The 90523-nt window shown below is 51.6% G+C and carries 86 protein-coding genes, 8 pseudogenes, 1 riboswitch and 1 other annotated feature (1 of these 96 only partly in view); of the genes and pseudogenes, 69 read left to right on the plus strand and 25 right to left on the minus strand.

The genetic code is table 11. The features are described 5' to 3' along the window. Both IEW70_RS09875 and IEW70_RS09880 read left to right on the plus strand, forming a co-directional pair. Positions 1–1713, plus strand: the 3' portion of a protein-coding gene (locus tag IEW70_RS09875; RefSeq protein ID WP_188647757.1) for a GAF domain-containing sensor histidine kinase. Its footprint begins 129 nt before the window's first position; the window shows 1713 of its 1842 coding nt (coding positions 130–1842); its start codon lies off the left edge, out of view; it ends in the stop codon at positions 1711–1713. After that, entirely contained in the window at positions 1703–2353 is a 651-nt protein-coding gene (locus tag IEW70_RS09880; protein ID WP_188647758.1) for a response regulator, read from the plus strand. The genes IEW70_RS09875 and IEW70_RS09880 overlap by 11 nt, the downstream gene beginning before the upstream one ends. Positions 2354–2401: 48 nt before the next feature. Here the strand turns inward: IEW70_RS09880 and IEW70_RS09885 are convergent, their stop codons facing one another. From IEW70_RS09885 to IEW70_RS09895, 3 genes are read right to left on the minus strand one after another with little or no spacing between them, the layout of a single operon-like run. After that, positions 2402–3226: an ABC transporter permease gene (locus tag IEW70_RS09885; protein WP_188647759.1), complete on the minus strand. Its 825-nt coding sequence runs from the start codon at positions 3224–3226 to the stop codon at positions 2402–2404. Further along, a complete protein-coding gene (locus IEW70_RS09890; protein ID WP_188647760.1) occupies positions 3223–3990 on the minus strand; it encodes an ABC transporter ATP-binding protein in 768 nt (255 codons plus the stop codon). Before IEW70_RS09890 ends, IEW70_RS09885 begins: the two co-directional genes overlap by 4 nt. A gap of 25 nt (positions 3991–4015) precedes the next feature. Continuing rightward, the gene (locus IEW70_RS09895; RefSeq protein ID WP_188647761.1) at positions 4016–5026 is read right to left on the minus strand and encodes an ABC transporter substrate-binding protein; all 1011 of its coding nucleotides are present in this window, start codon (positions 5024–5026) and stop codon (positions 4016–4018) included. A gap of 206 nt (positions 5027–5232) precedes the next feature. Between IEW70_RS09895 and hemA the strand changes: the two genes are divergently transcribed. The 6 genes from hemA (at position 5233) to IEW70_RS18510 (ending at position 10595) form a co-directional block, all read left to right on the plus strand. After that, positions 5233–6603 (plus strand): glutamyl-tRNA reductase, encoded by a 1371-nt coding sequence (gene hemA / locus IEW70_RS09900; protein ID WP_188647762.1) that lies wholly within the window; start codon positions 5233–5235, stop codon positions 6601–6603. Positions 6604–6622: 19 nt separating this feature from the next. Then, positions 6623–7438: a cytochrome C assembly family protein gene (locus tag IEW70_RS09905; RefSeq protein ID WP_188647763.1), complete on the plus strand. Its 816-nt coding sequence runs from the start codon at positions 6623–6625 to the stop codon at positions 7436–7438. 145 nt (positions 7439–7583) lie between these two features. After that, complete coding sequence (gene hemC, locus IEW70_RS09910; RefSeq protein WP_188647764.1) at positions 7584–8513, plus strand: hydroxymethylbilane synthase; 930 nt, start codon at positions 7584–7586, stop codon at positions 8511–8513. Then, positions 8510–9310 (plus strand): uroporphyrinogen-III synthase, encoded by an 801-nt coding sequence (locus IEW70_RS09915; RefSeq protein WP_188647765.1) that lies wholly within the window; start codon positions 8510–8512, stop codon positions 9308–9310. The genes hemC and IEW70_RS09915 overlap by 4 nt, the downstream gene beginning before the upstream one ends. A 15-nt stretch (positions 9311–9325) precedes the next feature. Further along, on the plus strand, positions 9326–10300 hold the full coding sequence (gene hemB / locus IEW70_RS09920) for a porphobilinogen synthase (protein WP_188647766.1): 975 nt from the start codon (positions 9326–9328) through the stop codon (positions 10298–10300). A gap of 181 nt (positions 10301–10481) precedes the next feature. Continuing rightward, entirely contained in the window at positions 10482–10595 is a 114-nt protein-coding gene (locus tag IEW70_RS18510; RefSeq protein WP_188647767.1) for a DUF4260 family protein, read from the plus strand. Positions 10596–10638: 43 nt separating this feature from the next. Here IEW70_RS18510 and IEW70_RS09930 read toward each other — a convergent pair whose 3' ends face one another. After that, positions 10639–10956 carry a hypothetical protein gene (locus IEW70_RS09930; protein WP_188647768.1) on the minus strand — a complete coding sequence of 106 codons (318 nt, stop codon included), beginning with the start codon at positions 10954–10956 and terminating at the stop codon, positions 10639–10641. A 359-nt stretch (positions 10957–11315) separates the two neighbouring features. Here IEW70_RS09930 and IEW70_RS09935 point away from each other — a divergent pair, with 359 nt between their 5' ends. The 20 genes from IEW70_RS09935 (at position 11316) to IEW70_RS10030 (ending at position 35741) form a co-directional block, all read left to right on the plus strand. After that, positions 11316–11651, plus strand: coding sequence for a hypothetical protein (locus tag IEW70_RS09935; protein WP_188647769.1), 336 nt, complete (start codon positions 11316–11318; stop codon positions 11649–11651). A gap of 23 nt (positions 11652–11674) precedes the next feature. Continuing rightward, positions 11675–12958: a glutamate-1-semialdehyde 2,1-aminomutase gene (hemL, locus tag IEW70_RS09940; protein ID WP_188647770.1), complete on the plus strand. Its 1284-nt coding sequence runs from the start codon at positions 11675–11677 to the stop codon at positions 12956–12958. Positions 12959–13589: 631 nt separating this feature from the next. Further along, positions 13590–15029: a LysM peptidoglycan-binding domain-containing protein gene (locus IEW70_RS09945; protein ID WP_188647771.1), complete on the plus strand. Its 1440-nt coding sequence runs from the start codon at positions 13590–13592 to the stop codon at positions 15027–15029. 76 nt (positions 15030–15105) lie between these two features. Then, positions 15106–16179 carry a YutH/CotS family kinase-like spore coat protein gene (locus IEW70_RS09950; RefSeq protein WP_188647772.1) on the plus strand — a complete coding sequence of 358 codons (1074 nt, stop codon included), beginning with the start codon at positions 15106–15108 and terminating at the stop codon, positions 16177–16179. 462 nt (positions 16180–16641) lie between these two features. Beyond that, the gene (locus IEW70_RS09955) at positions 16642–16803 is read left to right on the plus strand and encodes a hypothetical protein (protein ID WP_188647773.1); all 162 of its coding nucleotides are present in this window, start codon (positions 16642–16644) and stop codon (positions 16801–16803) included. Positions 16804–16932: 129 nt separating this feature from the next. Continuing rightward, positions 16933–17160 (plus strand) — a binding site (T-box leader). Positions 17161–17206: 46 nt separating this feature from the next. Further along, the gene (locus tag IEW70_RS09960) at positions 17207–19861 is read left to right on the plus strand and encodes a valine--tRNA ligase (RefSeq protein WP_188647774.1); all 2655 of its coding nucleotides are present in this window, start codon (positions 17207–17209) and stop codon (positions 19859–19861) included. 209 nt (positions 19862–20070) lie between these two features. Continuing rightward, positions 20071–21411: a bifunctional folylpolyglutamate synthase/dihydrofolate synthase gene (locus IEW70_RS09965; RefSeq protein ID WP_188647775.1), complete on the plus strand. Its 1341-nt coding sequence runs from the start codon at positions 20071–20073 to the stop codon at positions 21409–21411. Between the two features lie 5 nt (positions 21412–21416). Continuing rightward, on the plus strand, positions 21417–22817 hold the full coding sequence (gene murC / locus IEW70_RS09970) for a UDP-N-acetylmuramate--L-alanine ligase (RefSeq protein ID WP_373285952.1): 1401 nt from the start codon (positions 21417–21419) through the stop codon (positions 22815–22817). A 133-nt stretch (positions 22818–22950) separates the two neighbouring features. Continuing rightward, positions 22951–23790 (plus strand): GNAT family N-acetyltransferase, encoded by an 840-nt coding sequence (locus IEW70_RS09975; RefSeq protein WP_188647777.1) that lies wholly within the window; start codon positions 22951–22953, stop codon positions 23788–23790. Between the two features lie 241 nt (positions 23791–24031). Continuing rightward, positions 24032–24412, plus strand: a complete 381-nt coding sequence (locus IEW70_RS09980; protein WP_188647778.1) for an ArsR/SmtB family transcription factor — start codon at positions 24032–24034, stop codon at positions 24410–24412. Positions 24413–24593: 181 nt separating this feature from the next. Beyond that, a complete protein-coding gene (locus IEW70_RS09985) occupies positions 24594–25892 on the plus strand; it encodes a helix-turn-helix domain-containing protein (RefSeq protein ID WP_188647779.1) in 1299 nt (432 codons plus the stop codon). 126 nt (positions 25893–26018) lie between these two features. Beyond that, positions 26019–27206, plus strand: coding sequence for a M20 family metallopeptidase (locus IEW70_RS09990; RefSeq protein ID WP_188647780.1), 1188 nt, complete (start codon positions 26019–26021; stop codon positions 27204–27206). Between the two features lie 16 nt (positions 27207–27222). Continuing rightward, a complete protein-coding gene (locus IEW70_RS09995) occupies positions 27223–27423 on the plus strand; it encodes a DUF3311 domain-containing protein (protein WP_188647781.1) in 201 nt (66 codons plus the stop codon). After that, positions 27420–28892 (plus strand): sodium:solute symporter family protein, encoded by a 1473-nt coding sequence (locus IEW70_RS10000; protein WP_188647782.1) that lies wholly within the window; start codon positions 27420–27422, stop codon positions 28890–28892. The genes IEW70_RS09995 and IEW70_RS10000 overlap by 4 nt, the downstream gene beginning before the upstream one ends. Positions 28893–29240: 348 nt before the next feature. Further along, a complete protein-coding gene (locus tag IEW70_RS10005; protein ID WP_188647783.1) occupies positions 29241–30473 on the plus strand; it encodes a Zn-dependent hydrolase in 1233 nt (410 codons plus the stop codon). Between the two features lie 522 nt (positions 30474–30995). After that, positions 30996–31186: riboswitch (cobalamin riboswitch) on the plus strand. A 344-nt stretch (positions 31187–31530) separates the two neighbouring features. Next, positions 31531–31803: a hypothetical protein gene (locus IEW70_RS10010; protein ID WP_188647784.1), complete on the plus strand. Its 273-nt coding sequence runs from the start codon at positions 31531–31533 to the stop codon at positions 31801–31803. Continuing rightward, entirely contained in the window at positions 31800–32387 is a 588-nt protein-coding gene (locus tag IEW70_RS10015) for a hypothetical protein (RefSeq protein WP_188647785.1), read from the plus strand. The genes IEW70_RS10010 and IEW70_RS10015 overlap by 4 nt, the downstream gene beginning before the upstream one ends. Before the next feature lie 37 nt (positions 32388–32424). Then, positions 32425–32631 (plus strand): CbtB domain-containing protein, encoded by a 207-nt coding sequence (locus IEW70_RS10020; protein WP_188647786.1) that lies wholly within the window; start codon positions 32425–32427, stop codon positions 32629–32631. 92 nt (positions 32632–32723) lie between these two features. Beyond that, the gene (locus IEW70_RS10025; protein WP_188647787.1) at positions 32724–34388 is read left to right on the plus strand and encodes a sigma 54-interacting transcriptional regulator; all 1665 of its coding nucleotides are present in this window, start codon (positions 32724–32726) and stop codon (positions 34386–34388) included. 717 nt (positions 34389–35105) lie between these two features. Further along, on the plus strand, positions 35106–35741 hold the full coding sequence (locus IEW70_RS10030) for an SCO family protein (RefSeq protein WP_188647788.1): 636 nt from the start codon (positions 35106–35108) through the stop codon (positions 35739–35741). 26 nt (positions 35742–35767) lie between these two features. On the opposite strand, the gene IEW70_RS10035 is transcribed toward IEW70_RS10030, so the two are convergent. Continuing rightward, positions 35768–36979 carry an ABC transporter permease gene (locus tag IEW70_RS10035; RefSeq protein ID WP_188647789.1) on the minus strand — a complete coding sequence of 404 codons (1212 nt, stop codon included), beginning with the start codon at positions 36977–36979 and terminating at the stop codon, positions 35768–35770. Continuing rightward, positions 36976–37710 carry an ABC transporter ATP-binding protein gene (locus IEW70_RS10040; protein ID WP_308423150.1) on the minus strand — a complete coding sequence of 245 codons (735 nt, stop codon included), beginning with the start codon at positions 37708–37710 and terminating at the stop codon, positions 36976–36978. Before IEW70_RS10040 ends, IEW70_RS10035 begins: the two co-directional genes overlap by 4 nt. A gap of 137 nt (positions 37711–37847) precedes the next feature. Here IEW70_RS10040 and shc point away from each other — a divergent pair, with 137 nt between their 5' ends. From shc to IEW70_RS10120, 17 genes and pseudogenes are all read left to right on the plus strand, one after another. Then, positions 37848–39743, plus strand: a complete 1896-nt coding sequence (gene shc, locus IEW70_RS10045) for a squalene--hopene cyclase (RefSeq protein WP_188647790.1) — start codon at positions 37848–37850, stop codon at positions 39741–39743. A 260-nt stretch (positions 39744–40003) separates the two neighbouring features. Continuing rightward, positions 40004–40492 (plus strand): prepilin peptidase, encoded by a 489-nt coding sequence (locus tag IEW70_RS10050; RefSeq protein WP_188647791.1) that lies wholly within the window; start codon positions 40004–40006, stop codon positions 40490–40492. 618 nt (positions 40493–41110) lie between these two features. Beyond that, positions 41111–41524: pseudogene (hsdR, locus tag IEW70_RS18700) on the plus strand (type I restriction-modification system endonuclease); the annotation flags it as partial. 103 nt (positions 41525–41627) lie between these two features. Beyond that, a pseudogene (locus IEW70_RS18705) lies at positions 41628–41744 on the plus strand (hypothetical protein); the annotation flags it as partial. A gap of 57 nt (positions 41745–41801) precedes the next feature. Next, the gene (locus IEW70_RS10060; protein ID WP_188647793.1) at positions 41802–42404 is read left to right on the plus strand and encodes a DEAD/DEAH box helicase family protein; all 603 of its coding nucleotides are present in this window, start codon (positions 41802–41804) and stop codon (positions 42402–42404) included. A gap of 454 nt (positions 42405–42858) precedes the next feature. Then, positions 42859–43099 (plus strand): annotated as a pseudogene (locus IEW70_RS10065) (transposase). Beyond that, entirely contained in the window at positions 43096–44274 is a 1179-nt protein-coding gene (locus tag IEW70_RS10070) for an RNA-guided endonuclease InsQ/TnpB family protein (RefSeq protein ID WP_188647794.1), read from the plus strand. Before IEW70_RS10065 ends, IEW70_RS10070 begins: the two are co-directional and overlap by 4 nt. 276 nt (positions 44275–44550) lie before the next feature. Further along, positions 44551–45666, plus strand: a complete 1116-nt coding sequence (locus tag IEW70_RS10075; protein WP_188647795.1) for an SPOR domain-containing protein — start codon at positions 44551–44553, stop codon at positions 45664–45666. A 277-nt stretch (positions 45667–45943) separates the two neighbouring features. Continuing rightward, positions 45944–46561 carry a Maf family protein gene (locus tag IEW70_RS10080; protein ID WP_188647796.1) on the plus strand — a complete coding sequence of 206 codons (618 nt, stop codon included), beginning with the start codon at positions 45944–45946 and terminating at the stop codon, positions 46559–46561. Between the two features lie 59 nt (positions 46562–46620). Further along, complete coding sequence (radC, locus tag IEW70_RS10085) at positions 46621–47301, plus strand: RadC family protein (protein ID WP_188647797.1); 681 nt, start codon at positions 46621–46623, stop codon at positions 47299–47301. Between the two features lie 84 nt (positions 47302–47385). After that, positions 47386–48474, plus strand: coding sequence for a rod shape-determining protein (locus IEW70_RS10090; protein WP_308423151.1), 1089 nt, complete (start codon positions 47386–47388; stop codon positions 48472–48474). 14 nt (positions 48475–48488) lie between these two features. Then, positions 48489–49358, plus strand: a complete 870-nt coding sequence (gene mreC, locus IEW70_RS10095; RefSeq protein ID WP_188647798.1) for a rod shape-determining protein MreC — start codon at positions 48489–48491, stop codon at positions 49356–49358. Between the two features lies 1 nt (position 49359). Continuing rightward, complete coding sequence (gene mreD / locus IEW70_RS10100; protein ID WP_188647799.1) at positions 49360–49884, plus strand: rod shape-determining protein MreD; 525 nt, start codon at positions 49360–49362, stop codon at positions 49882–49884. Positions 49885–49987: 103 nt separating this feature from the next. Then, positions 49988–50665 carry a septum site-determining protein MinC gene (gene minC, locus IEW70_RS10105; RefSeq protein ID WP_188647800.1) on the plus strand — a complete coding sequence of 226 codons (678 nt, stop codon included), beginning with the start codon at positions 49988–49990 and terminating at the stop codon, positions 50663–50665. A gap of 32 nt (positions 50666–50697) precedes the next feature. Continuing rightward, positions 50698–51492 (plus strand): septum site-determining protein MinD, encoded by a 795-nt coding sequence (minD, locus tag IEW70_RS10110; protein WP_188647854.1) that lies wholly within the window; start codon positions 50698–50700, stop codon positions 51490–51492. Positions 51493–51760: 268 nt separating this feature from the next. Further along, positions 51761–52540: a M23 family metallopeptidase gene (locus IEW70_RS10115; RefSeq protein WP_188647801.1), complete on the plus strand. Its 780-nt coding sequence runs from the start codon at positions 51761–51763 to the stop codon at positions 52538–52540. Continuing rightward, positions 52533–53402: a M50 family metallopeptidase gene (locus tag IEW70_RS10120; RefSeq protein ID WP_188647802.1), complete on the plus strand. Its 870-nt coding sequence runs from the start codon at positions 52533–52535 to the stop codon at positions 53400–53402. Before IEW70_RS10115 ends, IEW70_RS10120 begins: the two co-directional genes overlap by 8 nt. 102 nt (positions 53403–53504) lie before the next feature. Here IEW70_RS10120 and IEW70_RS18710 read toward each other — a convergent pair. From IEW70_RS18710 to IEW70_RS18520, 6 genes and pseudogenes are all read right to left on the minus strand, one after another. Next, positions 53505–53986, minus strand: a pseudogene (locus tag IEW70_RS18710) (hypothetical protein). A 35-nt stretch (positions 53987–54021) separates the two neighbouring features. Further along, on the minus strand, positions 54022–54771 hold the full coding sequence (locus IEW70_RS10130; protein WP_188647804.1) for a YheC/YheD family protein: 750 nt from the start codon (positions 54769–54771) through the stop codon (positions 54022–54024). A gap of 20 nt (positions 54772–54791) precedes the next feature. Next, complete coding sequence (locus tag IEW70_RS10135) at positions 54792–55985, minus strand: ATP-grasp domain-containing protein (protein ID WP_188647805.1); 1194 nt, start codon at positions 55983–55985, stop codon at positions 54792–54794. Positions 55986–56020: 35 nt separating this feature from the next. Next, positions 56021–56770 carry a YheC/YheD family protein gene (locus IEW70_RS10140; protein ID WP_188647806.1) on the minus strand — a complete coding sequence of 250 codons (750 nt, stop codon included), beginning with the start codon at positions 56768–56770 and terminating at the stop codon, positions 56021–56023. 133 nt (positions 56771–56903) lie between these two features. Then, positions 56904–57131: pseudogene (locus tag IEW70_RS18515) on the minus strand (IS5/IS1182 family transposase); the annotation flags it as partial. 98 nt (positions 57132–57229) lie between these two features. Beyond that, positions 57230–57337 (minus strand): annotated as a pseudogene (locus IEW70_RS18520) (transposase); the annotation flags it as partial. 421 nt (positions 57338–57758) lie between these two features. Here IEW70_RS18520 and IEW70_RS10150 point away from each other — a divergent pair. From IEW70_RS10150 to IEW70_RS10185, 8 genes are all read left to right on the plus strand, one after another. Continuing rightward, entirely contained in the window at positions 57759–59141 is a 1383-nt protein-coding gene (locus tag IEW70_RS10150; protein ID WP_188647855.1) for an amino acid permease, read from the plus strand. 56 nt (positions 59142–59197) lie between these two features. Continuing rightward, positions 59198–59497, plus strand: a complete 300-nt coding sequence (locus IEW70_RS10155; RefSeq protein ID WP_188647808.1) for a hypothetical protein — start codon at positions 59198–59200, stop codon at positions 59495–59497. A gap of 127 nt (positions 59498–59624) precedes the next feature. Further along, on the plus strand, positions 59625–59936 hold the full coding sequence (rplU, locus tag IEW70_RS10160; RefSeq protein ID WP_188647809.1) for a 50S ribosomal protein L21: 312 nt from the start codon (positions 59625–59627) through the stop codon (positions 59934–59936). A 12-nt stretch (positions 59937–59948) separates the two neighbouring features. Then, positions 59949–60278 (plus strand): ribosomal-processing cysteine protease Prp, encoded by a 330-nt coding sequence (locus IEW70_RS10165; protein WP_188647810.1) that lies wholly within the window; start codon positions 59949–59951, stop codon positions 60276–60278. 25 nt (positions 60279–60303) lie between these two features. Continuing rightward, positions 60304–60600: a 50S ribosomal protein L27 gene (gene rpmA, locus IEW70_RS10170; RefSeq protein ID WP_188647811.1), complete on the plus strand. Its 297-nt coding sequence runs from the start codon at positions 60304–60306 to the stop codon at positions 60598–60600. A 113-nt stretch (positions 60601–60713) separates the two neighbouring features. Further along, entirely contained in the window at positions 60714–61451 is a 738-nt protein-coding gene (locus IEW70_RS10175) for a Spo0B domain-containing protein (RefSeq protein WP_188647812.1), read from the plus strand. Positions 61452–61475: 24 nt separating this feature from the next. Then, the gene (gene obgE / locus IEW70_RS10180) at positions 61476–62753 is read left to right on the plus strand and encodes a GTPase ObgE (RefSeq protein WP_188647813.1); all 1278 of its coding nucleotides are present in this window, start codon (positions 61476–61478) and stop codon (positions 62751–62753) included. A gap of 23 nt (positions 62754–62776) precedes the next feature. Beyond that, positions 62777–63988 (plus strand): NupC/NupG family nucleoside CNT transporter, encoded by a 1212-nt coding sequence (locus IEW70_RS10185; protein WP_188647814.1) that lies wholly within the window; start codon positions 62777–62779, stop codon positions 63986–63988. A 94-nt stretch (positions 63989–64082) separates the two neighbouring features. Here IEW70_RS10185 and IEW70_RS10190 read toward each other — a convergent pair whose 3' ends face one another. Together IEW70_RS10190 and IEW70_RS10195 are read right to left on the minus strand one after the other, a co-directional pair. Beyond that, positions 64083–64985, minus strand: coding sequence for a fructosamine kinase family protein (locus IEW70_RS10190; protein ID WP_188647815.1), 903 nt, complete (start codon positions 64983–64985; stop codon positions 64083–64085). Beyond that, positions 64985–65452: a low molecular weight protein-tyrosine-phosphatase gene (locus IEW70_RS10195; protein ID WP_188647816.1), complete on the minus strand. Its 468-nt coding sequence runs from the start codon at positions 65450–65452 to the stop codon at positions 64985–64987. The genes IEW70_RS10190 and IEW70_RS10195 overlap by 1 nt, the downstream gene beginning before the upstream one ends. Positions 65453–65571: 119 nt before the next feature. On the opposite strand from IEW70_RS10195, the gene IEW70_RS10200 reads away from it, so the two are divergent. From IEW70_RS10200 to ilvE, 6 genes are all read left to right on the plus strand, one after another. Next, entirely contained in the window at positions 65572–66048 is a 477-nt protein-coding gene (locus tag IEW70_RS10200; protein WP_229751931.1) for an ACT domain-containing protein, read from the plus strand. Positions 66049–66070: 22 nt separating this feature from the next. After that, positions 66071–67366, plus strand: coding sequence for a homoserine dehydrogenase (locus tag IEW70_RS10205; RefSeq protein ID WP_188647818.1), 1296 nt, complete (start codon positions 66071–66073; stop codon positions 67364–67366). 2 nt (positions 67367–67368) lie between these two features. Next, the gene (gene thrC, locus IEW70_RS10210; RefSeq protein WP_188647819.1) at positions 67369–68442 is read left to right on the plus strand and encodes a threonine synthase; all 1074 of its coding nucleotides are present in this window, start codon (positions 67369–67371) and stop codon (positions 68440–68442) included. Beyond that, positions 68435–69391: a homoserine kinase gene (gene thrB / locus IEW70_RS10215; RefSeq protein WP_188647820.1), complete on the plus strand. Its 957-nt coding sequence runs from the start codon at positions 68435–68437 to the stop codon at positions 69389–69391. The genes thrC and thrB overlap by 8 nt, the downstream gene beginning before the upstream one ends. Then, positions 69391–70266: a prephenate dehydratase gene (gene pheA, locus IEW70_RS10220; RefSeq protein ID WP_229751919.1), complete on the plus strand. Its 876-nt coding sequence runs from the start codon at positions 69391–69393 to the stop codon at positions 70264–70266. The genes thrB and pheA overlap by 1 nt, the downstream gene beginning before the upstream one ends. Before the next feature lie 228 nt (positions 70267–70494). After that, positions 70495–71418, plus strand: a complete 924-nt coding sequence (gene ilvE / locus IEW70_RS10225) for a branched-chain-amino-acid transaminase (protein WP_188647821.1) — start codon at positions 70495–70497, stop codon at positions 71416–71418. Positions 71419–71867: 449 nt separating this feature from the next. On the opposite strand, the gene IEW70_RS10230 is transcribed toward ilvE, so the two are convergent. After that, complete coding sequence (locus tag IEW70_RS10230) at positions 71868–72365, minus strand: Crp/Fnr family transcriptional regulator (protein ID WP_188647822.1); 498 nt, start codon at positions 72363–72365, stop codon at positions 71868–71870. 111 nt (positions 72366–72476) lie between these two features. Here IEW70_RS10230 and hmpA point away from each other — a divergent pair, with 111 nt between their 5' ends. Continuing rightward, positions 72477–73748 carry an NO-inducible flavohemoprotein gene (gene hmpA / locus IEW70_RS10235; protein WP_188647823.1) on the plus strand — a complete coding sequence of 424 codons (1272 nt, stop codon included), beginning with the start codon at positions 72477–72479 and terminating at the stop codon, positions 73746–73748. A 38-nt stretch (positions 73749–73786) separates the two neighbouring features. Here hmpA and IEW70_RS10240 read toward each other — a convergent pair whose 3' ends face one another. From IEW70_RS10240 to IEW70_RS10260, 6 genes are all read right to left on the minus strand, one after another. Continuing rightward, positions 73787–74605, minus strand: a complete 819-nt coding sequence (locus IEW70_RS10240; RefSeq protein ID WP_188647824.1) for an SPL family radical SAM protein — start codon at positions 74603–74605, stop codon at positions 73787–73789. 128 nt (positions 74606–74733) lie between these two features. Continuing rightward, a complete protein-coding gene (locus tag IEW70_RS18155) occupies positions 74734–74856 on the minus strand; it encodes a hypothetical protein (RefSeq protein ID WP_268234858.1) in 123 nt (40 codons plus the stop codon). A gap of 196 nt (positions 74857–75052) precedes the next feature. Beyond that, positions 75053–75625 carry a histidine phosphatase family protein gene (locus IEW70_RS10245; protein ID WP_188647825.1) on the minus strand — a complete coding sequence of 191 codons (573 nt, stop codon included), beginning with the start codon at positions 75623–75625 and terminating at the stop codon, positions 75053–75055. Between the two features lie 167 nt (positions 75626–75792). Further along, positions 75793–76785: an ABC transporter permease gene (locus IEW70_RS10250; RefSeq protein ID WP_188647826.1), complete on the minus strand. Its 993-nt coding sequence runs from the start codon at positions 76783–76785 to the stop codon at positions 75793–75795. Then, entirely contained in the window at positions 76778–77719 is a 942-nt protein-coding gene (locus tag IEW70_RS10255; RefSeq protein WP_188647827.1) for an ABC transporter ATP-binding protein, read from the minus strand. The genes IEW70_RS10250 and IEW70_RS10255 overlap by 8 nt, the downstream gene beginning before the upstream one ends. Next, positions 77716–78519, minus strand: coding sequence for a GDSL-type esterase/lipase family protein (locus tag IEW70_RS10260; RefSeq protein WP_188647828.1), 804 nt, complete (start codon positions 78517–78519; stop codon positions 77716–77718). The genes IEW70_RS10255 and IEW70_RS10260 overlap by 4 nt, the downstream gene beginning before the upstream one ends. Positions 78520–78699: 180 nt before the next feature. Between IEW70_RS10260 and IEW70_RS10265 the strand changes: the two genes are divergently transcribed. From IEW70_RS10265 to IEW70_RS10285, 5 genes are all read left to right on the plus strand, one after another. Further along, positions 78700–79419 (plus strand): LysM peptidoglycan-binding domain-containing protein, encoded by a 720-nt coding sequence (locus IEW70_RS10265; RefSeq protein ID WP_188647829.1) that lies wholly within the window; start codon positions 78700–78702, stop codon positions 79417–79419. Between the two features lie 26 nt (positions 79420–79445). Then, positions 79446–80396, plus strand: coding sequence for a phosphotransferase (locus IEW70_RS10270; protein ID WP_188647830.1), 951 nt, complete (start codon positions 79446–79448; stop codon positions 80394–80396). Between the two features lie 73 nt (positions 80397–80469). Beyond that, on the plus strand, positions 80470–81324 hold the full coding sequence (locus IEW70_RS10275; protein WP_188647831.1) for a nitrilase-related carbon-nitrogen hydrolase: 855 nt from the start codon (positions 80470–80472) through the stop codon (positions 81322–81324). After that, positions 81321–82172, plus strand: a complete 852-nt coding sequence (locus IEW70_RS10280) for an NAD+ synthase (RefSeq protein WP_229751920.1) — start codon at positions 81321–81323, stop codon at positions 82170–82172. Before IEW70_RS10275 ends, IEW70_RS10280 begins: the two co-directional genes overlap by 4 nt. A gap of 28 nt (positions 82173–82200) precedes the next feature. Then, positions 82201–82947 carry a YebC/PmpR family DNA-binding transcriptional regulator gene (locus IEW70_RS10285; protein WP_188647832.1) on the plus strand — a complete coding sequence of 249 codons (747 nt, stop codon included), beginning with the start codon at positions 82201–82203 and terminating at the stop codon, positions 82945–82947. A 699-nt stretch (positions 82948–83646) separates the two neighbouring features. Here IEW70_RS10285 and IEW70_RS10290 read toward each other — a convergent pair. From IEW70_RS10290 to IEW70_RS10305, 4 genes and pseudogenes are all read right to left on the minus strand, one after another. Continuing rightward, positions 83647–85034, minus strand: a pseudogene (locus IEW70_RS10290) (nucleoside recognition domain-containing protein). Next, positions 85018–85728, minus strand: a complete 711-nt coding sequence (locus tag IEW70_RS10295; protein WP_188647834.1) for a FeoB small GTPase domain-containing protein — start codon at positions 85726–85728, stop codon at positions 85018–85020. Before IEW70_RS10295 ends, IEW70_RS10290 begins: the two are co-directional and overlap by 17 nt. Continuing rightward, positions 85721–85987 carry a FeoA family protein gene (locus IEW70_RS10300; RefSeq protein WP_188647835.1) on the minus strand — a complete coding sequence of 89 codons (267 nt, stop codon included), beginning with the start codon at positions 85985–85987 and terminating at the stop codon, positions 85721–85723. The genes IEW70_RS10295 and IEW70_RS10300 overlap by 8 nt, the downstream gene beginning before the upstream one ends. Positions 85988–86869: 882 nt before the next feature. After that, the gene (locus IEW70_RS10305) at positions 86870–87349 is read right to left on the minus strand and encodes a hypothetical protein (protein ID WP_188647836.1); all 480 of its coding nucleotides are present in this window, start codon (positions 87347–87349) and stop codon (positions 86870–86872) included. Positions 87350–87601: 252 nt separating this feature from the next. On the opposite strand from IEW70_RS10305, the gene IEW70_RS10310 reads away from it, so the two are divergent. The 4 genes and pseudogenes from IEW70_RS10310 to IEW70_RS18525 all read left to right on the plus strand — a co-directional run. Continuing rightward, positions 87602–88171: a type IV secretory system conjugative DNA transfer family protein gene (locus IEW70_RS10310; RefSeq protein ID WP_188647837.1), complete on the plus strand. Its 570-nt coding sequence runs from the start codon at positions 87602–87604 to the stop codon at positions 88169–88171. Positions 88172–88237: 66 nt separating this feature from the next. Further along, the gene (locus IEW70_RS10315; protein ID WP_188647838.1) at positions 88238–88555 is read left to right on the plus strand and encodes a hypothetical protein; all 318 of its coding nucleotides are present in this window, start codon (positions 88238–88240) and stop codon (positions 88553–88555) included. A 1245-nt stretch (positions 88556–89800) separates the two neighbouring features. Next, positions 89801–90001 (plus strand): YmaF family protein, encoded by a 201-nt coding sequence (locus IEW70_RS10320; protein WP_229751921.1) that lies wholly within the window; start codon positions 89801–89803, stop codon positions 89999–90001. A gap of 374 nt (positions 90002–90375) precedes the next feature. After that, positions 90376–90523, plus strand: a pseudogene (locus IEW70_RS18525) (ISNCY-like element ISAcar1 family transposase); the annotation flags it as partial.

Below are 90523 nucleotides of genomic sequence, written 5' to 3' on the forward strand. Positions count from 1 at the left end.
GCTGCACTCCTCTTTTTTACGGAATTTTTCCCGTTTCCCGATTATGGCGGTAGAGTGACGGCTCATTTTCCGCTCTTATTTGCCATCAGCTTTTTGTTTTCTCCGGGAATGGCGGGTCTGATATTTATCGATATAGTGTTGGCGGTTACCTGGTTGAAAAAGCATTCTTTTTCCAGCGGGGCTTTTCGGACAGGATATACCCTGCTTGGCTTGTTTGCCGCCCATAAGATCGTGTATACATTTGGCGAGTCTCTGTTAAAGAGTGAAGGGTTTTGGGGTCCTTTTTTGGGTATCACCCTCTACGTCTTGATCTATGAAATCGTCAGCAAGACTCTTCGGGATGTCATCGACGGTCTTCGTCCGATGACACGTCGTTCCAAGCACTGGTTTCAAAACTGGCCGGTGGAATCCGGCTTATTGCTGTTGTCTCTGCTCTATTGCGGAGCGATGTTGGGCATGTTGCAACAGAAATATGAAACCGACCCCCTCGCATTTGCGTTTTTCTTTACACCTTTGGTCGCATTTGCGATTCTTTCCAATGTGATCGCCCGTCTCATCCGAAAAAAGCGGAAATTGGAATTGCTGTTTTTGCTATCTACCGGGATCAACAAAAATCTTGACTTGCGCAAAGTGATGGAACAAACCCTTGTCCCTCTGGCTAAGGTGGTGGACTATACATATGGTGTTGTCTATCTGTTGCGAAATGGCCGGCTCTATCCATCCGTCACGGCAGGGGTTTACAATGAAAGGCTGCGAAAGGAGTCTCTCCCGTTAAACCGCGGGTTGAGCGGCTGGGTGGCTTCCCACGGCCGAACCGCGATGGTTCCCAATGTACGGTTGGATCCGCGGTGCCATCATGATGCAGAGTTAATGGAAGATGTGCGTTCGATGCTGTCGGTGCCCTTGGAAATGGACGGGGAAGTTCTCGGGGTGATCACATTGGCAAAGGCGGAACGCTACGGATATGAAGATGTGGATCTTTCCTTTTTGCAGGTGTTGGCCAGTCAGACGGTGATCGCCTTGCACAACGCCCGGTTGATGCAGGAGCGGGAACGGCGGGTGGTGGCAGAAGAGCGAAACCGGATGGCGAGGGAAATCCATGACGGTATCGCCCAGTCTTTTGCCGGTGTTTTGATGAAGGTGGAGTCTTCCCTCCGGGTATTTGATAAGCACCCGGAAAAAGTAAAGGAGTGGCTGGAAGAGAGTCTCATTAAGCTTCGAGACGGCTTAAAAGAAGTGCGTCATTCCATCACCGCTCTGCGTCCGTCACCGGCGGCCAAAATTGGGCTCATCCCGGCGTTGGGCCGGAGAGTGGAGGCCTTTCAAAACGAGACGGGTGTGGATGCCATTTTTGAGACAGAAGGAGAATCCTATCCCCTAAAGCCCGATGTAGATGAAACGATCTACATGGTCTGTCATGAGGCGCTCAACAATGCCGCCAAACACGCACAAGCCGATGAAGTGCGGGTGACGCTCGCTTATGAACCGGAGGAAGTAAGGCTGGTAGTACAAGATGATGGAGTCGGCTTTTCTTTGGGCAAAGCCGTATGGAAAGCCGAGGCCCAGAAGCGTTACGGGATTGTCGGAATGAATGAGCGTGCGCAGCAATTGGGTGCCGCCCTCCAATTTGACAGCCGGGAAGGAGAGGGGACCAAAGTTATACTGACGATACCCATTGAAGAAGAGGAGGAGGCAGCTGTTCATGCCCATTAATGTACTGTTGGTGGATGATCATGCCGTATTGCGGGATGGATTATCCAATATCATCAGCCTGGAAGAGGACATGGAAGTGGTGGGGCAAGCGAACAGCGGTGCCGAAGCGCTGCAGATGATTGAAGAGTTGGAACCCCACGTGGTATTGATGGATATCAACATGCCTGGAATGAGCGGAGTGGAAGCAATCCGTCGCATTCGGGCCAAAAATACACAGATTGCCGTATTGGTCCTGACCATGTACGATCGGGATGAATACTTATATGAGTCGATTCGGGCTGGTGCTACCGGCTATCTGTTAAAAGATGCGCCCTCCTCCGACGTGATTGAAGCGATCCGCTCCGCTTCCCGGGGTGAATCCACCTTGCATCCCGTGATGGCACGGAAGCTGTTGGACAATTTGAGCGGAGAGAAGAAGACCGACCGTCGGGGCAATGACGATTCTCTCACTCCGCGGGAGCTGGATGTGCTCCAGTTGATGGTGAAAGGCCTGTCCAACAAAGAAATCGCGGAACAGCTGTTTATCAGCGACAAAACCGTGAAGATTCATGTAAGCAACATTTTGAAGAAGCTGGGGGTCAAAAGTCGATCCCAAGCGATCATTTATGCGATTCAGCATGAACTGGTGATGTTGGAATAGCAAAAAGGAGCAGCGGAAGAAGCTGCTCCTTTTTGCGTGATCTTTATTCTACTCCGCCATACGGTACTTCAACAGGCGCTTCTCCAGCCAATAGACGATTTTGTACATCACAGTGGCGCAGACGGCCACGATCAACAGGCTCATCAATACCAGGTTGAGGTTAAATACCTGGAAACCGTAGATGATCAGGTGACCCAAACCGTCTTTGGATACCAGGAACTCACCGACGATTACCCCGACCCAGGAAAGCCCCACGTTCACTTTCAGGGCGGCGATCATGTCAGGAATGGAAGCGGGAAAAATGATTTTGCGAAAAAGTTGTCCGCGGCTGGCGCCGAAGGAGCGGGCCAAGCGAAGATAGTTCCGGTCGACGCTTTGAAAACTGGTGTGGATCACCAGAGTGGTAATGATGATGGTGATGGCCACTCCCATAGCTAAAACCGATCCGTACCCGGCGCCTATGGCTACGATAAACAACGGACCCAGGGCTACTTTGGGCATACTGTTTAAAACGACCAGATAAGGGTCCAGTACGCGTGACAAAAAAGGAGAGGCCCAAATCAGCGTGGCCAGGGAGATGCCCCCGAGCGTACCCAGGGCAAATCCGAGAATGGTTTCCACAGTAGTGACAAGTATGTCATGGAACAGGTTCCCGGACCCCGCCATCTGGATAAAGAGCTCCGTGATCCGGCTAGGGCTGCTGAACAGAAAAGGATCGATCCAACCTGCATCGGCACTGTATTCCCATCCGGCGATGAAAAGCACCAATAATGCAATCCGGGTGAATACAACCCAGAACTCTTGTATACGGATACGCCGAACATAGTTCGCGTGAAGCTGGGACCGGTGCGGTTTGTGATGTTTTTTCTTCATTGGTCGATCTCCCCCCATAACTCCTGGAACAGCGGGCGGAACAGGGGATGGGCCCGGGCATCCAAAGGGTTGGCCTTCCGCAGATCGTTAGGGATCTCCATGGTGCGCCGGATTGTGCCGGGCTGTCCCCCCATGACGAGGATGCGGTCGGAGACGGCCAAAGCTTCCTCCAGATCATGAGTGACTAACAATGCGGGCATCCCTTGCTGTTTCAGGACTCGGGTCACTAACATTTCCAAGTGAAGCTTGTTTTGATAATCCAAAGCGGAGAACGGTTCATCCAACAACAAAACATCCGGTTGCACAGCCAAAGTGCGCACCAGGGCCACTCGTTGCCGCATGCCGCCTGAGAGCTGGGAAGGGTACTGGTATAACGTGTGACCCAAGCCCAATTCATTTAGAAGATAACGGGCGTGTTTCATCATTTCGTCGCTTTTCTGGCCTTGGATTTCCAATCCCAAGGCGATGTTTTGTTCCACGGTGCGCCAGTCAAGGAGGCAATCCTGCTGCAACATATACCCGATCCGCCGGGAGGGTCCACGGACAGGTTCATGAAAGAGCCGCACTTCCCCCTCGGTAGGAAAAATCAAGCCAGCGATCATAGAGAGAACCGTACTTTTTCCGCAACCACTGGTACCTACCAATGTGACGAATTCCCTGGGCATGACTCGGAAGGAGACAGCCGTCAGGGCATCCACCTGATCCTGCTTGCTCAGATATGTTTTACTCGCCTGTCGGACTTCGATGGCGGCGTGACCGGACATGTTCCGTCCCCTCCTTTCGTATGCCTCAGGGTTTCTTAATTGCTTTTTTCGCCAGTTCCATATGAATCACTTCGTTATAAGAAACATCGCCGGGCAGCTCCCCCGCCTGATCCATCACTTCCAGCAGATGATCATATTCCTGCCGGTCGATGATCGGGTTATTTGCCCAGGAATCCTGGGATTTGTACCGGTCCAATACGTTGACGATAATCTCTTTGTCCGTGTCTTGAAAATACGGGGCGACAGCTTCGGCGATTTCTTCGGGGGAATGGGTATCCACCCATTGTTGTGCCTTGTATATCGCACGGATGTAACGGGTTAAGAGTTCGGGATTTTCCTGAATGGTGGAGGCTTTGGTCAGGTAAACGGTGTACGGAAGTTTGCCACTGTCTTTGCCAAAAGAGGCGACTACATATCCCTTTCCTTGCTGCTCGATCTTGGAGGCGAGGGGCTCAAATAGCTGGGCATAATCTCCGGTACCCGACAAATAGGCCGACCCCAGGTTTTTGAAGTCTACATTTTGAATGATGGTGACATCTTGGTGTGGCGAAAGTCCGTGTTTGCGCTGCACGTATTCACTAACCATTTCGGGCATGCCGCCTTTTCGTTGCCCTAACAGGGTCTTCCCTTTCAGGTCTTTCCACTCAAAATCATCGTCCGGCTTCCTGGATACCAAAAAAGAGCCGTCGGTCTGGGTGAGCTGAGCAATGCCGACAACCGGGTTTTGGGCTCCCCGGGCGGTGACGTAGACTGCTGTTTCTGCTCCGACCAACGCGATGTCCGCATCACCCGAGAGCAGGGTCGTCATCGTTTTGTCTCCGCCAAAACCCTCGATCAATTGGACATCGATGCCTTCTTCCTTGAAAAATCCTTTGTTGATGGCGACATATTGCGGTGCGTAAAACAAAGAGTGGGTTACCTCCACGACAGTCAACGTCTCCAATCCGTCCTTCTTGCCGGAGTCGGGAGAACCGCAGGCCGCGACGGCGAGGCATGCGATAATAACCAAGAGAAAGCTGATGCGGTATCGAATCATGAGGGTTCACCTCTTTCACAAAAATGGGCTGATGCTATCGTATGCCGGGGCGTCAAATTCTGTTCACACCTCCCTTTTGGGCAACGGAATACCTTGTGATATAATGGGACATGAATAGCTTTGACTGAAGTGGAAAGATCGGGCGGCTCTGCAACTGTTCTCCGGGAAGATAAAGAGGATCCCGGGTTGGATTGAGGGTGGATATCATGCACATCATCGTTGTGGGATTCAACCATAAGACAGCTCCGGTGGAACTGCGGGAACGGATGAGCTTTTCACCCGACGGTCTGAAAACAGCGCTTCGTCGGTTGCAACATATGAAAAGCATCCTGGAAGGCGTGATTGTCAGCACGTGCAACCGATTGGAGTTGTATGTGGTTTGTGATCAGCTTCACACAGGGAAATATTACGCGAAAGCGTTTTTGGAAGCGGAATTCGGGATGGCGAAGGAAGAGTTTGAAAACAGCCTGTATGTGAAGGAAGAAGAAGAAGCCGTTACCCACCTGTTCCAAGTGATTAGCGGTTTGGATTCCATGGTGTTGGGGGAAACCCAGATCCTGGGCCAAGTAAAACACGCCTTTTTCACCGCACAGGATGAAGGAGCCACCGGAACGATGTTTAACCGTTTGTTCCAACAGGCAGTCGCTCTGGGCAAACGGATTCATTCCGAGACGGAAATCGGCGAGAATGCCGTTTCCGTCAGTTATGCCGCCGTTGAGTTGGGGAAAAAGATGTTTAGCTCCTTTACCGGGAAAACGGTGTTGCTCTTGGGCGCCGGCGAAACGGGGGAGTTGACCGCTAAGCACATTCATGAGGCTGGAGCGGATCGGGTATTGGTATTGAACCGGACGACGGAAAAAGCGATGGAGGTGGCCCGCAAGTTCAACGGCGAGGCCCGGCCCCTGTCCCGTTTGGTGGAATCCCTGCGGGAAGCGGACATCGTCGTTAGCTCCACCGGCGCGCCTGCTACAGTGATCGGGCGGGATGAAGTAAAGAAGGCCGTGCACAAACGGACATATCCGCTGTTTTTGATCGATATTGCCGTACCGCGGGATATCGACCCGTCGGTTCATGAGCTGGACAATGTATTTCTGTTTGATATCGACGATCTGCAAGACATCGTCGCCGCCAATATTCAACTGCGGAAACAGGAAGCCGAAAAAGCACAGGCGATGATCACTGCAGAAGTGAAACAGTTCCAGGAGTGGGTGCAGACCTTGGGCGTGGTTCCGTTGATCACCGCCCTGCGGGAAAAAGCGTTGGCGATTCAGCAAGAGACGATAAAAAGCATCGAGCGGAAGCTTCCGGAATTGACCGAACGGGAAAAGCGCGTGTTGCGGAAACACACCAAAAGCATTGTAAATCAGCTTTTGAAAGATCCTGTGGTACGGATCAAGGAGCTGGCGGCCACTTCGGAACGGGAGCAAGCGTTGGATATGTTTGTGACGCTGTTTGCCTTGGAAGAGGAGCTCCGCAAAAAGGAAGCCGCCGAAGGTCGGGAGAGCGAAGCCGGAGCAACAAACGCGGACTTCCAGCGTCCGGCCTTTGCCGCAGGCGGGGTTTCCATCCGTTCGTGAACAGAAGGAGGAGGCCCAGTTGTTCGCCGAGCACTGGTTTTACGACTTTATCATCTATATTTATGCACTGAGCCTGTTGTTTGCTTTTTCTGATTTGCTGCATCCCAATAAAAACGCCCGTCGGTTGGCTCTCTGGTTATTAGTGGTGGTTTGGATTTCCCAAACCGTCTTTTTTGCCGTCCGGCTGGGGGAAATCTTTCCGGCGCTGACCGGCTTTGATTCCCTCATATTTTATTCCTGGGCTTTGGTCACCTTTACATTGATCATTAACCGGTTTTACCGGATGGATTTGTTCGTGTTCGCTGCCAATGTGGTCGGTTTTGCCGTTTCCGCCGTCAATTTGTTTATCCGGCCGGAAACGGCTTCTGCCTTGACAGGGCCTTTGTTGTCCGAGTTGGTATTCATCCATGTGACCCTCGCTTTTTTGGCTTATGCGCTCTTTTCATTGTCCACGGTGTTTGCGGTGCTGTATTTGGTGGGCAGCTACTTGCTGAAACAAAAGCGGTGGAACCAGACACTTCGCCGCTTGCCCAGCTTGGGCCGTCTGCAGGAATTGGCCTACTGGATGAATGTCGGCGGTGTACCGCTCCTGCTGCTCGCCTTGGTTCTGGGGATGATCTGGGCGTATCAAAAGGTGGGCGGGGGATTCTGGTACGATCCCAAAATCTTTGGCTCCCTGTTGGTGCTGGCGGCATACTCCACCTTTTTGTACCAACGGGTGGTCAAAGGATGGAACGGACAGCGGCTGGCCTGGTGGAGTGTTTTGTCCTTTTGCACCATCTTGATCAACTACATCATTTCCAGTGCAGGTTTATCCTTTCACCAATGGTTGTAAATCTGTGAACTGGAAGCGGCCGGCCGTTTTTTCATCGAGCTCTTTGACGGTACGTACGGTAAGAGAGCGAGAGGGAAGAACGACGTCGCAACATACCGTCCGCTTTGGGGGCGGCTTTTTCTTACATAGAAGAGGAGGGCGAAAGATGCGAAGGGTTGTCGTAGGAACCCGGCGAAGCGAGCTTGCTGTCACCCAAACACAATGGGTGATGGACCGTTTGGCCGATCACCTTCCCGCAGGGTGGGACATGCGGCAAGAGAAGATTGTGACCAAAGGGGATCAGATTCTGCACGTCACCCTGTCCAAAGTGGGCGGGAAAGGCTTGTTTGTCAAGGAGATCGAACAGGCCCTGCTGGACGGACGGATCGATCTGGCGGTACACAGCATGAAGGATATGCCCGGTGACATGCCGGATGGATTGTGCTTCGGTGCCGTCACTTCCAGGGAAGATCCGCGGGACTGTCTGCTTTCCCGGAACGGAGAAACATTGGATGAGCTGCCGGAAAATGCGCTGGTGGGAACAAGCAGCTTGCGCCGGCAGGCGCAGCTCTTGGCGTATCGGCCGGACTTAAGAGTGGAGCCGGTTCGCGGCAACCTCAATACCCGCTATCGGAAACTGATGGAAGGTCAATTTGATGCCATCGTGTTGGCAGCGGCGGGGATCTCCCGGATGGGCTGGGAGGAAAAAGTAACCCAGTACTTGCCGGAAGAGGTTATGCTTCCGGCTGTCGGCCAAGGAGCGCTGGCGGTTCAGTGCCGGGAAGAAGATGAAGAGATGCGGGAAGTGCTCCAAAAGGCGCACGACCCGGCCACTGACCGTACCGTGCGGGCGGAACGCACCTTTTTGCACGCATTTGAAGGGGGCTGTCACCTGCCCATCGCCGGGTATGCTGTGCAGAAGGGCGAAGAGGTTCTGCTGCGCGGTTTGGTTGCCCACCCTTCCGGAAGCCGTGTGCTGAAGGGCGAGCAACGCCACAAGGATCCGGAAGAAGCGGGCCGGCTGCTGGCTGCAGAACTGCTGGACAAAGGGGCGCGGGAGCTTTTGGCTGAGGTGAAAGAAGGGTTGGATGGATGACAAGATCGGAGGAGTTGCCTCTGCAAGGAAAGCGCATCCTGATCACCCGGGCTGAAAAGCAGAGCAAAGCCTTTGCCCGCCGCTTGCGGGAGCTGGGGGGAGAGCCGGTTCATTTTCCGGTGATCCAGATCACCCGTCCGGCGGATGAGGATCCCCTGGATGCGGCACTGGATCGGTTGGAGACCTTTGACTGGCTGGTATTTACCAGCGCCAACGGAGTGCGCCATTTTTTCCGCCGTATGGATGAGCGCCTGCAGGATACACGGGTACTGCAAACGATCCGCACCGCTGCTGTGGGGCCCAAAACGGCGGAAGCACTCAAGGAGCGAAAACTGCACGTGCTGATCACACCGGAACAGAATCACGCCGAGGCATTGGCTGCAGCGCTGGCTCCCGCTGTGCAGCCGGGAGAGGAGATTTTGTTCCCCAGGGGGAATCTTGCCCGCCGTGCCTGGTTGGAAGAGCTGGAGCTGTTGGGTTGCCGGGTGACCGATGTCGTCGCATATGAAACCCGCCCGCGGACCAAAGGGGCGGACCGGATGGTAGAGCAGCTTCGTGCCGGAGAGGTGGATATCGTGACATTTACCAGTTCCTCCACCGTACACAACTTTATCCAGGCTATTCAACGGGTGGAGCCGGACTGGCACATGTTGCTGGACGGCGTGAAGACGGCATGCATCGGCCCCAGCACGGCGGCTGCGCTCCGGGAAAAAGGAGTGGAGCCGGATGCTGTGGCCGAACCCCATTCCCTGGACGGGTTGATTCAGGCTGTGACAGAGATAGCGGGAAACGAATAAGAGGAGGAATACAAGGTGAAACCATTTGCGCGTCATCGCCGTTTGCGAAGCAGTGAAAATATCCGCCGCATGATCCGTGAACATCACGTCGCAGCGGAGGACTTCATCTCACCGGTGTTTGTGGTGGAAGGCGAAGGGATCAAAGAGGAAGTCCCCTCGATGCCCGGAGTGTTTCACTACTCGCTGGATCGGCTCGATGAAGAGTTGTCCGAAGTCGTAGAGCTGGGCATTCCGTCGGTGATTGTCTTCGGTGTGCCCTCAGAAAAGGACGCCTGCGGCAGCCAAGCCTATGCTGAAAACGGGATCGTGCAGCAGGCGATTCGTTCCATCAAGGAACGCTATCCTTCCTTGTATGTCATCGCCGATACCTGTCTGTGTCAATATACGGATCACGGACATTGCGGTACGGTGGAAGAGGGAGAGATCCTGAACGACGAATCGTTGAGACTCCTGACCCAAACCGCCGTCTCCCAAGCAGAAGCCGGAGCGGATATGATCGCTCCTTCCAACATGATGGACGGTTTTGTGGCAGCCATCCGGGAGGGACTGGATGAAGCCGGCTTCGAGCGGATCCCCATTCTCTCCTATGCGGTGAAATATGCTTCCGCTTTCTACGGACCCTTCCGGGATGCCGCCCATTCTTCACCCCAGTTCGGCGATCGGCGGACGTATCAGATGGATCCGGCCAACGCCCGGGAAGCGTTGCGGGAAGCTGCATCCGATGTGGCGGAAGGAGCCGACATGCTGATGGTGAAGCCGGGCATGGCGTATATGGATATCATCCACCGGCTGAAGGAACGGTTCGACCTGCCCGTCGCCACCTACAACGTCAGCGGCGAATACTCCATGATCAAGGCAGCAGCCCAAAAGGGCTGGATCGACGAAAAGGCCGTCGTCTTGGAGATGCTGACCGGTTTCAAACGCGCTGGTGCGGAGCTGATCCTCACCTACCACGCCAAGGAGGCTGCCCGCTGGTTGCGGGAAGGTTGAGAGGAACCTGTTGACCCGATTGGGTCAGCAGGTTTTATTGTTCCAAAAACTCTTGGGTAAACAAGGGAAGCCGCTTTAAAAGAAAGATTCTATGCGGCGAGAAGCAAATGATGAGCTATAGAAGGTTTTTTGTAACTGCCGTGCTGTAGCCTATGGCGAGCCATAAAACAAAAAATGAACCATGTCTGTTGTTGCAGATTCGTTGATTTGGATCGCGCACATTGCTTTTGACTGGACCCTTGGATTCGGGCTTAAATATGACCAATTCAAACATACTCACATACAAAGATTATAAGTGTATGCAACCTATTCACACATAGACCGGTCTGTCCGCTCATTCACAATTTTTCCGTTGCTTGTGCGACGTCGATAACTTTCCGGGTGCAGCCGTCGACCTCGTGGCGTAAAATCACGCGAAAATTAACTCCTTGATCGCGGATGGCATCCCGAACAAAAGGACCCTTCGTAAAGGCATGGCGCCCCCCGTTTTCCCATTTCAAAGCAATGGCTTCCGCCCATCTTTTGTTGACGGGAAGCTCATGATCATCCAGGTTGATTTTGTAGTAGCCGTTGTAGAATGTCATCCCCGCAAAACACAAAAACCAGGCCATCAGAGGAAACACCGGCTGTTTCAGCGGCTTCCCCAGCTTTCTCAAAAAATATATTCCTCCAAGTCCTGTCAAAAGCAAAATACTGAAAATACCCATTGGATTATGGAGTTGCTGGACATACAATATTCCCCCTTTCTAAACTATTGGAGAGAAGCCGAGTGAATCCTTTTTAAAGGTCACTCGGCTCTTATTGATATCCCGATGATGCGGGTTATGCCAAATCGCCGATTTTCCTTGGGCCTTGGTACCCGCCTTGTGATATTCTAAAATAGAAAGAGCAGTTTCCTTTGATCGGGAGATTGTGAGGTCAGCACTTCTTTACGTGTTGGAAGTGCTTTTTTGTATGACCCGTCAGCAGAGGAAACAAAGCTACATAGACGCCGTTGCAAGGAGGCAAGCTGAAGGTGGAAGAATCCTTTCCGTTGGGGCGGATTGAGGTGGAAACGGACGGGAAACGGTTCCCGATCCGTTTTTGGAAGGCGGAGGTAACAGTGAATGCACCGGGACCCGGCAATTTGAAAAACTGGTATGTATATATTCAAGGGATGAACGCAGAGAGTGCCGATGTGTTGGACGACTGTTTCTACTATGACCGGCGGCAGGTGACACTCCATATGGAGACTGCCGGCGGCAAGCCGTTGGAAGGGGAAGCGGAAGTGGAACAGGTCGCAGTCGGGCCCCATTCCCATGTAAAATTGTTGGGCAGAGGGGTTCTCTACGGGTTTGAATTGTTGATGTAGATCTGGATAAGGAGGAATAGCCCTTGCGTAACTATGAAAAATCGGCGGCATCCTTTGCTGAAGCGAAACAAGTGATTCCCGGCGGAGTGAACAGTCCAGTCCGTGCCTTTAAATCGGTGGATATGGAACCGGTGTTCATCGAACGGGGAAAAGGGTCCCGGGTGTATGATGTGGATGGCAACGAATACATCGACTATGTCGGTTCCTGGGGTCCGCTCATTTTGGGGCATGCCCACCCGGCTGTGGTGGAAGCGGTACAGGAAATGGCTGCGAAAGGCACCAGCTTTGGAGCGCCGACGGAGATCGAGACGAAGCTGGCCAAGCTGGTAACGGAACGGATTCCGTCCATTGAAGTGGTACGGATGGTGAACTCTGGCACCGAGGCGACCATGAGCGCCTTGCGTCTGGCTCGCGCTTATACAAAACGGAACAAAATCCTCAAGTTTGAAGGCTGTTACCACGGTCACTCGGACAGCCTTCTGATCAAAGCGGGATCCGGTGTGGCTACCTTGGGTCTGCCGGACAGCCCTGGCGTGCCGGAAAATACGGGGCAAAATACCTTGACCGTGCCGTACAATGATTTGGACAGCCTGCGGATTGCCTTCCAAAAGTTCGGCCACGACATCGCCGCCGTCATCATCGAGCCGGTGGCGGGCAACATGGGAGTCGTCCCGCCGGAGCCGGGTTTCCTGGAAGGTGTGCGCAAGATTACCTCCCACTATGGAGCCCTCCTCATCTTTGACGAAGTGATGACCGGTTTCCGGGTGGATTACCATTCGGCTCAAGGTTTATATGGCATCACACCGGACCTGACCACCCTTGGTAAAGTGATCGGCGGGGGATTGCCGGTTGGTGCCTACGGCGGACGCCGGGAGATCATGGAGTGGGTGGCTCCGGCGGGGCCTGTGTACCAGGCCGGCACCTTGTCCGGCAACCCGCTGGCGATGGCGGCGGGTTACACAACCTTGACTCATATGACACCCGAGGCCTACGATGCCCTGAACCGACAAGCGGCACGCTTGGAAGAGGGCTTGCGACAAAACTTTGAGGAAGCGGGAATTCCCTACCATATCAATCGTGTAGGCTCCATGGTCTGCGCCTTCTTTACTGGGGAAAAGGTAGTCAACTATGAGACGGCCTGCAAGTCCGACCTGAAAAAGTTTGCCCGCTACTTCAAATTGATGATGGATCAAGGGATCTCCATCGCACCGTCTCAGTTTGAAGGCATGTTCGTCTCCACAGCCCATTCCGATGAAGATATCGACCGGACACTGGAGGCGAATCGGGAAGCGTTGAAACAGCTGTAAACAGAAGAGAAGGCAGGCTCCCATCATCGGAGCTTCGGGGCTGTTGACAAATCCATTTTCGGGAAGAAGAGAGCACATCTCACAAGGAAAGACCTTTGAACGGCGCACCTAGTGACGGAGCATAGAACGAGGCACGACCTGGAAATAGCACAATGGTGTGACGGGGGCTGCGGGTACTTGTGCCTGTGAGTGCACACAAGCTTTTCTTCGGCTCGCGCCTTGGTCATCGCACTCAAGGAGGTCGCTCGTTCCAAAGTTACGCTGTGTTTCGAAACGGACAGATTCACATCTGTGACGTCCGGAGAGAGTGCGACGGGTAGCCGATTTTTGCCGTAACTTAAGGGGCTGTTGTCATCCATCTAAGAGGCTTCATCCATGGAGTCTCTTTTTTTGCTCTTATACCGTTGTCCTCTGCAAGCTCCGCCGGACGGGTATATCCTCCCTTTGCCCGCATATAGTTACAGTAAGTCGAAAACCTATGACGGTTCCGCTTGGTAATGCCCTTGGATTTCCCATCTCCTCCCGGTGTGTGATGGGGCTGCTGCGTTTACCGGCAGCAAGGCACAGGGAGACGATGTACGCGGAGTCATTGGTTTTTTCGGTAAACAATGCTTCTGAGGGGGGAAGTTCATTGACGGGCAGCAATTATAACCAGCTGCGGTTTGACATACTGGAGAAGGTCCGCCTCCAACCCCAGCAACCGGGGATTCAAACCCTCCTGGAACTGGACCTTTATCCAGATGTCGAAGTGGAGGATCAAGGTACCCATTTGAAAATCCAAGGTTTTCTCCGGCTAAATGGAAAGTACGCAGGAGAAGGAAGTACAGAAAAAGGTGCTGACTATGTTTCGGAAACCAAATCAGAGGGTGCTTTTACTCACTCGGAGCCGATCGCCTACGTAATCCCTGTAGAGATTACCCTTCCGGCCAACCGGGTGGATATGGATCATATCACTTCGGAAATTCAATCCTTCGATTACAAAGTGTTGTCTCCTTTTGAACTGCAGATCGATGCCGTGTTGGTAATCGATGGATTACTGGAAGAACCGCAAAAGGAACCCAAAAACGAGGCGGATTATGAAGTGGTGGATCGGTATCAGTTTCCGACCTTCACCGTCCCCAAACAGGGGGAAGAGGAAGATTCCCAACCATCCAACCATTACGATGATCCGGAAAATTACGAGTTTGTCCATGTGGCGCGTGTGGATGATTCTTCGCCGGAAACAGAGCCTTCGTCGTTGGATGACGGGGAAGAGGCAAGCCCGTCTTTTTCGGCTGAGGATGCATTATCGTTATCGGATGATCAAGCTGTAACCGCACAACTGTCTAATGAGGCGGAAGAGCCGGAAGGACCGCAAGAGCTCCATGAATCCCAAGAGCTCCATGAATCCCAAGAGCTCCATGAATCCCAAGAGCTCCAAGAATTCCAAGAACTGCAGGACCCGCAAGATCCGCAAGAATCCCACGAAATACAAGAGGATTCCGCGGAGGAATCAACCGAAATCATATCGGAATCGGCGGATGAACATGGAACAAATGAAGACGGGGAGGATTCCACGGCCGAACCGACGGACCCTCCGGAAGAAAAATCTTCTAAAAAAGATACCATCGTTGCATTTAAGAAAAAGGGAGAGAGCTTCAAGGAAGATTGGAAATTCGCCGATCGCTTCCTTCGTCAACCGAATCAAAACGATTTTGTTTTTCGGGAAGGTGCCCCGAACGAGGAAGCGTCCGATCTTTTACAAGATCAAATCTGGACGGCTCCTGTTCCGGATGAGGATGACGAGCAGATGCAATCCGGCCCCGAACTTCTTGAAACGGAAACGGAGGAAACGGAATCGGATGATGCTGCGGAGGAAAACAAAGGGAGCCGGTTGGAATGGGCCCGTTGGATACTTGGCGAAGAAGAAGAGAGATTTGTCAAGATGCGGATGGTGATCGTACAGAAAGAGGATTCCATCGATGGGATCGCCGAGCGGTATAAAGTGTCGGCCAGCAAGATCCTTCATCTGAACAAAATGGAATCGGATGTGCTCGAAGAAGGCCAAATTGTCTATATACCTGGACAGTGAAGCTTTCGCCAAGGCCGCTGCCTGCATGATTCATGCGGCGGTGGCTGATTTTTTGGATGGAAAGTGAGGGATTGCGGTGAAGGTGGATCCGGTTCGTGACAGAAATGTATTGCCGGAGGTGTTTTCCCGGTATGGCTGGTCGCCCCGGCGAGTGGGAATGTCTCACGGGTTGATCAAGGTGGATACGGGCAACGGAGTTTACGCTCTGAAAAAAACGGAAGCATCCCCGGAAAAATGTAAATTTTTGTACCGCATTTTGGAGGACGTCAAGCGGGCAGGTTTTGAGCACATCGTCTCATGGGAGCTCACCCGCTCGGGGGAGCCCTATGTATCGACTTCAGAGGGCACTTGGTATGCGGCACCCTGGTATGGGGAACGGGTGAAGAAAGGGACCGACTTGCCGATAGAGGAGTTATTGGGACAATTGGCCCGGATTCATCGTTTGTCCCAGCCGGCGGTGGAAGGGATCGAAGACTTCCGTGTTCAGGCAGATGAGGTGCTGATCAATGAGTGGAAAAAGAAGAAAGAACAGCTGAACGAATTCAGGAACACAGCGGAAGAACGGGAGTTTCCGTCTCCACTGGACAAAGTATTCAAAGAGCAGGCGGCGCTGCTGGACAAAGCTTTCGGATTTGCGATCCAAGGCATGGAGCGCTTTGTGGAAACGGACAAAGGTCGTCCTCCCCGTTATACATTGGTGCACTCGCGGGTGCACCCGCAAAATTTGCGGACGGGTGAGCACGGGTGGAAATGGTTCGATTTTGATCACGCCCAGCTGGACAGTCCGGTTCGGGATATCGCTTCCTTCTTCAGGCGTCTGTTGCCCCCGGGCGAAGGACAGGAAGAAGACTTGGCCTCCTTGCTTTCTATCTATGAGGATGAGATGAAATTGACGGGGAAAGAGAAAAAATTATTGGCTTTATACCTGGCTTATCCGGAGCGTCCGTACCGTCTGTTAAAGAAGTACTATGAGGAGCCGAAGGTCTTGGCTGAATCAGCGGCTGTGCACCGGCTGGAAGAGGAAACGGATCGGCTGCAGCTTTTCCAATCCTGGGTGCGACAGCTGTGGAAGCGGAATCCGGGAAAAGGCACAGGTTCTCGCGAATCCATCACCGTAAGTGAGAAGAAAGCCCCCGCCAAGAAACGGTAAAAGGTACTCGAAGCACCGGTACGCCGGTGCTGTTTTTTTATTTTAAAAGAAATCACTTTCTGCCTCGTTGGATCAACCAGGTTTCCAAAGCTTTTACTGAAGCTCCCAGCGCAATCGTCCAAGCAATCACACGCAAGAATTCCATTAGCCACACCTTCTCTATGGGCATTTGCTATATTTTTCTTCAGGAAAGAGAGTTGCCTTTATACAAATCATATGCAGAAAGGCAACAACGGTGAAGGGCGGATGCGGACATCCCCTATTGTAATCACCCAACCATGATGGTTTAAGAAAAAGGATTTAGTACGGGCTGTCACTGATCTTTTGCGGGTATTTTTGTCGAAAAAGGGAACTTATTCGCTGATATCGCCGTTAAAAAGGGTGGACAAGCGATCAGGAAAGGCGCAAAATAGTAACGTACTGCAGAATGTAGACCGACAATCGAGACGAGGGGGGATATTCATGAACGCGGTGAAATCGACGGTACGCAGCATGTATCGCGGGTTCATGATCCTTTTCATCCTGAGCTTCATGCTGTTGAGCACGGTCTTGTTGCTGGCTTTTCTGGCTGACCCGCAGTTGATGTGGGAAAGTGTGCAGCAAGCTTTCGGCATGGTCCGTTAAGGAATCATACTTTTATTTGTAAACGGATAGTATCTCCAAGGAGTTCACCGTGGGCGAACTCCTTTTTTGTGGAGACATTTGACTTGACGTCGGTGGGAGGGTTAGAATAGGATAGCGAAAACATCATCAAAAACGGCATGGATGGGGAATAGTAGGCGGTGTACCCTTTTCAGAGAGGAGGCCCTTGGCTGCGAGGTCTCCAAGGCGAACCCGTCGAAGGTCACCCCGGAGCTGTCCGCCTGAACCGGTCAGTAGGGCGGAACGTACCCAGGCGTTAACGGGCAGAGCGTACGGCACCGGTTTATCCGATTGTCGTAAATAAAGGTGGTACCGCGGAACACTCCTTCCGTCCTTTGGACAGAGGAGTTTTTTTATTTGGAAGAAAAAACGAAGGAGGTCCAACATGGCTGAGCAACAGAAGCCCAGTATGCCGTCTGCTTACGATCCGAAACAGGCGGAAGCGAAATGGTATGACTACTGGCTGAAAGGCGGTTATTTCGAAGCCGGGAAAGATCCCGAGAAGAAACCTTATACCATCGTGATTCCTCCGCCGAACGTGACGGGTAATCTGCATATCGGTCACGCGCTCAATAACACCTTGCAGGATATCCTGATCCGTTTCAAGCGGATGGAAGGGTATGACGCCCTTTGGCTGCCGGGGATGGACCACGCCAGTATCGCGACGGAAGCCCGGGTGACGGCCAAGCTGAAAGAACAAGGCATCCACCGGCACGATTTGAGCCGGGAGGAGTTTCTGAAGAAAGCTTGGGAGTGGAAAGAGCACTACGCCCAAGTCATCCGCAACCAGTGGAGTAAGATGGGGCTGTCTCTCGACTATTCCCGGGAACGGTTTACCATGGACGAAGGGTTGTCCCGTGCGGTGCGGGAAGTGTTTGTCCGCTTATATGAAAAAGGCTTGATCTACCGGGGCAAATACATTATCAACTGGGATCCCCAAACCCGGACAGCGCTCTCCGATATCGAAGTGATCTACAAGGAAGTGCAGGGGAAACTGTACCACATGCGCTATCCTCTGAAGGACGGCAGCGGATACATCCAGATTGCCACCACCCGTCCGGAAACGATGCTCGGGGATACCGGTGTGGCTGTGCACCCGAAGGATGAGCGGTATAAAGACCTGGTGGGCAAAACGGTGATCCTACCGATCGTCAACCGGGAGATTCCGATTGTAGCCGATGAATACGTAGATCCGGAGTTCGGGAGCGGTGCGGTAAAAATCACACCGGCTCACGATCCCAACGACTTTGAACTGGGCCGCCGCCATGACTTGCCCCAGGTTCTCATCATGGACGAAAGCGGCACCATGAATGAGCATGCGGGACCGTACCAAGGGATGGACCGGTTTGAATGCCGGAAGCGGATTGTGAAGGACATGGAAGACGCCGGCGTGCTGGTAAAGGTGGAGGAGCATACCCATTCCGTGGGCCACAGCGAACGCTCCGGCGCCGTCGTGGAGCCGTATCTCTCCACCCAGTGGTTCGTAAAGATGAAGCCGCTGGCGGAGAAGGCCATTGAAAATACCCGGTCCGGCAAAGGTGTGCGGTTTGTCCCGGAACGTTTCGAGAAAATTTATCTCCACTGGATCGAGAACATCCGGGATTGGTGCATTTCCCGGCAACTGTGGTGGGGACATCGGATTCCGGCCTGGTACTGTCAAGAGTGCGGAGAGACGATCGTGGATCGGCACGATCCGGATACCTGCCCCCATTGCGGAAGCAACGATCTGAAGCAGGAAGAAGACGTGCTGGACACTTGGTTCAGCTCGGCATTGTGGCCGTTCTCCACATTGGGATGGCCGGAAAACACCGAAGATCTGAAGCGATACTATCCCACCGATGTGCTGGTGACAGGGTATGACATCATCTACTTCTGGGTTGCCCGGATGATCTTTACGGCCTTGGAATTCCTGGAAGAAAAGCCGTTCCGGGATGTGCTGATTACAGGATTGGTTCGGGATGCCGAAGGGCGCAAGATGTCCAAGTCCCTGGGCAACGGCGTGGATCCCATGGATGTGATCGAAAAATACGGGGCCGATGCCATGCGGTTTATGCTGGCCACCGGCTGCACGCCGGGGAACGACCAGCGTTTCCGTTGGGAACGGGTGGAGTCCGCCCGCAACTTTGCCAATAAGATCTGGAATGCTTCCCGCTTTGCCTTGATGCATCTGGAAGGGGTGAAGCAGGAAGAGCTGGAGTTGAACGGACCGTTCTCCACGGCGGATCGCTGGATTTTGCATCGTCTGAACGAAACCGTCGCCGAAGTGACCCGTCAATTGGGCCGCTATGACTTTAGTGAAGCGGGACAACAATTGTATCGATTCATCTGGGATGATCTGTGCGACTGGTATATCGAGTTTGCCAAACTGCCGCTCTATGGTGAGAATGAAGAGGCCAAACGGGTGACGCGTTCCGTGTTGGCCTATGTGCTGGATCAATCTCTGCGGCTGTTGCATCCCTTCATGCCCTATGTGACGGAGGAGATTTGGCAGCATTTGCCGATTCGCGGCGAGAGCATCACGGTAGCCGACTGGCCGACAGTGAAGGAGGCGTTCCAAGCACCGGAAGCTGTGAAAGAGATGAAGGTGCTGATCGAAACCATCCGTTCCGTCCGTAACATTCGGGCCGAGATGGAAGTACCGCCGAAGAAGCAGGTGGATCTGATCATCCGCGCCGAAACGGATACCCTGCCGGTGTTTCGCAACAATGAACCGGCCATTCGCCGCCTGTGCGGAGTGGAACGCTTCCGGGCTGGAACCGATGTGGAGCGGCCGGATAAAGCGATGACGGCGGTAGTAACCGGTGCCGAAGTGTTCCTGCCTCTTGAAGGGCTGATCGACATTGAGCAGACCATCGCCAAGCTGGAAGGGGAGCTGAAAAAGCTGGACAAAGAAGTGGAGCGGGTGGAAAAGAAACTGGCCAACCAAGGTTTTGTGGCCAAAGCCCCTGCCCATATCGTGGAAGAAGAACGGCGCAAAGGCGAGGAATACCGGGAGAAACGGGAAAAAGTGCGCCAGAGGTTGAAAGAGATCAAAGGCTGATCAGGTAAATATTGAAAAGAAATGAACATGCTTACCCGCCTGGAAAACGGATTGAGAGTGGTTTGTGGCGGTCTTGTTCTCCCATCCGCCTCTCTTGGAAAAGAGTCGATGGGAGAACGTTGCCACACGTGAGGTAGGGTACGACGTTTTATCCCCTTGCACTTTTTCCGCAGGACCGATAAGCTGTTCTTTGTATAGAAGGGTTGAGTATGATGACGAAACCGTTTACTAGCATACAGAGTATAATGGATTGGATGCAAAACGGCGGCTGTGCCCGGGGTGTGAAACCCGGACTGGAGCGCATGGAATGGGCTCTGGCCCGGCTGGGTAACCCTGAACGGCGGCTCAAAGTGATTCACATCGGTGGAACCAATGGTAAGGGTTCCACCGCTGCCATGGTGGCTGCCGTATTGCAACAAGCCGGATACCCCGTTGGATTGTTTACTTCCCCTTATATTATGGAATGGAATGAACGAATTCAGCTGGACGGAAAACCGATTCCCGAAGAAGACTTTATCCGTTGGGCTGAACGTCTCCGTCCGCTCATGGATGAAATGGAGCAAGAGGGGGTTGGCCGCCCCACGGAGTTTGAGTTTTGGACGCTGGTGGCGATCAATTGGTTTGCGCGGGATGCCGTTCCGTGGTTTGTCGTGTGGGAAGTGGGTCTTGGCGGCCGTTTCGACTCTACCAATGTGGTGCATCCACTCTTATCGGTTATTACGAACGTGGGCAAGGATCATACCCAATGGTTGGGCGAGGATATTGCAGAGATCGCTGCGGAAAAAGCGGGCATCATCAAGCCCGGCGTACCGGTGGTGACCGGATGTGAAGATGAAAAGGCACTGTCGGTACTCCGGGAAACTGCCCAACAGAAGAACAGCCGCCTGTATGAACTTTCCAGGGACTTCGAAGTCCAGATCATCGCGCAGGAAGCAGGTCGGCAGATCTTTCATTTCTCCAACTTGTTCCGGGAGTTGCCGCATGTGACCATTCCCTTTACCGGTACCCATCAGGTGAAAAATGGGGCGATTGCTCTGATGACCTTGGAACTGCTGCGGCAATATTATGCTACGGTCATCGAAGATGAGGACATTTATGCCGGTTTGATGGAAGCGCGGTGGCCGGGCCGTCTGGAACGGATTTATGACAATCCGGCGGTTCTTCTGGATGGTGCGCACAACCGGGAAGGGGCTCAGGCCTTGGCCCGGGCAGTGGAAGAGTTTTACGATTATGATCGGCTGTTTCTGTTGACGGCGGTCATGAAAGATAAACATGTGGACGAGATCCTTAAGCCCTTGGTTCCGCTGGCGGATCACGTGGTGGTCACAGAAGCGGGTCAGCCTCGGGATCTGGAGGCGCAAGCCTTGGCAAAGTCCGTCAAATCTATCCGCGAAGACATTCCGGTGGAAGCTGTACCCTCTCCGCGTGAAGCCTTTCAGCGATTGAAAGAAGCGACGGGAGAAAAAGATCTGATCTTGGTAGCTGGCAGTCTGTTTTTGGTATCCGAAATTCGCAAACAAGTGGTCGGAAAATCACAGGAATCGGGGTGAGCAGGGTGAACCCTCAGAAGAAAGAACACGTACATTTTATTGGAATCGGCGGTTATGGTATGAGTGCCATCGCCCGAGTGCTGTTGGACATGGGTTTTAAAGTGACCGGCTCGGATGTGGCAGCCAACAAATTGACGGAGAGCTTGGCCAAACGGGGGGCTGTCATTCATCTGGGCCATGATGCCAAACTGATCGACGGTGCTGATCGGGTGGTGTACTCCTCAAGCATTCCCGCCGGAAACGTGGAACTGGAAGCGGCCAAACAATCCGGACTTCCTATTTACCATCGTTCGCAAATGCTGGCTGCGCTCTTAAATGACAAAAAAGGGGTGGCAGTCGCGGGCGCCCACGGCAAAACGACCACCTCATCCATGATTGCGCAAGTCATGGAAGAAGCGGGAGCCGATCCCACTTATATTATCGGCGGAGAAGTGGTCGGTCTCGGCAGCAATGCCAAAGCCGGAAAAAGCGATTATGTGGTGGCGGAGGCGGACGAGAGTGACGGCACTTTTCTGGAATATTATCCCCATATCGCCGTCGTTACCAATATTGAACCGGATCATCTGGAAAACTATGAAGGCAGCTTTGAAAACCTGAAACAGGCATATCGGCAGTTTCTCAGCCAGGTACAGCCGGAGGGTGTAGCGGTCTTGGGATGGGACGATGAGTATGTAAGGGAAATCGCTCAGGAATCGGATGCCCGCATCATCCGCTATGCGTTGGACCGGGAAGCGGATGTCCGCGCGCGCAATATCCGTCAACACCTGAGGCAAATTCACTTTACCGTGGAGTACAAAGGGGAAATCCTTGGAGAGGTCACGCTGAACATCCCGGGCCGCCACAACGTGGCCAATGCTTTGGCTACTATCGTGGTCTGCTTGGAGGCAGGGGTGCCTTTTAACAAAATTGCAGAAGGGTTGTCCCGTTTTCAGGGAGCCAAACGCCGTTTCCACGTGATCGGGGAAGTGGACGATATCCTGGTAGTGGATGATTATGCACATCATCCGACGGAAATCGAAGCCACGCTTAAGGGGTTGAAAGCCCTGAACCGGCGGATTGTGGCCGTATTCCAACCCCAGCGCTACTCTCGGACCCATCTGTTGATGGAGGAGTTCAGCCGGGCTTTTGCCGACGCGGACCTGGTCATCATCTCCAGCATTTACTCCCCGCCGGGGGAAGCGCCCATCGAAGGAGTCACCTCGGAACGACTGACGGAAATGGTTCGGGAAAACAGCAATCCGGAAGCGTTGTATCTGGAAACGAACGAAGATGTGGAGAAATACCTGTTGGAACATGCCCAACCCGGGGACCTGGTCCTGACGATGGGAGCCGGTGACATTTGGCGCGTGGCACACAACCTGGTGCCTGCCTTGGTGAAGCTGAAAACCCCGCAGAACTATCGGTGAAGAGAAAGTTGAACTCCGCCCCTCCTTGATGGAGGGGCTTTTTCCTTGGACAGACTCCAAGAGCTTTTTTGTTGACAGGGAACCACATCCCCCGTTATCATCAAGGATAAATTTAGCAAATGGAGGGGTGGGCATGGCTATTCGGGAGCTGACGGAAGCAGACCGGGAGACTGTCTTGGGTTTCCTGAAAAAGAATCCCGCACTCAATCTGTTTTTGATCGGGGATATTATCCATTATAGATTTGAGCAGGACTTTCAACAGGTGTGGGGGGACTTTGATGCCCGGGGGTCCTTGCGGTCCGTTTTGTTGCGCTATTATGACAGCTACATCCCCTATGCGGAAGGGACCTTTGATGTTGCCGGTTTGGCAGCCATCTTGGAACAAGAAACCGAGCTGGGTACCTTTTCCGGGATCGATTATGTGACGGAAGCGTTTCGTGGAAATGACCGCCTCCCCCTCCAATGGGATCACAACCGGCAGACCTATTTTGCGGAGTTGAAAGAATGGACAGCTCTTGATGTCGATGAGCTTCGCGAGATAGAGGGAAAACCCGTACAGTGGCATAAAATGAAGGTAGAGGATATTCCTGCTTTGGTTGAATTGATTGATCGCATCGAAGAGTTTGAACTTCATGCAATGGATTCTTTCCGTCACTCCTTGGAGACCGGCTCTACCCGAGGCTATTGGCTGGAACGGGAGGGGCGGGCGATTGCGATGGCCCGGACTGCGGCGGAAAACCCCTATTCGGCAATGATCATCGGGGTGGGCACTCACCCGGGTTTCCGGAAGAAGGGCCTGGCTACGCAGCTGATGATTCGCCTGTGCCGGGAGCTTCGCTCGAAAAGGAAATCCGTCTGCCTCTTCTATGACAATCCGAAAGCCGGAGCGATTTATAAGCGGCTGGGATTTCGGGATATCGGCCGCTGGAATATGATGAAGGCCAAGAAAAAGGGGGAGGTTTCCCACTTTTGAAGCGTAACGAGTAGCAAAATTTAGCCATATCGACAACCCCCCGTTTCCATAGGGAGCGGGGGATTTTTCTGTCGGGGCTTGATTCGAAAGAGTGTCCAACCTGTAGAATTCATCAAATAAGAAAGACACTTGCAGCCTCGATCGGCAATATTATATTCAAATGATGATTTGATTGTTGAAGTAGATATTTCCTTTGTGATATCCTACATGAAAACAAATATTTGAGTGAGAAGGGATCGGGATGTCAAAAAAAGAGTCTGCCTCTGCCGATGTTTGTGAAGTACAGTGTTTTGATGAAGAGAAGGTGAGGAGCGCCCGGGAGCATCTTCCTGAAGTGGGCGGTATGGCCCGGATGTTTAAAGCCCTCGGCGATGAAACGCGGCTGAAAATTGCGTTGGCCTTGCTGATGGAAAAAGAATTGTGTGTGTGCGACGTGGCCAATATATTGGACTCCACGGTTGCGACGGCTTCTCATCACCTGCGGCTTTTACGTAGCCTAGGTTTGGCCAAAAGTCGGAAAGACGGCAAAATGGTCTATTATTCACTGGACGATGAACATGTACGGCAAATGATCCAGATGGCGACGGAGCATTTGCAGGAAGACAAGATCCGGGACCGCTGAACCGAAGGAGCGGTCTTGTTGTTTTGGGAGACGTGAACCACACAGCCGGATTGGAAACGCGAATATACACATAGGAAGTGGAGTGGATGACTATTAAAGCGGCTGCCGTTCCACTATCGTTCTGAAAGTCCGTTTTGAAATAATCATATCAAGATAAATCAATGGAAGAAGGTAGTCAGCCTTGAAAATCCGATTAGGGGTATTGGGTGCGGAAGACACCGTAGGCATCATCCGGTCTATCGTCGATGAACATGCTGGGTTTCAATGCCTCCCCATTGTGTACTGGAAAGAGGAAGAGATCGTCGATCTCCTGAAGTCCCATGCCCAGGATGTGGACATATGGCTGTTTTCCGGACATGTTCCCTATTCGATCGCCAAAGAATGGGGTGGCGTTACCCAACCCATGTTCAAAGTCCCCTGGACCGGGTCTAGCCTATATCAAACATTATGGCAGATCTCCTATGAGAAAAAGATCCGAATGAACGAACTCAGCTTTGACGGGATTCCTCCCTCTGAGCTAGAACAGGTTTTCGATGAAGCGGGAATCAAAGACAAACCCCTTTTCGTCAAGCATTATCCAGGAAAAATTCATGAGGATGAATTGGTGGCCTATCACTATGAGCTTTGGAAAAAGGGGAAAACAAAGGGTGCGGTTACCTGTATGCTGCATGCCCAAATTCCGCTACAACAACTTGGCGTCCCCGTATACCGTGTCCTGCCTGCGAGAGCGGCTGTGGAATCGATCATCCACATGATTCTTCGAACATGGGAAATGCTGCGGTTCAAAGATGCCCAGATCGCGGTGTTGATGATGGAGATCGACACCCTTGCCGGTTTATCTGAGAACATGCTTTCCACCGATGAGTTTTACAATCTGGAAATCAAAACGACAGAAAAGTTGCTCCAATATGCAAAACGAGTGCAGGGATCTCTCAAACCCGCCGGTCCTGGACGATTCGTCATCTTCACGACCCGTGGCCAGCTCCGCGACATCACCCGGAATTTCTCAACAGTTCCGTACATAGAAGAAATCGATCCGCTCGGCAAGGAAGCAATCACCTGCGGGATCGGAATCGGGCGATCAGCTTATGAGGCTGAGATCCACGCGGGCAAAGCGATGCTACACGCCAAGAAACACGGAAAGGGAACCTGGATCGTCTTTTTTGACGACAAGAAGATCGCCGGCCCCTTGGGAAAGCCGGAGGGAATATCTTATTCCTATATTTCCGAGGAATTGCAGGAAGTCAGCCGACAGACGTCCCTCAGCGTCTCCACATTGAGTAAAGTGGAGTCCATTCTGAAAAAAATCGGCAGGACGGAAATCAATGCCTACGAACTAGCTCAACACATGGGGATCATAGCGAGAAGCGCCCGTAGAATTTTGACGCAGCTTGAAAGAAACGGGTTTGCCCAGGTGATCGGTGAGGAAAGTCCCCATCCCCGCGGACGTCCGCGAAAAATGTATCGCATCTTTTTGTGAAGGGATCCCTATGGATCCCTTTTTTTTATTTTCTAAATACTCTCCCTTGTAAAAAAGAAAAGGCTTATTTATAATAAGGTCATAACCGAAATTGAACCGATATTCGAATTATTGGGGGGAAGCGATATGCAAACAGACATAACGGCTGACTTAAACAAGTTGGTAGAAGAGGTGAAGGCAGAGGTCATTCAATGGAGACGACATCTTCACCAGCATCCGGAACTCTCGTATCAGGAAGAGAAAACGGCGCGATTTATTTTCGAAATACTCCAATCATTTGGAAATATGGAACTCTCCCGTCCGACCAAAACGAGCGTGATGGCCCGGTTGATCGGGAATCAGCCCGGCAAGGTGTTGGCCATTCGGGCGGATATTGATGCTCTGCCGATCCAGGAAGAGAACACCTTTGATTTCGCTTCCAAGACCCCTGGAGTGATGCACGCTTGTGGGCACGACGGGCATACGGCGATGCTGCTGGGAACGGCCAAGATCCTCTCTGGCCTGAAAGACCGGATCCAAGGGGAAGTACGTTTTTTGTTCCAACACGCAGAGGAGCTGTTTCCCGGAGGTGCCGAGGAGATGGTGCAAGCCGGCGTCATGGACGGGGTGGACCTGGTGATTGGAACCCATCTCTGGTCACCCCTGGAAACCGGAAAAATCGGCGTGGTTTACGGCCCTATGATGGCGGCTCCCGATGCGTTTTCAATCAAGGTGATCGGCAAAGGAGGGCATGCTGCATCTCCCCACGAGACGATTGATTCCATCGCGATCGGAGCGCAAGTGGTAACGAACTTGCAACATATCGTTTCCCGCAACACGGATCCGTTGGAAAGCCTCGTCCTCTCCATCACCAAATTCATTGCCGGTTCCGCTTTTAACGTCATTCCGGGCAGTGTCGAAATCGGGGGGACGGTTCGCAGCTTCAACCCCGAACTGCGTCAGTCGGTCCCGAATTTGATGGAACGGGTCATCAAGGGGATTACGGAAGCTCACGGCGCCTCCTACGAGTTTACCTATCAAAACGGATACCGTCCGGTTTTTAACGATGAAGAAGTGACCCGGGTCATCGAGGAAACCGTTCGTGAAGTGTTCGGAGACGACGCGTTGGACCGGACCAAGCCGAACATGGGCGGCGAAGATTTCTCGGCCTTTCAGCAAAAAGCTCCAGGTACCTTCTTTTTCACCGGGGCAGGCAATCCGAAAAAAGGCATTATCTATCCCCATCATCATCCCCGGTTCACCATCGATGAAGACGCCTTGCAAAACGGCGTAAAAATGTTTGTCCATGCCGCTTTTAAATTGTTAGCAAAATGATAGGGAGGTTCGATCATTGAAACGCATTTATCTTTTGGGGCTGCTCCCCTTTATCGGCATCTTGGGCGGAATCCCTTTTGCAAACCGTGTCACCCCTTACATACTGGGAATGCCCTTCATCCTTTTTTGGATCGTCATGTGGGTGGTTCTCACTTCGGGAATCATGGCCGTCGTGTATAAACTGGATCCTGCTAACAAAGAGGAGGAAGTGCAATGAACGTCGCACTTATCATCATTTTCGGCTTCCTAGTGCTTTCCCTTTACCTGGGTATTCGCGCCAAGAAAGGGAAAGACATGAACCTGGAACAATGGACCGTCGGGGGGCGCGGGTTTGGAGCCCTGTTTGTCTTTTTGTTGATGGCGGGTGAAATCTATACGACGTTCACCTTCCTCGGCGGCAGCGGATGGGCCTATGGCAAAGGGGGTCCTGCCTTCTATATCATTGCCTACGGCTGCCTGGCTCTCATCATGTCCTACTGGCTGCTCCCCTTGATTTGGAAGTATGCCAAGGAGCACAACTTGATGTCCCAATCGGATTTCTTTGTTAGTAAGTATAAGAGTCCCTATTTGGGTGTGCTTGTTTCTCTCGTTGGCGTGCTCGCCCTTATCCCGTACCTGGTCCTGCAACTGAAAGGGTTAGGCCTCATCGTATCCACCGCATCCTACGGTTCCATTTCCTCAACGTTGGCGATCTGGATTGGAGCCATTTCCGTTACCGCCTATGTCATGATCTCCGGCATTCACGGGTCCGCCTGGACGGCTGTCATCAAGGACATTATGATTCTTGTCGTGGTCGTCATTTTGGGTATGTATCTTCCCTTTCATTATTACGGCGGCATCCAGCCGATGTTTGAAGCGGTTGACGCGGCCAAGCCCGGTTTCCTAACCCTTCCCGAACAGGGGATGAGCGTCTCCTGGTTCATCTCCACCGTTCTTTTGACCGCTTTGGGTTTCTATATGTGGCCACAGAACTTCGGTGCCGTCTATTCGGCCAAAAATGAAAGAGTGTTTCGCAAAAACGCCATCGTTATGCCGCTGTACTCACTGATCCTGCTCTTCGTATTATTCGTCGGTTTTACAGCTGTTCTGCAAGTTTCCGGTCTAAAGGGACCAGCGGTGGATGAGTCGTTGCTACGCCTTTCCATCCAAACCTTTGATCCGTGGTTTGTGGGTGTGATTGGGGCAGCCGGCTTGTTGACAGCGATCGTTCCCGGTTCGATGATCCTGATGACAGCCGCCACCCTGATGGCGAAAAATGTCTATCAAGTGTTTGTACCGTCCGCATCCGACCGGCGGATTTCCAATCTTGCGAAAGTACTGGTACCCATTCTGGCAGTTGTATCGGTCTACTTTACCTTGCAGGGCGGCAATACCATCGTCACCCTGCTCCTGATGGGGTATAGCCTCGTGACCCAATTGTTTCCGTCCTTACTGTTGAGCTTGATGAAAAACAACTTTGTCACCAAGGAGGGAGCCTTTGCGGGCATCACTTCCGGGGTGTTGACCGTGGCTTATATTACGGTCACCGAAACGACGATCGGAACACTCTTTCCCGCGTTACCCCCAGCCGTGAAGGATCTAAACGTCGGAATTGTCGCCTTGTTCGTCAACATCACTGTCATGACCGTTACAAGCCTCGTTTCCCGTAGAACTTCAAAGGTCAAGGAGGAGCAACCAGCGGCATAACTCCTCACAGACGCGGCAGCCTCGGTGCAATAAGACCGGGGCTGCCATATCATGTAGCGATTTTGAAAGCCGTGTGTACGGGAAATCTCCGTAACACACGGAGTTGTGATCAGGGGGCGTATCCAGCAGGAGTTGGATGGTGAAATAGCCCGTTCATCCGTGTTGGGGCGAGAGCCCCTTTCTCCACTCGCTCCGTTGCGTCGCCACATCGGTCACCTATGCAGACTGCCCCAAACGGAGGTAACAGGGAGATCGATGGGATTTGGGGCCATCGGGGTGCTTATCATTCAGAGTTCGTCACAACGCTTCTATCGATCATCATTCTAAAAAGCGGCAGGTGATTGGAAGATGGTTAATCAGGAGAGGCTTTGGAAACGATTAATGGCTCTCAGCTCGATTGGAAAACAGGAGTCAGGTGGAGTAACCCGTCTTTCATTTACGGAGGAAGAGCGTGCGGCGAAAGATATGGTTGCTTCCTTTATGGAAGAAGCGGGTATGGCCGTATATGAAGATGCCGTAGGCAATTTAATCGGACGGAAAGAGGGGAAAAAACCTGAGGCTCCTGTTGTTTTGACCGGTTCCCATTTGGATTCCGTATATAACGGCGGGAACTTTGATGGTCCTCTGGGTGTTATTTCCGGTGTCGAAGCAGTTCAAAGAATGCAGGAACAGGGAATTGAAACCGAGCATTCCATCGAAGTAATCGCCTTTACCGATGAGGAAGGAGCGCGATTTAGTTTCGGCATGATCGGCAGTCGCGGTCTTACCGGAACGTTGACGGAAAAGGATCTGGAGAATAAAGACAAACAAGGGATTACTGTTGCCGAAGCCATGAAGAAGGCAGGATTGGATCCTCATGCCATCCAACGGGCGGCCCGCGCCAAGGGTTCGGTGAAAGCCTATGTGGAGTTGCATATCGAGCAAGGAAAAGTTCTCGAAAAACAAAATCTTCCCGTCGGTATCGTAACCGGTATCGCCGGCCCGCTGTGGATGAAGTTTGCGATTGAAGGAGAAGCCGGTCATGCCGGTTCCACCCCGATGACTATACGCCGTGATGCTCTGGCCGCCGCGGCCCAAATCATGCAGGTAATTGAAGCGGAAACTTCCAAAACGGGTTCTACCGTCGGCACGGTGGGACAGTTGCAGTTGTTCCCAGGGGGAATTAACATCATTCCCGGCAGGGTGGAATTTTCACTGGATCTGCGGGACATCAGTGAAACCCTTCGAGACCGAGTGGAGCGAAACATTTTACAACAAGCCCGCCAGTTATGTGAAGAGCGGGGAGTCACATTGCATCTAGAGACTTTGCAGCGTATTGCACCCGCCCCCTGTTCGGAGCTAGTCCAGAACGCGGCCAAAGAAGCTTGTCGAGAGCTCGGATTGGAGATCTTCACGCTTCCGAGCGGAGCTGGACATGACGGGATGCAACTAAAAGATATCTGTCCCATCGGGATGATTTTTGTACGTTCCAAGGATGGAATCAGCCATAATCCGGCGGAATGGAGTTCACCGGAGGATTGTGCGAACGGGGCGAATCTCCTTTTTTGTACACTATTAAATCTAGCCCATCGGGCCGAATAGTCAAAAGAAGCGTAGAAAAAGGGATGCCGACGCGAAAAATCGTCGGACTTGCGAGAGGGGTTAAGCCCCTCCCCACTGCAAAGTGGAAAACGAAGAGGGAAAGCGGAGCGCCCACGCCGCTACTGGCACCTTTGCCATCATCCACTCTTCTTATATCCATTCATGAAACAGCCGGTCCTTCACCAAGGGCCGGCTGTTGGTTTACTAAGGCTGCTCAGGTTCTTAAACCAATCGCATCCTGGTGGATCGGAGAGGATCCGTAGCAGGTAAGCCAAAATAGCCGAGAGTATGAGCGGGTTCTACCAGCGGAAATGGTATAAGCGCTTGTTCCGGCGGCTGACATGGTTTATCTGGCGCTTCATCCGGGACTTTCAAGAAAAATACACCTTTCGCTGTCTGGTACCGCTCGAAAAAGCCTTCCCTGTAAACTCGGACAAAAACACCGCAGCCCTATTGCACTTTTGTTGATTATGTGGGAGGAAAAGAGATTCGTCCTTTATTAGTAAGGCAAGGTAAACACCTATATCTCGAAAACGGACAGGTGTGGACGGGCAAAAGCCCGATCCGCTTAAAAGGGAAGTTCGGTGAAATTCCGACGCGGTCCCGCCACTGTATTTGGGAGCGACCTGCAAAATGCCACTGTTTTTCAGAACGGGAAGGTGCAGGGAGCAATGACCATCAGCACGGAGACCTGCCTGTTTGCACAAATTGACCCGTATTTCCACGCATCCGTTGGGGATGCATTTTTTATTTTATGGAGGCGATGGATAGAATCATGAACATTATATTTAGAAGAATTCCAATTCTAGCAGTTGCGCTATTGTTCGCAGGAATACTGGCACCCCCAGCAATGTGGCGGCGGAAGGAAAAGTAAACATCACCGCCGATCCGCCGCTTTCATCGATGGTTCCGGATCGGAAACCGGTTCATCTGTCCTTCCGTTTCACTGATGAAAAGGGAAAGGGGATCCAGCGGGCCAAGGTGAGGTACAGCCTGCAAAATCCGCCCGGGAACCCCCCTTTTTTCCACTGACTTTCCCCTTGTGGAAGGGACCAAGTTGCTGCAAGGGGAGACCCAAATCCAGAACGGAACCCTCCGGATAGCAGCGATATTACCCATCCGTGGTAATTACACGCTAAATGTCCACGTGGAACCCGTTCAGTCCGACAGCCGAGCTTTCAAGTCTTTTTCCGAAACCCACCGCCTTGAATTAAACGAGAATCCGGCCAAGGTACGCAACGGTTCCCTCATGTTTGTTGGATTGATTCTGTTGGGTGCCGTCGCAGGTTACTTTATCGGACGGGGCCGTCGAAGGGGGATTGTTCATTGATACGATCGTTGAAATACGGCATCGCTGTTTGCCTTTTGCCTCTATTGTTCCTCGGCTGGATCGGGATACCGTCGGGTGCGGATGCCCATGAACATGAAGAACATCCTACACTGTCCGCAAAAGATGTCACTACCGCCAACCGAGATGTCCAATTGAAGCTGAACATTCGTCCCAACTCTCCCCGCGTAGGCCAAATCACCAACCTTTCCGGGGAATTGCGGAATACCCGCTCCCAGAAAGCCTTGGGCCCCGCCATCGTCAAGATAAAGGTGATCCATACTGAGGATGGGCGCCCCATGTTGAATGTTTCCCAGCTCACTGATCAGGGAGTTTTTCGCTTGAAATACCATTTTTTCGATGGTGCTCCCCAAAAAGTCCATGTCACTGTGATGCCTTTGTCTAAAGGACCGAAAGCGTTCCAACCCTTGGAACACACCTTTACCCTGGGAGTCACTCCTGTTCAGCCTCCCAACTCCGTTATGGTTAAAACACTGACCTTTTTGCTATTCTTGGCTCTTGTGGGCTTCATCGCCGGTTTTTGGCTCGGAAAGAGACCAGGCACCGGCAAAGCGAAGGCGACCTAAGTCAATCATAAACTATTTTCTTTTAGGGGGTATCTATATGTCCGAATTTCAAACGGCCCATTCTTCCCGGACGGAAAATCAGACGGTGGGGAAAACCCTTCTTTCCAACGGATTCTTCCAGGGAAGTGCCTTCTTTTTGCTCCTGGGCATCCTTTTATACACATTTTTATTCTCGACTTATCCTCCAATTCACGACACCGTTCACGAATTACGCCATTCCCTGTGGATCATCCCCTGTCACTGAAAGACGGTGACAGGACTCCGTTCGGGTTCTTCTAAATAAGGACCCGGCATGTCCGGAACGATACGTTTTTTCGCATCAGAGGATGATAACGAATGTTGACACTCCGCTTGTATGAATGGATCGCTTATCGTTTTTACCGCAAAAAGCCGCTGGATTTACAATTGATCTGGGTCGGGCCTATCGAGGGACTTTTGTCCCGTGTTCAAGAAAGTAATCAAGTTATCAGCCGATATGCGGAACACAACTATTGGCTGTTTCGTTTTATCGCCGGGAGGAACATACAGGTCCTGGATCACTCAGCAAAACCTCGAGAAACGTTGTTTCTGCTTTTGTGCGACTCGGACCGAAAAGTGCGGGAAGGAGCAGCACAGGGGCTGTCAACGGTTCTCCAACGTAGTTTTTCCGAATGGGAAGAAACCGTGGAAGACTGGTTGACCAGGATGGACAAACGACTTTGTTTGTCTATCCTTCTTGCCCTTATCGATTTTTTCGGCAAAACGTCATTTTCCGATATCGATCGGGATCGGCGCACCCGCTTGGCAGGGTGGATCTGTCAACTGAACCGGGTAAAGTACCCTGCAGTGTCCACTCACATCAACAAGTTATTAACTCCCCTTCTCGCCGCTGAACATCCTTCTCTCCTGAAGGAGGCGGGAGGTTCGCATGCGGACGATTGGACCACCACCGATGACCTTTCGATTCCTGAGCGGTTGATCGACCAAGTAATCGGTCAGGAAGATGCAGTACGGTTAATTAAACGGGCTGCAAGGCAACGCCGGTCCGTCCTGCTTATCGGCGAACCGGGGACGGGAAAGAGCATGTTGGCCAAAGCGATGACAGAACTGCTGCCCTTTCAGGGGCTGGAGGATATCCTGGTCGTCCAAAACCCTCGCCGGCCGTACCAGCCCTGGATCCAAACCCTTCCGGCAGGAGAAGGGCAGGCAGTGATCCAACGGTCGGAGGAAAAGGAACGGAACCAGCGGCAAGGACTCACTTTTCTCTTTGTCCTCGCCGTGTTGACCATCATCAGCGTGAGCGCCTTTTTCGCAATCACCCGAAACCAGCTCTTCTATCTCTTAGGGGGACTTATAGCTCTCCTCATCCTCGGGTCCCTTCGCAAAACCTGGCTTCAGTCCTCCCACAGCTCCGCGAAACTGCTCGTGGACAACCGCGGTCGTAAACAGGTACCCTTTATAGACGCGACAGGTATGCAAGCCGGAGGGCTGTTGGGGGACGTGCGCCACGATCCTTACCAATCGGGGGGGAGCGAGACGCCGCCCCACGAGCTGATTGAAGCTGGTGCCATCCATCAAGCCCATCAAGGGGTTCTCTTTATTGACGAGGTCTCTACTTTAGGGATCGAATCCCAGCAAAACCTGTTAACCGCCTTTCAGGAAAAAGCATTCGCCATCACCGGTCGCAACCCCAACTCCAGCGGTACCATGATTCGTACCCGCCCCGTCGCCTGCGATTTCGTCCTAGTTCTGGCCGGTAACGACGAAGACGTGTACCGTATGCACCCGGCTTTGCGCTCTCGCATCCAGGGCTACGGCTACGAAATCTACATGCGAGACACTATGCCCGATACGCCGGAAAACCGCCGTAAAATCGCGCAGTTTATTGCCCAGGAAGTGCACCGGGACGGAAAAATCCCCCCGTTCGACCGGGAGGCCGTCGACGTCGTGATCGAGGAAGCCCGACGCCGGACCGAGGAAACCGACGCCCTAACGACCCGGTTTTGGAGCTGGGCGGGCTGATCCGAGCCGCTGGGGACATCGCCGTGGAGCGAGATGCCATGGGTTGCCCGGGAACACGTCACAGAGGCCCTGGAGGAGACGCTAACGATCGAAGAGCAGCACGCTGGATAACTGAAAGTTTCGAACGATACTACTATCAATCTGTATATCTATGGTTCCGGAACCCCCATTAGTTGAAAATACTGAAATAAACTTATAAAATCCACCAGATTAAAGGGGTCTCAAAGTTTGTCTGATAGACGCACCATCGTTCAGCAGGGCTGCAACGTTTCCCTCCAGTTTAGCCCCTTCACTAACTGCCTCAGTCGTACCCGTATAGTTCCATGGTACACCAATAGGATCACCAATTATCTGACTTTCAAAGCCGCCGTCTTTCACTATGTTTCTAGCCATGGATATTTCACCTCCATTGTTTTTAATTGCTAATAATATTATGCGTTAGGGGATCGTAAGGTGATAGATTCCGAGACCCGACGAACGGGGAACTCGTCAGGGGTACGGCAACGATTGTTACATTATCAACGCAACAAGCAAAAGCCCCTTGTGTTTTCCGGGTTCGGTAAAGCAAAAAACAGGAGATATCAAGGAAGTTCGGTTAGAAAACGCATAGAATCACCGCTTTACCGGAAATGCGGTGCTGCCTTTTGTGGTATGCTGGAATATAGGAAAGAGAAAGCCTTTACATAAAAGAATCTTAACCGAGAAAGGAGATCAAACATGGAGCGTAAAAACCGTTGGAAGAAGAGAGGCTGGTGGATGGCAGCGGTGGCGTCAGCGCTGTTGGCAACGGCTTGTACTCCTGTCCAGACCCCGACCACGACCCAGCCTGTGCAAGAAAAGCAACCGCCTTTGAACTGGAAGGTGCCCGACTTTACATATAAGGATCAAAACGGAAAGCCTTTCGGCCTATCGGATTTAAAAGGGAAAGTATGGATCGCCGACGTGGTCTTCACCCAATGTCCGGATGTCTGCCCGCCTATGACTTCCAACATGGTGCGGTTGCAGAAGAAAATGAAAGCGGAAGGGGTGGATGTACAGATTGTCTCCTTCAGTGTGGATCCCCGCCACGATACACCCGAAGTGCTGAAGGATTATGCCAAGCGTCACAACGCAGACCTTTCCAACTGGCGCTTTTTAACCGGATATGAGGACAAAGAGATTCAACATTTCGTACGAACCGGTTTTAAAAGCATCGTTGACCGCCGAGAGCCCAAATCCAAGGACGAACCGTTGATGATTAACCACCCCACTTCCTTTTTCCTGGTTGGACCTGACGGCAAAGTGGCGGAACGGTATGACGGGATTAAACCGGATACCCATGCTATTATTCAAAAGATAAAAGAGCTGAAATAGAAGATGCCTCCCGTGGGAGGCGTTTTTTATATGCCTTTCAGCAATCGGGGCAAATGGAGACGGCTCAACAGCCAGGCAGCCGCCCAGGCAAAGGCGGTGGCAACAACCGCCGTCCACACAAGTGGCCCCCACCATAAAGGCAAGGCTGCCAACGTACCTTGCATCCCCAATAAGGGAAAGGCAAGGCGAATGAACTCCATCCTGCGTTGACTGCGGGGAAGCGGATATAAGCGAAGCCAGGGTTGATAGCGGTGGATCCGCATGATCCAGGGCAACTGGATGGAGACCAGCAGCTGTACAGTTCCCACTAAGATACAAGCGGGAAGGATGTCGGGTTGCAAAATAGCCAGGATGATCGCAGCCAATCCCGTCAACCGGGTGATTGCCCCATAGGGCTCTTTGCGCCGAAAGAAGGTGCGCAGATAAAGAAAACGGTATGTGTAATCCGATTGATACGGCAGGATGCAACTTACCCAGTTCCACATCTTGCGGGGGCGAACCTCTTCGGTTCGATAAGGCACATCCACAAAGTGGGAAGCGAACCGGTAGTAGGCGGCGACCTGCTGTTGTTCTAAGGACAACAGTCGCTCCCATGGAATCATATGGGGAGGGTTCATCCGCTTACGATAGGATCCCAAGATCAGAAACAGCCAGATTGCACTCAATCCCAGCACGAGGGGTTGGGGACCTTGAATGAGCAGCCAGCCGATTATCAGCAGGTTGGTACCCCACCGGAGCCAGAAACCCGCCCATTCCGGTTCCGGTGTACGCAGTTGAAACCAATGAACGGATAGATTCCATCCCTTCAGTCCCAACAGACAGAGGGTGAGGATGAGAAAGCTGTTTGGATCTCCCAGGCGGGCGATGTACAATTTGGCGCAGAAGGTCAGCAAAACCATCATTTTCAACAGCTGAACGGCTGTATTGTAAATCAGGATCTGGGTGAGATAGCGCTGGACATGTTGTTGTGCCGGATAGAGAAAGACCGGGTCCGGTTCCTCTAAAAACGTCCGGATGTGCGTAGCGGAAACACCCCACGTCAATAGGACCGTCAACAATATATATACGGGCATTGGGGAAGGAGATTGCAACAAGAGAGAATACAGGTACCCGATCAAAACGATCAGCGCGATCGGGAAAAAATGCATCCCCTTGGCAATCTCGGCGAAATAGCGGGCACCTTTTTTCCAGGCTAGCAAAAGCCTGGTTACAAACAATGATTCCAAGCGCAGGTTCATGGTCTCCCTTCCTTCATGACATGTACAAACAGCTGATCCAAAGAAGCTTGATCCAATCCGGTTTGCTGCCGCATGCTCGCCATATCCCCTTGCAGAGCAATCCGTCCTTCTTTCAATATCACAAAACGATCCCCATACTTTTCTGCTGTGGCCAGCACATGAGTGGATAACAGGATGGAGCAGCCTTGCTCTTTCAACTGGACCATGTGTTCCAAAAGGGAATGGATAGCCAAAGGATCCAGACCGACAAAAGGCTCGTCCACAATCAGCAGGCGAGGCTGTATCAAGAACGCGCACATGATCATCACCTTTTGCCGCATCCCTTTGGAGAAGGTGCTGGGATACCAATCCGCCTGGCGTGTCATTTGGAAGGTTTCCATCAGTTCTTCCATCCGGCCCTCGGCGTGTTTCTTTTTGATTCCATAGGCCATTGCGGTTAATTGCAGATGTTCTTTCAACGTCAGTTCCGGATACAGATAAGGAGTTTCCGGTATGTATGCGATTTTTTTACGGAAGGATTCCGGATGATCCAGTTGGGTTTGACCGTCAAAAAGGATCGTTCCTTTGGTGGGGCGGAGAAAGCCGAGAATATGTTTGATCGTCGTGCTTTTTCCTGCTCCGTTCAATCCGATGAGGCAGACAATCTCCTTTGGTTGAACGTGAAACGAGAGATCGTGAATTACCGGTTGTTGCGGAAAGTACCCTCCTGTCAGTTGATGGACTTCCAGCAAGCCAGGCCACCCCATTTCCATATAGGTTCGACACTTGTCATCTTATCCCAGCGAAATCGGAGTGTCCAGCGTCAGACTTTTCCCGCATACCATAGAGGCCGCGCCCATAGAGTAAAGTAACAAAGGAGGGCGGGGAGATGGAAGGGAAGGCGGCGCACATCGACGGGATCCGCCGAGAGATCGACCGCCTGTGCCGGGAATTAATTCGTCGGCAAGGTTCAGACGGCCGTTGGTCCTTTTGTTTTGAAAGCGGGCCGATGACGGATGCCTATATGATATTGTTGTATCGATTGTTTGGATGGAAGCGGGAGGAGCGAGTGGCCCAGCTGGCTCGACGGTTGCAGAGAATCGGGGAAAAGGACGGCGTGTGGAAGCTGTATCCCGACGAACCGGAAGGCAATATTTCCGCTACAGTGGAAGCTGCTGTCGGGCTGATGTATGCAGGGGTTTTTCAGCCTGACGATCCCAGGGTTCGCCAAGCACGGGAGTTTGTGTTGTCTCAAGGCGGATTGGAAAAATCCGGTTCTCTGACCAAAGTGATGCTGACACTCATCGGGCTCTATGACTGGTCCCGCCATCCCCGTGTTCCCGCTGAACTGTTGCTTCTGCCTCGGTGGTTTCCCATCAACTTCTTTGACTTTGTCGGATTTACCCGTGTTCATGTGGCACCGATTCTACTCGCTTCCAACCGACGTTTTTCCTGCCGGCTGTCAGGTCCGAAACCGGATTTGGATACCTGGTCGTTAAACAAACCGACTCCTGCCGACATCTCCTCCCAAACCGTCCGCTTGCACGAAGAGGTGGAAGTTTTGCTTCGGGCCAGGAAAGAGCGAAGGGGGTGGCTGCACCAGGTGGCGATGTCCAAGGGGGAGCGCTTCATCCTGGAGCGGATTGAACCCGACGGAACCCTGTACAGTTACTTTAGTTCCACTTTTTTGATGATTTTCGGCTTGATGGCGATGGGATATCCCAAGAACCATCCGGTATTGCAACGGGCGATGAACGGTCTGGAACAACTGGCGTTTTCTGTTGGTGAAGAAGTGCATGTGCAAGAAACTTCCTCAACGGTGTGGGATACGGCGTTAATCACCTTTGCCTTGCAGCGGGGAGGGGTGCCGCCGGGACATCCTGCCATCAGGCGCGCCGCCGGGTATCTGTTCAGCCGCCAGCACATCCGGTATGGAGACTGGGCACTGCGCAATCCCGGCGTATTTCCCGGCGGGTGGGGATTCTTCGATATCAACACGATCAATCCCGACTTGGATGACACTTCTGCGGCGCTCCGGGCGGTGGCACCCACGGTACTTCTCAACCCCGCCGCCTATGCCGGCAACTGGAACCGGGGTGTGAACTGGTTGTTGTCGATGCAAAACCGGGATGGGGGCTGGTCCGCTTTTGAAAAAAATACGGATAAGTCTTGGCCCCGCAGATTGCTCCCCTTTGAAGATGCCCATACGGTGTGGACGGATCCCTCCATCAATGATCTGACGGGACGAACGCTGGAGTTTTTGGGAAACCACTTGGGATGGCGAGCGGTTCACCCGGCTGTGCAGAGGGCTGTCCGTTTTTTACGCGCACATCAGGAAAAGGACGGCTCCTGGTTCGGACGGTGGGGGGTTGCCTATATTTATGGAACCTGGGCGGCACTGACGGGGATGGCTTCCGTCGGTTACGGTCTGCAAGATCCCGCTGTCAGCAAAGGGGTTCGCTGGCTGGAATCGATCCAAAACAAGGATGGCGGGTGGGGAGAATCCTGTCGCAGCGATGTGGTCCGGCGCTATGTGCCCTTGGGCGGAAGTACGCCGTCTCAGACCGCCTGGGCACTGGATGCCTTGATCGCGGTTTATGACCGGCCAACACCTGCTATCGAAGCGGGGATTGGTTGTTTGCTGGACATGGGGCAAAAGGAAGGCGGCTGGATGACCTACCCGACCGGGGCGGGTCTTTCAGGGGGGTTTTATATCCATTATCACAGTTATCGGTACATATGGCCGCTGCTGGCGCTGGCTCATTACCGGGATAAATATGGTTGAAGAACGTAGCAAACTCTCCCATTCCGTATTCTTTCATATATAATGATAATCAATGGTAGATATTGATGGAATTGGAGGTCGCTGCAATGACTGCTGCAGGGCTTGGTCTCTCTTTTTTTCTTGGTTGCGGGGCTGGCTGGTGGGTACCTGCCTTGGGACGTTGGGCATTAAAAGGAATTCCCTTGAATGAAAGGATCGATAGATTTCGAGGGGTTCCTCTGCCACGATGGGGATGGTGCGTTGGCTTAGGAATATCCTGGGTGCTGACTGGATGGGAGACGGGCAGCATAGGGGAACTGCTGCTGGGTTGGTCCTTGACGCTGTTTCTGGCGGTGGCTGTTTGGACGGACTTGGGTACCGGGTTGATTCCCAATCGATGGGTTGTTATGGGGGCCTTGTTTTTTTTTCTCGGCAGAGCCATCATTTCATGGGATGAATTCCCTATCTATCTGTATGGTGCGGCCAGTGCTGCTGTTCTTTTGGGGTTGGTCGCGTGGTTAACCGGTGGAATGGGCGGCGGAGATGTGAAGTTGGCGGGAGCGGCCGGGCTGGTACTGGGCATCGGTCCCGTGCTGACGGGGATTGCGCTGGCCATTTGTATCGGAGGGGTATGGTCCTCATGGCTGTTGCTGAGCCGCGGGATCCGACTGAAGACGGCGATCCCCTTTGGGCCGCACCTTGCAGCAGGATTCCTAGTCTCTTTTGTATGGGGGGAGGAATTGCTTCGCTGGTATCTCTCATTTTTGTGAACTGCTCTCCACTGAAATGGATCATGTGGATGCGTTTTGTCGAGAAAAGGGTGTGACTTTGTCTAAGGGAGAAGTGTAATTATATTGGTATGGACGAACAGGGACTCTCCTTGTTCGTCTTTTTTCATCCTCATCCTAAGGTAGATTGTCTGCCGCCTTCTGTAGATGTTTGCAGGGTTGTCAACCATAAAAATTTTCCAAATTTCATGGTATAATAAGCATTAGACTATTTAGAATTGCAATGGGGAGCGGAGAGCGGTTATGATGGAGAGCAATTTTTCTTTTCTTCAAAAACGATGGCCTCTTCTTGCCCACTTGGGAAAAAGGGCGGAAGAGAATTTGCACCCAGATCCCAACGGTACGCTCGTGAAATTGAGAATGTTTGGGGAAAGTATGGCCCGAATTATTTACGCGGAAGAAAAGCTGGAAAAGCCCGAGCCTAGTGATCAATATGAGAGGCTGAAGAGTCTCCGTTATAGAGGAGAGTTACCCCAAGAGGTTATAGGCATGTTTCATTCTCTCCGCAAAAAGGGGAACAAGGCGGTCCATGATTTCGTCGGAACCTTTGAAGAAGCCGCTGCCCAATTGAAGATCGCTTATAAATTGGGCGTTTGGTTTATGCAAACGTATGGGGATTGGGAGTTTGAACCTGTCGGATATCAGGAGCCTGAGCCGGTGCCCCAACCGGACGAAATTCGTCGGGAGTTGGAGAAAAAGTTTCAGCGAGAACAGGAGAAACTGGAGAGAAAATGGGAAGATGAATTGGAACGCATCCGGGAAGAGTATCGAACGCAACATTATATCCTGGAACGGCGCAGGCAGGCTCGGTCGGCGGCAAATTCGTTGGACCTGACTGAGGAGGAGACGCGTCGCATCATCGACAGCCAATTGAAACAAGCCGGATGGGAGGCGGACAGTCGCCATCTTCGTTTTGCCTCTGGTGCACGGCCCGAAAAAGGGAAGAACCTTGCCATCGCCGAGTGGCCCACTGCCCATGGATCGGCAGATTACGCCCTTTTTGCCGGTTTGAAGCTGGTCGGTCTGGTAGAAGCGAAAAAGATGAGCAAAGACATCCCCTCCGACCTGGAGCACGAAGAAGTATGCCCGTTCTATCGAGCCCAAATCCTCGGAGGAGATCACCGGCCCTTGGGGGGATTACCGGGTACCCTTCGTGTTTGCCACCAATGGCCGGGATTATTTCAAACAGACCGAAGAGAAGTCCGGTATTTGGTACCAGGACCTGCGCCGTCGGAGCAATCGGGCGCGTGCCTTGCCCGCTTGGTTTTCTCCGGAAGACCTGCTGGAGAAGTTGGAGCAGGACGAAGAACAAGCGCAATCCCGGTTGGCAGATGAACCCTTGAGTTACTTGGATCTGCGCCCTTATCAATATGAAGCGATCCAAGCCGTGGAAAAGGGCATCCGGGAAGGGAGACGCGAGCTTCTTTTGGCGATGGCCACCGGGACCGGAAAAACCCGGACGGCCATTGGATTGGTGTATCGCCTGATCAAGACGAAAACCTTCCGTCGCATCCTCTTTCTCGTCGACCGCAAAGCTCTGGGAGAGCAGGCAGAGAATGCCTTTGCCGAATCGCCGTTGGAGAATTTCCGTTCCTTTACACAAATCTTTGAGTTGCAAGGGTTAAAAGAAAAAGAACCCAACCCGGAAACCAAGGTACATATCCAGACGGTGCAAGGGATGATTCACCGTCTGTTTAAAGATCCGGATCATAAGCGGGTTCCTTCCGTCGGGCTTTATGACTGTATTATCGTCGATGAAGCCCACCGCGGTTATAAGCTGGACAAGGAGATGAGCGAGACGGAGATCCATTTCCGCGATCAACAGGACTACATCAGCCAATACCGTCGAGTGTTGCCCATGCATGGAGACGAGAAGGCATTATATATTTTATGAAATCCGATTTGCTTCCGGTGGATTGGGGTGGGGGAAAGGATAATGGAAGAAATCGAGAGATGGCTGATGTTTAGCTACTGGGGTTCCTATTTGAAGAAGGATTATATACAAGTTGGATTGGATGTAACTGAAATACTCATGTAACACTGGGGTCAGGTTGAATGGTTGAGGGGAGTTGCATGATGAAGGGTTAAAAGATACGGACTCTATTAAAAAGATTAGAGAAGAAGTATTGAATTACGCCAAATCCACTCTTAAGTTCATTCGGACCGAATTTGGGTTTGGGTAGAAACGGTTCAATAACAGCCCATTCTCGTACAATACTCCTATTATATTCTTGGTATTTTATGTGTTTGATATAGCTTTTAACCAATTTGCGCAAGAAGTCCTCCACTTCTAAAAGTGACTGATAAGTATTTCGGAATTGGATAGTAATAATCATTCAGTATTCTTGATGTATTACCATCTTATCCTTGTAATCAAGTACAGGCGTAAAGTTCTGGAAGATTCTATTTCGAGTCGGGCAAAAGGGATATTTGAGTAATTGTTTGCTCAAGAAGGAGTTTCCACATATATAAAAAAGTTATGGAAAGAGTATTTTTGGTCAAGGAGTTTCTGTTTGTTGACAAGCACCGATCGAAGTTGTGAAGAGATATATGGAATCACAGAGTAGAAAGTGGGGTGAAAAGGCATGATTCGTGCTAAAAGAGTCTCTTTTCAGGCATCCAAAAAAGATTTAGATCGTTTATTCACTTGCAATCGTGAATCAGCTCTTGTTTGGAACGAGTGTTTACAATTATCCAAACAGTATTATATGGATCACAAGAAATGGATTTCTAAATCGGAGTTGCAAAAAGCAACCAAGGGGCGATTCAACTTACATAGCCAATCGATTCAAGCTGTTTGTCACAAATATCTGTTTGCCAGAGATTCTGCCTATCAAGCGATTCAAAAAGGGATCAAAACGGTTTTCTATCCATACAAGAATAAGAAGCACTATAACACCAAATGGGCAAAAGATGGATTCAGAATTTTTCCTAATGGAAAAATTGAATTATCCATGGGAATTCATGAGGGGAAACGCCAGAAGCCGATTGTCCTTCACACATCTGATCTGCCGGAGGGACAAATCAAAGAAATCGAGCTTTGTTATGATCAAAGGTTGTACCTGACTGTTTCATTTGAAGATGGGGTAGAAAATCAGACCTATACATCCCAACAAGTAGCTGGAGTAGACTTAGGTGAAATTCATACCCTTTCTTCCTTCTGTGAAAATGGGGAAGCTCTGATCGTAACAGGTCGCAAAATGCGTTCGATCCATCGCCTTCGCAATAAAAAATTGGCTGAAATAGGGCGCTTACAATCTAAATGTAAGAAAGGTTCCCGCCAGTGGGAGAAGTATCAGAGGGCGAAGCGATATATCCTTTCTAAATCAGAGAAGCAACTCCGAGATGCCTTGCACAAGACGACTAAACAGTTTGTGGATTGGTGTGTCAAACAGTCTATCTCTGATGTTTATATGGGTAACCCCGAAGGGGTACAACGAAATACCAGAAAGAAAAAGAAGGCGAACCGCAAGCAAGCTGGGCGTCTATCCAACTGGTCATTCGGAAGGGCCAAAAGGTATCTGAAATATAAGTTAACTCAAAAAGGAATCGAGCTTCATGAAGTAGATGAAGCATACACAAGTCAGACATGTCCTGTCTGCCAGAAGAGAAGGAAAGTCTCTTCTAGAAATTACTACTGTAGCTGTGGATATCAAGAACATCGAGACATCCATGGAGCTAGAAATATTCTATCTAAGTCGCTCTTTGGAAAAATTACTTATATGGATGTTCCCACAAAACAAACGTATCTACGGATCGCTTAGGCGAAAAGTAGTAGATGGGTTGTTCCGCCCCTTGTACCATAGGTACATGTTGCTTACTTAGGGATGAAGATGACTTCCGATCTAGTAGATCGAGTCATGAAGGTAAACCCTTATTGACGCTGAAGAGTCTTTATTCTTTTGGTAAGAAACTCCCATCTCTACAGGTGGGAGAGGTTCATTAGATGAAAGAATTCGACTCTCTTTGGTTCTATCTCAATCTAGCAGGACATACAGTGATAGTAAAAGAAACGCCTGAACCAAGGAGACGATGGATCGATGGAACAGCCTCGTATTACCGTTCAGTCCAAAGGAAAAGCCGTCCAAAAGGAAATCACTGCCGGTACCCGTACACCTGTCTCATCGGCTAAGCATCGGCCCATTCAGCAGGATTCTTCCCGTGTACCGGTCAACCAAACGAAATCTCCCGAGCAAAAAAAGGATCTGTCCGCCGAAAAAGGCCGTATCTCTTTTGCTTCTCTTTCCATTCCCTGGAAGGATCAGGAGAAGTGGGGCGAAGGAATCGAGTGGGGCAGTCCGCATTCCAACCACCCCTGGGGCAAAAAGGATCGCCAACCCTTGCGGAATCTGCTGATTTCCGTGGGTGCCGCTGTGCTCTTGGGGACACTGATGGGAATTGTCGTCTTATCCCTCTTTTTCTCCGGAGAGCCCGCTTCTTCCCGGTCGATTGACTCCCATTTAAAAACGTTCCCTGGCCAAATGGAGAAATCCGGAGAGAATCAACCGCAGGGAAATGCCGCTGATACCGTGCGCCTTCCTGCATTAAAAGCAGTGCTGATTCAAGGGGGGATCTATAAGGAAGAGGCTGGAGCACAGCAAGCGCTCCGTCAACTGCGGGCGAAAGGGTTGGCCGCGATCCTGACGGATGACTCCCCCTATCGAATCTATCTGGGTACGGGCATCAACCGGGATGATGCCTTGCAATTATCCAATGTCATCGGAGAACAGGAAGACAGAATTTACCTGAAGGAAGTAGCGGTTGGAGAACAGGGGATACCGGTTAAAGGAAACGAAGTAAAAAAGAATATGAGAGCGGTCACTCCTTTTTTGAAAAAGGGACATGAATTGTTTCAAAGTATGGCGCAGCAAACAGCCAAAGCTTTGGGTGCCTCCACCAAACCGGCCGCTTTAACGGAGTGGGATCAAGTAGAAGGCTCCTATAATCAAATGATGAAGGAACGCGAACAAGCGGAAGCACGTGTGCCCGACGCCGCCAAACCTGCTTTTCGTCAGATGGTGCAGGCGTTGGACCAAGCGTTCCAAACAGGAAAAAGCGGCCAGAGCCGTACAGACGCCGCTTTGTTATGGCAAATTCAGGAAGGTTTAGTGCGTTATACATTAGCCTACGAAAAATTTGTGGACACCTTGCAATAGCGATGGATTGTTTCTTGTTCACAGGGTTTGATTTTGCTAAACTTAAGTTATATCAAGTGTTTGATATGTTTCCCCCGGTTGGGTCCCACTGATTCAAACGGGGATTGTTTTTGGAAACCGTTTGGCTTGGAAAATTGGATTGGAGAAGGACTCTATCATGGAATGCGGACCTCCTTTCCACCATTTGTACCAGGATTTGAATGGTATTGTACACTTCGTATAAAATAAGGAAACTATTTACACCAGAGATTGTAGCAGAGACAAGGAGGTCTGACCCATGCAACCGGAACTTGTACTTGCCTCCGGTTCCCCGCGGCGGCGGGAGTTATTGGGTTTTTTCGGAGTTCCTTTTTCGGTGCATCCCAGCGATGTATCGGAAGAAGTTCCGGGAAACCCTACTCCCGGCGAGCTGGTGGAAATACTGGCTGCAAAAAAAGCGCTGGCTGTCGCTCATACGCGTACCAGCGCATTGGTCATTGGTTCAGATACCATCGTGGCTTTGAACGGGGAGATTCTCGGAAAGCCGGTGGATGAGGCAGATGCTGTCCGTACGCTGGAGCGTATGCAGGGACAAGCCCATCAAGTGTATTCGGGAATCGCATTGGTCGAAGTGAGTGATGGGCATGTTACTCGACGGCTGATCGACCACCGAGTTACCCGGGTCCATATGCGCAACATGACCCGTGGGGAAATCGAGTGGTACATACGGACCGGTGAACCGATGGACAAAGCGGGTGCCTACGGGTTGCAAGGCATCGGTTCCATATGGGTGGAACGGGTGGAAGGCTGTTATACCAATGTGGTAGGTATGTCTCTTCCGCTCCTTCAAGATATGTTAAAGCGATTTGATTATCCCGTTTTTCAGCAAAAAGGCTCGCCCGAAGATAAGGAATAACCTCAGGAACCTTCATCTGCGCCGCTTCCCTTATCGGCGGGAGGGGCGGGGAGGATGACATGAAGGATCAGTTAATGATTCGGGACGTGCCGGAAGAAGAACGTCCAAGGGAGCGGTTGACCCAACTAGGAGCTGAGCATTTGTCCAACGCTGAGTTGATAGCGATCTTGCTTCGGACGGGAACTGCATCGGAATCGGTAATGGGGCTTGCGTCGCGCCTTCTTTCCCAAACGGGCGGATTAAAAGGGCTGACTCATGCCGGATTGGAAGACTTGGTGAAAATCCGCGGAGTGGGTCCTGCCAAAGCAGTACAGGTCTTAGCGGGGATGGAGCTGGGACGGCGTATTGCCCGCGCGATTCCCGAAGAGCGAAAAGCGATTCGCTCTCCTTTGGATGCGGCAGAATGGGTTATGGAAGAAATGCGGTATTTGACCCAGGAGCATTTTGTTTGTCTGTTTCTGAACACCAAAAATCGGGTTATAGATAAACAGTGCATTTATGTCGGCGGTTTGAACTCCTCTGTGGTACACCCGCGCGAAATCTTTCGAGAAGCGATCCGGCGCAGTTCCGCGGGGATTATCTGCGTACACAATCACCCCAGCGGCGATCCCACCCCCAGTCGGGAAGACATCCGTGTAACGCAAAGGCTGTATGAAGCCGGGCGCATTGTGGGTGTCGAGCTTCTCGACCATATCATTGTCGGTGATGATTGTTTTGTCAGTTTGAAGGAAAAAGGGTAGATCCCCGTGCGTCCGTGAGGGCGGGGGTACCGCCTGTCATGGTCGCTGCCTCTACATCATATCAACAGAAGGGCTGAGGACCACATGCGATTTTGGGGAAATAACGAAAACGAGGGAATTTTTAATAAGTTCGGCGGCTTTACCCGGGATATGGGCATCGATCTCGGAACAGCCAATACCCTGGTATATGTGAAAGGGCAAGGAATCGTGGTACGGGAGCCTTCCGTGGTCGCGATGGAAACCGGAACGGAAGAGATCAAAGCGGTGGGCAATGAAGCAAAACGGATGATCGGGCGTACACCCGGTAACATTGTGGCGATCCGCCCAATGAAAGACGGGGTGATCGCCGATTACAACACCACTGCCACGATGATCGAGTATTTTATCAAACAAGCCCAGCAACAACGGATGTATATCCCGCGCCGACCCAATGTGATGGTGTGCGTACCCTCTGGCGTCACCGCAGTGGAAAAGCGGGCCGTGGAAGAAGCAACCCGGCAAGCCGGGGCCAAAGAAGCGTTCACCATTGAGGAGCCTTTTGCCGCGGCGATCGGGGCCGGGCTCCCGGTATGGGAGCCTACCGGCAGCATGGTGGTGGATATCGGCGGGGGGACTACGGAGGTTGCCGTTATTTCTCTCGGCGGTATCGTAACTGCCAAATCGTTCCGCGTGGCTGGCGACGAAATGGATGAGGCCATTATGCAATATATCAAGCGGATGTACAACCTGATGATCGGGGAACGCACTGCGGAAACGTTGAAGCTGGAGATCGGTTCAGCCAAACTGGATGATGACGACGGCAAATCGATGGAAATCCGGGGGCGGGATTTGATCAGCGGTCTTCCCAAGACGATACAGATCACTTCCCGTGAAATTGCAGAGGCATTGTCTGATACGGTCAACTCCATCATCGATTCCGTCAAAATGACGCTGGAGCAAACGCCTCCGGAACTGGCTGCAGATATTATGGATCGGGGAATCGTCTTGACCGGCGGCGGTGCGTTGCTGCGCAACATGGACGCTCGGTTGAGCGAAGAGACGGAGATGCCGGTAGTGATAGCGGAAAACGCATTGGATTCTGTTGCTGTGGGTACCGGCAAAGCCTTGGAAAATATCCACCTCTTCACTTCCGGTTCGGGGATTTCCTCTTCCCGTGCCGGACGTCGGCACTAAGCAGGTGATTTTTCTTGTTGCCTCGTTTGTTTGCTAATCGTCGGTTGTTCATCTTGTTGTTGTCGGTTATTTTATTGCTGGTCACCATGGGCATGACCCGGGGGGACCGGGAGCAGCTGTCACTTCCTGAGACAGGAGTAAAAAATGCGGCAGCTTGGGTTCAGGGCTTTTTTTCCCGTCCGGTCCAAGCTGCGGCCGGTTGGTTTGACGGAAGTAGCAATCAGCTGCAAGCACACAATCAACAAAATGTAATACAGCTGAAAGCCCAAGTAGCCAAATTGAAGCAGGAAAATAAGCAACTGAAGAAAACCTTGGATTACACCAAAGATCAGAAAGTGGACACGATCACCGCACGCGTGGTCGCCCGCAGCCCGGATCTGTGGAACAATCGGGTTGTGATCAATCAAGGGTCCAAGGACGGCATTCGAAAAGATATGCCCGTCGTTACCTATGAGGGTTTGATCGGACGAGTAAAAGCAGTAACCGGTCATATGGCAGATGTCCAATTGCTGACCGACACGGGAAGCGGTCCCGGAATCGCGGCTCATGTTCAGACCGAGGATAAAGAAGTGTTTGGTCTGATCGAAGGGTATGATACGAAAACCAAGCGGTTGTTAATGAAAAAAATCCCCTCCAATGCAAAGCTGAAGAAGGGCCAATTGGTGGTTACTTCCGGTCTGTCGGATATTTACACCGGTGATCTCCTAATCGGTACGGTGGACAAAATCACCTCCGGAGAGTTTGGTGTGGATCAGATGGTGTATGTCAAACCGGCGGCCCGTTTTGAACAGCTTCAATATGTTATGGTTGTCCGTGATCCGGTCAAGCTAAAGCTGAAAGAGCACCGGAAAGAGATCGACAGCCAAGGAAAGGGAGGGGAATAAGATGCCGCGTTGGATATTGGGTCTGTTTCTCTCCTTTCTGTTTTTCCTGGAAGGGGCGGCTGCACAAGGGGTGCTCCCTCAAGCGTGGGGGAGCCCTTTGGTGTTCATTCCGCAGTTTGCTGTGAGCGGCATTATTCTTCTTGCTTTATACAACGGTCGGTATGAAGGTCTGGCCTGGGGATTTGTTTTTGGTTTGCTGTATGACATCGTTTACGGCCAAGTGATCGGGGTTCATGCTTTTTCCACTGCTGTTGTAGGCTATGTAGCCGGTTCAATCCCCCGTCATATCAAACTGGGACCGTTGGTGGCATTGTTGGTCACCGGCTTGGGACAAGCGGGCCACTTGTTGTTAACCTATGGATGGTACCGTCTGTTTGGGATTACGCATATGGCGTGGAATGAAGCGGTTTTCTTCCATGTGGCGCCATCCGTTCTGTTCAATGCAGCTGCTGCATTTCCGGTATATCTCTTCATGCGTTGGCTTGTGGACCGGACAGAAACCCGTCGAAACCGTTGGTTTCACTAAAGCGGTGTACCGGGAGGCGATCGCCCGCCACGAACTTGTCTTCGCAGGGAAGGAAAAAACTTGTGTTTGCCGAAATCTTTATCATGAGGCGGGGTGACGCATTATGGGAAAAGTGTTGAAGTCCGGTGTCACAATCAAGGGTACCAAAGACGGGCTTCTTTTCCTTTTGGACGATACACGTCCATTTGAGACCATTTTTCAGGAACTCAAATACAAGCTGGAAAAGAGTCCGGGAAACCTGTGGAACGGTCCGGACACCCACGTGTTGATTCGGATTGGCAAACGGCAGATTACACGGGAAGAAGAAAGCCGACTACGCAAGTTGATTTCTACCCATAAAAACCTGATTGTCCACTCTATCGAGGCCGAAGGGCGTCCTTATTTGAAAGATGTAAACTCTGGTATTCAGATGTTGGCCGGAACCGTTCGGTCCGGCCAAGTGTTGGAACACCGCGGAGACCTATTGCTCCTGGGAGATGTCAACCCCGGCGGCTGTGTGCGGGCTACCGGCAGCATCTTTATTTTGGGAGCGCTTCGGGGGTTGGCCCATGCAGGCGGAGAGGGAGATGACCAGGCAATTATCGCTGCCTCCCAGTTTCGCCCCACTCAGCTCCGAATCGCCAACGTTGTTTCACGGCCACCGGATGAATGGGAGGAAGTCGATTCCGAAGGGATGAATTTTGCCTACTTGATCAATGATCAAATCGCTGTGGACAAAATGCATCAACTGCCCCGGTTTCGGCCGGATCTTGAGTGGAAGGACAGCCGCTTTAAGGGGTGACAGGAACCATGTCCGAAGGGAGGGGTGGAAAAGTGGGAGAGGCGATTGTTGTGACATCTGGGAAGGGCGGGGTGGGCAAGTCGACCACCTCTGCCAATATCGGCACGGCCTTGGCCATGTCAGGCAAGCGGGTCTGTCTGGTGGATACAGACATCGGACTCCGCAACCTGGATGTGCTGATGGGTTTGGAAAACCGAATTGTATTTGATCTGGTGGATGTAGTGGAGAAGAAATGCAAAATTCAACAGGCTTTGATAAAAGATAAGCGATGTGAAGCACTCTATCTGTTGCCGGCGGCTCAAACCAAAGACAAGGCTGCGGTCAGCAGCGCACAATTGCGCTGGTTGGTCAATGAGCTGAAGGAGCAGTTCGATTACATCCTTATCGACTGTCCTGCCGGAATCGAGAAAGGGTTTCAAACAGCGGTTTCGGGAGCGGACAAGGCCATTGTGGTTACTACACCGGAGAATGCCGCCATTCGTGATGCGGACCGAGTCATCGGATTGTTGGAAAAAGAGCGGACCGGGCTGCCCAAACTGATCGTCAATCGTTTGCGCACTCAAATGGTGAAAGAAGGCGGCATGATGGATGTAGATGAAGTCGTCAACGTCCTGGCGGTGGATTTATTGGGTGTGGTGCCGGATGACGAAGAAGTAATTCGGAGCGGCAACCAAGGGGAGCCGATCGTACTACATAACCGCGGACTGGCTGCTAAAGCCTACCGCAACATTGCCCGCCGGATTCAAGGGGAAGTGGTTCCTCTGCTGGTGTTGGAGAAAGAGAAAAAGTTGATGTCCCGTATGAAAAGGTGGCTGGGTTTTGCGTAAAGGAGTTCTCTGCATTCGCAGGGAGTGAGCCTGCTGCCAAGCCCGTCTTGCGGGGAGAATAGAGCTCTTCAACCAAGGAGCGACCTTTGAACGACGTACCCAGTAACGTCAGAGAGGGAGCGACGGGTAGAAGAGCTTTTTCATGGTTCACAAGCGTTAAGCTAAACGTCTGAAGGTGTTTTTCGATTGCGCATATCTCCATAAGACAAGTCATAGGATGTACAAAGAATGAACGGGTTGTCCGATCTTATGGAGGCGGGTGAAGACCATGCGGGAACACTATCGAGGGATGCGTAAGCGGAGAGATCAGCTTTTGAAAGAATGGCGCAGCCAACGGAGCAGTTTTGGTTCGAAATCATCTTGGCAACCGGTCTGGAAAAAATCGGGCGGCAAGGAGAAAGGGGAGGAAGCTCCATGGAACCGTCCGGGTCAGTGGCTGGAAGAGGAGAAAAAGCGGAAGGAAGGACGTTTTCTTTTTCAGGTGTTTTTTGCTTTTATCCTGCTTTCGGTGACGTATCTTGTATTCCAGTCGAAAGTCCCGGCAAGTCAGCAAGCGCAAAGCTTTATTCGTGAAGTGATGGTTCGGGATTATAATTTTGCCGGAGCGGCCCGCTGGTACCAGGAACATGTGGGCGGCTCACCCGCCATACTTCCCGCTTTTTTACAGAATAAATCGCAGCCGGAAAAAGGAAAGCAGGTCTGGGTCACACCAGCTAAGGGAAAAGTGATCCGTCCCTTTGACCAGGAGGCAAGAGGGATGGTCATTCGGACGAATAAAGAGGCGCTGGTGGTGGCGGCTTCGGAAGGGTGGGTTGTAGATGCCGGCAAAAAAGAAGGATTGGGCATGACAGTGGTTATTCGGCACAGGGATGGCAAGGAAACCTGGTATGGATGGTTGGGGAATATCCGGGTAAAGAAAAAAGATTGGGTAAAGCCCCGCCAGCTGCTTGGAGAAGTGGGAAACCGGGGGGGCGAGTCGTTGCTTTACTTTGGGATGAAACAGGAGGACCGTTTTATTAATCCGGCGGCTGTGATTTCTTTTGATTGACATACTGTCTCCGTTGCAGGGTGTTCGCATCCGGCTTCATCTGCTGTTTTGGTTGGTGATTTTTTCGTCCGTTTGGACCGGCCAATTTCTTGAACTGATCACGTTGTTTGTACTGGTACTGATCCACGAGCTGGGTCATATTTCCGCAGCCCACTCCTTTCGGTGGCGGATCACCTCCTTAGAGTTGCTGCCTTTCGGCGGCGTAGCCAAAACAGATGAATGGGGCACGGTTCCAGCCCGGGAAGAAGTGATCGTCGCGCTGGCAGGTCCTTTTCACAACGTGATGATGGTGCTGTCGGGGCTGGCTTTTTATCATGCAGGATGGTGGACGGATGATTGGACCCGCTATTTTGTTCAGGGGAACACAATGTTGGCTCTGTTTAATCTGTTGCCTGTTTATCCTCTGGATGGCGGTAGAGTGATGCAGGCGGTTCTGGGGCGGGGCATGTCCTACAGAAAGGCGATCCTGTGGAGCTTGCGGATCAGTGCGGTTTTCACGATGGGCTTATTGTTCTGGTCGGTGGTCGGATCATCCTTTTCTTTCAACCTGTTTGTGATCGGACTCTTCTTATTGCAAGCCAATTGGTTCGCTTGGCGCCAAAAAGAATACCAATATATCCGTTTTCTCATGCATCGACGCCAAATGCCGGTACCGGCAACCGCAAGGGTGACATCCATCGATGCTCGGGATACAGATTCTCTGCTCAAGGTGATTCGACGCTTTCGCAAGGACGCTTATCATGTCGTTCACGTAGTGGATGGCAAGGGACGGCGTCTTTGTTCCATACCGGAGGAAATATTGTTGAAAGCGTATTTTGATGACAAAAAGCTGCAAGCGGCTCTTGGGGATCTGATCGCTTGAGGATTTTTTTGTCAAGCGCAACCAAGTACTATACAATCTTGTTTCCTTTGGACAAGCGCACCACCCATCCGGAAATTTGCCAACGGTCAAGTGGATTGTGCATCAAAATCCGAATATTTTCCGTCCCGTTAAAATCACCTCTTCCGGCACCAATTGATCGATGCTTGCCTTATTGTTGAGATAAGCCAGTAATTCAGGTTGAATCCAGTAACTTTTTTCATTCAGTTCACCAGCTGGATGGGGATACTGAAGTAATATTTTCTCATTCCCTTTACTTAACTTTCTTAGCATTTCCCTGTATTCTTCAGCAGTCGAGTAGACATATCGTTCGGAAGTCGTTTCCAGTCCCGCTTCCTTCAGCAGATTTATGATGACATCGGTCGCAACCGCTTGACTGCACAGCGCCGACATATCTCCAGCAACTACTATTCGCGTCCGGTATAAAAATCTAAGTGAGCGAGGTCATAGTCTACCTGAACCCATCTCAATCGTTGAAATGAAGTACGTGGATTAAATATGTGACCTGGCCCATAGATTTCCTTCAGCGTAAGAACCGACTTTGTCTGAATCGACCTGGTATCCATATGAAATTCTCCTCCTTGGGTAAAAAGACGGGCTGTTAGGAATACTTTTTTACGATAAACTTGTGGGTGTACAACACTCTCCTATACATGGGCCTACTCACAGCTTTAAACATCTGCCGAAATAGGGGATTGGTGTTTGCCTCGATAAACCAGACTTTCCCTTTGTTATCGACAGCCAAATCAATACCAAGTACTCTGAACTCGTAATAACTACCTAAAACATTAGAAACTAAGTGGGCCAAATTGGATAAATCACCAGCGATTTGAGCTGTATCCCAATCGTTGGCTTCTAGAGCTCGGCCAACAGAAACGCTCTCTGCCCCACGAGACATGTTCGTCACAATCTCGTTTCCTTTGGACCAGCGCACCACCCATCCGGAAAGTTGCCAATGGTCATAGGGTTTGTGCATCATAATCCGAATATCATAAGAGCGCCCTTCCAGTTGAGCCATCTCAATACCTTGTTGTACAATATATTTACGGCCTCTCTTCATTTGCTCGGTTAAAAAACTGAAAGCCTCTTGAAGCAAGACGATCTTAACCTCTTCCTTCATACTGGATCGAATCTCGCACTGCTTAGAGTTGATTTTTCTAACCCGATAAATATTGATGCCTCCGTGACCCCTGTTTGGTTTCACATAAACCGTCTCGTATTGTTGAAGCATGGCCCTCAAGCTTTCTTCGGAGAACCATTCCGTTTTGGGAATATAAGAAGAGATCCAAGGATCTTTTAATAAAACGGCGTTTTTCTTCATTTTGCTTACTACTATTCTCTGAACCCTCATAATACGATCCATCCTCTCTATTAATATACTGATATGCCCTCCTGGATCAATTGTTCATTCAAATGATCGACGTCTTTCCGGCTATCGCCGAGAAGCAGTCCGGAAAGATAACCCGGGGCATCCCGATAGGGACTTGCGTTGGGATCGTAAATAGATAGCGGAATTAGACGTCCTTCTTCCATTTTTTGGCGTACTACGCGGATCAGACGGTCAAAATCACATTGTATGTTCCAGAAAAAATGCAAACACATTCTCTTGGCTCCGTAGACTTCTTCGATCCGATCCCGAAGAAGCAGTGCCGCACTGGATCCGTTCAAACGGAAGTTTAAATCCAGCACATAACAGTCTCCTTCCTGTGTGATCACGATATCAAATCCAGCAACGCCGACATATCCCAATACTTTGGCCCTTTCTATGATTTTCCGCCCCGTTAAAATCACTTCTTCTGGCACCTCTCTGTGGTCAATCCAGTTCCCCATATAACGTCCCCGCTCATCAACTATCTGTTCTGATGATCCGATGTAGAGGATCTTCCCTTTTGCTGTTACGACAAACTGAACGCAGTAATTTCTCACAATAGGAAGGAACTCTTCCACAACAACCGATTCCGCGTCTTTAAACAACTGGCAAGCGTACCTCAAGTCCTCTTCTGTCCGGCAGATGACGACGCCAACTCCTCCGCTGGCGGGTTGGCCCGTAGCAACTTTAATCACAATCGGTAACGGGTGTGGGATTTCGCTGAGACGTGTTATAACAGAGCGAAAGGGGCGATTCTCTTCCGGCACCAATTGATCGATACTTGCCTTATTGTTGAGATAAGCCAGTAATTCAGGTTGAATCGAGTAACTTTTTTCATTCAGTTCACCAGCTGGATGGGGAAACTGAAGTACGACTTTCTCATTCCCTTTACTTAAATTTCTTAGTATCTCTCTATATTCTCCAGCGGTCGAGTAGACATACCGTTCGGAAGCCGGTTCCAGTCCCGCTTCCTTTAGCAAGTTAATGACGACATCGGTCGTAACCGCTTGACTGCACAGTACCGGCATATCTCCAGCAACCACCAATTCGCGTCCGGTCATAAAATCGATACTAGCGTGGTCTTCCGGAAACCATCCCAACTGTTGAAATGAAGTGCGTGGATTAAATATGTGACCTGGCCCATAGATTTCCTTCAGCGTCAGAACCGACTTTATCTGAATCGACCTGGTATCCATATGAAATTCCCCTCCTTGGGTAAAAAAACGGGCTGTTAGGAATACTTTTTTACGATAAACTTATGGGTGTACAACACTCTCCTATACATGGGCCTACTCACAGCTTTAAACATCTGCCGAAACCCGGGACCGGTGTTTGCCTCGATAAACCAGACTTTCCCTTTGTTATCGACAGCCAAATCAATACCAAGTTCTCTGAGCTCGTAATAATTGTCTAAAACGTTAGAAACTAAGTGGGCCAAATTGGACAAATCCCCAGCAATTTGAGCTGCATCCCAATTGTTTCCTTTAAGAGCTCGGTCGATCGAAATGCTCTCTCCCCCTCGGTGCATGTTCGTTACAATCATGTCTCGTTTAGACAAGCGCACCACCCATCCAGAAAGTTGCCAATGGTCAAATGGTTTGTGCATCATAATCCGAATATCATAAGGGCGCCCTTCCAGTTGAGCCATTTCAATACCTTGTTGTACAATATAATAGCGATCTCTCTCAATATGCTTGTTTAAAAAACTGAAAGCCTTTTGAAGCGAGACGATTTTAACCTCTACATTCATACTGGATTGAATCTCGCACTTCTTAGAGTTGATTTTTCGAACTCGAAAAATACCGATTCCTTTGTTACCCTTGTTTGGTTTCACATAAACTGTCTCGTATTGTTGAAGCATGGCCCTCAAGCTTTCTTCAGAGAGCCATTCCGTTTTGGGGATATGTGGAGATATCCAAGGATCTTTTAATAAAAGGGTGTTTATCTTCATTTTACCTTGTAGCCTTCCTTGAAACGCCATAATACGATCCATCCTCTCTAATAATCTACTATATGTTATGAAGGTCCCATAGATATTGTGCATGTGATAGAATAAATGAGTATACCAGACAAAACGTTCATGCTTTTTAGGGCGTGTCTGATAATTCGAACCGCTAGCCGATAAGATGGCGGGCGATGGTAACGGCAGCTTGATTGACGCCTCGCTTCTCATAACGGGTAGCAATGGCACGCCATTGTTTCAGTCGATTGAAGCACCGTTCGGCAACATTTCGCTTCGCGTACAGATGACGATCGAAGGATAGAGGGGGACCGGGTCGTTGGCCTCGGCGCTCACGTTGATCGCACCGTTCCGGTATCGTGTATGGGATGCCTCGCCGTCGAAGAAGATCCCGGCAACTCGGGTAGCGATACCCCCGGTCGGCAAGGAGCCGATCCGGGCGTTTTTGAGTTGACCCCCCGTCGGTCGCATCACCCGAATGGTATCCAACAACGGCTCCAACTGGGTACTGTCATGGCGTTGCCCCGGAGTCAGGTGAGTCGACAGGGGGCGACCTTTCCCGTCACAAACCAGGTGCAACTTGGTGCTGAATTCGTATTTATCTCATTCTTTATGAAATTGTTAATTTGTTGAATCATTTTTGCTCTAGTACAATTATAAAATGAATGTATCAAATCCGTGGAGAAAGGTAAGGTCAGCCGGAAATGAGGCTTAAATACGTTGTCTTCTTGGCTGTATACGGATCCTGAGGTTTTGGAGATTGGAATAGAGAGAATTTTAGTAAAACATGGCAGTTTGCCGGGCACGTTAGCCAAGTCCGACAGCTGGGGGATTACTTCAGTGCCGAGGTGTCGGGCAACCCGATTATCGTAGCCCGTGCGAGGAGCAGAAAAATTCTAAAAATTTTTACACATACCGTGTATCGTGCAGTCAAACTGGGTAGAGGGCGAAGCAGTTTTCACCTGTCCGTATGCTATTGATAATTCCATGAGGGAGATGGTGAAAGTTGATGAAAACAGGACTAGGGAATGGAGCCCGATTGAATCGGTCGATGAAAAGCCGGCACTTGTTTATGATCTCCCTGGGCGGGGTGATTGGTACCGGGCTTTTCCTGGGTTCGGGGCCTACGATCGGTGGGGCGGGGCCGGGAGGAGCGGTGGTCGCTTACCTCTTAGGTGGTTTGCTCATGTATCTCGCCATGGTCTGTCTGGGCGAATTGTCGGTGGTAATGCCGGTATCCGGCTCTTTCCAGGCCCATGCGACCCGATTTATCGGACCCGCGACGGGATTTATGATCGGATGGACCTACTGGATGAGCTGGGCCACAACGGTCGGCTCAGAATTTACCGCGGCCGGTATGATGATGCGACGGTGGTTTCCAGATACGCCAGTCTGGATCTGGAGTGCCGCTTTCGTCGTCTTGCTTTTCACCCTGAACGCATTGACGACCAGGGGCTTCGCCGAAACGGAATTCTGGTTTGCGGGAATCAAAGTGCTGGCTGTCATCCTCTTCATCCTCATCGGCGGGGCCGCCGTTTTTGGGTTGATTGGTCTGGAGGGGAAACCCGCCCCTTTCTTCACCAACATCACCGATCACGGCGGACTCTTTCCCAACGGGTGGGCGGCGGTATTCATTACGATGATGACCGTCGTATACGCCTATCAGGGGTCGGAGCTCGCGGGGGTTGCCGCGGGCGAGACGGAAGATCCTCAAAAAAACATCCCCAGGGCGATCAAAAACATCGTATATCGTGTGCTGATCTTCTACGTGATGGCCGTTATCGTTCTGTCGGCGCTCGTTCCTTGGCAAAAGGCGGGATTGATCGAGAGCCCTTTTGTCACCGTTTTCGACATGGTCGGAATTCCTTACGCCGCGGATATCATGAACTTCGTGATCTTGACCGCGATTCTCTCCGTGGGTAACTCCGGCCTCTATGCCAGCACCCGCATTCTCTGGTCCATGTCCCGGGATAAAATGGCGCCTTCCCTTATCGGAAGATTGACGTCTCGGGGAGTTCCCCTTTACGCCCTACTGGTTACCCTCGGTTTCGCCCTGTTGTCACTGCTCTCCAGTGTGGTGGCGGCAGAAACGGTTTTCATGGTATTGCTTTCCATCAGTGGCTTGGCGGGAACCGTTACCTGGATGGTGATCGCTCTGGCACAGTACAATTTCCGCAAAGGGTACGTGAGGGAAGGGGGGAATGTTAAAGATTTGGTGTTTGCTGTGCGGTTCTTTCCACTCGTGCCGATCCTGTGCATCCTGATTTGCCTGTCCATCTTCGTCTTCCTCGCCTTTGACCCGACTCAGCGTTCTTCCCTTTACTACGGATTCGGGTTCATCGCCGCCTGCTATCTTTATTACTTTTTCCGGTACGGGAGGAGAAGAGGATAAGCCCCTGGCTTATCTGTACGGAGTGCCATCGATGATGTCGAAGCGATGAAATAAGCATGGAACCAGCCGATCCAATGTTTCTTTTATCAAGGAAAACGGTACATGGACGCTTTCTTGGAAAGGGTCGAATGATCCACCCGTGGATCGCCATCGCCGCCATCGCCGTCCTGACCGCCGCCGAGCTGATCATGGTCGGCCTCAGGAGAGCTTCGACTCCAAACTGGCGCATGCGCGGCCGATACTTCGCCGTTGCTCGTATTTTTCCTGTTGTGTCTTTGTCATCGGCTTATCAAGGGGAAAGGAAAAACATCCGCCATACTTTAGTGCCCTCCGCCCTGTGCGTTGACACTCCATAAGCTTTGTGGTATGATTTCCTTTGTGTTCATCTGCTTGCTCACCCGGAGCAAGCAACCGCACGGCCAGGGTTGTCAAGGGGTAACCACCCGATGCCGGCGAGTCTCGCATAAGAAGGAGGGTTCCGGGATGTATGCTTTGATCGAAACCGGCGGCAAACAATACCGCGTGGAAGAAGGACAAGCGATCTACGTGGAAAAACTGCCCGTCGAAGAAGGCGAAACGGTCACCTTTGACAAGGTGCTGTTGGTTGGTAAAGACGGTGAAACCGTCATTGGCACTCCGGTAGTGGATGGCGCCAAAGTGACGGGAAAAGTGGAAAAGCACGGCAAAGGCAAGAAAATCGTCGTGTTTAAGTACAAACCGAAAAAGAACTACAAGCGCAAACAAGGTCATCGTCAGCCTTTCACCAAAGTGGTTATCGATAAAATCGACGCTTAATGTGGGTTAGCGATGATTCGTATAACTGTTCACCGTGATTCCGCCGGACAGCTGGCGAAAGTGATCATCGAGGGACATGCCCATTTTGCCGAGTATGGATCGGACATCGTTTGTGCCGCTGTGTCGGCCATTTCCATCGGTTTGGCCAATGCGACGGAAAAGCTGACAGGTGTTCGTGTGTATGAGGAAGTGGAACAGGAAGGCAAGTTGGTATGCCGGATTCCGCAAGATCTTTCGCCGGAAGAGAAAGACCGGGTCCATCTGTTGATGGAGGCCATGGTGACTTCTCTTCAGTCTGTCGCGGAAGAATACGGATCGTATGTACGTATTACCGAGGTTTGACGGAGTTTTAAGGAGGTGGCTAGTCATGCTGAAAATGAATCTGCAGTTCTTCGCTCAGAAAAAAGGGGTTGGTTCTACCAAAAACGGTCGGGACAGCATCGCGAAACGCCTGGGCGTAAAACGCGGTGACGGCCAATTGGTGACCGCCGGCAGCATCCTCGTGCGTCAACGGGGCACTAAAATCTACCCGGGCATGGGTGTGGGCCGCGGCGGAGACGATACCCTGTTCGCCAAAGTGGACGGTGTGGTCCGTTTTGAGCGGTTGGGCCGCGATCGCAAACGCGTGAGCGTGTACCCGGAAGTTGCTGAAGTCCAAGCGTAAGCTACTATTATTGGAATAGCAAAAATTACCCCGGCTGTGCTGGGGTTTTTTTGTGGTCAATTTTCAAGTACAATGAAGAACGGCCAAACCATAAAGAGATGGGAGACGGTAGCGTGGCAGGAGGTCCCATGGAACGGTTCGTGCCCTACATACCGGTTGTGGCTGGCATGGTGTTATTGGTTGGGGTTTCTTGGGAGTGGAAAGCTCGCCTATTGATCGGAGGAATCTCCATTCTTTCGCTATACTGGGGGGTTCGATGGGACCAGAAACGTTTTTCCCAGGAAGCGAAGATTCGGGAATCCGAAAAAGCATTGCGCTTGTTAAGCCTTCAGCGTCACGATTGGATGAATCATATCCAAGTATTCATGGGATATATCTCCATGGGGAAGCAGGAGCGCATAATGCCTTATCTCAAGCGATTGACCGAGGGTCTGCACCGAGAGCGGGAAGCTTCCCACATTCCTTATCCTCCATTGGCATTGCTGTTATCCACCATACAACAGCAGGTTCCTGAATGGCATTGGCAGGTACATTTGGAATCGCCTGATCACATAAGTTCCCCCCGGGAAGGGGAACGGATTCGGTGCTTGATCAGCTATTTGTTGGATTTTATCAAAGGACAAGCACAACAAGACGAGCCTGCCGCATTGCGGCTGAAGCTGCGGTTTGAAAAAGACAGCGGGTATCTTCGGTTGGAGGCGGATGAATCGGTTTGGAGTCGACTCTGTTTCGAGGGGGAAGATTGGGACCGGTTACAACGGCTTCTAGAACAAGAAGGGTGTCAATGGGATCTTCTGGGGAATGGTTTGGCTGTTCGCTTTTTGTTTAATGTCAGCCGTTCCAGCGGATGATAAGAGATACAGGCGGTGGATAACATGTTTGTCGATAAAGTAAAAATCTTTGTCCGCGGCGGAGACGGAGGAAACGGCATGGTCGCCTTCCGGCGAGAGAAATACGAACCGATGGGCGGGCCGGCCGGTGGAGACGGCGGTCGCGGCGGAGATGTGATCTTTCGAGTGGATGAAGGATTACGTACCTTGATGGACTTTCGCTATCAAAAGCACTTCAAAGCCAAACGGGGGGAGCATGGTCGCTCCAAAAACCAGCATGGAAAAAATGCAGAACCGCTGGTGGTACGTGTTCCACCCGGAACGGTCGTGATTCATGCCGACACCGGTGAAGTGTTGGCAGATCTGACCCGCAAAGGCCAAGAAGAAGTGATCGCCCGCGGAGGCCGGGGAGGCCGAGGCAATGTTCGCTTTGCCACTCCGAAAAATCCTGCCCCTCAAGTGGCTGAAAATGGTGAACCTGGGGAAGAATGTTGGGTGGTGCTGGAATTAAAGCTGTTGGCGGATGTCGGTTTGGTTGGGTATCCAAGCGTAGGGAAATCTACGCTCTTGTCGGCAGTCAGTGCAGCCCGTCCAAAAATTGGCTCTTACCATTTTACGACCATTACCCCTAATCTGGGAGTGGTTCAAGTGGATGATGGGCGCAGTTTTGTCATGGCAGATCTGCCGGGTTTGATTGAGGGCGCACATGAAGGAGTCGGTCTTGGTCACCAGTTTTTGCGGCATGTAGAGCGAACCAAGGTCTTGGTCCACGTGATTGACATGGCCGGATCCGAAGGACGTGATCCCTATGAGGATTACCTACAAATCAATCAGGAATTGCAATTGTACAGAAAAGCGCTTTCCGACCGGCCGCAAATTGTGGCAGCCAATAAAATGGATCTGCCTGAGGCGGAAGAGCAGCTAAAGCGTTTCAGGGAAAAGGTAGGTCCAAAAGTGCCGATTTATCCAATATCTGCTGCTACCCGAAAAGGGTTGCGGGAATTGTTGTTTGCGGTAGCGGATCAATTGGATCAGATTCCGGATCAACCTTTAGAGGATGAAGCTGCTCAGGCGCGAAAGGTTTACCGGACCGAAGAGCCGCAAGAACCTTTTACCATCCACAAAGAAAACGAAGTTTTTGTGGTCAAAGGAGCACGGGTGGAAAAGTTGCTGAAAATGACCAACTTTCAATACGAAGATTCGGTTCGACGTTTTGCCCATATTTTGAAGGAAATGGGTGTGGATGACGCTCTCCGGCAAAAAGGGGCGCAAGAAGGAGATACAGTCCGCATTGGCGACATGGAATTTGACTTCACAGAATGATGCTGGGAAAGGAAGTGCAGTAGATGAATGTCATCTGGGGTCTTGGGGGGATTTTGGCGATTCTCCTCATTGCCTTTCTCTTTTCGAATAACCGGAAAGCGGTTAATTACCGTACCGTCCTAGTCGGGTTGGTGGTTCAGCTGATTTTTGGCTTTATTGTGTTGAAATGGGAAACGGGTAAAAAGGGATTAAACTGGCTCAGCATGAAAGTGAACGGGTTGATCAATTATGGCAATGAGGGCGTCAACTTTTTGTTTGGCTCCTTGATCCAAGGAAACAAGGCACCGGTTTTTGCGTTGCAGATCCTCCCAATTATCATTTTTGTATCTTCTCTGATCTCGATTTTGTATTATCTGGGTATTATGCATTGGATGATTAAGATATTGGGTGGAGCTGTCTCTAAACTGCTCAAAACCAGTAAAGCAGAATCTTTGTCTGCTACGGCCAATATTTTCTTGGGCCAATCGGAAGCCCCGTTGGTAGTACGCCCCTATATTCAACGTTTGACCCGTTCGGAGTTATTTTCGGTGATGGTATGCGGTTTTGCTTCCTCATCCGGTTCCACGCTGGTGGGATATGCTCTCTTGGGAGTTCCTATGAAATACTTGCTGGCGGCCAGCTTTATGTCAGCTCCCGCAGGACTGCTCATAGCGAAAGTGATGTTTCCGGAAACCGAAGAGGCAGAAACGAGTAAGGAGATTAAAATGGAGCGGGATACCGGTCATGTCAATGTGATCGACGCCGCTGCCGGCGGGGCCATCGATGGCCTGAAGCTGGCTCTCAATATCGGCGCACTGCTTTTGGCTTTTATCGGGGTTATTGCCCTACTGAACGGGATTCTGGGCAATATCGGTGAATTGTTTGGGTTTAAAGGGTTGAGTCTGGAGCTGATCTTGGGCTATGTTTTCTCCCCCTTGGCCTTTATTGTCGGAGTGCCGTGGAACGAAGCAGTGACTGCGGGGAGTTTCATCGGACAAAAGATCGTGCTCAATGAATTTGTGGCATATACGAGCTTTGCTCCGCAAATTGAAAACTTGTCTGCGAAAACGGTGGCGATCGTTACTTTTGCTCTGTGTGGATTTGCCAACCTGTCCTCTATCGCGATTCAGATCGGCGGACTGGGCGGTCTGGCTCCCTCCCGCCGGGGGGAAATCGCCAAGTACGGTCTGCGTGCCGTATTGGCGGGGACGCTGGCTTCTCTGCTAAGTGCGGCCATCGCCGGCATGTTGATCTGATTGTAAACCATAGCCTCCTTCTAAACGGAAGGGGGCTTTTTTCTGATCACAGAAAGCTCTTCTACCCGCGGCTGTTGGGTAGAAGAGCTTCTTGTTAACCGACATATCGCTGACAAATCTTATCCACGTGGGATCCGTAGGACTCCCCGAACATGTTGAGATGAACGAGTAAATAATACAGATGATACAGGGGTTTGCGATCTTTATAACCTTCATCCAGCGGCAGCATTTCCTGGTATGATTCGTAAAAGGATGGAGGGAAGCCGCCGAACAGTTCGGACATGGCGATGTCCATTTCCCGGTGTCCGAAGGAGACAGCCGGATCGATCAGCCAAGGGGTGCTTTTTTGACCCACCATCCAGTTTCCGCCCCACAGGTCGCCGTGCAACAGACTGGGTTGAATCGAGGGATCGTCCAGCCAGTGGTCCAATCGATCCATCAAGGTATTCAGCAACTGAGCTCGTTCCGGAGTCAGAAGATCTTGTTTGTCTGCTGCTTCCACTTGAGGTAGCAGCCGCTGTTCTCGGTAGAAGTCGGTCCAGCGTTCCATCCAACCGTTGGGCTGAGGCAAGATACCGATATAGTTGTCTTCCTCCAAACCAAAGGAAGGTGCTTTCTGTTGATGGATTTCCGCCAAGCCCCTGCCCAATGCCTCTCCGGCGTCTTCTTTGGAAGCATCCGGTTCAGCGGGGTCGATCCACTCCATGATAATCCATCCCGGTCCACCGTTATCGGAAGACCGTTGATCCAATACGAGGGGCACTCGCAGTTCTTGGGTGGCTTGCAGCAATTTCAATCCTTCTGCTTCTGCGTGAAAGAAGCCCGGGGGTGTTTCTTCCCTCCACTTTAGAAAATACGAGCCCAATGGGGTGGTCAGATGTACGGCATGGCTGATATCGCCGCCGGCGATTTCTTTGGCCCCTTCAATCGGCCCTGGATCTTCCGCCAGTTCTTTCAGCGTATTTTGGATGTCTTCTCGGATAGGATCAGGCAGCATTATATATTCTCCTTATCGCGTATGGTTTGCAATAATCCACGACATCCGGCTTCCACCAACCGGTAGGTTTCATCAAAATCCCCGGTAAAATAGGGGTCCGGAACTTCGTTGTAGGCAGTATCCGGGATGAAGTCGGTCAACCGATATACTTTTGTATCCGGATCACCGGCCAGCTGGCGGAGGGACGAGATATTTTGATCGTCCATCGCCACAATATAATCAAAATCGTCGAGATCCTCCCGTGTTACTTGACGGGCGCGAATTCCTTCATCGGAAATGCCCAGTCCGGCCAGGACTTTACGTGTACCTTTATGCGGAGGTTCTCCTACGTGCCAATCGCCGGTACCTGCTGAATCCACCCGGATGTGAGACTCCAGCCCGGCCTCTTTCACTTGATGGCGAAAAATCGCTTCAGCCATCGGTGAACGGCAAATATTGCCCAAACAGACAAACAGCACTGAAACCACGTAGTTCCACTCCTTTTTCATCTCTGTATCTGTTATCTTACCACAAGGAAAAAACGACGAAAAAAAAAGCTTGCGCGGAAACGTTTCCAACCTCTATAATGTCCATTATATATAAACAAATGTTTTCTACAGGAGGACGATGGCCTTTGAAGCGGAAGGAGGAAACCTACTATTTGATCCGGTCCGACATGCTGCCGGAAGCGATTCAAAAGACGGTGAAAGCCAAATCATTGCTGACTTCCGGCGAAGTCCAAACGGTCCAGGAAGCGGTGGAGCGAGTGGGGATGAGCCGCAGCTCCTTTTATAAGTATAAGGACGGGGTATACCCATTTAACGCGTTGATGAAAGAAAAGATCGTTACGGTAGCCTTGACACTGGATCATCGTTCCGGTGTGTTGTCCGGGATATTATCCTATTTGGCCCGGAATAGAGGAAACGTGCTGACGATTCACCAAACGATTCCACTGCAAGGAGTAGCGGGTGTAACCATGTCGTTGGATACAGCCCACATGGAAGAGGATGTAACAGCCATCATCGATGGATTGCAAGAGTTGAACGGGGTTAAACGGGCGGTATTGGTAGCCCGTGGAGAGTAAACATACAGGGAGTGAGAGACCGATGGTAGAACCGGTGCGAGTAGGACTGATGGGTTTGGGGACAGTTGGCACAGGAGTGGTTCGTCTGGTGGAAGGTCATCAGGAGGATTTACGCAACCAGACAGGAAAGGAGATCGTCATAGAGAAAATTTTGGTTCAGGACATCCATAAAGAGCGCAATGTGCCGGTTGATCAAGGGAAATTGACGGACCGTGCCGATGAGATTTTACAGGATCCCCGTATCGATGTCGTGGTGGAAGTGATGGGCGGCATCGAGCCGACCCGGGAATTGCTACGTCAAGCGGTGGCTAGCGGGAAGCATGTGGTGACGGCCAATAAGGATTTGATGGCTCTCCACGGTGCTGAGCTGTTGTCGGCTGCAGCGGAAAAGAATTGTGACTTGTATTATGAAGCCAGTGTGGCGGGCGGCATCCCGATCTTGCGTGCATTGGTAGAAGGCTTTTCCTCCGATAGAATTACCAAAATGATTGGAATCGTCAATGGGACTACGAATTATATTTTAACCGAGATGAGCCGAAACGGAGCTGATTTTGAAGAGGTGTTGGCCCAGGCCCAAGCGTTGGGCTATGCGGAAGCCAACCCGGCTTCCGATGTGGAGGGCTTGGATGCAGGACGCAAAATGGCGATTTTGGCGACACTGGGCTTTCATGCACAGGTTTCGCTGGAAGATGTAACAGTGGAAGGGATCACGCAAGTCACCTTGGAAGATATCCGCTTTGCCGAACAACTGGGTTATGTGATGAAGCTGGTGGGGTTGGCACAGCGGGATAATGGAGAGATCGAAGTGAGTGTGGAGCCGGCGCTGTTGCCCAAACATCACCCCCTGGCATCTGTCGATGGTGTATACAATGCGGTATATGTCCACGGTGAAGCGGTAGGGGAAACCATGTTCTACGGGCCGGGAGCCGGGGAATTGCCTACTGCGACGGCAGTTGTATCCGATCTTGTGACAGTGGTGAAAAACATGGGCCTCGGAGTGAATGGCCGCGGAACCGTTGCTCCGTATCAGGTGAAACAGGTGAAAGGGCCGGAAAAAATCTTTTCCAAATTTTTTATCCGTCTGCATGTGCAAGATGAGGCGGGAGTATTGGCGGGAATTACCCAGTGCTTTGCGGAACACGATATCAGCCTGGAGCGGGTGTTGCAGGTGCCGCGGGTGAAAGGGAAAGACTCGGAGATCATGTTGGTCACCCACACCGCCAGCCGGTATCAGATGGAGCAGACCCGTCACGCATTGGAAGGAATGAATGCCGTCTACCGGATCAAAAGCTGTTATCGTGTGGAGGGAGGAGCGTAAACATGAACAATCAAGGGATTATGGCAAGGTATCGGGAATACCTGCCCGTCACGGACAAGACTCCGGAACTCAGCTTGCAGGAAGGCAACACTCCGCTGCTCCGCGGGGATCAATTATCGGAAGAGTATGAGCTGGACGTGTATTTTAAGGTGGAAGGATTTAATCCGACGGGTTCCTTCAAGGATCGGGGGATGGTGGTGGCCATCGCCAAGGCAGCGGAAGAAGGCAGTCAAGCGGTCATGTGTGCTTCTACCGGCAACACCTCCGCCTCTGCTGCTGCATATGCGGCACGGCTGGGGCTCCGCTGTGTCGTGGTCGTACCGGACCAGAACATTGCCCTGGGCAAATTGTCCCAAGCTTTGGTGTACGGTGCAGAAGTGCTGGCGGTGCGGGGCAACTTCGATCAGGCGTTGGAAATCGTACGCAATTTGACGGAGCGATATCCCTTTACGCTGGTGAACTCCGTTAACCCATACCGGATCGAAGGGCAAAAAACGGCTGCCTTTGAGGTGTGCGACCAACTGGGGACGGCTCCGGACATATTGGCTATCCCGGTGGGTAATGCCGGCAACATCACCGCCTACTGGAAAGGTTTTGTCGAGTATCACCAAGCAGGAAAAAGCGATCGCCTTCCCAAAATGGTCGGCTTTGAAGCAGAAGGGGCGGCTGCGATCGTGCGCGGAGAGCGGGTGAAGGAGCCGGAGACTGTGGCGACTGCGATCCGCATCGGAAATCCGGCCAGCTGGGATTCAGCAGTGAAAGCGGCGGAAGAATCCCAAGGGCGCATCGACAGTGTAACTGATGAAGAGATTTTGGAAGCATACCTGGAGATTGCACGCCGTGAGGGGATCTTTGCCGAGCCGGCTTCCGCTGCATCCTGGGCCGGGGTGAAAAAAATGCGGAAACAGGGCTTGATTCCGGCGGGTTCCCGGGTGGTCTGCGTATTGACGGGCAACGGGTTGAAGGATCCGGGTACGGCGATCGATGCGGCGGCCGCGGAGCCCAAGGTATTGGATTGCGATGAATCGGTGATTTTGGAAGCGATTATGGGAGCGGAGGAGGTGTCCCATGGCTGACGAATGGGAGATGATGGTGACGGTGCCGGGCAGTACGGCCAATCTGGGACCGGGATTTGACTCGCTGGGATTGGCGATTAACCGCTATCTTCGCCTGCGTTTGACACCCGCGCGGGAATGGGAGGTGATCCTCCGCAGCGACTATTTGCAAGGGGTGGAGAGCGGCGAGGATAATCTCATCGTGCGGGTGATGCGCCGCGCTTTTGAAGAAGCGGGTGCAGATCTGCCATCCTTCCGGTTGGAAGTGGAGAGCGAACTCCCGTTGGCACGGGGTTTGGGTAGTAGTGCTGCCGCCATCGTGGCTGGTTTGTCAGCGGCCAACTGTTTGCTCGGGAACCGTTGGAGCCGGAAAGAATTGCTGCAAAAAGCCACAGCCTGGGAAGGGCATCCAGACAATGTGGGAGCTTCCCTTTACGGCGGTTTTGTCGTGGCCACGTGGGACGGGGAAAAGGCGGAAGTCATTCCGCTCCCCTCCCCTCCACTTACCTTGGTGGCGGCGATTCCGCGTACTCCCCTCGCTACCGCACATGCCCGCAATGTGCTGCCAAAGACGCTGTCTCACCGGGAAGCGGTATTGGGTAGCAGCCGATCCAATTTGTTGACAGCGGCTTTGTTGACTGGGAATTGGAAATCTCTTGCAACAGCGATGGAGGACCGGTTTCATCAACCTTACCGAGCGGCATTGGTTCCGGGCATGGAAGAGGTGCTGAGCAGGGCAGTGGATCATGGAGCTTTTGGTGCGGCGTTAAGCGGTGCGGGGCCGACGGTGATCGCCTTTTGTGAAGAACCGCAGGAGGTCTCGGTGTTTATGCGGTCGGTGTTTGAAGCAAACCGGTTGTCCGTCGAACTGTGGACCCTCCGGCCCGCAACCGAAGGGGCCTCTGTCCAATTGACATCCGTCGGGAATCGTAGTACATTCGAGAGAAAAACTGAAGGGGTCAAAGGATAATGGATTCGGTTGCGTATTTAGGTCCTCAGGGGACATTTACTTTTGAAGCGGCAATAGCCTTGTTTCCGAAAAATGAACGGGTACCATATCCCTCGATTCCCGATGTGTTGTCCGCCGTGGCCCAAGGGAAGGTCCCGCATGGGGTGGTTCCCGTGGAAAATGCCATTGAAGGTTCGGTTAACCTCACCTTGGATTGGTTGATTCATCACGCGGATGTACCCATTACGGCAGAGCTGGTTTATCCGATCACCCAGTGCTTGATGGCTCATCCCCAACAAGGGAATCGTCCGTTGCAGGATTTTTCACGGGTGCTTTCTCATCCGCAAGCTATTGCCCAATGCCAGCATTTCTTGCGGAAACATCTGCCGCAAGCCCAAGTAGAGTTTGTGGACAGCACAGCAGCAGCCGCGGCAAAAGTACGGCAATATCCGGAGGAGGCATGGGCGGCCATCGGCCCGAGAAGTGCGCAGGAGTTGACGGGCCTGGCCTTGCTCAAGCCGGATATTCAGGACTACGACAACAATTTCACCCGCTTTATTGCAGTAGGGGAGCCTTTGACAAGGGAGCCTTCCGTCTCCCCTGCCTACCAGAAGAGCAGCTTGCTCGTGGCGCTGCCTTCTGACTATCCGGGGGCTCTCTATAAGGTGCTCGCTTCCTTTGCCACTCACGGTATCAACTTGTCCCGGATTGAATCCCGGCCAACGAAAACAGGACTGGGTAATTATCACTTTTTCATCGATGCCGAGCAATCCTTGGATCACCCGGCGATGGCGGAGGCACTTCGGGAGGTGGAAGCAGGAGGGTGTCAGGTCCGGCGGTTCGGTTCCTATTTTTGTTACCCTTTTCGTCAAAAACCGATCGTGAAGACCTATTGACAACCGATCCATCCAGCCCTATAATTTTCGTCAAACGAAATTTTTGCAATCATCGAAATCAGGAGGATACCTAGGGTTCCGCTTCACGATGTGAAGGTCTGGTCCGAGTGGTATCAGCACCAAATCCGGTGTACACCGTGAGGAAAAAAGCCTCTGCGGCAGGTTCTGATGCTTGGTTGGAGTCTGCGCAGGAGGGCTTTTTATTTTAGACATTCGGGGGGCGACAACATGGAAGAACGCTGGGTGTATATGAATGGGGACTATGTGCGAAAAGAAGAAGCGGTGGTGTCGATCTTTGACCACGGATTTCTCTATGGTGACGGAATTTTTGAAGGAATCCGGGTCTATGAAGGAAATGTGTTTAAATTGCGGGAACATTTGAAGCGGCTGTATGAGTCCGCCCAATCCATCCTGCTGAAGATTCCCTATACAATGGAGGAAATAGAACAGGCTGTGGTGGAGGCTGTCCGTAAAAACAACTTGCGGAACGCCTACATCCGGCTGGTGGTTTCCCGGGGCAAAGGAGAGCTTTGTCTCGACCCGGACAAATGTTCCAACCCGCAAGTGATCATTATCGTCGATCAGGTCAAGATGTGGCCTAAGGAGATGTATGAAAACGGTCTGAAGATCGTAACCGTGCCGACGCGTCGGAATGTGCCGGATGCGCTGAACCCGAAGATTAAATCGTTGAACTATTTGAACAATATCCTCGTCAAAATCGAAGCCAATCAGGCCGGTGTCGGAGAAGCGCTCACCTTGAACACGGACGGCTATGTGGCGGAAGGTTCCGGGGACAATATCTTCATCGTGAAAAGAGGCGTGTTGTATACCCCGCCCAGCTATGTGGGAGCCTTGGAGGGAATCACCCGGCAAGTGATCATTGAGCTGGCCCGTGAGCTGGGTTATACCGTCAAGGAAGAGCCGTTTACCCGTCATGACGTCTTTGTGGCGGATGAAGTTTTCCTCACGGGAACGGCCGCCGAAGTGATCTCCGTGGTGAACGTGGACAGCCGTGTGATCGGGGATGGCAAGCCCGGCCCCATCACGCTGCAGCTGCTGGAGGAATTCCGGAAAAGGGTGACCGTGGACGGGGTCCAGGTCTATACGGCCGCCGAAGCGGATGTGGAAAAATCCCCCGCCCAGTTGGTGTAAGAACGAAGCCTTTGAAAAAAATACAAAATCAACACACCCTGCGGACCGATTTCGCAGGGTGTGTTTGACAAAGAATGCCTTAGCCAACTGTCCTTAAATAGGGCCGTCAGATTGACGACAAACCTTTATGATAGCTTCGACACTTTTGCCCATTGCTCCCTTTCCTCTGAAGCAGAAGCTATACTGTCCGCTCCAAGAGATTCAACGAGACGCGGCACCATGCGGAGTGCGCTCAAAATGTACAAGCACCCACAGGGCACACGTCACGCCTTGGTCACAAGCTCCCAGGTCGTGCTATGCGCCGCTTTTTGTCTCGTCTCCTCTCTTGTCGCTGAGTTCGTCGTCAAAAGTCGCTACTCGGGCAAAAGAGTTCTTCAGATCATTTCGAGACTTTGTCAGCAGCCTCAACGGCCCTTATAGGGCCGTTTTTTGTATCATCGTTGAAGCAGTCACCGCCTCTTACCATTCAACAAGCGGTTGACGGTTTCTCGGCTGATACCCAAGAGTTGCCCCATCTCTTCCTGGGTCAACATCTTTTCTATCGGGTGATCCGGGAAGTAACGGGCCAGCCATTGCCGCAATCCCTCGATTCGATCCTCTCTATGGGCGGTTACCATACTGATTCGCTCCTGAATTTTGCGCAGGGTTTTCTGCAACAAAAGGGCTGCCTCCCGGTATTGATACGGGTTTTCTTCCAAAGATTCGTACCAGGCAGCTGCCGGGATTCGCTCCACTTCACTGGTTACCAGTGCAATCGCCGTTCCGTGACAGGGTTGCGGGCTCAACAGGGAATGATGGGGGAACACTTCTCCCGGAGTGAGGATATTGAACAAAAAGGGGGTCCCGTCTTCACGCAACCGCACGACTTTAAGCAGCCCGGTATGTAATCGGAACAGGTTTCCCGTTTCTCCCTGACGAAAGATGATTTCTCCTCGGTGGTACTTCACATCTGTTCACCCTTTTGATGATTTTGGTGTGGAAAATGTCACAGCGGATTGCGGGTTCCATCTTTATCCTTTATATCAGACGGATCCATTTCACGAAAGGGTGAAGGTCACATGTTGAGCGAACGGGTTCTGCAATTGCTTCAGAAGACAGTCCCGGCAATGGAGGAGAAAGGGGAAGCGATCACCCGCCGGTTTTATCCCTTGCTGTTTTCGGAGCATCCCGAATTGCTGCACGTATTTAACCACGCTCATCAACATTCAGGGGGGCAGCCCAAGGCGCTGGCAGATACCCTTTTGGCTGCGGCCCGGTATGCGGCCCAGCCGGAGCGGCTTTTTCCCTTGTTGCGGCGAATCGCTCACAAACACCGTAGTGTCGGCGTGAAAAAGGAGCAGTATCCGATCGTAGGTCGGATCCTACTAGGCGCGATGCGGGAGACTTTGGGTGAATCCATCCCGGAAGAGGTCTACCAAGCCTGGGAAACAGCGTACCAATGGTTGGCTCAGGAACTGATTCGGATGGAAAGCGAGTTGTACCGTCAAGCAGCCGTTCAACCGGGAGGATGGGATGGATTTCGCCCCTTTACGGTTGTGCGCAAGGTGAAGGAAAGCCGGTCGATCCTCTCCATCTATCTCCGGCCGGCGGACGGCGGGGCGGTTCCGTTGTTCCTGCCGGGGCAATATGTGAGTGTTCGGTTGCAGATTCCAGGGGAGCGCTATGCTCTGATCCGCCAATACAGTTTGTCTGACGCACCCGGGACGGCTTATTTTCGCATCAGTGTAAAAAAGGAGGAAAAGGTGGGCGACAAACCAGCAGGAAAGGGTTCCAACTATTTGCATGAACAGGTGCACCCGGGAGATATGCTGATGTTGTCTGCTCCGGCAGGGGACTTTGTGCTCGACATGCAAAGTGAACGCCCCCTCGTTCTGGTTAGTGGAGGGGTAGGACAAACGCCGTTGCTGTCCATGCTGAAAACGGTGGTTCGGGAACAGCCAGAGCGGAAAGTATGGTATATCCATGCCGCCAGAAACGGACAGGAGCACGGAATGAAGGAAGAGGTACGCCAAATCGTTCAACGGCACGATCAGGTCCAAAACATCATCTGGTATTCCCGGCCCACGGCAGAAGATGTACGAAACGGTTCCTTCGATTATGAAGGTTATCTCGATGGGCGTTGGTTACTGCGCACCCTGCCTTCCTGTCCTGTGGACCTCTACGTATGCGGCCCGCAATCGTTTGTGGAACAGGTCGCCCGAACGGTGGCTGCAAGAGTCGGAGATTGCGTGTTTTGTGAGCGTTTTGGACCGGGAGAGGTCCACGTGGCGGATTCCCCTGCCAACGAGATCATTACGCCCTTCTCAAAGGAAGCCGATTTGCCATGTTGAAATGATTGCCCGGGGAAGATGGGGAAGATATCGAAGCTTCACGGCAAAAATCCTTCCTGGCTGATTAGGATTTGATGATCGGAAAATTCTTTTCTGAGCAGCTCCAACGCCTTCTGATGGATACCGGGACCATACCACTCCTCCATCCCATTTTCCTCATAACGTTTTTTGATATTTAATCGCTCCGTCCGTTTTCCGCCGCTTCCGTCTCCCATGAAATAATCATCGAGGCAAACCCGGTTGACGATGTTTGCCAATATCTCTGGAAATCGCTCGCTGAAAGGAAGCACTGGAGCCAGAGCAGCCTGAACAGGCAGACCATGGTCTGCTGTTTTTTGTAAGGCCCTCAATCGGGAAGCAAGGGGTGGAGCCGCAGGAGTAAAGATCTTCCGAACGGATTCAAGGTCTGTTTCAATGGTGATACTGATGCGGATGCGGTCCTTGATCTTTGAAAACAGATCGATATCTCTCGTTACCAGCGGACTCCGGGTTTGAACAAACAAAAAATCCGGCCGATTCTCTACCAAGACTTCAAGTAGGGAACGGGTGATTTGAGCCTGATGCTCGACAGGCTGGTATGGGTCCGTACTGGATGACATGAATATGGTAACAGGGCCTTTCTGCTTGGCTTTTTGTATTTCCTTGCGCAATCTCATTTCTGCTCCTTGTTTTACCTCTACCCAAGTACCCCATTCTTGGCCGTGAAACAAGGCGATGGGCATTTGCCGTACGTAACAATAGGAGCAGGCGAAAGCACACCCGACATAGGGGTTTAATGAATGGGTATACCCTTTTAGAAAACCAGAGGTGGGATGTAGGATTCGTCTGGGTTCTTTGTAGGAGATCTTGGTCTGCATGGCTCAACCTCCCTTTCAACAGGATAACATTTTGCGGGGCTTATAGATAAGTTCCATCGAGGTCTTGGGGTCCGTAATGACAAAAACGCCCTGCCGAAAGGGATATTGGCGGGCGTTTCTGCATGGCATCAATGTTTGTCCGTATGATGCGGTTTCCTCTCTTTTTCTTTCACCTGCAAGGATTGCCACAAGGCAAGCCACTGTTTCCGTAACTTGTCGATTCGGTATCCGTAGATGAAGGTGATTTTCATACTGCATCATCCTCCCGTTTTTCATCAATCTATGCTTGTCCAGATGAAGTATGACAGCTAAATCTTCCATTCAAGGTATCTACAAATTTTGGGTAGAGGGGAGGAAATGGAGCATTGTTTTATATGGGCTATCTTATGTATATTCTTCATCGGTCCAAGGAGGGTACCGGAAAAGGAAGAAGGGATAACCGGCCTCTCAGTTATGAGGTGGGAGTGAATCTGCATACAACTGGATGGTCGCTTGTTCTCCCTGAACTTCCACGATCGTCAAACTGCCTCCAGGAATAAAGGGCTTGTCCCACAGCCGCTTCCATTCCCTCTGCTCCAAATGAGCCAGCAGGACTTTCAAGACAACGGCATGGGTAACGATGAGGATATTGTCGTCGGGATGGTTGCATTTGAGGTAAGAGAGAAACCGCAATACTCGTTGTTGAATCTCCTGATAGGTTTCGCCCTCGGCAGGACGATATTGAGCCGGGTCACTCCAAAAACGCTTGTAAGAGTCCGGGTCTGTTTTTTCCAGCTGTGAAAGGGTTTGTCCTTCCCAGTGACCCAAGTGCATCTCATATAAATCCTCGTGTTTATGAATGGAAATGGGTCGCTTTCCTCGGATGATTTCAGCCGTATGGACTGCTCGGCGGCTGGGGCTGGAATAGATCCGTTGGATCGGGACGTCTTGCAACCGTTCGGACAGCGCTTTTGCCTGCTGAATGCCCTTGGAAGTGAGGGGAGAGTCCATCCGACCCTGCATTTTTTCAGCTGGTTCCACTCCGTTTCTCCATGGCGGGTTAGGTAGAGTTTCATTTTGTTTGCTCCATTCGTTTGGGTTTCCTTTGTCATACATTCAGCGCATCCTTGAAGATTCCTTCTGTTTGTCGTGGAGATGCCCATTACAAAAGCCCGCTGGATCAGAAGCGGGCTTTTTGGCGTATTGCTTTATCCCATGACATCCCGGCGCTGGAACACGATAAAGGCTATCGCCAAGGCGATGAGCGACCACACACCGAGCACGGCCAGGGAAAAGGGCAAGCTCATTCCTTCGATCATGGTGGGGGTGCCGGAGAGATAATCGGTCAGCTGCAGGTTGGTGAAGGCCAGATACTTCAATGTGGTCCACGAAGGTGCCAGCTGGACGAGGAGGCTGCCGGAGATCAGGGCGGCCATCATGATGCCCATGCTGGCGGCAGTGCTTCGGACAAGGACCGACACCATAAAGGACAAGGTGGCTACGGCCACACAAGTAAACCAGGCCAGGCCGTATGCCATCAAAATATATTGCCACTGGGGGATCAAGTGTACGTTGGTGGTGATCAGCTCTCCGTTTTTTTCTTGAAAGCCGGTGATGACAGGCATATCCCACCCTTTGTAACCGAAGATCAATCCGGAGATCAGGTAGGAGAGGAGGGCGGTTGCGGTGACGATCAAGGAGACCACTAGAATCAGCGCCAGGTACTTGCTCCAGAGAATTTTCCATCGTCGCACCGGTCGGGTCAAAAGCAGTTTGATGGTGCCTCCGGAGTGTTCGGAAGAAACGATATCGGAAGCGACGACTACGACCAAGAGCGGGAGGAAAAGAGCAATCGCCTGCTCCACAAACCTCCGGACAAACGTCGGAGCACCGGGGGCGTTGGGGTTGATATCATGGTCCAAATAGTACTGCAGCTGCTGGATGTTGATCTGGATAAATTCCTTCCATTCTTTAGGGATTCGGCTCGATGACAGGCGGTTTTGGTTGTCGATGATTTGCTGCTGGACGACTGCCCGCCAATCCGATGTTCCCAACTGTTCCATCGTATTTTGCACGGTACGGTATTGGGCGTAGGTGAAGACGGGAATCAGGACGGCGACAATCAAGAGCACGACGAGGAGACGTTTCTTTTTGGCCATTTTCAGGAGTTCATTGTAGACGAGGGGCACCCAATCAATCATCGTCGCTTCCTCCTGTCATTTGTAAAAATACATCTTCCAGGGTGGCTTGTTTTCGTTGAATGCCTTCTACTCGGATACCTGCTTCGATCAGGTGCCGGTTGGCATCAGCGATGCGGTCTTCGGGAATGTGGGTTCGGACGGCTCCGTTTGGCAGCATCTCCGCAGCAGTGACATAGGGTAGGGAACGGATCTTCTCAAAGCCGCGGTCGGCCGGTTCCAGCCGCCATTGTACCGGTGCGTCTCCCTCCAACAGTTGATGGACCGGTCCTGTCCGGATGATTTCCCCCTCATGGATAATGGCCACCCGATCACATATCAGTTGCACTTCGTGCAGGATGTGGCTGGAGATAAAGACGCTGATGCCCTGCTCTTCCGACAAGCGGCGGATAAAGCGGCGCATATCCCGGATGCCTGCAGGATCCAAGCCGTTGGTAGGTTCGTCCAGGATGAGCAGCTGGGGGTTGCCCAGCAGTGCCTGTGCGATGCCAAGGCGCTGGCGCATGCCGAGGGAATAGGTTTTCACCGGGTCGTCGATGCGTTCTTCCAGCTCCACCAATTGGGTAACTTCCAGGATGCGTTCGGGCGGGATGTCCGGTTGCATTCGGGCGAAATGCTCCAGGTTTTCCCGTCCGGTCAGGTAAGGATAGAGCTCCGGGTTTTCCACGATACAGCCCACGTGACGGATGGCGTCCAAAAAGCGCTGATGCAGAGGGTATCCGCCGATCATCACCCTTCCGGCGGTGGGGCGAATCAGGCCGACCAGCATGCGGATGGTGGTCGTTTTCCCGGCGCCGTTGGGGCCGAGAAAGCCGAATATCTCCCCTTTTTGCACATCAAAGGTGATGTTTTTGACAATCTCCCGCTTTCCGATTCGTTTGGACAGGTTGTGGACGGATAGCACGGTGTTGGTTGTGTGTGGGGTTTTGGTACTCATCGGCTCACATCCTTGTCAACATTCCCCATTACTTGCAACAGTCGTTCCGCCATCAGCTGATAACCGTCGCCGTTTGGGTGGAAGTGGTCGTTGAATAAGTATTTTCCGGGTTGCAGCTGGAACAGATCATAGGTGGGGATCACCACGACCCGGTCGTGGCGGGCCGCCGCTTCTTGCAAGGAGTCATTCCACTCGCGGACGAAACGGAAAGTGATGCGGCTGTCTTTCAGATCCCCAAAAGGGTTATACAAGCCAAAGATAAAAATGGGAATATCGGGATTCTGTTCCCGAATCATTTCGAAGATAGCATCCAGATTTTTTTCATATTGTTGCTGGGCGGCGCGGATTTTGGCTACATCCATCGACTCCAAACGCCCGCTTTCTCGAAACAGATCATTGCCGCCGATGGTAATCACGACCCAACCGGCTTGATGGATGAATTCCTGCACGCGGGGTTTCTGCAATTGTCGTCGTAGGTCATGAGAGGTTTGTCCATTGACTCCCAAATTGATGAAACGCAGCTTTGAGGATGGTTTCTGCAACCGTTGACGTACCCGTCCTGCGTAGCCCAGGCCCGTGGTATCGCCGGTTCCCCGGGTAAGGGAATCTCCCATGGTAAGGAACAGATTTTTTTGCTCCGATACCTTTTGCTCTTGGCTAGTTTTGGATGGTTGAAGGGAGTTGCGATGGCTGCTGGTAATTTCAGAGACAGCCCAACCAAAACCGAACATCCATATCAGAGCAGAGGTGACAGCGGTAAGACTTACGATGGTCCATAGAGGGCGTCCTTTGATTCGCATGGCTGGCTCCTTCAAATGTGAGGTTTGGTGACAAGTCCTGCTATAGGTAACGATACCGGGGGAGGGCATCTCCGTCAACTTTTCTCTTTTTCTTCTCATCTTTTCCTTCCCGGACAGGGGCAATCCGCCCATAGGCGCATATATATAGAATGCATGCTTTTGACAAGGAGGGACTGCTTGGTGAAGATTCATATTGTGCAAGAAGGGGATTCATTATGGAAAATCGCGCAACATTACCAGATGCCCCTGCAAAAGCTGATCGACGCCAACCCCGACATTGAAAATCCGGATCAACTGGAGGCGGGTGCTAAAGTGAAAATTCCTGCTGGCCGCGTTCCGGTTACCAGCACCAGTGGTGAAAGGCCGAAGAAAGAGATGCCGATGATGCCGCCTATGCCGCCATTGCCCAAAATGCCGAAGCTGCCGAAAATGCCGCACAGGCCTGGGAAAGAAGAACCACCGGCGAAGCCGTATCCATCTCCCATGATGCCGCCCATGCCGAAGCCCCCCACATACGGACCAGGGATGCAGATGCCCGGCGACGGTTATCCCGGAATGCCCCAGATGCCTGGCGGCGGGTATCCGGGCATGCCCCAGATGCCGGGATATATGCCGGGAGTCGGTTACCCCGGAATGCCCCAGATGCCCGGCGGCGGGTATCCGGGCATGCCCCAGATGCCGGAATATATGCCGGGAGTCGGTTACCCCGGAATGCCCCAGATGTCCGATGGCGGGTATCCGGACATGTCGGGGTATTATCCGGATATGGATTATCCAGGCATGCCGGGTTCTTATTCCGGATATTTTCAGGAAGGAGATGCTGGATCCGATTCTCTCAGTTTACCGCCCATGGGGCCGGTCCGTTGGGAAGAATGGGAAAGCAGTTCAGGAGAAGCCTGATTCTTCGTTTTTTGGAGGTGGAAGGAGTGAATGGCGAGCTGTCCCGTTGGGAAAAAGTACTGGGTTCGGCCATCCGGCGGGTGGTTCCTTTTCAACGGCATTGGCGGGTGATTACGGATGCCGGTGACTGGATATGTAAAACGGTTCGCCACCTTCGGCATGTGGAGTGGTGGTTATGTACGGAACGGGAGCTGCGACAACGGGGATTCAAAGCGATGCCGACGGTTCGGTTCGATGGACACATGTGGATGTTCAGTTCCTTTCTCCAAGGACGGACCGTCAGCTACCGCTCGCCCCGGGATGCGCTGTCCACGGCACGGCTCCTCGCTTCCTTTCACCGGGCAGGACAGGGCCTGTTCACTCCTTCGCTTTCCATGCCTTCGTATACTTTGGTTGAACGCGTCGATCAGCGCCTCACCTCATTTGCTTCCCTATTAAAAATGTCTGCCCGTATTCCCGGGGAAACGGCCGCGCTGGTCCGTGACCACGGGGCTTATTTTTACCGACAGGGGCAGGAGGCGCGACAACGGTTGGCCCTGCTTCCTTTTAGGGAACTGGTGCATTGGCATCGGGGACGGCGGTTTCTTGCCCACCGTGATTTGGCCAGCCACAATGTGATAGTGGATTCACATAACCGGCCTTGGCTGATCGACTTTGAGACGGCCGACTACGATTGCCAAGTGGGTGATGTATGGCAGTTTCTCACACGGATGCTGTCCGAGCAGGAATGGGATTTGCAGTTGGGGCGGGAGGCCATTCGGACTTACGAGTCGATTCGGCCTTTATCTTCCGTCGAGAGACACATTTTAACGGAATTATTGGCGATTCCCAATGAGTTCTATCGGGAGTCCCTGGGGGTGATTCAGCAGAAGAAGGGGTATCACGCGAAAAAGTCCCTTCCCTACCTGGGGAGAATCGTTCGGGCAATTCCCAAGTGGCAAGCTTTCCTGGGCGAGATCAGGCGGACAGCTTGGTAGTTGGATTGCTCATGTGGTATCATGGGAGTTGATCTCATGAGCCTTTTTTGTAGGTGTAGGGGAGGCGCTGGATATGAAGGTTGGTTTGGCCCAGATCCGTCCCAAATTGGGACGGGTGGATGAAAACCTGCGGCTGCACCAAGAGTTGATCCGCCGTGCCACTTCGGAGCAGGTGGATCTTTTGGTTTTTCCTGAATTGAGCGTGACCGGATATCAATTGCAGGATTTGACCTTGGATGTCGGCCGTCCGGTAACGGATGAACATATACAAACCTTGCTGCGTGAAAGCGAGGAGATGGATCTCGTTTTCGGCTTTGTGGAAGAAAGCGAGGACCACATATTCTACAATGCTGCTCTGTATGCCAGCGGCGGCGAAGTGCAGTATCTTCATCGCAAGGTGTATCTCCCGACCTACGGGATGTTCGATGAAGGGCGCTATTTTGGTCGGGGAAACAGCATTCGGAGCTTCCAGACGCGCTTCGGGCGGACAGGGATACTGATCTGCGAGGACGTATGGCATCCCTCCACATCGTATCTGATGGCGCAAGATGGGGCAAAGGTACTGATCGTCGTCTCCAATGCCCCGGTCAAAGGTGTACCTGCTGCCGATCACGGCAACAAGAAGGTCTGGTACGACATCCTGACCAACATTGCTGTGCTGCACGGCATGTATGTGGTGTATGTAAACCGGGTCGGCACGGAAGACGGGGTTTCTTTCTTCGGCGGCTCCACGGTTATCGATCCCTTCGGGTGGGTACAGGACGAGGCGCCGCTGTTTGAGGAAACGCTTCTGACAGTAGACCTGGATTTAGAGAAAGTGCGCCGGGCCCGATATCAAAATCCTGTCTTACGGGATGAAGACCTGGACTTAACCGTGCGGGAATTGAACCGGATTCGGGAGAAGCGGCGGGGAGGTGACAGCCGATGACCGCGGTGCACGAAATGCTGGAGAAAGCCCCGTATTTGCGGGTGGATGAAGAGGTCATCGTCCGTTTGTTGACGACAGCACTAAAAGAAGAGGTGGAGAAGGCGGGTATTGAGCACGTCGTGATCGGTTTATCCGGCGGCTTGGACTCTGCATTGGCCCTGTATCTTTGTGTGGAGGCTTTCGGCAAGGATCGGGTATTGGCTGTGCGGATGCCTTACAAAACCAGCAGTGCTTCCAGCTTGGAAGATGCACAAGCGGCGATTGACGACACCGGAGTGGAATCCCTGACGGTAGAGATTACGCCGCAGGTAGATGCTTATTTTGAACGGTTTCCGGATGCCTCCCCCTTGCGCCGGGGAAATAAGATGGCCAGGGAACGGATGAGCATTTTGTATGATCTATCTGCTGCACGGCGTGCTTTGGTGATCGGGACCAGCAATAAAAGCGAGCTGTTGTTGGGATACGGAACCCAGTTCGGTGATTTGGGCTCGGCAGTCAATCCCCTGGGTGATTTGTACAAAACCCAGGTACGGCAGTTGGCTGCTTATATGAAGGTGCCCGAGTCCATTATTGCCAAACCCCCGAGCGCCGATCTGTGGGAAGATCAGACGGATGAAAAGGAGTTGGGCTTCACCTATTTCGATGTGGACCGGCTGCTATACTTCTTGGTAGATCAGCGGTATGACCGGGACAAATGCATCGCACAAGGTTTTGATCCCGAGTTTGTCGATGGCGTTGCCCGGCGGATTCAAATCAATCAATACAAACGCCGGACGCCGGTGATTCTGAAAACGAGCAGCCGTACGGTCGGGATTGACTTTAGGTATTTGCGGGATTGGGGACTGTAATGATAGAAGGATCGTGAGGTGAAAGAACATGGCAGGCCATTCCAAATGGAAAAACATCCAACATCGCAAAGGTCGGCAAGACGCTTTGCGGGGAAAAATCTTTGCCAAACTTTCCCGGGAAATCACGGTGGCGGCACGGGAAGGCGGCGGTGATCCGGAACACAATCAACGGCTGCGTCTGGCTATTACCAAAGCCCGCTCCCAAAATATGCCCAATGACAACATCGAACGGGCCATCAAAAAAGGGACCGGGGAAACCGGCGGTCAGGCGTATGAAGCGGTCACCTATGAAGGGTACGGCCCCGGCGGCGTCGCTGTGATGGTGGATGCCTTGACAGACAACCGGAACCGGACCGCCGCCGATATGCGGCATATCTTTTCCAAACGGGGCGGCAACATGGGGGAGAGCGGCTGTGTCGCCTGGATGTTTGACCGCAAAGGATTGCTCCGGATCGATCGGGACAACACCATTCTGGAAGAAGATGACATCATGATGCTAGCCCTGGAAGCGGGGGCGGAGGACTTCGAGGCAACGGAAGACGCCTATGAAATCATCACCACCCCGGAAACCTTTGAAGAGGTAAAAAATGCGCTGGAAGAGGAAGGCTTGAAATTCTCCACCGCTGAAGTCACCATGGTTCCCCAGAATACGGTTAAACTGACCGGTGACCAAGTCGGCAAGATGATGGAACTGATTGATGCGCTGGAGGATCACGACGACGTGCAAAATGTCCATTCTAACTTCGACTTTGACGAAGCGGAAGTGAAACAGTAAAAAATGCTAGGAAAATAAGCAAACACCGGGCTCTTGCAAGGTCCGGTGGTTTTTGTATTTATAAATAGCGAGCGGGAAAACCCAGCCCTTTGGGGTTGATATGAAAGCGAGCGTCGAACAAGGGAGGGTGTAAACCCTTTCGTTAGTACGACAAGTTTTTGGTATCTTTAAGATATGAGCGAAGACTGGTTAAACTACTCGTACCTTGAGAACCGAATCATAGGGGGGCAGGAGGAATCCGTCCTGCCGTAAAATGCTGTTGAGTAGCCGATGGAGGCTCAGCATTTCTTAGGCTCGGACGGAGCCTTCGGGAGAGGGTAGCGGGTTGTCGCACCCAATGATCCGAGAAGCCCACGGCGCCCGTAGGAAGTGCCCTTGGGGTGCTTTAGCCGTGTGGAGCAAGTCACAAAGGGCCTTTCGTAAACGATTGGGTTACTTTTTGTTTAAGATGCGCATAGGAACATGCGGATCACTAGGCTAAAGTGCTGAGGTCTACATCATAAAAACCTCCGTTTGATGATCACCTTTGCTTCCAACAGAAGGAGGCGGGTAAATTTTTTTACCCGCCTCCCCTTTTAACCGATACATCTCTCTAATTCTCGTTAGCCGGATATTAGCAGATCCAATTCTTTTTTGACCAAGTGTCTACAGATATCAGGCAGGAGTTCACAACCCCCAATTCTTGCTTCTGATAGGCCTTCACACCCAGCCTAGTGCCCGTGCCGCCTGAGCCACGATAAAGGTGACGCCAATGGCGAGACTGGTGGGAATGGCAAAGGCCAGGAAGGTCCATTTGCGGCTTTTTGTTTCTTTATAAATGTTAAGCAGTGTGGTACCGCAAGGAAAGTGTAACAGCGAGAATAGCATGGTGTTCAAAGCGGTAAGCCACGTCCAACCATGGTCAATAAAAATCTGCTTCAGGGAGTGTAAATCCTCCACTTCCGTCATGGCACCCGTGGACAGGTATCCCATGATCAGGATCGGAAGCACGATTTCGTTCGCCGGAAGTCCCAGGATAAAGGCCATCAGGATGAAGCCGTCCAATCCCAGCGCCCGGGCAAAGGGGTCCAGGAAGGCGACAACGTGTTCCAAAACGCTCAGGTGGCCCATCTGGATATTAGCCAGGATCCAGGTGACAAGCCCGGCGGGGGCGGCGATGATCATCGCCCGCTTTAAAGTGAAGAGCGATTTGTCAAGAGATGCCCGCAGGATCGTGTTCCATACTTTCGGCTTTCGGTAAGGGGGCAGCTCCAGGGTGTAATGGGTAGGAACTCCCTTGAGTGCCGTTTTGGACAATACCCAAGATACCGTCAAGGTGACCACGATCCCGAACAGCACCACCCCGATCACGCCGGCTGCCGTTACCAGGGTTTGCATGCCGCCGGTGTAGCCCGCCGCCATAAACAGGGAAGCCATCAGAATCAGCGTCGGCCAGCGGCCGTTACAAGGAACAAAGTTGTTGGTCAGAATGGCCATCATCCGTTCCCGGGGCGACTCGATGATCCGGGTGGACATGATTGCAGCAGCATTGCAACCGAACCCCATGGCCATGGTCAGGGATTGTTTCCCGTGGGCGCCCGCCCGTTTAAACAAGCGATCCATGTTAAAAGCGACCCGCGGCAGATAGCCGAAGTTTTCCAATAAGGCGAACACGGGGAAGAAGATTGCCATCGGAGGCAGCATCACGCTGACCACCCAGGTAAGTCCGCGATACATCCCGAGCACAAGAGCGCCGTGAAGCCAACCGGGGGCGTGTACCGCCTGGAAAGCCATGGTGATGTATCCTTCCAGCCAGGAGAAAAACTCAGCCAGCATCGAAGAGGGGACGTTGGCACCGGCGATGGTGATATAGAAGACGGTACCCAGCATGGCCAGCATAATGGAAAACCCCACAACTTGGAGGTTAGGATGCGGTCCAGTTTTTCGGAGCGCATCAATTTGTCTTTGTCCTGGTATTGGACTACATCACGACAGATGGATTGCGTCGTCCGATAGATGGCTCCCACCATCTCGTCCCGGATGTTTCCGCCGCCGAGGGAACGAGCTTGAGAGGCCAGAGTGTCAAAGGTTTCATGCCCCGCGCCCATGAACGGGCACCTCCTTTCTCTCCAACCACCGTTCTTTTAAAGCTTTCAACAGACTGTCATCACCATCCAGAAGGCGAAGAGCTACCCAGCGGGCTGGCAATTTCTCTCCATATATGGAACGGATGGAGGGCTCCATAGCGGCCACATTCTTTTCGATTTCTTCGTTGTACCGGACTTGCAGCGGACGAGTGATGATTTCACCCCGTACCATTCGCTGAATCGTTTTTTGCAAGTCCTTTAACCCTACGCCGTCGCGTGCCGTTGTAGGCACGACCGGTACCCCCAGTTTGGCAGCCAGGGCGTCCACATCCACCCGAATGCCTTTTCGTTCGGCTTCATCCATCAGGTTGAGGCAGAGGATAACCTTTCCCGTCATCTCCAACACCTGAAGTGCCAGGTTCATATTCCGTTCCAGGGCGGTGGCATCCAACACGACCACGGTCACATCCGGTTTTTCAAAGATGATATAATCCCGGGCCACCTCTTCATCTGCCGAGTTGGAGTAAAGGGAGTAGGTGCCGGGAAGGTCGATCACTGTATACGTATCGCCGTCAAAGTCGTATTCTCCCTCGGCATGGATGACAGTTTTGCCGGGCCAGTTGCCGGTGTGTTGGCGAAGTCCCGTCAACGCGTTGAACAAGGTGCTTTTTCCTGTATTGGGGTTTCCGGCCAAAGCGATGCGGTAATCAGCCATGATGATCCCCTCTCTCTCCGATGATTTCTCCGTAAATTTGAGCACTCTCTTCTTTTCGCAAAGCAATGGTGGTATTGGCTACCAGGAAAGCCATTGGATCACCCAATGGACTTTTTTGCAATACCTTTACTTCTGCTCCGGGGATAAACCCCAAGTCCAGTAATCGGCGGCGCATCGTTCCGTCTAACGAAAGTCGATGAATGCGAAAAAATTGTCCCGGTTTCGCTTCTGCCAAGGGGATGGCAGTAGATTCTCCCATCTGTACTCCCTCCATATTGACAAATCCGATCAAAAAGCTTTGCCCATTCACATGTATTTTTCATAGGGCAATTTATTTTGCTTAAGAGAATGTTTTTTGCCCTAGTGCAAAAATAAGCTAATATCATTTTATGCTCGATTTCAGGATTATGTCAATATATCTTGAGGGTCCTTGCGAAAAAGTGGTAATGGTACGGCTTGTATACCTCTATATGGTGTGAAATTGCTGTAGGATTAGGCATGGAGTCCTGAGGCTGCTGACAAAATTTCTCGAAATGAGCTGAAGAACTCTTTTGCCTGAGCAGCGACTTTTGACGACGAACTCAGCGACAAGAGAGGAGACGAGACAAAAAGCGGCGCATAGCACGACCTGGGAGCTTGCACCAAGGCGTGACGTGTGCCCTGTGGGTGCTTGTACTTTTTGAGTGCCCTCCGCATTGTGCCGCGTCTCGTAGAATCTCTTGGAGCGGACAGTATAACTTTTGCGTCGGAGGAAAGGGAGCAATGGGCAAAAGAGTCGAAGCTAACATAAAGGTTTGTCATCAATCTGGAGTCCTGTAGGGCAAGAGGAGTAAACGGATGAACGGCTTACTCATGAATTGCAACAGCTCATGAAAATTGTCTGGAAGGATAAAAGGTTGTATTCGATGACCCATCGTCTGGATTGTTTTTTATGGAAATAAGGACACAAAACATGGGAAACATCCGAAATATGTAATGGAGGTGATTCCCATGATGACGCTGATCGGATGCCTCTTTCTGTTGGCGGCATATCTGGACTGGCAGAAGGGACAGCGGCTGTCCGCTGTTTGTATGGGGTGGATCAGCCTGATTGCCCTTTTGTTTGGGTAAGCGGTGTTATGAGAAGAACACCGCTTTTTTATTAGGGATTCTCCACCCGTTTCCACTTCAGTCCGGGAAACTCCGCCTTTAACCGCTGATAGGCATCGCCGCTGATGTAACCTCCCTGATGGTCTATATAATTTTGTTCAAACTTAACCACCCGCCAACTCCCGTTTTCTTTGCGGACACGTACTTTGAAATCCCGTTTATCTGCCGGCCGGTGGATCAGGAAGGTCTTATATCGGCCAATCACGCGTTCCGTGGGAGACTCCACGATCAAGATATCTGGATTGGAGTTCCTTGCTTCCCGTCGGGTATCGGAAATGCGCCAGGCGATTTCTTTCAAATCGCTTTTGTTTTGCAACATACCGGAAGCTTCGTTCATGTCTCCGTTCACCCAGACGGATTTGTAGAATCGGATGGCTGCTTGCTCCGCTCCGTCTGTGTCCCGGCCGCACCCGAGGAAGACCAGTAACGTACACAGGCACAAGGAGAAAAGAGAGATTCGTGAGTGGTTCATCGGCACATAACCGCCTTTCCGTTAAGAAAGTTTTGTCCTCTTTCATCATGCTTCCAGAACCAGTTTCTATTCATGACCGGCAATCTTGGTGAAGGGAAAGGGAACGTCAAGAAAGATCCGGCTGATGAGATCCGAGGTACCTCGTAGATCTCTCGGATTTCGAGGCTGCTGACAAAGGTTCTTGACATGAGCTGAAGAACTCTTTTGCCCTAAGAGCTGGAAGAAAAATTCGGCGGCAAAGAAGTAGAACCAGTGTCGAACCGGTTAGGGGAGTTAAAAGACAACCCCATTACGCGTCGGATCTTTGGCCAAAAGAAAACCAGCGTAGATCCCTTACAGATCATGCAAAACGGAGAGAGTGCCCTGTATGACCTGGAAGGATTGAGCCAGCACGAAATCCGCTTGGTGATGGGATATATCACGAACCTGTATCATCAAGCCTGCTCCAAACGGACCAACCAACAGTCCAACCACTATCTGATCGTGGACGAGGCCCATGAGGTGCAATTACCTGTCATGCATCAACAGATCATTCCTAAAGATCGTGCCAGGGGTCTGGTATTGATCCTGATGACGCAGTTTATGGATCAGCTGAAAAAGGAACTGAAAGCGGCCATCACGGAGATTTCCGGCAATATTATCGCCTTCCGATCTGGTAAAGAAACAGCACAAGAAGTGGAAGCCATCACCGGATTTAAGGCAGAGGATATCCGGAAACTATCGGACCTTCATTGTAGTGTATACACGGACGATGAGGATGGGGATCCGGTCCGCTTCTTTGTCCGGACAGAACCACCCTACATCCTAGATCACCAAGGGTAGCCCACCTATTACGGCGACGACAAACCGAAGCGGGATCGAGCGAAAGAAAAAGCATATGCCGAGGCTTTGGAGGAGCTATCGGCTCGCGATTGTAAAACGGCCGAGGAAGCCGAACAGGAAATCCAAGCCTACTTAGAAAGCCTGTGGGAGCACACCAAGGTCATGCGTTATCAGATAGTCAAGCCGGTAAGTGATTCTTGGGATGATTTCGGTAAAGTCTTGCGTGAAATTCAACGGGAAACAAGCGTATTCTGTAAAGAAAAAAACAGCCTTCTTCGGCTGTTGACTTTACAGAATGCATATTCGGTAAAGTTAGTTGGCAATAAAAAAGCGCCGCACGAAGATCACCAAAAGCGGATCGCCCCATACCTTTTCGAGCGATAATCAAGCTGATTATCAACTGGAAAACGTAATATTCCTAGAAAAGCACCCTCGATTCAAAGAGGATTTCAAAACATTTAAAGACATCAAAGAAGAAGTACATAAACAACTGGAGCAGAAATGTATCGACAAAGATCGTTTAATTGAATTAAACGAACAACTGGGTCTACTAAACAATAGATATGGCCACATCGCCGCCCTTGGAGTACGTTTTTTATGCACTCGACAAGACAACACTTGGGACTGGACCTTTCCCCTCTAAAAACGCTGCAATCCCAGTCACGGCAAGGGATCACGGTATTTTTGCATAAAAAATGAATTGGAAACGTAACAGGGAAGATGGTTTGTGAAATGACGAAAAAAACCGCCTAAAACCCTTGTAAGCCACAGGGAATTTTACGTTTAGGGAAATGCGAAGGGGATATGAATTTCCCGGCATACACCCACAATATGCACCTGCATGGTTTTGGTTCCTTGTTCCAAAACAGCCCGTGCTATTTACACGGGCTGGGAAACAGGGTAAGTCATACAAGGAGGTGTAAGTAAACCGACGCTTGGGCGGGGTGACCGTACGGCGACACAGTTAAGCGGAGCTGCGGTTATTTTATTCTTATGCCCCAATAGCCTAAGGAAGGGCATTTATTGCCACATGTAACGATGTAGAGGCATCATTCCGGGATATTGTGGATAAGTTCCGGAATATTGCGGATATGTTACAGGGATGCGTGGATACGGAGGATAGACTCCGGCAGGAGGTTTCTTACATCTACACTTACGGCCACACTTACGTCCACACCCGCAGTCTGAGGTTTTGCTTGACATTTTAGTCCTCCTTTGGGGTAGAAGTCGAACATTAATGTATCCAATGGGTATTTGTTTTGTTACTCAATTACTAACTTTTAGGCACCTAACATGGTTAACATTTTTCGAATTCGGCCCCATTACGTACGATAAATCAAAGGTACCATGTTTTTTCCTAAAACAAGCCCTTCATGAATCTCAAAGGTTCATTTGGAACTGTCAACGGCCCTCAGAATGGCTTTCACAGTTTTCGCTCCACGGGAACCCTTTAGTTCCTTAACGAAGCATCTAAAGTGCGTATCGCACTATAGGGTACAACTAACTAGCACCTTGTAGGGTAGCTAAAATAAAATAACTACTGAAACCCATCTACGGATTGCTTCCCATCCCCTTAATATGGGGATAATTTTTTTTAAAAAAATCATGTAGTGCGTAATTACACCAACTGTGTTTGCTTTCGTACCAGATCATGTTCACGAATATCGGAGGACCACTACATTTGACGATGGTCATGTTCACCATTTTTCTGGTGTTACTGGACCACCCATTCCGTTGCCGGATGGAGGTCACTACCACATCATCGAAGGAGAAACAACGATAAACGGCAAGATCCTCCATACCCATTTCTATAAGGGAGAAGCAAAATAACCCCTGATATAACGGTTCTGTAAAACCTACCCAAATCGTTATCTGAATCCCCCGACCCTACCCTCAAAACTAGTCATGCGGCTAATTTTCACAGTTTAATTAAAGTGAGCCTGTTGCATAAATAATTTCTAAAATCGATAAGAAAAATCCGCCATTCCGTGGTACGATGTAAGCTCTCACCCAAACATCAAACCACGAGGCGGATTGATTTGAGTTTAGCACATAACTTACATAAACACCAACATCCACTGCTGCAATTGTTTCAACAAATTGATTCCATGATGCTTCATGTTCACCAGCCCAGACGTGGTCGTCCGCCCAAATTTTCTGATGCTCAAATTGTCAAATGCATGATCTACTAAGTATTTTACCGAATCAAGAGCTTGCGGGAGTTGGAATGGCGTCTGCGTTACGATTCCCATGCCCGGACTTGGATCGGGCTCTCTGAGGTGCCGGATCATAGCACACTGTCTCGTCGAGTAGCTACCATCGAAAAATCTTCATACGAATTGCTGTTTCATG

Source organism: Marinithermofilum abyssi, assembly GCF_014641195.1.
Classification (GTDB): Bacteria; Bacillota; Bacilli; order Thermoactinomycetales; family DSM-45169; genus Marinithermofilum; species Marinithermofilum abyssi.

Bases quoted from the DNA above. Each gene is read 5' to 3' on its own strand.
- IEW70_RS09880 (WP_188647758.1), top strand. From the start codon at position 1,703: ATGCCCATTAATGTACTGTTGGTGGATGATCATGCCGTATTGCGGGAT.
- IEW70_RS09885 (WP_188647759.1), bottom strand. From the start codon at position 3,226: ATGAAGAAAAAACATCACAAACCGCACCGGTCCCAGCTTCACGCGAAC.
- IEW70_RS09890 (WP_188647760.1), bottom strand. From the start codon at position 3,990: ATGTCCGGTCACGCCGCCATCGAAGTCCGACAGGCGAGTAAAACATAT.
- IEW70_RS09895 (WP_188647761.1), bottom strand. From the start codon at position 5,026: ATGATTCGATACCGCATCAGCTTTCTCTTGGTTATTATCGCATGCCTC.
- hemA (WP_188647762.1), top strand. From the start codon at position 5,233: ATGCACATCATCGTTGTGGGATTCAACCATAAGACAGCTCCGGTGGAA.
- hemC (WP_188647764.1), top strand. From the start codon at position 7,584: ATGCGAAGGGTTGTCGTAGGAACCCGGCGAAGCGAGCTTGCTGTCACC.
- IEW70_RS09915 (WP_188647765.1), top strand. From the start codon at position 8,510: ATGACAAGATCGGAGGAGTTGCCTCTGCAAGGAAAGCGCATCCTGATC.
- IEW70_RS18510 (WP_188647767.1), top strand. From the start codon at position 10,482: ATGTCTGTTGTTGCAGATTCGTTGATTTGGATCGCGCACATTGCTTTT.
- IEW70_RS09955 (WP_188647773.1), top strand. From the start codon at position 16,642: ATGAACGCGGTGAAATCGACGGTACGCAGCATGTATCGCGGGTTCATG.
- IEW70_RS09960 (WP_188647774.1), top strand. From the start codon at position 17,207: ATGGCTGAGCAACAGAAGCCCAGTATGCCGTCTGCTTACGATCCGAAA.
- IEW70_RS09965 (WP_188647775.1), top strand. From the start codon at position 20,071: ATGATGACGAAACCGTTTACTAGCATACAGAGTATAATGGATTGGATG.
- IEW70_RS09975 (WP_188647777.1), top strand. From the start codon at position 22,951: ATGGCTATTCGGGAGCTGACGGAAGCAGACCGGGAGACTGTCTTGGGT.
- IEW70_RS09980 (WP_188647778.1), top strand. From the start codon at position 24,032: ATGTCAAAAAAAGAGTCTGCCTCTGCCGATGTTTGTGAAGTACAGTGT.
- IEW70_RS09990 (WP_188647780.1), top strand. From the start codon at position 26,019: ATGCAAACAGACATAACGGCTGACTTAAACAAGTTGGTAGAAGAGGTG.
- IEW70_RS10000 (WP_188647782.1), top strand. From the start codon at position 27,420: ATGAACGTCGCACTTATCATCATTTTCGGCTTCCTAGTGCTTTCCCTT.
- IEW70_RS10005 (WP_188647783.1), top strand. From the start codon at position 29,241: ATGGTTAATCAGGAGAGGCTTTGGAAACGATTAATGGCTCTCAGCTCG.
- IEW70_RS10020 (WP_188647786.1), top strand. From the start codon at position 32,425: ATGTCCGAATTTCAAACGGCCCATTCTTCCCGGACGGAAAATCAGACG.
- IEW70_RS10025 (WP_188647787.1), top strand. From the start codon at position 32,724: ATGTTGACACTCCGCTTGTATGAATGGATCGCTTATCGTTTTTACCGC.
- IEW70_RS10030 (WP_188647788.1), top strand. From the start codon at position 35,106: ATGGAGCGTAAAAACCGTTGGAAGAAGAGAGGCTGGTGGATGGCAGCG.
- IEW70_RS10035 (WP_188647789.1), bottom strand. From the start codon at position 36,979: ATGAACCTGCGCTTGGAATCATTGTTTGTAACCAGGCTTTTGCTAGCC.
- shc (WP_188647790.1), top strand. From the start codon at position 37,848: ATGGAAGGGAAGGCGGCGCACATCGACGGGATCCGCCGAGAGATCGAC.
- IEW70_RS10070 (WP_188647794.1), top strand. From the start codon at position 43,096: ATGATTCGTGCTAAAAGAGTCTCTTTTCAGGCATCCAAAAAAGATTTA.
- IEW70_RS10075 (WP_188647795.1), top strand. From the start codon at position 44,551: ATGGAACAGCCTCGTATTACCGTTCAGTCCAAAGGAAAAGCCGTCCAA.
- IEW70_RS10080 (WP_188647796.1), top strand. From the start codon at position 45,944: ATGCAACCGGAACTTGTACTTGCCTCCGGTTCCCCGCGGCGGCGGGAG.
- radC (WP_188647797.1), top strand. From the start codon at position 46,621: ATGAAGGATCAGTTAATGATTCGGGACGTGCCGGAAGAAGAACGTCCA.
- IEW70_RS10090 (WP_308423151.1), top strand. From the start codon at position 47,386: ATGCGATTTTGGGGAAATAACGAAAACGAGGGAATTTTTAATAAGTTC.
- mreD (WP_188647799.1), top strand. From the start codon at position 49,360: ATGCCGCGTTGGATATTGGGTCTGTTTCTCTCCTTTCTGTTTTTCCTG.
- minC (WP_188647800.1), top strand. From the start codon at position 49,988: ATGGGAAAAGTGTTGAAGTCCGGTGTCACAATCAAGGGTACCAAAGAC.
- IEW70_RS10115 (WP_188647801.1), top strand. From the start codon at position 51,761: ATGCGGGAACACTATCGAGGGATGCGTAAGCGGAGAGATCAGCTTTTG.
- IEW70_RS10130 (WP_188647804.1), bottom strand. From the start codon at position 54,771: ATGAGGGTTCAGAGAATAGTAGTAAGCAAAATGAAGAAAAACGCCGTT.
- IEW70_RS10135 (WP_188647805.1), bottom strand. From the start codon at position 55,985: ATGGATACCAGGTCGATTCAGATAAAGTCGGTTCTGACGCTGAAGGAA.
- IEW70_RS10140 (WP_188647806.1), bottom strand. From the start codon at position 56,770: ATGGCGTTTCAAGGAAGGCTACAAGGTAAAATGAAGATAAACACCCTT.
- IEW70_RS10150 (WP_188647855.1), top strand. From the start codon at position 57,759: ATGAAAACAGGACTAGGGAATGGAGCCCGATTGAATCGGTCGATGAAA.
- IEW70_RS10155 (WP_188647808.1), top strand. From the start codon at position 59,198: ATGGAACCAGCCGATCCAATGTTTCTTTTATCAAGGAAAACGGTACAT.
- rplU (WP_188647809.1), top strand. From the start codon at position 59,625: ATGTATGCTTTGATCGAAACCGGCGGCAAACAATACCGCGTGGAAGAA.
- IEW70_RS10165 (WP_188647810.1), top strand. From the start codon at position 59,949: ATGATTCGTATAACTGTTCACCGTGATTCCGCCGGACAGCTGGCGAAA.
- rpmA (WP_188647811.1), top strand. From the start codon at position 60,304: ATGCTGAAAATGAATCTGCAGTTCTTCGCTCAGAAAAAAGGGGTTGGT.
- obgE (WP_188647813.1), top strand. From the start codon at position 61,476: ATGTTTGTCGATAAAGTAAAAATCTTTGTCCGCGGCGGAGACGGAGGA.
- IEW70_RS10185 (WP_188647814.1), top strand. From the start codon at position 62,777: ATGAATGTCATCTGGGGTCTTGGGGGGATTTTGGCGATTCTCCTCATT.
- IEW70_RS10190 (WP_188647815.1), bottom strand. From the start codon at position 64,985: ATGCTGCCTGATCCTATCCGAGAAGACATCCAAAATACGCTGAAAGAA.
- IEW70_RS10200 (WP_229751931.1), top strand. From the start codon at position 65,572: ATGTTTTCTACAGGAGGACGATGGCCTTTGAAGCGGAAGGAGGAAACC.
- IEW70_RS10205 (WP_188647818.1), top strand. From the start codon at position 66,071: ATGGTAGAACCGGTGCGAGTAGGACTGATGGGTTTGGGGACAGTTGGC.
- thrC (WP_188647819.1), top strand. From the start codon at position 67,369: ATGAACAATCAAGGGATTATGGCAAGGTATCGGGAATACCTGCCCGTC.
- thrB (WP_188647820.1), top strand. From the start codon at position 68,435: ATGGCTGACGAATGGGAGATGATGGTGACGGTGCCGGGCAGTACGGCC.
- pheA (WP_229751919.1), top strand. From the start codon at position 69,391: ATGGATTCGGTTGCGTATTTAGGTCCTCAGGGGACATTTACTTTTGAA.
- ilvE (WP_188647821.1), top strand. From the start codon at position 70,495: ATGGAAGAACGCTGGGTGTATATGAATGGGGACTATGTGCGAAAAGAA.
- hmpA (WP_188647823.1), top strand. From the start codon at position 72,477: ATGTTGAGCGAACGGGTTCTGCAATTGCTTCAGAAGACAGTCCCGGCA.
- IEW70_RS10240 (WP_188647824.1), bottom strand. From the start codon at position 74,605: ATGCAGACCAAGATCTCCTACAAAGAACCCAGACGAATCCTACATCCC.
- IEW70_RS18155 (WP_268234858.1), bottom strand. From the start codon at position 74,856: ATGAAAATCACCTTCATCTACGGATACCGAATCGACAAGTTACGGAAA.
- IEW70_RS10250 (WP_188647826.1), bottom strand. From the start codon at position 76,785: ATGATTGATTGGGTGCCCCTCGTCTACAATGAACTCCTGAAAATGGCC.
- IEW70_RS10255 (WP_188647827.1), bottom strand. From the start codon at position 77,719: ATGAGTACCAAAACCCCACACACAACCAACACCGTGCTATCCGTCCAC.
- IEW70_RS10260 (WP_188647828.1), bottom strand. From the start codon at position 78,519: ATGCGAATCAAAGGACGCCCTCTATGGACCATCGTAAGTCTTACCGCT.
- IEW70_RS10275 (WP_188647831.1), top strand. From the start codon at position 80,470: ATGAAGGTTGGTTTGGCCCAGATCCGTCCCAAATTGGGACGGGTGGAT.
- IEW70_RS10280 (WP_229751920.1), top strand. From the start codon at position 81,321: ATGACCGCGGTGCACGAAATGCTGGAGAAAGCCCCGTATTTGCGGGTG.
- IEW70_RS10285 (WP_188647832.1), top strand. From the start codon at position 82,201: ATGGCAGGCCATTCCAAATGGAAAAACATCCAACATCGCAAAGGTCGG.
- IEW70_RS10295 (WP_188647834.1), bottom strand. From the start codon at position 85,728: ATGGCTGATTACCGCATCGCTTTGGCCGGAAACCCCAATACAGGAAAA.
- IEW70_RS10300 (WP_188647835.1), bottom strand. From the start codon at position 85,987: ATGGGAGAATCTACTGCCATCCCCTTGGCAGAAGCGAAACCGGGACAA.
- IEW70_RS10305 (WP_188647836.1), bottom strand. From the start codon at position 87,349: ATGAACCACTCACGAATCTCTCTTTTCTCCTTGTGCCTGTGTACGTTA.